The sequence below is a fragment of the Rhizobium sp. 2YAF20 genome (assembly GCF_052114685.1).
GTDB lineage: Bacteria > Pseudomonadota > Alphaproteobacteria > Rhizobiales > Rhizobiaceae > Rhizobium.
In genome coordinates, this window is the sequence record NZ_JBFRFF010000015.1 from 1 (window position 1) to 115343 (window position 115343).

Sequence of the window (115343 nt, forward strand, 5' to 3'; positions counted from 1 at the left end):
CTCCAGAACAAAACCGTCCTGATCAACGGCGCGCCACAGCCAGTGCTTCTTGCCTCGGATCGAAATGACGGCCTCATCGAGGTGCCACTTGTCTCCAAGCTGGCCGGATGAGCGACGACGGATGTCGATGGCAAAGGTCCGCCCAAATTTCTCCGCCCACAGCCGGACCGTCTGATGGGAGACAATGATCCCACGGGCAGCCAGCAAGTCCTCGACCATCCGTAGGCTGAGAGGGAAACGGAAATAAAGTCATACGGCGTGGGCAATGATTTCAGCGGGAAAGCGATGTCGGCGATAGAGTGGATCACGGTCTGTCATGAACCTTCATCACACATCGAATTCCACGTTCCGTTAAGTTGACGATGCCCAACTGACGCATAGCACAACGTATCGAAGCAGCGTCGCGCGCTCCAGCGCTTGCGTGCAGAACTCATCAAGCGGGGACTTTACCCGATGCACCGTTAATTGCAGAAATGCCCACAGAGCCCCAACCTCACAAAATCCATTGTAGAGCGAATTGCCGATACAGACCGATCACTGCACCAAGGCTGTGATAGAGCGCTTTTCGATCAGTACGACTATTGCGCTCTTGCGCTGTGAGCCCCGGCCCATCTAAACGACTTCTAAATTCATGCAGTGAGAACTCCTTATGACACTTTCCTATCAAGTTGCGTCGCGCTACTGCGGCAGCGCCGAATTATTTGAAAAAGCCTGCGGCTTGATTCCTGGGGGCGTAAACTCAACCGCGCGCGCCACATGGTCTGGGTGGGATCCCCATCCCCTGTTTGTCACTCACGGGACGGGAAGTCGCGTTTTCGATGTCGATTGCAACGAATATATCGACTATCTGTTGGGTCTAGGGCCAATGATCCTGGGGCACAGGCCGCCAAAAGTCACCCAAGCTGTTGTCAACATGATTGAGCAACGCGGCACAGTGTTCGCCTTGCCGCATGAGGACGAGACCGCCCTTGCCGCTAAGATCATCGCCGCGATCCCTAGCGTCGAGCAGGTGCGGCTGTGCAATACCGGCACCGAAGCCGTAATCTATGCGCTTCGTTTGGCTCGAACGTTTACGGGCCGGCAAAAAGTCATTCGCTTTGAAGGCATGTATCATGGCTTTTCCGATGGCGTGTATTGGTCGAAGCACCCGAGCCTCGATATGGCCGGCCCGGCCAAGGCCCCGGTTCCCGTTCCGCAAGGACCCGGCATGCCCAAGGGGATCGACCAGAACCTGATCATCCTGCCGTGGAATGACTTGGCCTTGTTGCGCGAAACGCTTGAGCGCGAGGGCGACGCCATCGCCGCCGTGCTGACCGAGCCTATTATGTGCAACACCGGCTGCATCCTACCCAACGAGGGCTACCTCGAGGGCATGCGTGAGCTGTGCGACAAGCATGGCGTGGTGTTGGTGTTTGACGAAGTGATCACCGGATTCCGGATCAGCCTTGGCGGCGCTCAAGCCAAATTCAACATCCGTCCAGACTTGACGATCATGGCCAAGGGCCTGGGCGGCGGGTTTCCGGTCGCGGCGCTTGGCGGGCGCAAGGACATAATGGCGCTGGTCGGCAAGGGCGTCGTGTCCATGGCTGGAACCTATAGTGCCAATGTGATCGCGGTCGCCGCCGCTAACGCGGCGCTGGACGAGCTGTCTGCGCCGGGTATGTATGAGGGGCTCTATGCGCGGTGCGATATTTTGCTGGAGGGCCTGCGCAAGATCTTCCACGATTCGCGACTGAACGCCCACGTGGTCGGCATGGGGCCAGTCTTGCAGGTTTGGTTCGCCGACCATCCGATCCGCAATTATCGCGATGCGGCCCAGTACAGTGACCATGACCTGTTCCGTAAGTGGTGGGAAGGCAACCTCAATCGCGGGGTTATGTTCCATCCAGGCGCTTACGAAAACCTTTTCGTTTCATTCGCCCATACGCCGGACGACATTGAAAAGACGCTCGACATCGCGCGCCTCGTCGTCCGTGACATCGAAAGTGCATAGCTAAATGCCCAGGCAGGTCTACGCTTGGCGATAGAGTCGCGGCTGCGTCGTCAAGTCATGCAAATGGCTTGACGACGCAAAGCATGCGCTAGGCCATGTTGACAAAAGTTGGCAACCAAAGCTTGACGGCGGCGATAGCTAGGAAGCCCATGTATGAGATCGCGGTCTTGTTGAAGCGGGTGGCGATACGACGGAACTGTTTGATCCGGTTAAACATTCGTTCGATGCGGTTGCGATCGTCGTAAGCTTTGAAGTCGCAGGCAATGGGCTCGCGGCGGTTCGATTTCGGCGGGATCGCCGGTAAAAAACAGCCCGCACAATCAAAGCCGAGCGAACGTCGTCGCTGTCCTAGCCTTTGTCGACCACCATCGGTCTTGGGTTTCTGACCAGGAGTTGGATCAGATCTTCGACGGCCTTGCTACGGCCCGGGATGGTGGTGGAGTCGATCATGTGCTGCCAGTCGTCGGTAAGCCCAAGCTCTACAAGGCTTTCTAGAAGCGCGTCCCAAACGCCTTGCACTGCCCAGCGCCGAAACCGGACATAAACCGAGTTCCATTTACCATATCGCTCGTGCATGTCGCGCCAAGGACAATCGACCTGCGGCCATGACCTGACGCGTTCCAAACCTGCGAAATGCGCGGCCGGCCCAGGGCGCGGCGAGCCCCATTGCGACAAACATCATAGAGGTTCCCAGAAAGACTGACAGCAGAGAGGCTCCGAATTCCGCCGCCGCCGACGTCGCAATCACGGGTAGGACGCCAACCACGCCCCAGCCGGTGATCTGGGTCAGTGCGAGAAAAAACAGGACAAGGAAATGCTGTTGCACCGTCCTCTCCGAATGTCTAGGCATGATACTCTGATGACGGTAGCGAAGGGCGGCGGCCTGGTTTCACAAAGCTGCCATTCAGTCGCGAAACTCTCCGAGTCTTTCACCCCTTGAATTGATGGTACCAAGGCTCAAGTCATCAGGCGTTGGCTACGCGTTGGATCCGCTCGCGAAGCCCGAGAACCGCTATGGCAAGCGCGAGCACCATACCGCTGCACGACAGGACGAGGGCGATATGGATGCCGGTGATAATATTGCCCGCCCCGCCTGCAAGCAGCGATCCGAACACGCCGACACCGATGACCCCGCCGATCTGACGGGCGGCGTTGAACACGCCAGACGCGATCCCTGCCTGTGAACGATCCGCGCCTGACAGAAGCATGATGCTGATCGCCGGTACTGTCAGAGCAACACCGATTCCGATGATCATCAGCGGCACCATGATGAGAACATAAGTCGTGTTCCGATCTATGCCGGCGATTGAGAAATAGCCGATCGCTGCCAGTGACAGCCCCATGAGGATGGGAAGCTTCGGCCCCATCCGCGCCGACAGCGAGCCAGAGGCGAAATTCGTCACCGAGAGCACGGCGGTCATTGGCAGAAATGCGAGGCCGGCAGACAGCGGGGAATATCCCTTGCCAATCTGGAAAAACAGGCTGATCGCAAACATCAAGCCGTAGTAGCCGAAATTCAGCAGCAGGCCGATGATCGATGTAACACTTACAGTCGGCGATCTGAACAGCGACAGCGGTAGCATCGGTTCTTTGTGGCGCGCCTCGACAAGGAGAAAGCTGGCGCCAAGCACCAGAAAGCCCGCAAAGCCGGCTATAACGGCGGGATGCGTCCATCCGAGTTCACCGCTCTCGACGAAGCCGACGGTCAGGCCTGCGAGTGCCAGGATGGCCAGGATCTGTCCTGCAAGATCGAGGCTGCGTCGGCCTGCTGTCTCAACGGCCGGCGCATAGACCGCAGCCAGCCAGATGCCCAGCGCACCGAACGGAAGATTGATCAGGAAGATGCTCGGCCAGCCGAACCGATCGACCATAAGACCGCCAACGATCGGACCGGCGCCGAGAGCGATACTCGCCGTACCCGCCCATATCCCGATGGCCTTGGCGCGGGCCTTGGGTTCGCTGAAAGTGCTGTTCAACAAAGCAAGCGATGAGGGGACGCAGAGCGCGGCGGCCACGCCCTGGATCACCCTCGCCGCAATCAGTAGTTCGATATTGCTCGAAAGCCCGCAGGCAAGTGATGCCAGCGTGAAGAGCGCCAACCCGGCGATCATGATCGGCTTCGGCCCGAACCGATCGCCTAGTGCGCCAGTCGATAGCAGCAGACTGGCAAAGGCCAGGGTGTAGGCGTTCAGCACCCATTGCAGCCCTGTGATGTTTGTCCCCAGCGAGGATTGGATGCGCTCGAGTGCCACATTCACCACCGTCACGTCGAGGCAGATGATGACGAAGGCGAGACTGGTCGACAGAAGGATCAACGATGAGGACGAAATTCTGGGGAGGGCCACGCGGTGGGTTCTTTCAGGAGCGGAATTGGAAAAGACTGTCGTCATTCCACTGGATATAATTCCGGTGTATAGTTTGATAAAGGACCTGAAGTTTGGATCACATCCAAGGAAAATTTGGCAATGGATCTCGTCAAGGCGATGTCGATATTTGTGCGGGTCGTAGACGCTGGCAGCATTACATCAGCCGCCGTCGCCTTCGAACTGTCACCGACGATGGTCGGCAATCATCTTCAGGCGCTCGAGCAGCACCTTGGCGCTAAACTGCTGCATAGGACCACGCGCCGGCAAAGCGTCACGGAATTCGGTCGAACCTACTACGATCGATGCATGGAAATATTAGGCCTCATCGACGACGCGGAGACCCTGGCTTTCGAGGCGCAGACAAGCTGCAAGGGTCAGCTCCGAATAACCGCGCCGACCATCTGGACCAATGTTCTGCTCGTTCCGGCGCTGACCGAGTATTTTAGGAGGTACCCCGAGATTGATCTCGATGTGGTCGCCAGCGATAAGGTGCTGGACCTTGCCGACAACGGTTTCGAAGCCGCCATTCGCTTCGGTACACCCATTCCGCCAGACCTGGTGGCGAGAACGCTCCAGCCTTATCGGCATGTTCTTTGCGCGGCGCCGGCTTATCTCGACGTCTATGGTGTGCCGGCAGTGCCTGAAGATCTTGCCGGGCATCAGGCCATCAATTTCGGTTTCCCATCGAGCTCTGAGTGGTGGTCGCAGACGCCGTCATGGCGGCTATCCGGCCCGGATGGAGAAATCACCGTTCCGACCAGATCTCGTCTGAAAATCGACAGCACCTACAGCATGCTAACCGCAGCCTTGGCCGGCATGGGCCTTGCGATGCTTCCACGGATCATGGTGGCTGGGGATCTCGCGGCAGGTCGCCTGATCGCCGTGCTGCCGGATTTCGCACCGTCGTCGCGGCCGGTCAACTTGCTTTACCGCCAGGATCGCCGAACTTCGCCGAAGCTCCGCAGCTTCGTCAGTTTTGTCATCGAAAAATTCGGGGCGGCAGACCAGGGTTCGGCGGCGTAGGACGTTTATGATAAGCACACCAATCAACCTTGTCGGAGGCTAGGGTAATTCGACAAAGTTCCATAATTGCGGTTACGGCTCGCTCGTGTCGTTTGCGTGCGTCTCCCTAGATATGCGTTCCCGGTCTGTGCTCATAACGTCGCATAAGGTCTCAACGGGAACGCCGTGGGCAATCTCGAACGCCAGAGCGGCATCGCAGCGTCCCAGTCTGAATTCAAGTCACGGCACTTTTAACTGTCGCAGAAGTGCGCCAAAGTCTGAAGGCCTAAGACAACAGACAGAGGGCGTCAGCATGACCGCCAGCCGCCGTGCAAGCCTTGGCGAGGTGAGGAAATTCTATGCGCGCAGCTGGTTTTGCGACCCAAGTGTGCCTTGGCAAAAAGGGACCGTCGAGAACACCAACAAGCGCATTCGACCCTTTCTGCCAGGCACCACAGATCTGGCAGTTGTGTCGCAACGCGACCTTCTCCACCTCACACGCCATATCAACGATCAACCACGCAAATGCCTCGGATACAAGACGCCGACAGAAGTGTTTATGGCGCATTTGCACGAAGATAGGTGATCCCCTATCCTGCAAAGCAGGCATGACGCACTTCGGTTAGCTTCTCCACAATCAAATGGCTATGTTTCATAGTGTCCCATGATCCGGCCGCTACCAAAGCACATCTTCCACGGGACGAATGGGCGCCGCCGCGCTCCCAGTCCCGACAAGATACTCGAGATCGATCTGGATAGTACGGCACAAGGATGTCAAGGGAACGTCATGGGCCCGGTTTTCGAACGGATCCTGCAAGTCGGCGCCGACGCGATCCATCGCCAACAGCATGAAGCCAACGATCGTCGAGGCAAGAGGTGTATAGATCGCCAGTCCGTCCACGAGACCGATCGGCAGCAGTATGCAGAAGATGTGCACGAACAAGGTCGGGTAATATCCATATCCCCTGGGGAGAGGCGTGTTCTTGATCCGCTCCATTCCTCCTTGAGCGTTGCTCATGTCGACGAGCCGACTTTCAATCTGGACGCTTCGAACTGAGTCGACCCAACCCTTGTGACCTGCCTCGGCCAGCAGGGAGGCGGACCCGTTGAGTAGCGCATTTGGTACGTTGGACGCACCGCTTAGTTCCTCGAGTTCCACTTCTGACAGAAACGGCCGGATTTCTTCCCTATTTGGTTGGCGGCGAAGATGACATCTGAGAGCATGGACGTACGCGATCTGGCGACGCACCAGCTCATGGCGAAGGCTGTCGCTTTCAGGATGCTTGTCGATCAAGTGAAACACCTCCCGCCCGTAGGAGCGTGACGCATTCACCATCGCGCCCCATAAAGTGCGTGCCTCCCACCAGCGATTGTAGGCGTTGTTGTTGCGAAACCCTAGAAACAGCACCAGCGCAGATCCGAGTAGGCTCATCGGCAGCGCCGGCAGGTTCAGCCAGGGATGTGGCAGATAAACATAGGCCAGCGTAACGATGATATCCCAGAGGAAAAGCAGAGCCAGCGGCCATCCTATGTAGCCGAGCATTCGGTGTAGACGGGCGGATTGAGGTAAGATCATTCCAAACTTTCTTAAAATTCAGCGCCGTCAAACAAGATGCGACGCCGCAATCTCCATTTCTTGCCATTGCCATCCGGATATTGCCGCCCCTTGCACCTCGAGCATCGCGGCTCCGCCAGGCACCAACAGCCGGCCATGAAGAAACAGGCGATATGAGGAAAAATTCCCTTAGGCGGTGACGATTAAACCGTCTTTGCGCACATCAATCCGCCGCATCACGCATGGGTGAGTGCGGCATCACATGCGGCCTTTGGCGTCCGCTGACGGCGACCGGGAGGGTCTGTCCGTCTGTCACCGCAATGAAATGGCCTGCCTCGCCGTCGAAGATAAGAACTTCTCCGCTTTCGATATCGAAGAACCAGCCATGGAGCGTAAGGTCATTAGTGGCAAGCTTTGCAGCGACGGACGGATGCGTTCTCAGATGGTCCAACTGGACAACGACGTTTTCCATGGCGACTGCACGAATGCGATCTTTCTCCTCCAAGGATTGCGGATAAGCTTCGCACACGATAGCCCGTGCCGCGTGACTGTGTTTTAGCCAAGCTGCAACGTTTGGCATGGATTCGAGCAGCTCTGGATGGCATAGTCCTTTCATGGCGCCGCAATCGGAGTGGCCGCACACGATGATATCGCGGACTTCAAGAGCGACAACAGCGTATTCGATCGCTGATGAAACGCCACCATTGGCAGTCTGGAAAGGCGGAACGATGTTGCCAGCGTTCCGGCATACAAAAAGCTCGCCCGGTCCCGACTGCGTGATGGTTTCCGGCATGACCCGGCTGTCGGCGCAGGAAATCATCAATGCCTGAGGCTGCTGTCCTTCTCGGGCGAGTTTGCGGTAGAGCGCCGCGTCGTGCGGGAAAACGGCGCCGCGAAAGTTCGATATACCCTTCAGCAGATTGTTCATGGTAATCCTTGGTTTGGACATAGATTTCGCAGGATGTGGATGGAAGCCTGCCTTCAGGGCCGATTAACGGCCGGTGTCATGCCGACGGGCAAGTTTCGGATAGCGCTCGACCCAATTCAACTGGCCTCGGCTATTTGGCACCGCTGGCGGGGTTTCAGTGCACCAACTCAATTGCGGACGACCGCAATGGCCTTCGTCTTGTGGGTGAATGTGGGCAAGCGGAGTTTGAACCCGGCGATGACAAGATCGAAGGAAAACGACGCAGAAACAATCTGCGATCAATTCGGAGAGCATTGTGGCTCGGTGCTGCTCCGTTCCCATCTTGGTGCGCAAGAAGTTGTTCTTCAAGCGAGCCAATGAGCCCCAGCCAACGTCGCGTGGCGCGCTGAGTCCCTAGCTCCATTTTTCCGCACGCGTCGATATTCGCGCGTGCCATTAAAAATCGGAAACCGATCATGTCCCGAAGTCCTTGTCCGGCAATCTGTCGGGAAGGTCCGACATAACAGACGCGCCGGGGTGCGACTGCCAGAGGGGCCCGGACCATGGGTCCCTGTTCATATGAGGAGCCAAGGTCCGCTGTTCAAGGACTGCATGTGGCGGTATCTCAGGCCACTGCGGCGAGAAACATCCATCCTCGTAGCGTGATCATGTTCTAAAAAGTCGGACAGATTCACCACTTTCGTGATGGGGTGGACACCCATCGACGGCATCGATGTGCCAAGGTGGCGGGTGTTTAACCTCCACAATAGAGGAGTGCCCGAAATGGACGTTAGTACAATTGGGTTGGATCTGGCGAAAAATGTGTTTCAGGCGCATGGCGCCGATGCTTCGGGAGCTGTGGTTTTCCGAAAGCAATTGCGGCGTGGCAAGGTGTTGAGTTTCTTCGCTAGCCAGCCGGGTTGCGTGGTTGCAATGGAAGCTTGCGGCGGAGCGCATTATTGGGCGCGCGTTATCGGAGATCTCGGCCATACGGTTCGTTTAATCCCACCGGCCCATGTAAAGCCGTTTGTGAAACGCCAGAAAAACGACATGGCCGACGCCGAGGCGATCTGCGAGGCCGCTCAACGACCGACGATGCGGTTTGTCGCGGTGAAGAGTGAGGAGCAGCAGGCGAGTTCGGCGGTATTTCGGGTTCGAGATATCCTGGTGCGGCAACGTACTCAACTGATTAATGCGTTGCGTGGACATCTTACGGAATATGGGCTGATTGTTGCCCAAGGGCCGGCCCACGTGGCCAAGTTGGTTGAACAGGTTGGGGATCCCGAAAGCGATCTGCCGGAGACAGCGCGTATAGTGCTTCTCATGCTCGTCGAAACGCTCAAATCTTTGGAGGAGAAGATCAAGCAACTCGATCGCGAAATCGTACGACGCGCCCGTGAAGACAAAGACGCGCGCCGGTTGACGACAATCCCCGGCATCGGGCCTATAACCGCAACGGCTCTTGTTGCGCTGGCACCGGGCGCCACAACCTTCAAGAAAGGCCGCGACTTTGCCGCCTGGTTAGGCCTGACGCCACTGCAACGTTCAACAGGAGGAAAACAGAAACTCGGTGCGACATCGAAAATGGGCGAACGAACGCTTCGACGCCTGCTGATCATCGGCGCCAGCGCTGTGGTCCAACAAGTTTGTAAACGCGGCAGCCAACAAGAAACGTGGCTTGCTCGCATGCTCGCTCGCAAACCGCGCATGCTTGTGATCGTGGCTCTGGCCAACAAGCTGGCTCGGATCGCCTGGGCACTGATGGCATCGGGCGAGACATATAGAGCTCCGGCGGCGGCCTAGCCGCATAGCCTGAGGCGTCGAGGATGTAGGAAGGTCAAAGGAAGGTATGGCGAAACGGTCGATGAGAGGGGCCAGAAGAATCAGTTCACGACGAAGTGCATCAAAGCACGCTTTCGTGGTTTGGATCTGGTCCGCTAACTCCCATACGGGCCCGCGACACTTAAAGGTCGCTTCAGAGGCCGGACAGATGTCAGCACCCGACTACTAGCAAATGATACCTGACTGAAAATTCTTCTTGCATTCACCGGGGTGTCCACAGATGTCGTGACGCCGGTATGTTTCCCGGCGCAGAGGCGCTCGGAGCGAACAGTGGAAAACTCCATTGTTGCCAGAGACTTAGTGCATCATATCCAAGAGAAAATGACACGCAGCCGGTTTGTATCCTTTCAAGGCGAGCAACGGAGGGCGAATTGCGGCCCGTTGGATGATTCTATGCAGCCACGGCTGACCCCACCGAACGTGACAGGGGTCAGGATGCGCGTGAACTTCTGTTTGCTTTAATCTCCCTCAGTCCGCGTTCGTTCGAAGCGTCGTATTTTCGGATGTCGCCGTGCATCCGCTCCTGCCACCGGTTGACGAACGCTATAGTATCAGCGGCATCAAGATGTGCGCTGAGAGCAGCCTCATCTGACCAGCGTTCCGAAATGATCAATCGACCAGCTTGCGTATCGTCCACAGCAGCGTCGTAGGAGATGTTTCCCGCACGCTGTCGTGTGGCAACCGCGAGCAACTGCAGATCGCCGAGAAACTGTGGCAGGTCGGCGGGGTCCACGTGCATGGACCCTGTGATGATGAGCATCACGCATTCCTTTCCATGTTGGTCCCCAGGCCACTGACCTAATGTTAACCAGGGCCTTGGATGATCAGCCGGCGACAAGAACGATCTTGCCCCGGATCCCGCCTCGTGAAGCGCGCTCATGCGCGGCCGCAGCCTCCGCCAACGGATATCTGCTGTCGATGACGACACGGAGTGTGCCGTTGGAGAGCAACCGACCGGCTTCTGCCAGTTGCGCGCCGTTCGAGCGAACCTGGGTCGATGACACAATAATCCCGCGCTTGGCAGCTTCATCATAACCAGAGAACCCTAGCGGGTTGACGAGGAACAGCGCTCCACCCTGCTTGATGACGCTCAGGAAACGCTCCATGTTCGAACCGCCGACAGCATCGATGACAAGATCGACGTTCTCTGCGGCCGCCTCAGCGGAAGTCTTGGTGTAGTTGACGAATTGATCAGCGCCCAAGTCCCGCAGCAAGCCCTCGTGCTTGCCAGAGGCGACGGCGATCACATGTGCTCCTTTCCATTTCGCCACCTGAACCAGCAAGTGTCCCACGCCACCGCCCGCGCCATTGACCAGAACCGTCTTGCCTTCCAGCGGGACCGGGGCATGGGGAAACGATTGGAACGGATTGGATGCGTCATGGCCAAGATCAACCAGAAACTGCCAGGCTGTGAGTAACGACATCGGCGCGCCTGCCGCCTGGATGTGATCGATGCCTGCGGGTTTTAATGCCAGTTCCGATGCGGGGACCGTAACATATTCGGCATAGGCACCGCTTCTCTTCATCAGGTCCTCGGGAAAGCGCACCATCGCGTAGACCTCATCACCGACGTCGAACGCCGAAACGCCGTCGCCGATTGCGGCCACAACGCCCGACACATCGCTGCCAAGGATCAATGGAAAGGTCGGATCAGGCTGCCATTCGGGCGGTAGCGTCCGATACCCATTGCGCAGATATAGGTCTGGTGGGTTGATGCCGGCCGCATACATGCGGACAAGCACTTCGCCAGGTGAAGCGACCGGGCGGGGAGCTTCCCCATAACGCAGGACCTCCGGGCCACCGAATTCATGCAACTGCACCGCTTTCATCATCTCAGTCATCACAGCCTCGTTCAATGTGTTTTCGTCACCAGTAGATAGGGCCAATCGAAAGCGTTGATAATTACGTCCTGTTTCGGTTTAATAGTGCCATGAAGGAACAAATCGGATTTGAACGGCTAACTGGGCTGATCGCCTTTGCCCGAGCCGGCTCGTTGGGCAGCTACACGGCTGCTGCACGTTCGCTATCCGTCTCGCCGTCAGCGATCAGCAAGAGCATCCAACGGCTGGAAGCGCACCTCGGCGTCTCTTTGTTCACCCGTACAACGCGCTCGCTGACCCTCACGGCGGAGGGGCGTGACATCCATGGACGCGCACTGCGACTGTTGCGCGACGCGGAAGAGATCGAGCAGGCGGCAAAAATGGCCCGTGCTGAACCCGCCGGCACATTGCGGATTGCTGCTTCATTGGCGATTGGCCTTCATGTCATCGCCCCTGCACTTGCGAAATTTCGGAAGCTCCACCCGAATGTGACGTTTGACCTGCGGCTGAGCGACCATATGGTCGACCTCGTCGAAGAGGGCATCGATCTGGCTGTCCGGATTGGCGACCTGCCAGACTCGCGCCTGCTGTCGCGTCGGCTCTCGCCCCATCGGCTCAGCTGTTATGCTTCCCCCGATTATCTCGCAACGCGCGCCACTCCGAGGCACCCGAATGATCTGGAGGCGCACGAAACCGTCAACCTGCGCTATCAAAGCACGGGTCAGGTGTTTCGTTGGCCTTTCCGTATTGGCGATCGTGACATCGAGATCTTACCGTCCTCTGGTATCATCGTTGATGCGAGTGAGGCCGTCATGGCGACGATCGCTGCGAACGGAGGCATTGGAATGGCCGCGAGCTTCATGGCTGGGCCCTGGGTCAAGCGCGGGGAGCTAGTGCCGGTCCTGTCGGATTTCGCCGTCGAGCGTAACAACGTCACGGCAGTCTGGCCCGAAAGCCGCCGCTCCAATCCTGCTGTTCGCTCCTTTTTGAAGGCATTGATCGAGCTGTTCTAGCCGCTGGCTGGTGAAAGAGTGAGGCCCGGCGACCGTTTGGCAAGCCAGGACGATGTAAGCTGGGATCCCCTCAACCGGGTACTGACGATCTAATCCGCAAGTGCAAAATGAAGTGTTTAGCGACAGGATCGAACGAGCGATTTCCACTCGGGCTGCCAGCAGGCTCGTCGGTTGACGGAGGGGGGCGGATCGCCAGCCGCACTTACATCGAACATGGCTTGCATCGTTTTCTATGACGAGCAGTGCGACCGTTAAGGAACGGTCGCAGATGCCAGTCACTTGCTGTCGGCGGCCTTAAGGAACTCCTGCAGAATATTTCCCACTTGCTCCGGTGCCTCCTCCGCGATGTAGTGCCCGCTTTCGGCAAGATGTTCGAGCTTCGGATTTTTGAATTTTTCCTTCATCAGTTCGACCAGCAAACCGTTGCCAAGGCCGCCGATGCCCAGCGAGGGCATGGCTAATTGATCCGGATAGGTCAGTTGGTCATCGAGATCCTGGGCGTAGGCCTGGTACCAGCCATTGCCGCCGCGGATGCCGTCCTTGGTGTTATAGGCATGGGCGTAGACTGCGCGGTCACGCTCCGTCAGCGCGTCCTTTTTGTACAGCAGCGAGTCCCAGAACCAATTCTGGTAGATATACGCACGTCCCTCGATCAGCTCTTCGGGCATGTCATGCACCTGGTTGAAGGCGAACCACCAAAGGAAAAAGTCCTTCTGGAAATTGCCGGTCAGGGGATGTGGCGGAACGAGCCGCATGTCGCGCGTGCTTTGGGGTTGGGCCGACACATCCAGGAAGGTCACCGATGTCGTCGCCTCAGGATAGTTTGCGGCATAGGCATAGGCGACTTGCGATCCGATATCGTGGCCGACGATATGGGCTTTGTCATAACCGAGGGTCTTGAGAAGCTCATGGATATCCTTGGCCATGTTCTTCTTGTCGTAGCCATCCTTCGGCTTGTCCGTTGCGCCCATGCCGCGAATATCGACAGCGATCACACGGTGGTTTTTGGCGATATCAGGCATGATCTTGTGGAATGCCCACCATGTCTGCGGCCAGCCCGGCATCATGATGACAGGCGTGCCCTGGCCGCCCTGCACGTAGTGAATTTGGATGCCGTTCACCTCTGCAAAGCCGCTTTCGAACCCTTTCAGCTCGCCGACCAGGGTTTCGTCGGAAACGTCGATGCCTTCATAGGGGTTTCCCTTGTCGGTGACCTGCGCGGACAGCGTCGCGGGCAGCATCAGTGCCAAAACGCCTCCTAGAACCAATAAGCTAGACAGTCTCATGTCGTTAAACTCCATTGAAGTGTGGGGCGTCGGATCGCCTCGCCGGGCAGAGCGGTGACGCTGGTGGGTGAAGGGCCGCCCTCCGCCCTCTTTCCTCGACACAGCGGCGATATAAAACGTCGTCAGCCGGCGGCTTTTATCTCTGCAGCCTTTGCAAGCATCTCGACCCAATCCTGATGATATTTGTAAAGTGCCCCGGGATGCTTGCGCCCGATCTCGTCGAGATAGAAGGCGCCGTTCAGCGTCTCCTCGGTGAGCAGGTGGCAGCCGCCGTCCATGGGCGTGATGACCCAGCCGTGAAACGCGCTCGCGCCGGTTTGATCGCCGTCTACCGTCGTCGACCACGACAGGCGACGAAAAGGGATACATTCGCTGACGATGCAACTCATCGGGAAACCGACCGTAACCCGACTATACCGTGTTCCCAGCTTGAGCTCGGTATCCCCGCCCAGGATCTTGATCTGATCCTCGGGCGGAAAATAGCTCGACCAATTCTCCGCTTCGACGAGGAGCTGCCACACCACTTCGGCTGGTGCTTTCACGTCGATCTCGTTCAGCGCATAGAGCGCCGAGACCCGGGGATCGTGTTCGGGGGGAAAGATCACTTTGTTGAGCATCTTATATCTCCTGTCTCCGTCTTGATGCATCGGCGTCCTATCGACTGACGGATGTCGTTCAGAACTTCAGTTCCTGTGGGCGCCGTTGTTGAGTGCTTCAGTCTGCCGGCTCAGACCTGAGCCCAGCCGCCATCGACGGTCAGTTCCACGCCGGTGATAAATTCGGAATCGTCGCAAGCCAGGAACAATGCGGACTTGGCGATGTCGTGCCCGGTACCCATCCGGCCAAGCGGCGTATGGATCGTCGCCTGGGTTTTCATCTCAGCAATCATCTCTTCGCTGAGACCGGTTCTGCGCATGATGTCCGTATCGATGTAACCGGGAGCGAGAGCATTGATCCGGATACCCTTCGCTCCGTATTCCGCGGTCAGGGAACGGGCCAGGGACCGGAGTGCCGCCTTCGTCGCCGAATAGACCGATAGCCCCGCGGTGCCCCTGACTCCCTGGATCGAGGTGTTGAGGATGACCGACCCGCCAGCTTGCATAAGCGGGATGAGCTTCTGCACGCTAAAGAACGTGCCCTTCAAATTTATCCCGGCCGTGAAATCAAAATCGTCGCTGGTGACCTCTTCGAAAAGGCCGGCTCTGGCGCTGCCTGCATTGGCAAACAGAATATCAAGCCGCCCATGTCGGGCCTCGACATGGGCGCGCAGGGCATCGAGGTCGGCAAGGTTGGAAATATCGCCGCGAAAGGCTTCAACACCTTTGCCGATATCCCGAACCGCGGCATCGAGCGCCGACTGGTCCCGGCCCGTGATGACGACCTGCGCCCCTTCCGCCACGAACAGGTTTGCGGTGGCAAATCCCATTCCCAGGCTGCCACCGGTGATGACGGCTATCTTTCCGTCCAGCTTTCCCATTTCGGCTTCCTTCCGCTGAGCTGCTCGAAAGCAGCGATGGGCGGAACTTAGTCGCTAGGCATTTGCCGTCGTAGGCCGGACGACGGACTACCATCTATTCCCTGGGAGGAATGGCTTAAGGTGCGATGCGCAAGGCTGGCTCCTCGGCGCAGATCTGCGCAAGAAAATCGATGACGACCCGGAAGCGCTCCGGCAGCTGTCTGCCACTCGCGGAAACAACATGGATCGGTGAGGGGGCCGGCGCGTAACTCTCAAGGATCGGAACGATTGCTCCGGCCCTGATGTCGGCTGCAAACATCGCACGCCCAGCGTAACCGATGCCAAGTCCCGCGAGCACCGCAGCGCGCTGGTCCTCGGCGTCGTTGGATCGGATAGTCCCTTCCGGTTCCAGGAGGATGGGCCCCTCAAGCCCCTTGAATTTCCAGGCCTGCGTGGCGCCCTGTGTCTGGCCGACGATGAGATTGTGGGAACGCAGATCCGCCGGGCTCAAAGGGATGCCATGTTGTTCGAGATAGGCAGGTGTTGCCGCGACAACCATATGCAAGTCGCCGATCCTACGGGCAACAAGGGAGGAATCGGCGAGCGCTCCGACACGCAAGGCAATATCGATGCCCTCCCGGACAAGATCGACGCGGCGCTCCGAGACTGACAGGTCGATCGAGACATTCGGATGGCGTTGAATGAAGGCAGGGAGGCGGGGAATGATATACATGCGACCGAGTGCGGGTGGCGTCGCCAGCCGGACCAAGCCTGCCGGGCTTATCCTGTTTTGCCCAATCCGGAGCTCGGTTTCCTCCAGGTCACCCAGAATGCGGGTCGCGGATTCGTAGAGGTCTTGGCCCGCGGCAGTCGGGTTGAGGCCACGGGAGGTTCGATTGAGGAGGGGAACGCCAAGGCGAGCTTCAAGTGCTGCGATTTGTTTGCTGACGGCCGGTTGGCCTATACCGAGTTCGCGCCCGACGTGCGAAAAGCTGCCGCGCTCGACGACACGAACGAAAAGCCTCAATGAAGAAAAGCGATCCACGAGCCCATTCCTTTCGAGAATATCACTTACACGACCGTGTTGCACGGATCAGGTCGTAATCAGCATTTAGCCTTTCAGCAAATGATCATCTGACACGCTCGTAGTTTGCCCGTCCGAAGGCGGACATGCGATTCAGCACGCTGGCGGCGATGCGCGTTTCGGTGGTCTGGTTTTCGATGTTCTTGGCGTGCAGCCGGTCGCCGATGACCGACTTCCAGCGCCCTATCTGAGTTTCGATCCGGGATCTCTGGTTGTAGCCGGTCGCGGCCTGCCAGGCCATCCGGCCGTGTTTGGCGATATGCTCGATATGCTGGTTCCGCTGGCAATTGCCGCCGGGAACAGCGTTCTTCGGAGGCGGGACGACGACATCGGCCTCGTATCCGAAAGCGGCCGCCAGGCAATCTGAAACGCCAGAGCCATCATAGGCGCCGTCTGCCAGAAACCGACCTACTGGTGCGTCGACACGTTCGAGGCATCACCATCAAATCGGCCGTAGCTGTCTTTGGTTGATAAAGGCCTCGTACGATTTGGAACTGCTCTTGTTCCGACCCCAATAAGGGTCATCGCAATCGGGCCAAATTTCTCTATATGAAATGGTGGGATTTGGCAGACAAAGGGGCTAACATCAATGGCGGAATATTCGGCCGAAGAAAACGCCATAAGTGACAAAAACCGCGAAAGCTCCGATCGACCGCTACTCGATCTTTCGGATGATGCCGTCAAACGCATGATCAAGGGCGCAAAGAAGCGTGGCCACTTGACCATGGCGCAGCTGAACAATCTGGTTTCCTCCGATGATCTGTCCTCCGAATATGTCGAGGACTTAATGGCCAAACTCTCCGACATGGGGATCAACATCATCGATGATGATGAGGTCGATGAAGACAATACGGATGAGGAGGAGGAGAGAGGCGAGAGCGACGGCGATACCGAGATCGTCGCCGCGTCTTCGAAATCGCTGGCGACCGTCAAAAAGAAAGAGCCCGGCGGGCGCAGCGATGATCCGGTGCGGATGTATCTGCAGGAAATGGGCAGCGTCGAGCTTCTGTCGAGACAGGGCGAGATCGCCATCGCCAAGCGGATAGAGTCCGGCAGGGAAACGATGCTCGCAGGTCTTTGCGAGAGCCCCCTCACGTTTCAAGCAATCATTATCTGGCTCGACGAATTGCTCGACGGCACCACGATGCTGCGTGACATCATTGACCTGGAGGCGACCTACTCCGGCCCGGATGCTAAGGCCGCTCCCGAATTCAAGGGCGCCGAGCAGATCGAGATCGATCGCAAAGCAGAGGAGGAGCGGGACCGGCTGCGCAATGCCCGCTCGGTCGAGGAAGATGTGACCAACGTCGGCGGCGAATCCTCCGCGGTCGAAGAGGTCGAAGAGGACGAGAGCCTTTCCGTTGTCGCCATGGAAACAGAACTTCTGCCACAGGTGACGGCCGCTCTCCAGAACATTGCGGATACCTACAGCCGATTGCGCGAACTCCAGGATAGGAAGCGTCGAGACCAGGAAGAAGAAAAACTCCTCGGCACCTACCGCGATGAATTGATCACTGCGGTCAAATCGCTTTCGTTTCACAACAAGCGCATCCTCAGCCTCATCGAACAGCTGTTCGACATCTCTAAGCGCCTTGTTGTCAGCGAAGGTCGCCTCCTGCGCCTGGCTGAATCGCACGGCGTCGGACGCGGTGAATTTCTCGATCACTACAGCGGATATGAACTGGACCCTCGCTGGTTGGATCGGGTTGCCGAGCTTACGGGCAGGGGATGGAATTCGTTCGTCAGCCAGGAAGCCAAAGTGATCCGATCGATCCGCGACGAGATCAGCGCTCTGGTGCTCGACACGGGGATTTCGCTGGCGGAATTCCGGAGGATTGTTACCCTGGTGCAGAAGGGAGAACGGGAATCCAACCTCGCGAAGAAAGAGATGATCGAAGCTAATCTCCGGCTCGTTATCTCGATCGCCAAAAAATACAACAATCGGGGCCTTCAGTTTCTCGACCTAATCCAGGAAGGCAACATTGGCCTGATGAAGGCGGTCGACAAATTCGAATATCGCCGGGGTTACAAGTTCTCGACCTACGCGACCTGGTGGATCAGGCAAGCCATCACCCGTTCGATCGCGGACCAGGCCCGGACGATCCGCATTCCCGTCCACATGATCGAGACGATCAACAAGATCGTCCGGACATCGCGCCAATTGCTGAATGAATTGGGCAGGGAGCCAACGCCGGAAGAACTCGCTGAACAGCTGGGAATGCCTCTGGAGCGGGTCAAGAGGACCCTGAAGATCGCCAAGGAGCCGATCTCGCTGCACACGCCAGTCGGTGACGACGATGGCGATGCAAGCGTCGGCGACTTCATTGAGGACAAAAGTGCTGTTAATTCGCTGGATGCCGCTGTGCTGTCAAATCTACGTGAGACAACCACAAGAGTTCTTGCCACGCTGACAGCCAGGGAGGAGCGGGTGCTTCGCATGCGCTTCGGCATCGGTATGAACAATGATCATACGCTTGAAGAAGTCGGTCGGCAGTTCGCGGTCACTCGAGAGCGCATTCGCCAGATCGAAGCCAAGGCACTGCGCAAACTGAAGCACCCGAGCCGCAGCCGCACCCTCAGGTCTTTTCTCGAAACAGCTTGACGGTGGTTAAGCCACCTCCCAATCCCGCGAAATAAAGTGTTTAGTTGTGTATATCGCGTTCTAAAATAACAGCTTGCGCTGACACTGCGAAAGTGCGGGTCTTGGGTTCGATACTGTTCAAGGCGTGACCAGTTCCTTCGATCAGATCGAGTTCTTTGCGGCGCTACTTTATCTGGCCGCGTTATGCGGCCTCCCAAACCTGGTTCAATATCTTTGCCGCCAAGGCCGCTTTGTCCTGCGGCAGGAAGCGACCGTAGTGCTGCTGCACCACGTCCGGCGTGTCCTGGATGGCATAGCTGGCCTGCTCATAAGAGCCAGTGTGTTTCAGGATGTGGGTTGCCAGAATATCCCGCAGGTTATGTGGCCCATGCGGCAATAAGCCCTTAATGGCGCCACGGCCGGTATAAGGATTGTAGATCCCGTTGCGTTGGATCACCGTCCGCCATGCTTCGTAGAATTTCGTCGAGTCGTAAGCCGCATCGATGCTGGTCGTCTTCACCGTTTTGACGAACAGTGTGCCAGGATCTTTGGCGTTACCGAGCAGCACACCGCGATGCTTGTCGATATAAGCCTCGAGATATTTGTAGAGATCAAGCAAATCGGGCAAGATCAGGCGGAAGGGCTTTTGGCCGAAGAAGGACGAGCCGGAATTCTTGAACGCGACCGACGGGATAAGCACTTCCCATCCGCCCTCACGGTCGTTCCAGCGAAGCTCGCCGCATTTCATATCCTCGAGCCGGCGCTCCAACGTTTGGAAATGTCCACGCGGGCAGACACGCAATTGACGGTGGTTCTTCTGTCGAAGCCCGAGATGCAGGCCGAGACGAAGCAACAGGAATGACCGGACGGCCTCAGCGGCCGGTCGCGGATATCGATCCTCGTCAGGCATGCGTTTCAGAATCTCGTCGGTGATCTTGCGATATTCAGCCAACGGGCTATCTGCTTCGAGAATGCACATGATCGGCTCGAACGGATCGCGATGGACGCGCATGACACGTTGGATTTCTTTCGAGCGGTTTGCCGCATGTCGATGAAATGCATCGCAAGCACCATGCCAGTCGCGGGCGGCGAATTCGATTTCTTCCGGTGCGATTAGGCCATCGATTGGCCGGACATTCTTTAAGAGTTCCGGATGCTGGCGGATCCAGCCCACCTCTGTTCGATCGTCATCCAGTCGATGCGGCCATTCAGGATCGGCGGCGGCTTCCGGTAAATAATTAAATTGATGAGATAGGGGCGGATATTTTCCAGTACTCGCTTCGGTGCGACCGGCGCGATGCGTACCTCGCAGAATTCCAACATTTTTCGCTGAAAATGGCGCGATGAAAGATCTTGTTTAGACATGCTCATTCCATTTCTCTCGGCACCAGCGCCGAGAGCGAGCGGGAATAGGAGCCACATTTTAAGAAACGGTGTATCCGTCGCATGGAGGCTAGCAATCAAAACGGTGCTTACCGTCATTCCTGAGGCAGTCAGCCTTAACCGTATGCATTGCTACCGATCTCCCCTGTTATGAATCATGGTCGCCATGGTAGAGATTTGCCTATGGGATTCGGGGTTTTCATTCACCGCACAGATTCGATTTACGACGACAGTCCGGCGGAACAATATCAGTTCCCGGGCCAGTATCTGGGCCGCGTCCAAGCCTGTGTTGGAGCCTGGATCGTTTATTACGAGCCGCGGAAGGTCGCGGCCACTCGCGGCTATTTCGCCGTCGCCAAAGTCGCGCAGATCATTCCAGACCCCAAAGTGCCGGGCATGTACCTGGCGCTGATCGAACTCGGTACCTATCTCGATTTCATCAATCCCGTTCCGTTTAACGGACCAGATGGCGTCATCGAGCGAGGCGTGCTGAACGAGGAGGGGCGGATTTCAGGGCGAGCACAGGCAGCCGTCCGCCCGGTATCGGCTGCTGATTTTAATCGCATCCTGTCGATGGGACTTGCAGAAGATGAGCCCGAACTGCCTCGATCGGGAGAGCCATTGGAAACACTGCTACCGAGCGGGTTAGCAGATGGTACCCAGGCACCGTTCGTATTCGAAAAGGAGCGGGACCGAGTTATGCAGTTGTCGTCCCGAATAGTTCGTGACCGCCTGTTTCGCCGCCTCGTTCTGCAAGCCTACGACAAGAGATGTGCGATCACGGGTTTGAAGCTAATCAATGGTGGCGGCCGCGCCGAGGTAGATGCGGCTCATATCCGCCCGGTGGAAGCAAACGGTCCTGATATTCTTTCCAACGGGATTGCGCTGTCCGGGACCGCCCATTGGATGTTTGACCGTGGCCTCATTGGCCTGTCGGATGATCTCGGAATCCTGATCTCGCGGCACGCGAATGATTCTGACAGCATCCGAGGCCTTCTCAACAAGACCGGTAGAGCGATTGTGCCGAGCGGCGTGTACGAGCGGCCGCATCCCCAGTTCCTGCAGTGGCATCGGGCGAACTGCTTCAAGCACTGAAGGCGACGACTGCGGCAAGTTGATCGGATCATCCGGATCAGTCCAGCGAGTTGATGTTCTGGCGGAGCATCGTTGCAAATTTCTTCAGCCCATTTTGCTGAAGCGCGTCGATAAACCCTTCAACCGTTGGCGTTGTCTTGCGCAGATTAAGCCGCGCTAGTCTGGCACTCGAAAGAAGCGCATCGGGAAACGTAATATGAAGGTCAGCCAGGAAATCATCTGGCGACTTGCTCGTCACGCCGTAAGGACGCAGGTCTCGTCTCGGAAAATCCTTGAGGTTCCAGGTGACGATGTTAGAAGCTTTTCCAGCAATGGCAGCGGCGAGTACATGCCGATCGTCAAAGTCAGGTAGTTTAAGGTCCACGGTCAACGGCCGATAGTTCACCACGTCCGCCTCCGGGAGGACGGCCTTCATTCGGTCGCGCGTAAGCTCCAGGCGTTCCATGGACAAACCCGGTGTGTTGGCGGCAAGATTGCGCATCCACTCGCCATGGATATCGTCAGTCCAGCGTGCCTCGACAAGGCCATCAAAGGCGCACTGGATCAGGACATTCCGCAGATGAAAGGGATAGAGGACGCAGGCATCATAGACCGCGACAGGCGGTTTAGAGGCCATTGGACTGGATCAAGTCCTCGGTATCTTCGGCAAGCGCGTCGACCGCCGCTTGACGAACGTCGAGCCTGGATTTCAGCCCGAGCACATCCTTTAGAAGAGCACGGCGATGTTTGCCCACGTAGCGGAATGGCAGATCGCCACGATCCATACGCAGGACGACGAGGGGACGAGAGATGCCGAGAATGGCTGCCACCTCGGTCGGGCTCAGTTCTTGGTCTTCGGCCAGCACGGCGACACGTTCGCCGCGTAGCATGTGCGCCAAAAGCGCCTCAACTGCCGCGGTGGCCGACGGCGGTATCGAAAGCATCTGTTCCTTGCCGCCTTTATGACGAACATGAAGTTCCAGCCTGTCGCCCGCGCCCAGTTTCGGCAGAGGTGAAGCCGCCTTGCGATCGCGATCCGACAGTCCGGCGAAGTGAACGATTTGGCTGGCCATGGCAATATCTCCTGGATCGTCAATATAGTAGCCGTAGTCGATAAGTGCAATAACTGAAAGTTTGCGAAATGCGATTGAGTTAATGGATTTAGCCGTCTGACCGAAGCCGCTTAGAATTTCATCTCTAAATCAAATATCTAATCCATTGGACGACGTCGCGATAGGTTCGAATCCTATCAAGGCGACCAATGTAAGCCTCTGAACGATAGCAAAATTATAGCCGGGCTTTTCGCGGTTGCTGGTTCAAATCCTCTCGGTAGAAACCCACCCCCATTTGCATCGTAGTATCACGGAGGCGGGAGCTGCTCCAATTGTTCATCCCGAGCAGTTCGGCGTGAGAAACTCGCCAGATGTTGTGGATGGCAGGGCTATTTTGAAGCCGGAAATGGGAAATCGAGCACTTCGTCCGTATAGGTCTCAATCAGGGCACTGAAAGGAAGGCCATCCGGCCCGGTCAAAAACGCCTTATGTTGGATGACGTATTTGGGCACCTTGAGTCGATCTCCCGATGACGGTGGCAGCGCCGCGCCCATTTCCCATCCATCGGGTAGGGGCTTCCATAACACCTCCGCTGACAATGTGTGCCTTTCAAAATGCAGTGCCTGGACCGCGCGGCCAAACGCGGTATTCGTCGCCTCAAGGACGTGGTTCATTTCCGGCGTCAAGCGACCCGGGACGTACCAGTTGTCCGCTTCCGACAAGACATGGTCTCCACAAGAAAGCTTCACGTGCCGGTATTTGACCAGATCGTTTGCGTCAACGTGAAGCAGCTTTCGCACATCCGCGTCCGCATTTTTTTGGGTACTGTTGTCTTGCTCGGCCACGATCTTTGAGTCTGACGACAGATGATGCGTCTCGCACCATCTGTCCAATGTGAGCGTCGCGCTATCGTGACCAAGGAGGTCGGCGTTCAAGCCATTCAATAGGGCGAGGGTCTCAAGGCGACTGATGCGGCTATCGGGAATCGATGGATCCGCGAACGCGGGCACGCTCAGCGAGATGAAAGCCAGGAACGAGGTCACAGTGGTCTTGCGAGCGATATCCATGCGAGCGAATCCTACTTCCCTTATTTTCTCACCGACATAGCATTTATCAACTCGGAATCCTCCTGACCTCGATTTCGCCATCAGCCCTTCTCTCCTCGCTTTCCACGGATGCCGAGAGGTCAAAGGGAAGGGGAGCCTCGTTGTCTGGTGTCGGCGCTAAGTCGCGTCGCTCGTCCGCTAGAGTTGAATCATTCCTATCAGACCCCCAGCGTCACGAACTCGCAACGCTCTTCTCTTCTCCCATTGCCTCACTAGGCCTACTCATCGCAGGAAAATCGCCCTTCGTGTTGCTGTTCCTGGCACTCGTAGGAATGTCGCTCAGCCATATCATGCCTACAATTTTTGGCATGATCAGGGACGCTTTCTCTCCAAAGGAACAGGGCGCAATGATAGGAAATGCCGTTGCTGCTGGCTTCCTCGGGCAGTTTCTTGCGCCCTTCTTGCTTTATCTCTATTGGCCGATCGCAGGGCAAGCTGTGGCTCCGGTGTCAATGTGCGTTGTGCCATCGCTGCTACTCTTACCCATTGGGTTTGCGCTTTATGGACGAGCTGGAAAAAAGAAAGTCAACTATCAGGAGGGGTAAGGAGCTTCAAATTTCTCACACTTTATGCCAAACAGCTGGATCGAACGGTCCCGGTATACGAAGCGCTGGGGCTCAAATTTGAGAAAGAAAGGCATGGCGACGGTCCAATCCACTTCTCCCATACAACAGGAGATCTCGTCATTGAAATTTATCCTGCCGACGAGCGCAGAGTAGCCGAGTCAATGATGCTTGGTTTCGTGGTAAAGGATCTCGCTGCCGTGAAAAGTCTCCTTCTAGAAAGAGCAGTCACGATTCTAAAGGACATCGATGTGGTGAACGGTGCCACGAGAATGATCTTCCAAGATCCGGATGGCCGTCGCTTATTTATAAGTAGTGGCGGGTAAGTTTTTGATTCTTTGACGCGGCTGAGCGAATTGGCGACGCGGGTAGGGATATGCTTAGGTAGAATATGCGAGATCTCGTGCATTATCGTGTGGATCCGCAGCAAGCACTGACCCCTCGGACGCGAGGTAGGTGCGTCTTCGGCTAGGTTACCGAGGCCCGCAACTGGTGGTCGACCAATGCTGCATGGCGAAGCGTGGGCGCTAAGGTATGTTCTCCATCCGTGCTCCGAACTTCGCATAAGGTCTCAATGGGAACGGAACCAACCGGGGCTCGGCTAGCGCCTGCCTCGCTGTCCTTACCACAGTCGCGCGCTCCCTAAATCAGCGTCTTCAGATCAAGCGAAAAGCTCACAGAAAAAAGACTTCATCTATCACGACCAAGCGTTTGATTGCCGTCCCGTCGAAATGCTGCCGGGCCCACAAATTTTCACCGTAGAGACCGCCGCAGATCACATCTCAATGACGCCGGTCAAATACCAACTATTTGAAATCGCTCCAGGTTATTCGCTGTAAAGCACGCCGCGCTCAACAAGGTCAGCTCGCGCTCGCAACAGTCTTCCTCGTTGGCGTGCTGGCCACAATCCGCCTCAGCGAGACCTTATCTCTTGGTGGCACTCGGCTTCATTGAGGGCACTCCGACGGACCCTCTCTCGATGATCGAGGTCGGTAGAACCAATCGCTCGGCCGGCCGCATTTCACCTTTCAAACGACGGATAAGCAATTCTGCAACACTTTTCCCAAGTTCATAGACCGGCTGATCAACGACAGTAATGGGTGGAGTGGTGACGCTCGTCCAATCAGCATCATGGAAGGTGATCAGCGAAATATCTTCAGGAACGCTCAGGCCGAGCGCTCGAATGACCTTGAAGATCTCAAGACCGATTAAGCTGTCGGAGGCGAGGATGGCGGTTGGTCGGTCCGGCGTGGACAGCATGCACATCACCACCTTTCGGGTCTCCTCCGGGCTCGTCGCGCCGAGCCGGACATGGCGCTCAGGCCGGTCTATGCCGGCGTCGCTGCAGACGGTGAGAAAGCCCTGGATGCGCTCTCGTACCGACGACGTGTAGATCTGCCCGAGATCCCGGAATTCATTTCCCTGCGCATCGACTGCCGTCACATAAGCGATGTTGCGATGGCCGGCATCCACCAGAACCCGGGTTGCCCGCATCGCAACATCGAGGTCGTCGACGGTGACCGTATCGACATCCAGGTCGGGCAGGGCCCGGTCGAGCAGGGCGAGCGGTCGGCCTGAGCGATTGATGTCGCGCAGGTGCGATACGTCTCGAGATTCCGATGGCGTCACTATCAGCCCGTCTACACGTTTGCTGATTAGCAGCCGCACCGCCGCTTTTTCCACCTCTATCTGCTCGCCGGAGTTGGCGAGAATGACATTGAAGCCCGCAGCCCTTGCCGCATCGGATATGCCGCGCACCGCCAGGCTGAAGAACGGGTTCTCTATGTCGCCGACGACGACGCCGATGATTCCGGACTTACCGGTTGTCATGCTGCGGGCCAGTTCGTTCGGTCGATAATCCAGCGATTTCGCCGCTGTCATGACGTCGGACCGCACCTTGTCGCTGACGACGCCGTAGCCGCCCAGGACGCGTGCGGCGGTGGCTTTTGACACCTTGGCCTCCCGGGCGACGTCGTTGACGGTTACTGAGCGCGGTTTTTGCGTTGAATTTTTCATGTGCTGAAGGACTACAAGAGTTGTTGACGGAAGGTCAATGTGGAACTAACACTTATCAAATGAGACCGGTCTCAATTAATAAGATACCGGTCTCTTTGCAATCATCGGCGAGTAAGAGGAAAAATTCGCTGACTGACGAGAATGCCAAAAAAGAACAACCCTCAGAGTGGAGAACCAGATATGACCAACGTTGGAATTCTCGAGTCGTTGATGTCGCCGGTCCGCGCCGGCGCAATGGCTCTCATGATGGCATGCGCCGGCGCCGGGTTTGTCTCGCTGGCCCTTGCAGCAGACGACAACCCCTACGGGCTCATAGATGCGAAGGTTATCAGCGTCGGCACAATGGGCGATGCCAAGCCCTATGCCTTCACCCAGGCGGATGGCACGTTTACGGGGTTCGACGTCGAGTTCTTCCGGAATGTCGCAGGCCGTCTCGGTTTCAAGCCGGAGCAGGTGATCTTCACTGGACAGGAGTTCTCGGCGCTGATGCCTTCAGTTGCCAATGAACGGTTCGACGTGGCGGTTGCAGCCATCGGCACGACAGAAGCGCGCAAGAAGACAGTCGATTTTTCTGACGGCTACCTCGCGGGCTATCTTTCGGTCCTCACCGCCGACAAAGCGATAACCTCAGCAGACGGCCTCAAGGGCAAGCGTCTCGGCGTCGTGCAAGGCACGCTACAGGAAATCTATGCGGCGAAGAATTTCACCGGGACGGATCTCGTCAAATTCCCCGACAACAACTCCGCCGTTGCCGCGCTCAACAACGGATCGGTCGACGCGCATTTCCTCGACTACGAGGCCGCCAAGCAATATGGCGAGCGTTACCCGGAACTGAAGATCGCCGTTAACATTCCCTCCTTCGATGCGCCGGCTGGTTTCGTCGTGCGCAAAGGCAATGACAAGTTCCGCGACGCGCTCAACACGGCGCTGCATGCAGCCATGCAAGACGGCACCTGGAAGGCACTTTACGAAAAGTGGTTCCCAGGCTCACCGATGCCCGATGAATATCTCCCCAAGAAGTGACCGCGCCGGCCTCCGGCGGTAAAAGCCGGCGGCCGCAGGTGATGCTGCTGCACTTGAATTTCGAGCGGGTGTTAAGCGCGCAATGGAAAAGGGGACCGAATGAACTGGCTAGAAAACTTGCGCCGCAGTTTCCTCGACTGGCAGGCCATGGCCGATGTTCTGCCCAGCATGATCACCATCGGATTGAAGAACACCCTGATCCTGGCTGCGGCTTCGACGGTGCTCGGGGTGATCCTCGGGATGCTGCTCGCGGTCATGAGCATTTCGCAATCGCGCTGGCTGCGCATTCCCGCCCGGGTCTATACCGATATCTTTCGCGGCCTGCCGGCCATCGTCACCATTCTCCTGATCGGCCAGGGTTTTGCGCGCATCGGGCGTGAGATTTTCGGGCCGTCGCCCTATCCGCTGGGCATTCTCGCGCTCAGTCTTATCGCTGGCGCCTATATCGGCGAAATCTTCCGCTCGGGGATCCAGAGCGTGGAGCGCGGACAGATGGAGGCCTGTCGCGCGCTGAGCATGAGTTACGGGCAGGGGATGCGATTGATCGTGATCCCACAGGGCATACGCCGCGTGCTGCCGGCGCTGGTCAACCAATTCATCGGCAATGTCAAGGATTCGAGCCTCGTCTATTTCCTTGGTCTGCTGGCCTCCGAGCGGGAGATCTTCCGGGTCGGGCAGGACCAGGCGGTCGTGACCGGCAATCTTTCGCCGTTGCTTCTTGCAGGTGCGTTTTATCTTGTCATCACCGTCCCGCTGACGCATGTGGTCAACTACATAGACAACACGCTGCGGCTCGGCAAACAGAAGGGCGGCGCCGTCACCAGCGGTCTCGCCGAGGTGAGCGAGCTTGCAGGTGCCGTGGGGTCTCCGACCGATCAATCGCCGACTTCCAAAAGTGTCGATGCCGGAAGACCCCGTTTCAAGGGCGGTAGCCTCGCCGTCACCAATCTCGACATGGCGTATGGCAACCTTGATGTTCTCAAGGGTGTCAACCTCACCGTCAAGCCGGGCACGGTCACCTGCGTCATCGGTCCGTCGGGCTCGGGCAAATCGACACTGCTTCGCTGCCTCAACCGTCTGGTCGAGCCCAAGGGTGGCGATGTCCTTCTCGATGGTGAGAGCATTCTTGCAATGAGGCCGGAAAAGCTGCGCCGCCGCGTCGGCATGGTTTTCCAGCATTTCAACCTGTTCCCCGATCACTCTGCGCTTGAAAACGTCATGCTCTCGCTCATCAAGATCAAGGGGCTTCCACGACAAGACGCAGAGCGGATCGCCGAGGCGCGCCTTACCGATGTCGGGCTTGCCACCCGCAAACATCACCGTCCAGGTGGCCTCTCGGGTGGTCAGCAGCAGCGTGTGGCGATCGCTCGCGCCCTTGCGATGGACCCGGAAGTCATCCTCTTCGACGAGGTGACGAGTGCCCTTGATCCCGAACTAGTGAAGGGCGTCCTCAACCTGATGGCTGATCTCGGTCTGCGCGGCATGACTATGGTGATCGTCACCCACGAAATGGGTTTTGCCCGCAAGGTCGCCGATCAGGTCGTTTTCATGGACGAAGGCCGCATCATCGAAGCAGATACGCCCACGGCGATCTTCGACAATCCCCGCAGCGAGCGTCTCAAACACTTCCTAGCGGAAGTTTTATGAGCCCTCGCCAACCGGACCGCTCAACTCAATGTCAAACCGGTGAAAGATACTTCTATGACATCATCTTCTTCCATCTCAACGGTCGTCGTCGGCGGCGGCATTTTTGGGGTTTCCAGCGCGGTCAATCTCGTGCGGCGTGGGATCGCCACTACCCTCGTTACTGACGGCCCGCTGGCCAGCGGCGCCTCCGGGCGTTCGCTCGCCTGGCTCAACAGTTCCCGCAGGCGCTCTTTAGAATATCACCAGTTGCGCATGGTCGGTATCGACCGTTATCGGACTCTATCGGCAAAATATCCGAATGCCGATTGGTTGCGGTTCGACGGCGGCCTCACTTGGGACGCCGATGACGCGTCGAACGAAATCGCCTCTGTCTTCGCCCATGAGCAGGACCTGGGCTATGACGCAGTTCATCTTTCTGCAGCCGACGTCGTTGCCGTCACGCAGGGCATAGACCCGAAAATGGTCACACCCCAAGGAGCGATCTTCAATCCGGGCGAAGGCTGGGTCGAGCTTCCCTCGCTCATAGCGATCCTAGCGGCCGAGTTCATTGAGCGTGGCGGAAAGCTCATCACCGAAGCCGGTCGTGCCACGGTGACGGTGAAGGATGGTCGGGCAACCGGCATCATCACGACGAGCGGCAGGCGTTTCGACGCCGATGCGGTCCTTTTGGCTACGGGCAATGCGGTTCCGGGTATGGTTGCTGAATGCGGTCAGCATATTGCCGACGCCACCCCGGTCGCGTTGCTTGTGCGTACCAAGCCCGTAAGCATACCGCTCAAAGCCGTGCTCAATACTCCGCGTGTCGCGATCCGCCCGATGCCGGATGGCGGGCTGGCGCTCGATTCCGCATGGTCGGAAGAGGAGGTTGTCGTCAAAGCGGGAGGGATTTACGAAGTCAAAGATTCGACGGTTCGGGGACTGCTTGAGGAAGCCTCAAAGATTCTCGAAGGCAATCCGAAGCTTGAATTCGAGAGCTACAGCGTTGGCCCGAAGCCGATCCCCGGCGACGGCGAGCCGGTTTTTGGTCAACTGGATGGTGTCAGCGGCTACTATGTAGCTTTTAGCCACAGCGGAGCAACACTCGGCCTCATTGCCGGCGAACTTCTAGCCGGCGAAATTGCCAACGGAACGGAGCATCCCATGCTTGCCCGTTTCCGACCTGGAAGGTTTTCTCGCAGACAGTGAATGTCTCTCAAATTAAACCAGGCCGATGAAAGGGTTTTGAAGGCAATGGCGCTAGACGGTCAGGCCAAAAAATCGCGCGTGAGTCTTCGCGAAAAGCATGGTGCCAAGTCCCGTCGGCGATGGCGGAAACTGCATCTGGCGCTGGATGCCGACAGCGGCGAGATCATCGCTCACGTCATGACCGACCAAGATGACGGCGACGCCACGCAGGTGGGGGCGCTGCTCGACCAAATCGACGACCCCGTTGGCCAGTTCACGGCCGATGGCGCTTATGACGGCAACCCGACCTATGACGCCGTCACCAAGCATAGCGCTGGCGGCGCGGTGGTCATTCCGCCACGCGCCAATGCGGTGGAACGGCCGGACACCGATCTCTCCTGTCAACGAGACCGTCATATCGCTGCGATCAACGCCGATGGACGGATGAAATGGCAGGCCACTACCGACTACGGCAAGCGATCTCTGGTCGAGACCGCGATCGGTCGCTATAAGTCGATCATCGGACACCGACTGAGGGCACGCTCATTCGCCGCGCAACAGACGGAAGTCGCCATCGGCTGCACCATCCTCAATCGAATGCTGTCATGCGCGCGCCCGAAATCCGTCCGGTGCGTGACAGCTACCGCTTAGACACAACATCAAAGACTAAAATCCGTTCATTCATAAAGGCGAGAAGCTTCTGCTCTGCAAAGCCTAACCATCGAAGAGCGTTGAGGTTTTCCACCGACCCCACGGCGAAATGGCATTCCAATAGGGCTTCGAGCGTATGAAATTCTAGTCCGTGTTCAAGGGTCCCTACTGCCTCGACGCCGTTCGCTGGCGGAAGCGGTCGGCTGCGCCAGCTAATAGGCTCTCCCAGATAGTTAGACGGTGCGACTTTGGAAACTTCATTGACGAGTCGCTTTGCATAATTGCCGAAGCAATCCCGGTCTAAGAGGATATGCACTCGTTGGCCCCAGTTGTCGGCTTTGGAAAGTTCATCATCAAAACCGATAAGCTCCGAGCCGCAGCTGCCCCTAAGGGCCAACAGGAAATGGCCGGCGCATAATTCAAGAATGTTGCTGGCCGATTTGGGAGCTAAAAAGCGGGGCGTTTTGAGAGAAACGTGTCGGAGAGCGAAAGGCTTTCCGAGCCTGTTGCCAACTTTTGACCACGGTGCGATGTTGAGACGCGCGAGCTGTCATCGGCGATCCGTCGAATAAATTCGAACAGTAGGAGTGAAAATGGCTACGCGTGATCGGATCGTGGTGACGAGGAGCGGCCGCGAGCACACCGGGACAAGTCAATCGGGCGGTTTGGCGCTCGTAACGGGTGTGGGGCCACTACATACGCCAGCAACCAAACTTTGGTTCGGCAAGGCGAGCAACAAGCCCGGCTTCCGCTCTTTGCCGCACCATCATGGCGAGGCCGAAACCGGCGCTTATGTCTTATCGGGTCGCGCTCGTATCTATTTTGGCGAGGACTATCAGGAATTCGTTGACCTGTCGGAGGGCGACTTCATGTTCGTTCCGCCATTCCTGCCCCACCTTGAAGCCAATATGAGCACGACGGAGGAGCTATGGTGGATTGCCTGCCGCTCACCGGAAAACATCGTCGTGAATCTCGCCGATGTTGCAGACGTATCGCTCCCGGGCTATCGAAGGGCCTGAAACGTATTCCGTCGTGCGAAAATAAAGACATTTGAAACAGAAATTTTTGCCAGAACGCCGGAGCTTTTGGGAGAAGGCTGGCGAGGCGAGGTCTCTGGAAAGGAGACGACTTTTGAGGCCCCTGCTCGAGGGCACGGACGAGACCGTGCGGGCCGTCAAGTCACGCTTGCTCGCCAGAACCGCTCGAATGCCGAGCGGCGGCATCGGGGTTAATGCGAGTCGAGCTTTGTTTATTCCCTTGCTGTCAGGGTGTGAAACACGCTTCGAATGTAACCCCGCCGATAGTCCAGATGAACATCTCACAACGAAGAGAAATATTAAACTTGCGTAGGGTCCCGATCGGCGCCGAACGCGACCCCGCGCGCATTGCCGATCTCACTTCCATTCCAAAGGCCTATGGTCCGGCTTGCCGGGGTCACACTTCGAAGCCGTTTCACAGTCAAGTGTCTTCGGACGGCGACCCTTCGCGATGATATGGCCTATGCCGATTTGCCACATCCTAATCAGGTGTTGATTTCGCACTCTGCCAATCGATAATGACGCACGCCCAGCGATTCCGACTACCGTTGTAACAAGGCCTATCAGGATTTCTCGCCTGCCGTACCGCATGACAACCTGTGAGGCGCACCGATTGTCAGCTTCACTTCAAGCCGAACCAAAGGAGACTGCTTGAATGGCAATGAATACAACCGAACTGACGAATTACATTCAGTTTGCCAAGGACAGGAAAACCCTGAAAGGGAACATCGCTTCGATGTCTTACGACATCGACATTACTGGAGAGGCCTTCAGTAGTGATAACCCCAAAGCGCCGGCCTATCACCTCTTCGCCAAGAGCCCTCGTGGCAAGCCCGTACAGATCGGCGGGATCTGGAAAAGACAAAACCAGAGCGGCGGCGACTATTTTACCTTGACCGTCAACACCGGATACGGAAAGCTCAATGCCAATCTCGGCCGCTATCCTGGCCAGGACGACGAAGACCTCACGGCCGTCATCCCCTGGGATTAAGCGCGGTGGAAAGATCCCATTCTGATTTAGCAGCCGCCGTATTCACGGCGCTACTTTCGATCGCAGTCATCGCGCCGACGGAAGCAGCAGCGCGGACGGCCAATATCTGGTTCAGCGTTCACGCAACCTATTGCGAGAACAGCACCTGCGAACCCGTCACGCTACAGATCTCAGCTGGTGATAACTTCATCATCAGCAAATGGGGCAATCATCGAGAGACGATCCGCATCGTCAATATCGATGCGCCGAACCACCGCGCCCGCTGCGTCGGAGAGAGGGAAAGCGCTGAGCGCGCAACTGTCAGGCTTGGCCAGCTCCTGACGGGATCAACCTTCACAACGGCCCGCGTAAGCACGGATCGTCGCGGGAATTCGATCGCATTCGTCTCAATCAATCGTCGTGACCTCGGTCACCAATTGGCTCGCGAACAGCTCGTCTGGCCGTGGGAGCCGAAGCACCGGCCTTGGTGCTGAACGTCATTAACAGGAATTCTGCGCCTGCTTCTGTCCGACTTTGAGAATGCCCTTGCTGACAGGTCCGAAATGTCACCACCGCACAACGAACGTCCACGCGGGCTTTTCACGACCGCTAACGGTAGCGGCATGCTCTGCCCTGTCCCGCACCTTCCGGGCTTTTTGCATTTAAGGATTAACGAATGTAAGAAAAAAGTATAGACAAAAATATTGACAATACACTTGAGCCACCCCATCATAGCATTATGGAGTTCGATTGGGACGACGGAAAACACGCAATCAACCTTGAAAGGCACAAGGTTGATTTTGCGGATGTTTTCGGGGCCTTTGAAGATGCCCATCGAAAAGTTACCGAAGATAACCGCCACAACTATGGAGAGGTGCGCTATAATATGCTCGCTAAAATCCTTGGCCGCATCTTCCACATAACTTTTACGCAGCGCGGGCCAGTCACTTGGCTTATCTCCGCGCGGAAAGCTAACCAACGGGAGCAGAAACGCTATGAACGCCCCTAAACAAGGCCGCGCTGTCTTTATCGAGGGAAAACCCTATGCAAGTCAGGCTGACGGCTCATTAGTTCCGTTAGCAGGCCAGACGGATTTCGCCCGCCTTGATGCCATGACTGAACAGGAAGTGGAAAGCGCGGCACAATCCGACCCGGACGCCCTACCCATGAGCGATAGCGAATGGGCTCACGGGGAGATAACCCGGCCGACCAAAATACCCATTGCCATGAAGCTCGATAACGACGTGCTGGATTGGTTCAAGGGTAACGGCAAGGGGTATCAAACCCGAATAAACACCGTCCTCCGAAAATACATGGAGGCGCATCGAAAGGCGGGCTAATCCCGCCATTTGGCGTCTTCGGCATATCGGGGGCGGTTCCCGAGGCTCCGCAATGCGCTGGTGTGCCCGCCGTCTCAAACCCTTGCCCTCGCTACCCCCGACCTCGTCGGTCAGGCAGCGTTGCAGGAACCTCCAACAGGAATTGAAGTGAGAAACCCCTTTCAGAAAGTCGAAACAGGGGAAGCAATACTCAGGCTTGGAAGGCGATTGCACAAGCGCCTGAAGTCGCGACGCAACGCCGACGGGGCCGCGAGCATCTACAGGGCGAAGGTGAGGTATCCTCTCTACTATACGTCGATGATCGCGACCGCCGAATTCGTTGCACGAAGAAATGGGATCTCGCGTGCGAGGCAGGACGAGTTTGCTGTTCTTAGCCATGAGCGGGCGCTGAGTGCACGTCTTGAGGACGAGATCGTTCCGATTGAAGTTTCACAGGTGATCAAGGACCCGTCAAGCGGCCACGGTGCTTTCGGCATTACCATATGCTGGATCGCCAGGGCGACTGATGTCGACGACGGGCTTTCCAGGCTGAGATAGAAGCCAGCCAGCCACCATGCGGCTGGCAATATCGATCGCCAGCGTGAGCCAGGGGCGCTGCAGCGGCTTGCGGCTAACCGCATCGACGATGAACAAATCCACCAGCGTGTGATCGATCTGAATAATCTGAGAGCAGTCGGCGTTATATTCTTGCACGACAATGCCGAACTTTTCGGTTGCCGCCTTCGCTCCTTCCCTCCATCGCAAAAGTATCTTGGGATCTATGCAGTCTACCCGCGCTCGGACAGCCGTCCACGATGGCGCGCGGACTCCGCGTTCATGGCAAACTTGCCGTATCCGATCGTGCAGAGCGGTAATCGTCGGCCGCTCGCGTTTGCGGTAGGTGTCTTGAATTGCCGCTTGAATGATCTCCTCGATGTCCGGAGGCAACAGCACTCTGCCCTTGGTGGGACCCGGTATAGCGTCAAGCAATGAGCTCGTGACCGGCAATGCGCGATATTGGTTCAGCAGCTTATAAAAACGGGTTTGGCCCAACTCCAGCTCTCGGCAGGCTTTACCGACATGCGCGGCTGAAAGGCGGGACATCAGAGCCAAGGGGCGAATAACCTTCTCGCGTGACACGGCCCAGCCATACCGCCTCGTCGACGGCCAATTTGTCTGGTTTCCGGCCCATCGGTGCTCACCCTTAAATCGAGCTGCAAATCAGGCCAAAATTCCACCGAACCTACTCAAGTTCACTCAATTAGAATGAGCGATTATTATTACGCGACCAAGACATGCAGTCCGCTCGATTAAAAAGAGTGACACAGGAGACGAGTACCGATCCGGGACCCGATCGGGGTCTTTGGAAGCCGGTGTAGAGAGGCGCATGACCTCAGTCCAACATGTCTGGATCCACGACTTCTACTACGACCCCAGTCTCCCCAAACATTTCTCGTGCTTCGTCAAATGCTACAAACTATATTTTCTCCGCTAAAATCGAAAAGGCAGGATCAGGCTCTAAGGTCACGATTAATAGCGGAAACAATTGGGCAAAGGAGAAGTACATCGACGGCATCCTTCGCTGGGCCTCCGGCGACACAAAATGCACGCCTGGCTGGATTATTTAGTCGGCCCTGAACAACGCTTAAGCGATTGAAGTTTTTGGGTATCGAGATGGCGACGAAGTATCCGATTTGGCAATGCCCGTTGCGGCTGTGGTGATCGCAGTCATGATATAGACGCGCCAAAGCATGAGAACCCTGAGGATGAGGCGCAAATTGTGCGCGGCGGCCACGAGGATCGCATTGGCAGCATCGCCAATATGGCCGAGCATAGTTTCGATCCAGCCTACGATCGGTTTTCATGTGCCCGATGGAAGCCTCGATGGCCGATTGTCGTTTGAGCTCGCGACGTATAGTGTGGGTCAGTCCCCGCTTTTGGCCGGCTATGATGACAGTGGCCTCGCCCTTGTAGTTGTGACCGCGATAGTCTTTGTCGACATAGATGCGGTCGCGATCAACGCCGCCGATTTCGACCGCCTGGCTGATGGTTTTCTAGAGGACGGCGCCTTGGGTCTCCTTTCGTCCGAGGAAATGGCCTGCTTCCAGCACCAGGCACCTACGATCTGGAGAATCCAGCGCGCGTGGTACACCCATGGTGGTTTGCTTTCAACTAGATTCCCGGGTTATCAGAGCGGGTATTTGAGAGCCGCTACGGCATCGTACAGGACTGGCTATTCGACTACTTGGCAGCCGACAGGACAAAAATCACCGCGCAGGATCGCGCTGTCTATACTGCGGCTTATGAAAGCCGGGAAGCGGTGCCAACCATTGGCACTTCGAGTAAATCACGATGAACAGCGTATCAAATGCTCAGACCGTTCAATATTTCTTCTTGCGAACGATCTTGTTGCCACGTGGTCCGCTTACGACTGGTGTTCGGTCGCGGTTTTCTGCAAGCAGTCTCCGCCAGCGTTCCAAGCGATCGGCGACCAGGGCACCGCTTGCGACAGCTGCCTGAACGGCGCATCCCGGTTCATGAGCATGGGTGCAATCGCGAAACCGGCAAAGCGGAGCCAGTTCGGTTATTTCAGCAAAGAGCGTGTCTATACCGTCGGTAACATCACTCACATAAAGCGTTCTTATTCCTGGCGTATCTATGACCCAGCCGCCGCCTGAAATTGCATGCAGCGATCGCGCCGTGGTTGTGTGTCGGCCCTGCGCGTCGTATTCGCGGATGGTGCCTGTTTTCTGCTCTGTATCAGATTCGGGCCCGGTCATGGTGTTCACCAGCGTCGATTTTCCGACACCGGAAGATCCCACCAGCGCAACCGTCTGGCCAACGCCGCACCACGGCCTCAACCGGGAAACGGCGTCCGCGGAGCGCCCATTCAAAGCAATGACAGGCAGGTCACGCTGCAAAGCCTCGGCTTGCGCCTGGAGCATGCCAGCGTCTTCCGCGATGTCAGCCTTCGTCAGCACAATCACCGAATTGCTCCCGGCCTGGTTGGCCATGATCAGATAGCGTTCCAGTCGAGCAAGATTAAAATCGGCGTTACACGAGGTCACGATCAACAGGGTGTCGACGTTGGCGGCAACAAGTTGCTGGCCACGTCCGCCTTCCGGGCGTCGTTGAAAGACGCTTTTTCGGTCGAGACGGCTGATAAGTATGTCAGTCAGTGGATCGGCAAGTACCCAATCGCCCACCGCGTAGTCAGCAGTGTTGGTATTGGCTGGAAGTTCCAGTCTGACCGGCCCGGTGACATCGATCGCCTCGATGCGTGCCCGGTGAACTGAAGCGATGCGTCTGGGGATCAGGTCTGCTTCGCTGGGCTGGATCTGGTCTGCGAAGAATTCAGACCACCCAAGCAGTTCCAGCGGTGAAGAAGGGTGGGAGCTGGTCAACTCTTGTTCCGCATTCGGTAAGGTTGTCATAAAGTGTTTCTCGATAATTTTTCGCGGCTTCTCGCCTAGTCGCGTGGATGATCCCGCTTTGGCAAAGAAGTTGCGTGAGCAGCAGCCTCGCCGGAATACGGGAAATCATCCCCGAGCTGACGGTCGCCATCGTAGACTTTGAAGATAGGCCCATCAACTTCAACGATCTTATAACCATTCACGTATTCAATTTTCGGTGTTTTCCAACCCATCAAAAGCTCTCCAGTACCGGTCCGAGGTTTGTCTACTCTGAAGATGATGCCCGACAGCTCATACTCAGCGATCTGTGATCTATCAGGTGCTTACGCAAAAGGCGATTAGCCAACGCCGGTTCGATCAAGTTCAGGGCGACTTCATCCGATACGGATGGGGCAAAATTTACGTCCAGGTTCAATAGCTCGGGTTGAACAGTATGAGCATTGTCCATCGCGAATCGCCCGAAGTCGGCAAGAAAGGCAGTTGCGACCTCGTTCGCCCTGTATGCTTCGGTTGGATCCACGTCAACTCCATGCACTGCCTCGTTCATTGCGTGAAGCGCGCTTCGCAACTGGTCAGTGACTTGGGGAGCAATTCCGAGCTGCCGCAGTTCTACCCGCATCGATCCAAGTGCCAGCGGGAGCTCGCCATCAATTTGGTCATTCAGAAGCAACCGTATTTCCCGCTCGATTTCGATGCGCAGCTTTGCGAGTGACATCAATGGGAACTCGCTTGCAAACTCCGCCTCAGTCGGGAGTTCCGCTTGCAGCAGTTCAGGAAGAGCAGCTGACAGCGTGTACTCTGCAACGCCCATTGGCTTGGTTGAATCCCGAAGGGCGCACTCGACAATCACTTCGCTCTTGCCTTTGCACAGGATAATTCCGATTGGAGCGTCTGTCTCATGCCGGAGCTGATCGTCGACCGCCGAGAGATAGAAGTTCATCTTCCTGGCAAATTCCGGCTTAAGTTCCTCGATCATGAGCTCGACCACGACGAAGCAACGCAGCCGAAGGTGATAGAATAAAAGATCGAGGTAGTAATCTTGCCCCCGGACCTCGAGATGATGCTGACTACCCACGAACGCGAAACCTTTACCCAGCTCAAAGATCAGGGAACGTAGGTGCTCCGGCAGGCTTTGCTCCAGTTCGTGCTCGGACATTGCCGAGCCGACGGCGAGGAAATCGAAACTGTAGGGATCTTTGATCAGTTCCTGGGCCAGATCGGATTGTGGCGCCGGCAGCGTTCGCGCGAAATTGGTCAAAGCCTTTCCTTGCTGCAAAAATAGAGACCGCTTTCGATCTGGTGTACCAGAACGTTTCGGCTCCACCCATGTTCGATTGCCTGGCGGGCATGTCATAGTCGCTTCTCGGGACTCTTCAGCGACTCGTCGAGCCTGAGGTTATGGCCCCAGGACAATTGTGCAACGACTTGTTGCACGATTTCCCGGTCGGCAAAGGCCTCAGCGAACGCACGCATGTATTTGAGGTTTCGAGGAGAAAGGCCCGTCATCGAAGGTCCGTCGCGAGGCGATTGATCACCCGGGCACCCCAGCCCTCCTTCGTCTAGCGCGCAAGAATCTCGCCGCCGATATTCCAGTAGAGAAGGATCAGCTCTCGATTAACGGAAACGGCTGCCCTGAGAGGTTTCAAAGGGCTCGCCCCAAGCGCGTGAATTGTGTATCTAGCCTTAGCCGAACGCTGAAGTGACCGAGGTCTTATCGCGGTGCAATGGGATGATCGACGAAAAAAAACTTGAAGAGCGCCTAGTTGTGGTCGAAACGGCTAAATCCTGGAGTCCGCGCGTTCTCTCACGGCTGGAGATGCTACTGCGTTCGGGCACGGATGAGGCACTTTATCGCGTCAATCCGATTGAGTTCGCAAAAGAGAAATCGATTTCTGAGGCTGAAGCGATCGATCTTTTCCTCCATGCATGTGTTGCTGGCCTGTTCGATATGGACTGGCTGCTCGTTTGTCCGATGTGCTCCGACGTTGTCGAGAGTTTCCGGAGCCTGCGCAAACTGCACACGCATTTCCACTGCCACCTGTGTCAAAGCGATTACGACGCTGCGCTGGACGATTACATCACGGTGACATTTACGGTTTCGCCCGCCGTGCGCAGCATCCGCTTCCATAAACCGGATGCGCTTTCGGCTTGGGATTATGTCTTTCACTATAAATTGACGTCGGGCGGGATGATGCCCGATGGGGAGCCGTGGAGCGAGGCTGCCAAACGGTTGGTGAGAGTGCTCACCCGTATAGATCCAGGTTCCACGGCCAATCTTGAGGTTGATGCCGCCGAAGGCGCGCTTTTGGGTCAGGATTTCGAAAGCGACGCCCAATTTTTTTTCCCCGTCGAGAGTGGGACGGGTGTAGCCCTACCCCATGTGCCGGTCATACTCGACCGCGGCAAATGCATGGCCGCCGCCGCAAGCATCACGCCCGGTAAGGTCATGTTCGAAGTTCGTAACGATGGAAAGTCGACGGTTGTATTCGGTATCCTGCAGCTTCCGAAGGCGACGTTTCGGCGCCAGAAGCTCCACTTCAGGCCGTCCTTATCCGGCAAGCGTCTGCTGACCACGCAAACCTTTCGCGACGTCTTTCGCTCAGAAGTGATCGGCGCGACCGAGGGCATTGCGGTTCTCGACGTTACCCTTGTATTCACCGATCTCAAGGGCTCCACCGCGCTCTACGAGCGGATCGGTGACCTTAACGCCTACATTCAGGTGCAGCGGCACTTCCAGCATCTACTCGACGCAACTGTTCGGCACAATGGAGCCGTCACCAAAACGATCGGTGACGCCGTGATGGCGGCGTTTATGACTTCTGCCGATGCGGTGCAGGCGGCACTCGATATGCGAGAGGCCGTGGATCAGCTAAATCGAGACCGCCTTCAACGTGATTTCATCCTTAAAATTGGCGTGCATCGAGGCGCTGCGATCGCGGTTACGCTCAACGAGCGGCTCGATTATTTTGGTCAGACGGTGAATATCGCAGCACGGGTGCAAAACCTTGCCGATGGCGACGAAATTTGCATCACCGAAGAAGTATATCGCGCGCCGGCTGTGGCGGAAATCATTGCGCCGTACCCGGTGGCAAAAGGCGAGGCGGAACTCAAGGGCGTCAGCAAGGCCATGCCAGTCTATCATATAGACCTGATGAAATCTTAGTTTGCCGATCAGCATCGAACCCGGTGCCAATGCGCACCACAAGCAGTTAGCTTCACTGAGGTGACCGGGGCTATCACTCGACACGCATTCACACAATATGCAGCCTGCTGGAATTGGACTTGTATTCTCCTTAAATCTTGACGCTCCTACTTTAGGGCTGACTTTGGAGTGGCGAGCAAAAATGTTGATCGCCTGGTACAGGGCTATCTCGATGATGGTCTTTCAATAACTTTGTATTTTCCGAATTTGGAGCAGTCAGAAAAAGTAGGTGTCTCGTTTCCTCTCCGAGAAGCCGTCGCGCATTGGTTCGCTCAGCGTCATATGCAGGTTCCAATGTGTCGATTTCGTGCGAGAGCGCGGCTTCGTTGTGGACCTCTCTGATGCTTTAGACGGCTTAAGTTTTGCCTTTGAGACGCTCAGCCTTCAAAGACCACAAAATGACGATGTTGATCGCTTGGCAGACTAAAGAACGATCATTTTTCGCAAAGTCCGAAAATCGCATGCGCGTAGCGCATAGGTGGAGTGAGAGATTGTCGCTGTTTTAAACCGATTGAAACGCCTATATCTCAGCCATCGAAACGACGCCAGAGCCGAGCAAGGTTGCTGACGTCAGACAGCCCTCAGGAAAGGGGATAATCATGAACGTAGCACGCTCTTTCAATAACTGGCGCAAGTTCCGTCAGACCGTTACCGAACTTGGTCGCATGTCCAGCCGCGAATTGCAGGACCTTGGCATCGATCGTGCCGATATCCGCAGCGTCGCCCGCGCTTCGGTTTCTCGCTAATCGCGCCAGACGACACCCGCTCGAGGTTGCACGACGCCCGCTGATGATGCGGGCGTTTTTGCGTCGGTCTCCAATGTCTGGGATCGGTTTTCGCAGTCGTTCCATCGCAACCCCTTCCGACTTGTATTTCTCGCATGGCTGCAGTGCTGCATAAGGCAGGAATCGCCCATGTTCGGTGTGTGATTGGACCTATCGAAGCCATGCACCTCCTCCCGGTCGCTGTTCGGTTCTTTTCGAAAAGCCTGCCACACCTCCTCCTGCGGCGGGCTTTTTTTGTTTTGGCCCAATTGCTCTTAGAGACCAAGATCGTGTTGGGCTCATTCCTGTCGGCGCCGAGGTTTAAGGGCGAGAGCGTTACGCCTGGCAAAGGCACAGAGCGCCTGAACGGATATCCCTGAGGGAAGCCAAAGTGATAGCGGATCCGTTTCCGGGATTGGCAGGCAAATGCGCCAATTGCCCGATCGAGCGTGCCGGAAGTGACGATGCGGCCAAGAGCATCCCTTTGCCATGCTGGCCTGTTTTGCGACCAATCGAGTATTGTCTGTAGAATGGTTTTACGCGGTGCGGGCTGTTGTATGCCAAATTACCTGATGGATTCCTGTGAGATTCACAGCAACCGGCAACCTATACTGGCGACCAAGATGCAATCTTCGCGTTGAAGAAACGTCGTCTTGTCAGCGAAGATTATCTCGCCCCCGATGTCGGGCTAGGCGGCGTGCAGGAGTGGCGGTTGTCGAACAGGGAAGGCCACGTTCATCATGCCTTGTTTCTCAGTGTGGACGGGTTTGGTGCAGGTGGATGGTGGCTGTGCGCCTCAGGACTATGCCCACAGCACGCTTGAGCGGTTGCCGCCGGAAACGCATGTTGAAGGATGGCCTGCAACGCGGCCGCGCCTGGTTGTGGCGAATTGGCCATCTTGCCGACCAGGTCGAGCCAGATCTCCTCGCTGCCGTGGTCGAGCAGGTGGCGCACGGTGGCGGCAACATAGGTTCCCGGTGTGACCGAGTTGTCGTGTGCGCCGCTCTTAACCCGCGTAAGCAGAGCCTCGTCAGCGATGGAAAACAGACATTCTTCCGCCGCCGCCGCATTGGTCAGGCCGCCTAGAATGGTGCCTAGCATTGACGCCTCCTACTGTAGGAGGGGCGAGGTAGCCCCCGCAATGTCGAACCCGCTGATGACAGCCTGGCCCGCCAGCAATGCCACATACTGCGCGCCAGCGCGGCGTGCGGAACTCGCCTCAAGATAGACGGCAATGCGTTCACAAACCTGCTCGAACGGCAGCACGCCACCGTCGACCTTGCGGTCCAGACGGACGACATGCACCCCATACCGCGTGCGCACGACGTCCGGACAGATCTGACCCGCCTCAAGCGACTGAAGTGCTGCTTCGAACTCGGGCGTGGTGTCGCCGCGGGCGACCTGCCCGAGGCGGCCGCCATTGGCTGACGAGGGGCAGGCAGATAGAGCCTTTGCGATGCTCTCGAAGCAACTCGGATCCCGCTTCACCTCTGCTAGCGTAATCTCCGCCTGGGAGACAGCCTGCGCATAGGCGGACTGGTCCTCGCGGTCGGCCTTAAACAGGATATGCAGCGGTTCGTAGAGATCCGGGCTGCGAAACCGCGCCAGATTGCAACGATAGTAGCGGTGGCAGTCCGCCTCCTGCGCCAAGGGCGTCGTGACCTCAGTTTCGAGCAGTTTGCGGATCAAGGCCTCCTCGTTGGTTTCACGTAGCCCGTTCTCGCTGCGCGGATCGGCGACAAGTCCAAGCGCGCGGGCCCGCTGCGACAGCAATTCGCGCACCACCAGCGCCCTCGTTGCAGCCTCCCAGGCAAGGCCTGGCGAGATGCCTTTGTGGTTCTGAACCTCGCGGGCAATATCGGCGCTGGCAATGATTGCCTCGTTGACGGCTACGATTTTGGGGACGGAAGACCGTGTGATTTCGATGCGCATGGCTCACTCGTTTCCTGGGAGCGGGAGGGGATGGGTCACCGGAGTATGGAGGGGGGTAAAGACCGCCTGAGGGGCAATCGAAATAACTTTTGGACGCCCCGCGACGGGGCGGGTGGTGCGCACGATCTGGTAGCCTTTGCGGCCAAGATACCAGATCGGGGCGCTCCAGACGTGCACCAGCCTGGTGAATGGAAAGAGCAAGAAGATCGTCATGCCCAAAAACAGGTGGAGTTTGAAGATCGGGCTGACGTCGGAGACCACGACCGCGACGCCCGGATTGAGTATCAAGATGCCCTGGGCCCATGTCATGAACTTGAGCATCTCATGACCGTCGAGATGGTTCGCGGAGATGAAAATCGTGGACAAGCCGAGCGTCAGTTGCACCCACAGCACCAGGAGGATCGCGATGTCGGCGAAAGTGGAGGTGTTGCGGATGCGAGCGTCGAACAGGCGCCGGTGGGCCAGCAATGCAATGCCGATCCAGCACGCGACACCGGCGATGCCGCCGACGCTCATCGCCAGCAGCTGCTTGAAGCTATGGCTGATGCCGAGCGTGTCGAACACCACGACCGGCGTCAACAGTCCAACGAGATGACCGCCGAAGATTGCCAGGATGCCGACATGCATGAGGTTCGACCCCCACATCATCTGGCGGCGGCGGAGCAACTGGCTCGACCCGGTGCGCCAAGTATATTGCGAATGGTCGAAACGCAACAGGCTGCCGACCAGGAACACGGTCAGAGCCACGTAGGGATACCAACCAAAAAGGACATTGTTGAGCCAGTCTTCCATGATCGCTGTTCCTAAGCTGCCGCTGTGTCGCGGGAGGGGGCGCTGCAGTCGGGATTCTGTCGTGCGTCTCGCTGTCCGGCGCGGATCTGATTGCGCAGTCGCTCCGCGCCGCAGGCATCGACTGCCTCGCCGGGTCCAAAACTGACGGCCGCCTCTTCCCAGGCGGCATCCATGGCTTCGAGGTCGTCGGGGTCTTCTTCGGGGATATCCGACATCGCCATCATCGGCGCGGCGGCGATATCGGCAAGTGCCGCCATGACCGTCATATAGCCGGTGTTGCGGGCGGCCAGCCGGTCGGTCAAGGCCCTTAGAATGCCGGCCGGCTCGGTGAGCATCGTCCGGGCTTCAGCCTCCGGCAGGAGCGACAGAAACTCGAGGAAAAGCGGCAGGAAGTCGGGCAGTTCGTCAATCGCCATCTCCAGTCCGTGCTGCTGGTAAAGAGTGATCAGGTCGGCCATCGCCTGGCCCCGGTCCCGGCTCTCTCCATGGATATGTTCGAACAGATGCAATGACAGCGTGCGGCTGCGGTCAAACAGCGCGACGTAACGTTCCTGAAGGTCATAGATGTCCGCGGCCGCCATCTCGTTCAGGAAGGCGCAAATAGCCGGTAGTTGGGGTGCAGCAATGATGCCATCGTCTGCCAGCACCTGCGCAATCTCACTCATCGCTGCCTGTAACGCCTCTGTGGGATAAGACAGAAGGGCCGCCAGTGCGCGGTATGTGCGGGCCATTACGCAACCTCCTCTTGTGCCTTAGTCCGCGGCTTGTTGCCGGCGAACAGGTCGAAGCCAGTCTTGCTGCTGCTGCAATTTTCGCCGAAGGAGAAGCCACAGGAGCCGCGCATCTCGAAGGCGTCTTCGCCGGTCTCACGATGCGCCGTCGGGATGACGAAGCGGTCCTCGTAATTGGCAATCGCCATCAGCTGATACATGTCCTCGATATCGGCGCCGCTCAGGCCGACACGCTCGGCGATACCGTCATCCAGCACGCCATCGACCGTCTTCGAGCGCATATAGGCGCGCATCGCCAGCATCCGCTCCAGGGCCAGTTGCACGGGCTCCGTGCGGCCGGCCGTGAGCAGGTTGGCAAGGTATTCGACGGGGATGCGCAAGGATTTCACATCAGGCATGCCGCCGATCTCGCCAAGGTCGCCGTTGGCAGCCGCGGCCTGGATCGGCGACAGCGGCGGCACATACCAGACCATCGGCAAGGTGCGGTATTCAGGATGCAGCGGGAAGGCGATCTTCCAGTCCATCGCCATCTTCCAAACCGGCGAAAGCTTGGCCGATTCCAGCCAGGCTTCCGAGATGCCGTCGAGGCGGGCTTGGGCTTGGACCTGGGGGTCGTGGGGGTCCAGGAAGACCTTGAGCTGTTCCTGATAGAGATCGCCGATGTCGGGGGCCGATGCAGCGGCCTGGATCTGGTCTGCATCATACAGGACCACGCCGAGATAGCGGATGCGGCCGACACAGGTTTCCGAACATACGGTCGGCAGCCCGGCCTCGATGCGTGGGAAGCAGAACGTGCACTTCTCGGATTTGCCGGAGGACCAGTTGTAATAGATCTTCTTGTAGGGGCATGCCGAGACGCACATACGCCAGCCGCGACACTTGTCCTGGTCGATGAGCACGATGCCGTCTTCTTCCCGCTTGTAGATCGCGCCAGATGGGCACGCAGCGACGCAGGTCGGGTTCAAGCAATGTTCGCACAGGCGCGGCAGATACATCATGAAGGTGTTTTCGAACTGGCCGTATATGTCCTTTTGAACGCCTTCGAAATTGGCATCCTTCGACCGGCTCGAAAACGCGCCGCCGAGGATTTCCTCCCAGTTCGGTCCCCACTTGATCTTTTCCATCCGCTCGCCCGATATCAGCGAGCGCGGTCGCGCCGTCGGCACAACCTTGCCCTCGGGCGCCGTCTGCAAGTGGGCGTAGTCAAAGGTGAAGGGCTCGTAGTAGTCGTCGATCTCCGGCAGATCGGGATTGGCGAAGATATTGGCAAGAACACGCCATTTGGCGCCGATGCGCGGTTCGATAGCGCCGTCGGCCCTACGCTTCCAGCCACCCTTCCAACGCTTCTGGTTCTCCCAATCCTTGGGATAGCCGATACCGGGCTTGGTCTCGACATTGTTGAACCAGGCATATTCGACGCCCTCGCGGCTGGTCCAGACGTTCTTGCAAGTGACAGAACAGGTGTGACAGCCGATGCATTTGTCGAGATTGAGGACCATGCCGATCTGCGCGCGAACTCTCATGCTACGGTTTCCTTCTGAATGGTGGGTGTGGTCCCATCCAACCAGTCGACTGTGTTCATGCGCCGGATGACGATGAACTCGTCGCGGTTGCTGCCGACCGTGCCGTAATAGTTGAAGCCATAGGCCTGGTGGGCGTAACCCCCGATCATGTGCGTGGGCTTGAGGACCACACGCGTCACCGAGTTATGGATACCGCCGCGCTGCCCGGTAATCTCGCTGCCGGGCATGTTCATGATCTTCTCCTGCGCATGGTACATCATCACCATGCCTGGATTGACCCGTTGCGAGACCACCGCCCGGGCTACCAGGGCGCCATTGGTGTTGTAGGCTTCGATCCAATCGTTATCGACGATCCCCACTTTTTTGGCGTCAGTCTCGCTGATCCAGATGCACGGACCGCCGCGGCTCAGCGTAAGCATCAAAAGGTTATCTGTGTAAGTGCTGTGGATGCCCCATTTTTGGTGCGGGGTGACGAAGTTGAGCGCGATCTCAGGATTGCCATTCGAGTGACGACCCTGCACATGCACTGTCGCCTTGGTGTCCACCGGCGGCCGCCAGGTCACCAGGCCCTCGCCGAACGCCCGCATCCACAAATGGTCCTGGTAAAGCTGTTGTCGGCCTGTCAGTGTGCGCCATGGGATGTATTCGTGCACGTTCGTGTAGCCGGCGTTGTAACAGACCTTATCGCTTTCGATGCCCGACCAGGTCGGTGACGAAATGATCTTGCGGGGCTGTGCGACGACGTCGCGGAAGCGGATCTTCTCGTCTTCCTTGGCCAGTGCCAAATGCCTATGGTTCCGGCCGGTCATACTGCCCAGCGCTTCCCACGCCTTCACCGCCACTTCACCATTGGTCTCCGGCGCCAAGCTGAGGATGGCCTCGATGGCGTGGATGTCGGTCTCCAGCTTCGGCTGACCGGCGGCCGGGCCTTGGGGAACCGTGCCATTGAGCGCCCGCAGGAACTCGACCTCGTGGTCGGTATTCCAGCCGATGCCTTTGCCGCCATTGCCGGTTTTCTCCAGCAGCGGTCCAATCGAGGTGAACTGGGCATAAATGCTGGGATAGTCGCGCTCGACCACAGTCACCGACGGCATCGTGCGGCCGGGGACTGGGGCCAGACCTTCACGCTTCCAGTCGCTGACGTCATAGGGCTGCGCGAGCTCGCCGGCGGTGTCATGAAGCACTGGCGTGAGTACGATGTCGGTCTCACGGCCGAGCACTTCAGGGGCGACTTGCGAGAACATCCGGGCGATATCCTTGTAGATCTGCCAGTCGGTGCGCGCTTCCCATGCCGGATCGACCGCCGCCGTCAGTGGATGGATGAACGGATGCATGTCCGAGGTGTTGAGGTCGTTCTTCTCGTACCAGGTCGCCGTGGGAAGAACGATGTCCGAATAGACGCAGGTGGTCGACATGCGAAAGTCGAGCGTCACCAGCAGGTCGAGCTTTCCTTCCGGTGCCTTGTCGTGCCAGGCTACGTCCTGCGGCCGCTCGCGTCCCTCCGTGCCCAAGTCCTTGCCCAGCACGCCGTTCGTCGTCCCCAGCAGGTGTTTCAGGAAATATTCGTGCCCCTTGCCAGACGAGCCGAGCAGGTTGGAGCGCCAGACGAACATGTTGCGCGGCCAGTTTTCCGGCGCGTCCGGGTCCTGGCAGGACATTTCGAGTTCGCCGGACGACAGCGCGTGGGCCACGTATTCTTTTGCATCCAGACCCGCCGCCTTTGCCTTGCCCGCAATGGTCAACGGGTTCTGCTTGAGTTGCGGAGCAGAGGGCAGCCAGCCCATGCGCTCGGCGCGAACATTGTAGTCGATCAGGCTGCCGCTCCAATCGCCGTCCGGCGCCGTGGGGGACAGGATCTCGGCCACGTTCAACGTCTCGTAGCGCCACTGGTCGGTATGTCCGTAAAAGAACGAGGTGCCGTTCATATGGCGCGGAGGCTTGGACCAATCGGTGCCGAAGGCGATCGGCGCCCAGCCGGTCTGCGGCCGCAGCTTTTCCTGGCCAACGTAATGCGACCAGCCACCGCCAGACTGACCGATGCAGCCGCAAAACACCAGCATGTTGATGATGCCGCGGTACGCCATATCCATGTGATACCAGTGGTTCAGCCCGGCGCCGAGAATGACCATGGAGCGGCCGTTTGTCTTCTCGGCGTTCGCCGCGAACTCACGCGCAACGTGGATGATGTGCGCCCGCGGCACGCCGGTGATGTTCTCCGCCCAGGCCGGGGTGAACGGGCTGTCCGCGTCGTAATCCTTCGCGACGCCGTCACCGCCCAGGTCCCGGTCGAGGCCATAGTTTGCGCACATCAGGTCGAACACAGTGGTGACCAGCGTGTCGCCGTCTTTGAGCGCCAGATTGCAGACTGGGACGTTGCGCGTCAGCACGTCGGCATGCTGGGTGGCCTTGAAGCCGTTGGTGGCCAGGCCGCCGAAGTAAGGAAAGCTGACGCGGGCCGTCGGGTGGTCGCCAGCCAGCGTCAGCTTCAGTTCGACGTCGCGGCCGGTGCTTTCCTTGGCCTCCAGATTCCACTTGCCCTGTTGGCCCCAGCGGAAGCCGACCGAGCCGAGCGGCACAACCGGTTTTCCGTCCTGATCGAACGCCATGGTCTTCCAGGCGGCGTTGTTTGCCTCGCCGAGATTGTCGGCGAAGTCCTCGGCGCGAAGCAGCCGCTCAGGGATAAAGGCATTGCCCTTGCGTACGAGGCGCACCAGCATCGGCAGGTCGGTATAACGGCGCGCATAATCCGCGAAGTAGGGCACGCTCCGGTCGAGATAGTATTCGCGCAGGATGACATGGCCGATCGCCAAGGCCAGCGCCGCATCGGTGCCCTGCTTGGGATGGAGCCAGAGATCGGCGAACTTGGTCGCCTCGGCATAGTCAGGCGACACGACGACGCTCTTGGTGCCCTTGTAGCGCACCTCGGTGTAGAAGTGGGCGTCCGGCGTGCGCGTCTGCGGCACGTTCGAACCCCAGATCATCAAGTAGCCGGCATTATACCAGTCGGCACTTTCCGGTACATCCGTCTGCTCGCCCCAGGTTTGCGGGCTGGCCGGAGGCAGATCGCAATACCAGTCATAAAAGCTCAGGCAAACGCCGCCGAGCAGCGACAGATAGCGGGCACCGGCGGCGTAGGAGACCATCGACATCGCCGGAATGGGCGAAAAGCCCATGATGCGGTCGGGGCCGTGGGTTTTGACCGTGTAGGCATTGGCCGACGCAATGATTTCATTGACCTCGTCCCAGCTGGCGCGGATCAGGCCGCCGAGACCGCGCTTGGTGGTGTAGCTGGAACGCTTCTCGGGATTCTCGACGATCGAGGCCCAGGCGGCGACCGGTGTCAGCGTCGCGCGCGCCTCGCGCCACAGTTTGAGCAGCCGCCCACGCACCATCGGGTGCTTCACCCGGTTGGCGGAATACAGATACCAGGAGTAGCTGGCGCCACGGGCGCAGCCGCGTGGCTCGTGATTGGGCAGGTCCGGCCGGGTTCGGGGATAGTCGGTCTGCTGCGTCTCCCAGGTGACAATGCCGCCCTTGACGTAGATCTTCCACGAGCATGAGCCGGTACAGTTTACGCCGTGCGTGGATCGCACGATTTTGTCGTGCTGCCAGCGCTTCCGATAGCCGTCCTCCCACGCGCGCGGCTCGCTGGTGACGATGCCGTGGCCATCCGCAAATGTATCGACCTGCTTCTTGAAGAAGGTCAACCGGTCGAGAAAATGGCTCATGCCTGGGTGTATCCTGTGCGTCGAAGCCCCTCCGGCAGGCGGTTGCCCCGGAGCACGCTGTCAACATCGGATCGAACTCACGGCAGTGCATTGATCCAAATCAATGCGGGCGATTGATTTTGGTTTTTACATAAGGCGTCTTGGCGTCCCGATCACGATTGCCAGCGACGACAAGAGGAGCGGCAATACAGATGGGGATTGAACGTCGGCACGATCCTATCGAGGGCTCCGTTGCGGCGACGCCACGCGATGTTCTGGCGGATACCGAGTGGCTGCGCTGCGTCCCGTCGGTTGCGCTCGACCTGCTTGCCAAACAGGCCGTGCTCCATCGCATGCCATCTGGCAGTACGCTTTTCGAGGAGGCAGAGACGCCGTCCTTCGCACTATTGCTTGTCAGCGGCAGCGTTGAGCTCATTGCGGTGCGGGGGGCGGAGGAAACGTTGGTCGAGTTCGTGCAGGCTCCCGACCTTTTGCTTCCCGCCGCAGTTTTGAACAACCAGCCCTACCTTTTAAGGGCGCGTGTTTTGCATGATGCCCGGCTCGTCATGATCCAGGCCGAGAACTTCCGCGATGCCGTGGCCACCGACCATGCCCTTTGCCTCGCCGTGCTGGCATGCCAGGCGGCGCAATTCCGCCGCCAGATCAAGCACGTCAAGAACCTGCAACTGAGATCCGCGGAGGAACGTGTCGGCTGCTACCTGATGAAACTGGTTCAGGGCGCAGCACCCGGCACGCCCGTCAAGCTGCCGTTGGAGAAGCGCCTGATCGCCTCCCAGCTTGGAATCACCCGCGAAACCTTTTCGCGCACCCTTCAAATCATCATCCGGCACGGCCTGCGGATTGAAGGCGAGATCGTCCTTATCGAGGATATCACTGCTGCCCAAGCGCGCTTCAAGCTTGATCCGCTGGTCGACGGCTACGAGCCCATGATTCCAATTCAACCTAAAAGGAACTGACGATGACGAGCGCATCGGTGCATCCATCTGATCAGCAGCGAGCCCTATGGTCCTCGACCGCAGCCTTTACCGTGTGCTTCGCGGTCTGGACCGTCTTTGCGATCATCGGCATTCAGATTCAGCGTGATCTCGGGCTGACGGACACGCAACTGGGCCTGCTGGTCGGAACGCCGATCCTGACAGGTTCCCTGATCCGGCTCATCCTTGGCATTTGGGCGGATCAGTATGGTGGCCGCATGGTGTTCTTCGCCACTATGCTGTCGGCGGCGGTGATGACCGCTTTGCTGACGCTGGCCTTCGACTATCCCACCTTCCTTCTGGCCGCTCTGGGGGTCGGCATTTCCGGCGGCTCCTTCTCGGTGGGCGTCGCTTATGTGGCCAAGTGGTTCCCCAAAGAGAAGCAAGGAACCGCTCTTGGCATATTTGGTGCTGGAAACGTCGGCGCCGCAGTCACCAAGTTGGCTGCTCCGACGGTAATGCTGACATACGGCTGGCAAGCCGTCGCTCTGGTCTGGGCTGCGGCGTTGGCGGTGATCGCTGTCGTCTTCTTCGTTATGACGAAGGATGACCCAGAAAGCGTGCAGCGCCGCATCGCTGGCCGGAAGCCCGAGCCATTTTCGGCGATGCTGGAGCCGCTCAAGAACGCTCAGGTCTGGCGTTTCTCGCTGTATTATTTTTTCGTCTTCGGCGGCTTCGTGTCGCTGGCACTTTGGCTACCCCACTACCTCATCGGTGTCTACGGTGTGAGCATCGCCGCGGCTGGCGTGATTGGAGCCGCCTACTCGATTCCGGCCTCGGTCTTCCGCGCCTATGGCGGGCATCTAGCCGACAAGTTTGGCGCTCGACGGGTCATGTACTGGACCTTTCTGGTCTCTGTCGTCTGCACGTTCATCCTGTCCTATCCGCCGACCCACTATGTGATGCAGGGCAGTCGTGGACCTCTTGAATTCTCGACGAATCTCGGCGTGGTCGGATTCATCGTCGTGGCCTCCATACTGGGTTTCTTCATGAGCCTGGGCAAGGCTGCCGTATTCAAGCACATCCCCGTCTATTATCCGGACCGCGTCGGCGCCGTTGGCGGTGTCGTCGGCCTGGTCGGCGGCCTCGGCGGCTTTGCCATGCCGATCGCGTTCGGTGCTCTGAACGACCTGACAGGTGTCTGGCAAAGTTGCTTCTGGCTGTTGTTTGCGTTGGTAGCCACGGCGCTGGTATGGATGCATGTCGCCATCCGTCAGATGGAGCGCGCAGCACAGGCGTCGGGCGTGCCGGTGTCAGCTCTGCCGGAACTCCCGGAAATGCAGCCGGTCCATGGTGTTGCACAACAGGGCGCACTGGCGGGGACGGGCGCCATCAAAGATTGGCGTCCCGAAGACGCAGCGTTCTGGAATGAGACTGGCCGCAAGATCGCCCGCCGCAACCTGTGGATCTCGGTTCCCTGCCTGCTTTTGTCGTTTGCCGTCTGGATGGTTTGGTCGGTCGTGGTGTCTAAGCTCCCCGCGGTCGGTTTCAGCTTTTCCAACGAGCAGCTTTTTTGGCTCGCGGCACTTCCGGGCCTGTCAGGGGCCACGTTGCGGGTGGTTTATGCATTCATGCCTGCCATCTTTGGTGGTCGTCTTTGGACGACGCTAACCACTTGGTCGTTGCTGATCCCTGCGCTCGGCATGGGTTTTGCGGTCCAGGATCCGACGTCACCATACTGGATCTTCCTGATGCTTGCCCTGCTCTGCGGCTTGGGCGGTGGTAATTTCGCATCGTCCATGTCCAACATCTCGTTTTTCTTCCCCAAGGCGGAGAAAGGAAGTGCATTGGCGTTGAATGCCGGCCTCGGTAACCTCGGCGTCAGCGTCGTTCAGTTCGTCGTGCCGTTGGCGATTACGGCTGGCGTGCTCGGCTGGTTCGGCGGAATGCCGCAGAGCGCGACCGTCGGCGGCGTGACCACCACCCTGTGGCTGCAAAACGCCGGCTTCGTGTTTGTGCCGTTCATCGTCGCCAGCGCCTTTGCCGCCTGGTTCGGCATGAATGACATCGCCACCATGAAATCGTCGTTCGCCGATCAAGCCATCATCTTTCGGCGGGCGCATAACTGGATCATGTGCTGGCTCTACACCGGTACATTCGGTTCCTTTATCGGCTTTTCGGCGGCATTCCCGTTGCTGTCGAAAATCCTGTTTCCAGAGGTGAACGCGCTCGCATATGCCTTCCTCGGTCCCCTGGTCGGGGCCTTGGCGCGGGCTGCCGCTGGAAAACCATCTGATCGGTTCGGCGGGGGACGGGTCACCATCTGGGTGTTCGTCGCAATGAGCCTTGGCACGGTTGGAATCCTCTACGCCATCGGCATGAAGGCCGATCCAACCGCATTCCCGGTATTCCTGGCCAGCTTCCTGTTCCTGTTTGCCGCCAGCGGGGTTGGCAACGCGTCAACGTTCCAGATGATTCCGGCAATCATGCGCAAGGAGGTGGCTCGCCTGGAGCCCGGTCTCAACGCTATTGACCTGGCAAAGCAATCCGACAAGGAATCCGCCGCCATCATCGGCTTTACCTCTGCGATCGCGGCCTACGGCGCCTTCTTCATCCCCAAGAGCTTCGGAAGCTCAATTGCTTCCACAGGTGGAGCGGAACTGGCATTGTACGGCTTCCTGGCCTTCTATGTGAGTTGCATCGGTATCACCTGGTGGTTCTACACCCGGCGCGGCGGGCTGCTATCGTGCCATTCGAGTTTGGTTTTGGAAGGTCTTCCAGACTAAAGTTTTGATGCTAGGGCTGGAACTGTTCGCCGACGATACGCGACATTCGATTTTGCAGACGTCTTGGCAGCATGATCCACTTCGACGCGAGCCATGTACCTGGAAAAACGGGTCCTCTGAGTTGCGCACTCGGGGTGCTTCCATTCGATCAATCGCATTTCGACAGATGAGCGGGATAGTGCCGCCCTTGCCCATTCAGTGCTGATTTCCGCGTGAAGGAGACCATATATGCAAATCGCCCATCCACACTTGCCCATCACCGCGATCGTCTATCCGAAGGGACCGGACTTCGAAGCCTTTCTGCGGGATGTGACCGCCACCATGGCGGAGCAAGGCATGCGGCTGGCCGGGCTGGTTCAGCACAGCCAAGCAAAGTCCGGTCGCACGAAATGCGATATGTATCTCCATGATCTCACCACAGGCGAAGTCTCTGCGATCTCCGATGACCGCGGTCCCCATGCCCGCGGCTGCGTCTTGAATACCGACCGGCTGGTGGGCGCCTGCGAGGCTGCGAAGGCCGGGCTGTCTGCAGAGACCGATCTGTTGGTCCTGTGCAAGTTCGGGAAAGCCGAGGTGGAAGGGGGCGGCTTCAGGGCGTTGATAGCCAAGGCTCTGGAGCTTTCGGTTCCTGTTCTGATCGGAGTTCCCGAGATTAACCTTTTACGGTTTCGCGAATTTGCGGCCGGTTTTGCGCGAGAAATCGAGTTTGCTGAACTCGCCTCCGATCAACGGCTGGCGACGGCAGAGCGTCTGCGCTCCGCCTTTCGGCCGGCGGATGGCGCGCCGATGGCGGTCGCCTTGGGGGGTAAGTGATGGATGACATCGTGGTGGCGCGCGCGCTGCACGTCCTTGCCGTGATCCACTGGATCGGCGGACTGGCGTTCGTGACGTTGGTCGTGCTGCCCTTCGCCAGATCACATCAGATGAGCAAAGATGCCCTGATGCTGTTCGAAGGCATCGAGCGGCATTTTTCAGCGCAGGTTCGCCTCTCGGTCCCGCTCGCAGGCGCAACGGGGCTGTGGATGACGTACAGGATGGAGCTCTGGGACCGTTTCGCTGATCCGAATTTCTGGTGGATGTCGGCGATGGTCGGCCTCTGGCTGATCTTCATGCTCATGCTGTTCGTCATCGAGCCATTCTTGCACAGAAAATTCGAGAAGAGCGCGCGCCAGGACCCGACCTCTGCCTTCCGCCGTGTGAGCCGTCTGCACGAATTTCTTCTGCTGCTTGCGACCGTCACGGCGTTTGGTGCCGTTGCCGGTTCTCATGGGTTCAGCTTTTTCTGATGCAGGACACGCTCATGGGTTCCAACGCGGAGGTTTGATCCAATGGTTCGCATCGGAATTCTCACAATATCCGGGTCTTCCTCGCTTTGTGTGGTGACCCCGTCAATTGAGCGGCAGCATGTGTTCTCCGAGCATGCTCCGGGCCAATTCTGCCATAGAGCGCACATTTGATCGTCTTCAATCGGCTGATCTGATCTCTTCTCATCGACGACGGAAAGCTGATCGGTAATCCCCCCGTTCTTAACGGGGCTCAGCGGTAGAATTCACGCAGCTATTTTCAGTTTCTGTGCGGGCGTGAACCCGCCGATACCCACGTTGGGCCGTTCGTTGTTGTAGGTCCATAGGCATCGCGTGGCGAATTCCTGTGCCTCCTCTATGCCTTCGCTGATGTATTGGTCGAGCCATTCATGCCGGACGGTACGGTTGTAGCGCTCGACATAGGCGTTCTGCTGGGCTTGCCGGGCTGGATGTGGCTCAATGCAATGCCCTGGTTCTCGGCCCATTCCATCAGCTTTATGCCTACCAGATAGCGTCGATCGATCAATTGTTAACAGGGCTGTAGTCATTACGCTTCGGGATCTGGCTTGGTGGTGACGTAGTTTCGCCCTCGGAGAGCGTGCACTCAAGAAGAAGAGGTCTCTCGTCTGGCGAAAATTCCCGACTGCCCAGGATCATTTCCACTGCCGCTGCTGCAACTGCGGCTATCGGCTGTCTGATGGTGGTCAATCGCGGTGTCGTCATGTTCGAAAGGGGAATGCCGTCGAACCCGACGATGCTGAGAGCGGCAGGTATGGGAATGCCGAGGTCGTAGGCAGCTCGCATGCAGCCGATTGCCTGTTGATCTGAACTTGCCAAGATCGCCGTTGGTCTTTCGTTGCGCGCCTGCGCCAGCAAATAGCTGCCGGCCCGCAACCCACCTTCGTAGTCGAAAGCGGCTTCGACGACCATGGTGCTGCAAGATTGTTCGTTGCCGCCGTTGAAAGCCTCAACAGCCTCCAGGTAGCCACCGAGACGATCATTTGCAGGAACCGAATCGAACGGCCCGGACACGATGCCAATGCGGCGATGGCCCAGTTTCAAAAGATATTCCGCGCCCAGCCTTGCCCCCTGGCGGTGGTCGGCAGCCACGCCGGGATAATCCTTGATCAGCCGGTCAAGCACGACGAGCGGCAAACCAAGCGGGGGCTTCGTCGCGTGAAAGCCGTCACTGGGCACAAGTATGATCCCATCGACCTTGCGTCCGGCCAGCTGCTCCAGTCGATCGGCTTCCTTTGCGACATCGTCGAGTGAGGTCATGAATATGACATTGTAGCCAAACAATGCGGCGGCCTGTTCCGCACCCTGAACAACTTCAGCAAAAAATGGGTTGGAGAGATTGGGGATGACGATACCGATCAGCCTGCTCACCCTGCTGCGCATGCTGCGAGCATGAGGATCCGGCCGATAACCAAGCTCCGCAATCACTTTTCCGACGGTGTCCCGCACCTCCTGCGTCACGGAGGCATGGCCATTCAACACCCTGGAGACGGTGCCGGTCGCGACCCCGGCGCGCTTGGCAACGTCTCGTATCCCGACCTTCTTCATTTTCAGGCTTTGCCCGTGTGCTCTGGAGACCGAACGCCCGATCTACCGTGTCTCATATCGATGAAAATCCACATTCTCAATAGCCGTCGTCTGAACTGAGTTTGAAGGCAAAGAGCCGCTGTTCGATATTGAACCGGTTCATATCGCGCTGTCAATTTCTGGGTCATACATATCTTCTCTCGACAATATTCGCCGCGAACCCGGCATTGACAGCGTAAATATGGCTTGATATCCGTCGAGCATTGGAAACGGTTCACACGGGGCGAGGAGGCCCTCGTTTCCAACACATTGGGGAGGATTAAAATGTCGAATGTACAAATCCGCACTGCTTTTCACATGAAGACTCGCCGCGACGTGCTGAAGCTCAGTGCAGCCGGCTCGCTTCTTGTGGCTGTCGCATTGTCCGTGGGCACTGCTCCGGCTTTGGCTGCTGACAAGCCGAAGGTCGGCCTCATCATGAAGTCGCTTTCCAACGAATTTTTCAAACAGATGAAGGCGGGTGCCGACGATTACGCCGCCAAGAATGCCGACAAGTTCGATTTCAAGGCTGTCGGCATGAAGGACGAGCGCGATTTCGCCTCGCAGGTCGATGCGGTCGAGAATTTCGTTACCCAAAAGTATGACATCATTGTCGTTGCTCCGGCAGACTCCAAGGCCATGGTAACACCATTGGCTAAAGCGGTAAAAGCAGGCGTGAAGGTCATCAACATCGACGTTGCGCTCGATGAGGATGCGAAGAAAGCCGCCGGTGTCGATCTTGCATTTTTCGGTCCTGACAACAGGGATGGCGCAAAGCTGGCTGGCGATGCGCTTGCAAAGGATCTCGGCAAGGGGGGCAAGGTCGTCGTCCTGGAAGGCAACCCTGAAGCCGATAACGCAAAGGAACGCGCGAAGGGCTTCGCCGACTCGATCAAGGCCGGTGGTCTGCAGCTTCTCGATAGCAAGACTGCGCATTGGGAGACGGAAGAAGCCAACACCGTCATGACGAATTTCCTGACCAAATATCATGATATTCAGGGCGTCATGGCTGCCAACGACTCGATGGTGCTCGGTGTGGTGAAAGCGCTCGATGCCGCTGGTCTTAGTGGCAAGATCAAAGTTGTTGGCTTCGACAATATTCCAGCCGTTCAGCCTCTGATCAAAGATGGCAAGGTGTTGGCGACCGTCGAGCAATATGGTGCCCAGATGGCTGCCATGGGCATCGACTACGGTCTTCGTGAAATGAAGGGCGAGAAGTTTACCGGTTGGGTCAAGACTGACATTAAGCTCGTAACGAAGTAAATCACCCTTCTGTGGTTCAGGGAAGGTGGATGCGCCGGCTCAAAGCTGGCGCATCCTCTCCCTGGCAGGCATTTGCAATATTTCCGCTCATGAATAGCCGCGTCGACTGTTGTCAGAGTGTCGAATTGCTCCTGACTGTCATTCGGTTCCAACGATGCATGAGGTCGACTTGGCACATGAAACCGAAAACAAGATTTTGCGGCTGGATAGGATCGGCAAGCGCTTTCCCGGCGTGGTGGCGCTCAAAGACGTTTCCATCGAAATTGCCCGCGGCAGAGGGCATGTTCTTCTTGGAGAAAACGGCGCAGGAAAATCCACGCTTATCAATCTTCTGGGGGGCGTGTTCAAACCCGATGACGGGCAAATCTGGTTCGACGGCAAGCGCTACGAGCCTCAGTCACCCTATGAGGCCTTCAGCGCGGGTATCCGCATCGTCCATCAGGAGCTCCATCCGCTTTCAAACCTGACTGTTGCGGAAAACTTGCTGTTTGAGAGCTTACCGCGGCGCCGTGGGCTGGTCGACTATAAGCAAATGAATCGACGCGCTGCTGAATTGCTGGCCGAGGTCGGCCTCGACATGGCGCCAACGACCCAAGCCGGCCGGCTTAGCGTAGCGCAGCTGCAATTGCTCGAAATCGCGAAGGCGCTCTGCTACGAAAGCAAGTTTCTGGTCCTCGATGAGCCGACAGCGACGTTGACTTCGAAAGAGGTCGATCGCCTCTTCGAAATTCTCAGGCGCCTGCGAAACCGTGGCGTTACCACGCTTTACATTTCTCACCGACTTGAAGAGATTTTTGAGGTCGGTGACGACGTGACCATATTGCGTGATGGGCAGCACGTGATTACCAGACCACTTGCCGGACTTGCCATCCCTGAGATCGTCGAGCTTATGGTCGGCCGCACGATTGCCAATCTCAATGTGTTCCGTGAGGACAGTCCCGTTTATGGCGAGGCGCTGGGTGTGTCGGGCCTCAAAGTAACCCGCGACAGTCCTGAGTTGTCATTCTCCGTTCGGAACGGCGAGATCGTCGGTATTGCCGGCTTGGTGGGCAGCGGTCGAACGGAGGCGGTGCGAGCCATTTTCGGGGCCGATCTAAAGGTTGCCGGAGAGATCCGGATCGACGGAAAATCGGTTGAGATCAAATCGCCGAAGGATGCGGTAAGCGCTGGTATTTGCCTTGCGACGGAAGACCGCAAATTGCAGGGGCTCATGCTCGACATGACCTGCGCGCAGAACTCAACAATAACAGACCTGCGCAAGATCTCCCGAAACGGACTGATCTTGAAGAAGGTGGAGGATAGCAACTCCAGGCGTCTGGTGCAGGAACTGCGCATAAAGACACCCTCGATCCACCAGGCTGTCAGAACCTTTTCTGGCGGCAACCAGCAGAAGGTCGTTATCGCGAAATGGCTTTTCCGCGGTCCAAGAGTGCTCATTTTTGATGAGCCGACGCGTGGGATCGATGTCGGCGCGAAGGCCGAAATCTATGAGCTTGTCTGGAAACTGGCCGCTGCGGGGAAGGGTATTCTCGTAGTCTCATCTGATCTGCCGGAGCTTATGGGCATCTGCCATCGCATTATTGTTCTTTCGGCCGGAAAAATTGCCGGTGAAGTGGCTCGCGAAGAGTTTGACGAGAGCAGGATCCTCTCACTGGCCTACAAGGAGTATAGTCGTGTCCGAGAAGACTGAAACCAAGAGTGACGTAAAACGAGTACGTCTCGTGGACACCATCCTGCGTATTTCAATGCGTGAAGCCGGTGTTGCGATTGCGCTCGTTGTCCTCGTCATCTTCTTCTCAGCCGCGGCGCCGTACTTTGCGACGCCCGAGAATTTCCTGAAGATTTTCGTGCAGACGGCGATCAATACTGTCCTGGCATCTGGCATGACTTTCGTCATCCTTGTCGGGGGTATCGATCTCTCGGTTGGTTCGCTTCTCGCCCTTTGCACGGTCGTCGGCGCCACAATCATGATCGATCCGCGGCTGTCACCCTGGCAGGCAATAGTACTAGCCTCATTTGCTTCCATGGGTGTAGGACTCGTTCTTGGGGCGCTGAACGGTTGGATTTGTGAAAGATGGAAGCTGCCTTCTTTCATCGTCACGCTAGGCATGCTGAACGTCGCCAGCGGTTTGGCGCGCGTTGTCAGCGATAACTCCACGATTACAGGCCTGCCGCAGCCGTTCGTTGATTTCGGAAATCTCATTTTCTGGGGCGTGTTACCTTCGATATTCCTGATCGCAATTGTTGTCGTCCTCATCGGCTGGTTTATCCTGAAATATACGGTTTTCGGGCGTTTCGTCTTTGCGATCGGCACGAATGAGGAGGCCGTTCGCCTTTCCGGCCACACGCCGCGGCGCTACAAGATCGCCGTCTTTGCGATCTCGGGGCTGACGGCAGGGATCGCCGCCATGGTCTACCTCCTTCGATTGAACGTCGGCAGCCCAGTCGCGGGGATAGGCTACGAGCTGAATGCAATCGCGGCTGTCATCATCGGCGGAACGAGTCTTTCGGGAGGCAAAGGCTCCATCATCGGAACATTGGTTGGCGCCTGTATTCTGCAGGTATTGTCGACCGGCTTGCAGCTGCTGGGCGCCGACGACAATGTCAAACCGATTGTGATAGGTGCCGTTATCGTGCTTGCTGTGATCGGAGATAGCTATCGTGGCAAGTGGCTACACATATTAGAAATGCGCTGACGGAATACATATTTCTATTGCGCTTCCTTACCCAGTTCGTACATTTAGGCGAACCGCCCTGCAATCTTCATCAGCTCCCCGGTCAGCACATCGGCGTCCGTATAGGGGTCCGTGCCACTATAATTCGTAAACTGCGCGCGAAGGCTGACGGCTCGGACTGTGGCAGCGGGAATCCGGTCGATGGTGTCGGCAAAAACTGTCTCGCTGTTCTTGGCGTAGGTCGGATAGTACGCAGGCTTTCGCAACTCGGCATAGACCTCGTTCCGATGGATTGGGGCGAGAACATCGCGGAAATGCAACGGCACCCACAGTTCGAAATTCGGTACAGAGGGGATGGCGGTAAACGGAACCGCTTTCCCCTCGTCGCTCTTCAGCTTCTTATCGGTTGCCTCGGCCTTGGCAAGGGCGTTGTGGTAGCTTGGATGGTCGTCCCGGTCGAAGACGACGTACACGCGGTCGAAGGCCTTCTTATCGTTGAAAAGGTGAATCGCATACTCCACGATGTTCAACGGGGATGTTCCGTAGTCAGACGGAACAATCCGGATGTCGGCATTCGGGAGCCGTTTTTCGCGGCGGATCGCCTCGAAGTAGTTGACTTCGGTCTTTTCACCTTCGCACACGATCAGCGTCCGGTCGTAGGATCGCTTGCGGCCTAGTCGGCGTGTCAGGCGTGCTTCGGTACGTTCAAAGCGGTGTTTCTTGGCCAAGATTTACTCTTTCATCGTACCGAAGATCGGGATGCCGCCGTAGCGACCGCCCAAATAGCCTTTCTCCAAGGCCTCGCCCTTGCGTGGCGAAAACTCCAGCAAGGGGAAGAGATGCGAGACCTGGGCTGCGTCTTTCTCCGCAAACCAGATCTGGTCACGTCGGAGTTTGTTGCCGTCGAGCAAGGAGACGTCATGGGTGGTAAAGATCAGCTGTGCTCCCTTGGGGTTCAGCTCTGGACTGTTGAACATTTCGACGATCTTCTGCACCAGCAGTGGATGAAGACTGCGGTCGAGCTCATCCACGATCAGCAGCCGGCCGCGCTGCAGGATGTCCAGGATGGGGCCTGAGAGGCTGAAGAGGATCTGCGTGCCGGCCGACTCCTCGCCATATTCGAATTCGTATACCTCGCCTTCAGCGAGGTGGCCAAATTGCGGAATGTCGATTTCCGTATCTTTAACCTCGGGCACACCGGTGCCCAGATTAAAATGAAGCTGCCGACCCGGCTTTTTCGTGAAGGACACGCGGCAAATGCCCGTGTCGGCGGCAGCAATCAGGGAAACGACGCTTGACAGGTTTCGGGAGTTTTCTTCCGCGTAGTTTGCCGAGAACCCATAGCCTATGCCCCCGCCGTCGGGGAAAATGGCCATATCCTCGGCGAATTTCTGGTGGAGGGGCTTCAGCTGCTCGTTGTTGAGCTGGATGGCTGTTGTGAGAAACAGCGTTTCCTTACGCGTCGCGCTCTCCCAGAGCTTCTTTTGCCCCGTGAAATAGTCGCTGTAGGTATAGTCGTAACGGCTCTTTTTCTTCTCGTTGTATGTGCGGGAGAACCAGACCTGTGGCTTCGCACTTTCGTAGACCAGCAGCCATTCGCTCAGGATATGGGTCCGGGTCATCTCGAAGCCGTACTGAAAGCGCTTTCCGGCAATAAGGAACGTGGCCTCGAACAATGTCGGATGGGTCTCGTGGTCTGGCCGCAACCGGAAGGGCGTCAGGTTGTTTTGCTGGTCGGGCTGAACCTGGTTTGACGTCATCACCATGCTGTGCATGAACTGCAAGGCACGGATGATGTTCGTCTTGCCGCTGGCGTTGGCTCCATAGATAGCCGCGGTATTGAGCGCGCGCTTGACCTTCTCCAGCCCGGTTTCGCGAGTATGCGTATGTTGCAGGGTGGAGTCGGGACTTGCAGCCATGCTAAGCACAGCCTCGTCGCGGAGGGAGCGGTAATTCTTGACGCGAAATTCGAGCAACATATTTTATAGCTTTCCTATATTAAAGCAATCTAGCGCGTAAAATCCGCAAAAAGTCAATTTATTTCGGCTTCATTGCCGGAATAATCCGAAGCGGGCAGCTTTGTCCAAACGTCTTCCGCAGGTGGCTATGGTCAGTTGGCGCATGAAGGGTTCAGAAGAATTGCTCAAAATCATACGTTGAACCTGCTGGAAGCTGACGCCGATGCCGGCACCAAGATCGCTCTGCGACACGTTCGATTGGATCCTGCGAACGCGGATTTGCTGGCCGACATGAAGATCGACGGGATGAACTGTTTGACTTTCAGATTGCGTCTGACTGTTGCGGAGCTGCCTCGATCGCCTAGCCAGGGCGGCGGCTGTACGGTGATTCATATCCGACACCCCGTATGGAGAGTTTCCGCGGTACGCCCCGGCTGAAAAAACTCGCTCAACCCACTGATCGGGGAGGTCGTAACCGTACGAGACGGCCCTATGGCCTTTAGCCGGGGAACCTGGACATACGCCACAGGCTCCCCGACCCATAAGGTCAAGGAGTGTGGTGCCGTATCGGCCGGCATCAACCATTGGGTACCAATCCCCAAGGCAGTGCGTGCTGCCTCATATGAAATGATAGAGGAGATCAGTTGAATTCGCAACCGAATTCACCACAAGATTCAATGGCTTCGCGTTGGAATCGCGCGTTTCGCACGGGCAAGAAAAGACAATTCCGAGCCACGCGGGGCATCTTGCTTGAAGCTATGACGGTGAAATCAGCATACCGATACGGATCGATCTATCGCGCATTGGTGGTCAGCAATAGCGTTGAGTTCGTCTCGCCTTGCGAAACGGTTCTCGACAAGACGGAATTTTAGTTTGAGTCCAAGGCATAAAATTAGTGTGATTCAGAATCGTGAAACTAGTGTGGCTAAAATGCAAGATATTAGTGTTTGTCAAAGGCGTAAAATTAGTGCAACAACAACGCACGGTGGTAGTGGTCCACTACTCACACACCGTCGCCGGAGGCCCCCAAACAGTCGGGGGCTGGGCGCTTTGCTATAGAAATCCCGGCGATCGAAAAACGCCGTGCAGGTCTTGATGTCGATCTACGTCTTTGCATCATTCTGGAGGAGTTCAACGGTGATGTCATCGGCCGCTCCTTCTATTTAGAGCCAGAGCCCCCAATCGGCCGTTTTAGCAAGGTCTTCTTCCTTCCCATCCTGCGCGAGTTTATTGCCAGCCGTAAAACGCTGACCGAGGTCAACCGCGCCCGGTAAATTCGGGCCGGCGGTTCGAACCCCATCAAGGATGGTCGCCGCAGAGAATCGAATAGCCCTGAGCATTTTTTGATAGGTGGAGCCTGCTAGCGCCATACGTCATCGATATGGCTGCCGAGATGACTGTCAACAGAGGCGCATTTATTCGATATGGTGATATCGTGGCGCGACGAGACTGCCAGTGCGAGAGATTCCAAGACGATGACTTTAACGCGCGCGACAGTACTCCAGGCTCAAGAGATGGAGCGGGTATTCAACGACCATCCGGCGCGGGCATTGATAGGCAAGCTGGATACGATTGTGACCACCCTGCGGATGGGACAGTTGCTCTTGCCGGTCACCATCAACGATCGGCGCCTGTCGCCAACCTGCTATCTCTGCTGTCCCAGCGTCGCCTATATCGCCTATGCTCGCGAGGAGCTGCGCAATTTGGCCGAAAGCCCGGCCGCGAAACGAGCTATGGACAGTTTGCTGAGGCTAGCGGCACCCTTGATGCGGATGACCGGGTTCGACCACCAGATCCAGCCCAACAATTGGCTTCTGGCAACAAACATCTGCTGTGCACTCAATGTTGCCGAGATCCACGAGGTGACGCAGGAGCTGTGCGCGTTCCACCCGGGCATGGCAATCGTCTGGCGTTCGCTCAATGACGTTAGCGATGCCCGGATGCTCGCCTTTTTCCGCGCCTGCGGCTACGGTCTCTATCCGGCCCGGCAGGTCTACCTGTTCGATTGCCGGCAAGGGCCGGTGAGGGTCCATCGGGATGAAAAGCGCGACACGCTGCTTCTGGCGCAGCCAGATTTCAGCGTCGTCGAGCCCCGAGACATCGCGCTCACGGATTTTCAGCGGATTGAAGTGCTTTACGCCAAACTCTATCTCCAAAAATACACCTATTTGAATCCTCAATACTCGGCCTTGTGGCTGCAACAGATGCATGAGGCTGGCGTCCTGCAGTTTTACGGCTTGCGCAATCGCGATGGGCAACTGGATGGCATCGCCGGTTTTTTCGACCGGGGCGACGTCATGTCGGCGCCGGTGGTCGGCTACGACACGACAATCGACCTGAAAGCAGGACTCTATCGTCGCCTGATGGCGATCGCGCTGCAGCGCGCCAGGGACCGCCGGCTGCTATTCAACATGAGCGCCGGAGCTGCGGCCTTCAAGAGAAACCGTGGCGGTATTGCGGCGATCGAATACAGTGCAATCTACAATCGACATTTATCGTGGAAGAACCGCGCCGCTGCGACGTTCGTACGGGCGATATTGCGGAACATAGGCATCCCGATCATGAGGAACTATAGGCTTTGAGCGATCAGAAAATCGAGGGATGGGTCGCAATTGCCCGATCAAAAACCGTTCGGACCAAGCCTTTGCGGGTATTGGCAGGGGGGAGGGCATTCGTGTTGTTTCGCGCGGATGGCAGGCTGCATTGTCTTGCCGATGTCTGTCCGCATCGCTCCGCGCCGCTGTCGGGCGGCCGGGTTGTGAACGGTTCTATTGAATGCCCCTATCATGGCTGGCAGTTCGACGGCGCGGGGCTGTGCAAGGCCATGCCCGGTCTGACCGGCGCGGTGCCGCGGGCACTGGTGCCATCCTATGCCGTTTGCGAAAAGGACGGACTAATCTTCTTTTCGGCGCAAGCCGCCAGCGCGGCTCCTTACACGACGGTGCTCGCCGCAGGTGATACGGTTTCGCTGACGGTCGAAAGTCGGGTGACCTCGTCGCTGGCGGAGGTGGCGGAAAACATCCTCGATGCGACCCACACGCATTTCACGCACAAGGGAATTTTGCGAGGCCTGAGCGCCAAACGCTACAAGGTGACGGTGACCGTGACCGGCGGCGACGGCTGGGTGGAGGCGCGCTACGTGGGCGAGCCGAAGCAGGAGGGTCTTGTCAGCCGGCTTCTCGAAGGCGAGCGCTCGATTAGCGTCGGCCGATTTCGCTATCCTGGCATCGCCGAGCTGGAGTTTTGGGGCGCAAAGTCGATCAACTTGGCTACCACCTTTCATCTGCGCCAGGAAACCGAAGACACTGTGCATGGCTTCGGCATTCTTTCGGGCCCGCGACAGAGGAACCTCGGCTATGTGAAAGCGCTACTGTTCAAACCGTTCTTCCGCATTGCCCTACGTCAGGACCAGCTTATTCTCCATGCCGCCGAGGAAAACCGCAAGCTGTTTGCGCAACGCCGGCAGATGCTCACGCCGCTCGACGTCATGCGTCCACACATCGACGCCATTCTCGCCGGGCAGAGACCTGACGTCGCCGACAGGCCGGCTGTGCTGGTGATGGAACTCTAAGCAGGCTAACTATCCGTCGAGTGGTTCGCCGTTCCATTCGATATCGGCCGTCGCCGCAGCTTTCAGTCCGATGCGTTTCAAAGCTGCTACGCAGAAGATTTCGGCCAGCGCCCGCAATTGCGCCTGCAGCATGGGACGGTCGCCGGGCCAAGCGCCGATATCACCCATGTTGCGCGAATCGATCAACCATTGTCGGAGTGCACCTTTGCGGATTGCCGCCGGCAACCCGTAGCAGAGCATTGCCAGCGGCAGCGTCATCGGGCCGGTCAGCGACGCCTCAGCCGGACCACCGTCAACCACCGCGTCTGCCAAACCATCTGCAGCACCGAAGTAGTGCAAGCCGCTGGTTGCTCGTGGATTGCACTCGATAACCGACAGCCGGCCTTGCGCGTCGTGGCGGAAATCGAAGGAAATCTGCCCGGTCCAGCCGTTGGCAGCAACAAAGCCGGCCACGAAATGTCGGATTTGCGGGTTGGCGACCGGCTCAAAGGCGAGACCTGCGCCTTTTCCCACCCTGTAGAGCGGCCGGTAAGCCTGCAGCGCCTGCATTTCACCGTCTTTCGCCAATGCCCAGCAACAAAGCTCCTCTCCGGGCAGGAAGGCCTGCGCCACCCAGGGGTCAGCAGGGGAGGGCACAAGTCGATCGAGATCCGCGGATTTAGGCCTGATCATGACTCGCTCGGCAAATCGCGACCAGACCGGTTTGAAGACGAAGTCTTGGCTTACTGCTAGGTAGGAGCGGAGGTCGGTCGCATCGACAAGCAACGCCGTCTCCGGCGGATCCGCACCGAACCCCCTGGCCATCATGGCAAACCTATATTTGTCGTGCACCTGTGCCAGAAGCGCAAAGGACGGGGCGACAAGCGGGATCTCCGCGCCATTTTGGTCACGGGCCGCCGCTAGAAAGAAAATCTCCTCGCAGGTGGGAAGGACGAAGTGGCAACCATGCTCACGGACGATGCGCTCGACCGCTCGGGCATAGGCTGCAAGTGCATTGCGGGGTTGTGGCAGGCGAACATAGGCGGTCTTGAAACGGGTTGCCCGCGCCATCGCAAAGCGGTGGCTGTCGGCAAGGATGACACGATGGCCCGCCATGTGCAGCAGCCGCGCCCAATGCAGGGCGACGGGTGCACGTGCGCCGGTAACCAGAACTGTCTTCATTCGCTGCTCCTTGCCCCATACCAGCGCCGCTCAACCCGGCGAAGCTTGGCGGTCGGCGGCGACAAACTCTCCCGCTCAACTGAGATCAGGGGTTGGGTGCCGATGCCCTGCAGCAGCCATTTGAGTGCCATTTCAGCGGCGGTTGCGGCGGCCGGTGAAACCGTATCCGGTAGCAGTAAGCGCAGTTCGTTGTGGTCGGCCTGGATGAGGCGAAAATCCGTGATACTTCGATCTGAATCGAGAATTGCATTGCGCAGCACATCCGGCGTGACCGGGACCGTCCCGCGGCTCGCTGCCCGCGGCAGTTCGAAAATGTCATCGCTGCGGCCGGCGACCTCTGCGACGGCGCGAAGCGGCGAGCCGCAGCGACAGGTGTCCGTTTGCATGCGTAGCAGGTCATTGATTCGATAACGGGCGATGACCTGCGTCTGTCGGGTGAAGTCGGAAATGACCGGTGAGACGAGGTCGCTATCCGGCACCGGCTGCAGTTCGAAATGCATGACGTCCTCGGCCAGATGCAAGGTGCCATGGGCACAGCTGGTGGCAAGCAGGCCCTCGGTCGCCATATAGATCTCGCCGAGCCGCATTTGATACCGCTTCTCGATGATGTCGCGGTCGATGGGATCGAGAACTTCGGCGGCACTGAAGAGTCGTTTCGGCGCCAGCGTGCGGTCTTGTTCGGCCAGCCAACGCAAAACTTTCGGCGGCGCGATAATCGTGTCCGGTGCAAAGCCGACAATCTCCGGCGCGATCGCCGGCACGCCGCGACGCAGATCGAAGAATTTGAGATCGAGCCGTCGCGTCCGATTGGCGGAGTTGTAAAGCGCTGTGTGCAGCGGCAGGATCAGCGCGATCCGTGCTGTTTCGAGCGGAAACGCGGGCAAAAGCTTGCCGAGCATCACGCCCAGCCATTCGTACCGCTCGTCATCGGAAATGACGAACAGCCCGCGATTACCGCTCGTGCCGGTGCTGGCCCCGACTACATATCCTTGACGTTGCTGGCCGCTGTTGAACATCCGCCAGCCTTCGGCACTGGATAGTCCGGCGCTGTTGAACTGCTCGAAAGCCCCCATCACGATCGTCTTGTCGACGATCGGCAAGTCATCAAGGCCTCCGATGTTTCGACCGCGATAATAGTCCGTCGAACCGACGGTATCGCGCAGCCACCGGTGGATGCAGCGTCGTTGCCAGGTCTCAAGGTCGGCTCGTGTCTTCAGGCGTCTTGTAAGTAGGCGCGTACGCACAAACGAAGAGACCAGCCTGAGGATTGGTAGATGACGAAATGCGAACCTCATTGTCAGGCCTCGCCACAAGCAGGGTCATCGGATGGCTCGTGGCAGAGCACAACCTTGCCGCCTTGGCCGGCGAACCGCCTGACCTTTTCCATCGAGGTCACCGCCGCATGTCGGTCGCTGTAAATCAGCTGCGCCGGCCCTGACGGCGCTCGGTCGTTGGTAATTGCCCGTAGCAGCCATTGCGTATCGGTAGCGTAAAGCAATGGCGGCGATGCGTCCTGCCAAAGCAGCCCGAAATGCCCGAGCGCATGGCCGGGCAGCGGCACGGCAAGGCAGGAGCCATCGGCAAAGAGGTCGTAACCGCTGCCCAGATCATAGGGCAGCGGTACCGATCGCAGGGTGTCGATCGAAATCAACCGCTCGCGAAAATCCGTCGGCAACAAATCGGGAAAAAAGCCGTTGAGCAGTTTCTGCAGAGGGCTCATGCGCGACAGCTTCTCGTAGGCTGCGCCATCCGCCAGAAACCGGGCTTTCGGAAAATCGGCCAGAGCGGCAATGTGATCGGCATGGAAATGCGTGACGATGATATGGGTGACATCCGCCGGCCCGATCCCGCGGCTCTGCAGACTTGCTGTGGGGGAGGCCTCCTCGATCAGGCGTGGCCTGAGGATGGCGCCATAGAGTTTCACGGTCAGACTACGGGTGCGGCCTTCGGTGACACGTTTTGTGTATCCTGTGTCGATCAGCACCGGTCCGAGCTGCGGATGATGCCACAGACCGTAGCGCACCTGGATATCGACGAACGTCCATCGACCACCTCGGAGAACCAAGCGCTCCGGCGTCCGCACGAAGGCGCCGTTGACGAATACGGGATTGCTCACCGGATGACGCCTCCGCCGAACGTTCGCACCAACCCCTGCTCGAAGCGGACTCGCGGCTGAAAGCCGATATCCCGCCGCGCCGCGGAGATATCCAACGTCTGTGTGAAGGCAAGAATGCCGAGGCTATAGGCGGTAATCACCGGTTCCGGCTTGCCTGGCCGCAGCAATGCCACCGCCTCTGCCAACCTTGCCACGCTTACGGCCAAGGGCCAGGGAATGGCCCGCCACCGCACTGCAATCCCGGCGTTTGCCGCCGCACTTTCGACAATGACGCGCAACGGCAGCGCTTCATCCCCGGCAATGTTGTAGGTCCGGCCAGCGATCTCGCGCGGTGCCTCCATCGCGCAGACGATCCCCAGCACCACATCGTCGACATAGGTGACATTGGTGGAAGCCCGGCCGCCGCGCAGCAAAGGAAGCGGGCCATTTTCCGCCGCCCTGATCAGGCGTGGCAGTAGCGCCACGTCACCGCGGCCGTAGATGGCGCGCGGCCGCAGGATGATTGGGGAAAGATCTATGGCAGCGAGCACATCGCGTTCGGCAATTTGCTTGCTTTCTGCATAGGCGTTGACGGGCCTGGGAAGCGGGGTGTCCTCGCACATATCCGCCTGATCGGAATACCGGAAGGCGACACTAGGCGAAGAGATGAAGACGAAGCGGCGAACGCCTGCCGCTCTGGCCATCGTCAGCGCATGGCGGGTGCCCGCAACGTTCGCCCCCAGGAAAGCGGCTCTCGAGCCCCAGGCCGCAGAGAGCCCGGCCGCGTGCACGAAGACATCCGCGTGGCCGAGTCCTCTCAGCACGGACGCGCCTGGCGATACAGTGATATCGATGCTGGCGAACCGCGTTCCGCATGTCTCCAGATGACGACCCTTCTCGGCATTTCGGCCGAGGCCGACCACCTCGTGGCCGTCCTCGCGCAATAGGGCACAAAGCCTGCCTCCCAGAAACCCCGTCGCACCGCTGACGATCACGCGCATGGAAATCAAACGATCATGGCAAGGCCGCCGAACGACAGCCCCGCCGAGGTGCCAAGCATCAGCATCTTCATGCCATCGGTCAGTCGACCCGATGAGCGGGCGAGATCGAGGGCCGTCGGGATGGACGCAGCGATCTGATTGCCGTGATCCCGCATGATGTTGACGATGCACTGCGAACCGAAGCCACATCGGTCGGCCAGATGCGACAGGGCGGCGGGGCTTGCCTGATGCGGAATGACGAGGTCGACCTCATCGCGTCGCCAACCGGCAGCGCTGAGCAGGCGATCGAGAAATTGTTCGAAAAAGGAAAGCGTATGGCGGAAAAGCGCGCGTCCATCCATTTCGAACACCGTGTGGCGCGCAAACGCCTCGGGATCTCTATGAAAGTCATATCGCGTGCCCCCGGCACCCAGCGCGCAGTCTTCGTAGCCAGATGGATAGGTTTCCATGCGAGCAGCAACGACGCCCGCCGTTCCGTCTCCCGGAGCGAACAGGGCGGCCGCGGCACCGTCCCCGAACAGTGACGCAACCAGCGGATCCGTCTCCCAGGGTAGGCCACGGGACGCAATTTCCGAGGAGACGACCAGGCAGCGCTTGTAATTGCCGCCTGCGAGGAATGAGGCTGCTATGTCGCTCGCTGTCAGGAAGCTAAGACAGGTCGAGTTGACGTCGAAGGCTGCACAGCGCCCATCGGGAATGCCCAGCCTTCTCTGGAGAAGCGGTGCGGTTGCGGGGATGGACTGATAGGGGACGGCGGCTGCGAAAATCAGCAGGTCGATATCGGTTGCCGCACACCCAGCGGCTGCCATTGCTTGCCCGCCTGCCATTTCGGCAAGATCTATCTGGTCTTCGATCTGGCAAATATAGCGCGACGCTATCCCGACATGTTGTTCAGTCCAGCCTGGGGCCTCTCCAAGACGCATGTCGATTTCTGTCGACAGTAATCTCGTTTCCGGCACGGCGCACCCGGAGCCAACGATCTTCATTCCTCGAAATGTGGAGGGCATCGATGTCCTTGGTGTCAGCAATCAGGTTTCGTTGCTGTATCATATTTGCATGCGCAGAAAGCCCAAATTTTCACTGCGTCCACAACCGCTGCGTGGATATGAGGATATTGGTGCCTTCAGGGCTCTTAGATTGGAAGGCGCCGCCCTTCTGGAATTATTCTTGTAGAATCGCATAGGGGTTCGACAGAAATGCCGTTGGTGATGCGATAGAGGCCAAATCAAAACGAACGGCCCTCCCGAGGGCGGCACTGCTGCTATCAACGCTTTGATCCCGAATCCAAGAGTGGCGTGGCTTTGGTTGAGTAGGGCAAATCCTGTTCTCGGCGGAAACAAGCCAATCGACCTTTTGAAGCACGATCGGGTTGATGAGGTACTAGAGGCAGCCCAGGCTTACTTCGGACAGCCATGATTCTGGATACGTCGATCCTGCAGAAGCTCGGCCGTGCAGATTGATGTCACAAATTACGTGCGCATTGTAAACCGTACCCATACGAACACATCGCTCGGCATGGGATTTGGAAAGACCCGGTTCTCCAGTCCGAAGGACAAATTTCGGTTGCTCTAACCCCCGACCTCCTTTTCGGCTTGGTAGAATTTGTTTTCGCGGCGCGTACCAAAGAGCCTCAACGTCTCCAGATGCTCGCGCTGAGCCCGATAAAAGGCTGTCAAGAAAAGCAGCTGTTGGCCGGGCTTGACGGTGTCCCGATACCCGATTTTCCTGACAATAGTTCGTACGATCTGTACGATCTCCTCATTGTTTGAGCTTTTTGTCGGGTCGCGAAGCACGTCTTCAAGCGTCTGCAACTCGTATTTCCCATACACATCGAGATGCTCCGGGAGGAAATCGAACTCCGCCTGCGACGATACGGTCGTCGGAGCCGATATTGCAAGGTCGGACAGCAGCACGGAACGCGGATTATCGACCACCAAAGTCCCGGCAATGATATCACCAAGCCGCTGTCTGCGCCGATTGGCCAGGGGGACGGTCAAGATCACTAGAACCAAGGCGATCGTCAGACCGATTTCCCACGCCGGCATCGAGCCGGCGGCAAAAACCAAGGATAGGGGAGTGAAAATCTCCACCTCCTTCATGAGGTTTCTTGCAGTGACTTGGTGTGGGGTGAGGCGTCGCCCATTTACGTTGATGACGCGAATGCCCGTTATCTTTTTTCCGAGCGTGCGCCCATTCCAGATGAGTTCTGAAAGAACATAGTAGGGAATGCGTATCAAGAACGCCAACAAGATCATCAACGTCATTTCGGCTGCGGGAGGCAGGAACCCGCCGGAGACGATGGCGATCGCACAAACAAACACCAGGAGAAAGGTGAAGATGAGGTCGAGACACTGCGCCCCGAAACGCGTTCCGAGAGAAGCGACTGCGAAATTGATCGGCACGCCTTCCGGCGGGATGAATTGTTCTAGCCGCTTGTCGCCCTGAACACGCTGGCTCATTGCAAAGGCCCGTGTAAAGTTTTGTTTTCGCGACCTGCAAATAGCAGCCAGCTCGCCCAGAAGGCGCCCATCCCCCAGCCAATGATCAGGCGCTGGGTCGGATCCTGTACGAGTTGGCGAAGAAATCCTTCAATAAGCGCTGCCACCACGAGCATCAGCGCCGCTAGAATGGCGAGCTTAATCGCATCATGTGCTTGATGGCGCAATGCCTCCCTGCGGCTCCGTAGGCCCGGCAGAAGGACGGCCAGTCCAAGCCTTGCACCGCCTGCGCAGGCAATTGCAATTGCCGCAAGCTCGGTAACTCCGTGGATCGAGAGCCATGCGAACACATCATAGCCCAACCCCTTTTGATCGAACATCGCGAAAAACGCGCCCAGCATCAAACCGTTATAGAAGGTCAGGACGAAGCTCGGTACCGACAGGAAAATACCCAACGCAAAGATCAGGATTACGATCGATGTGTTGTGGGAGAAGAGGAATGTGGAAAATGCGGCCAACTTCTCACTGCCATGTCGCTCGTCGCCGTAGATCGTAGAGCGGAGATAGTCGGCTGATGCATCCGGCGTGCGCTGATCGGCCATTTCCGGAGGTACGAAGGTATAGAGCCAGCTGGAATCATTAACACACAGCTTATATCCGGCGACCGCCCCCAAAATAAGTGCCAGGAAACCTATAAACAGAGGCAGGGCCGATCGGCGCACCGCCTGCGGAATGCCATGTGTCAACAGACGGGTCGTCAGGCCGCCGAGGCTTTCCTGGGGGGCATATACGACCAGGTAAGCGCGCGCGCCAAGACTTTCCAAATAGCCAATCAAGGCACGATCCAGAGAAATGTCGCGCGCGACGCTCAACGAATTCATCGCCTGTCTATATCCTGCGGAAAGATCCCGGACTTCATCGTAGCTCAAGACCATTGTGCCGCCTTTTTCCGCACGCGTCACGAGCTCGTCCAGACGACGCCAGTGTGCCTCGCGTTCTATCCGAAATCGCGCGGAACGAAGCGTGTCATTCTGCGTCGCAGCGACGTTCACCGTTGTGTTCATGTCTATCCTGTCATCGATGACGATATCAGTCATATCATCTCACGCGATTTAATTTCGATGTAGCGCGCCACGAGGTCTGCGGTCAGAGCTTCCGGTGTGCTGTCGAGACAAAGGACCCCCAAACGCGCCAGCTTTTCGAGTACACCGCGCCTTTCCTGTAGGATCTGGCGCGCCGCCACAGAACGGGCGACAGTGTCCAGATTCATCTCCTCTGGCTCCGTAAGCTTGGCTAGCATGGGATCGCGCAACGCGACATAGACGATGAAATGATGTCGGACCAGAACCTGCATATTCTCGATCATTAGCTCCGCGGTGATGCTGTCCACGAAGTCGGAAAATATCACAATCAGCGAACGCCGTTTCAGCCGTCCGGCTAGGTGGGTCAGTCCTAGCGTGTGGTTGGTTTCCTGGGTTTCATAACGCAGTTGCGCGCAAAGCGTCTGCAAGCGTGGAAACGCGGATCGTCCAGGTAAGGCCGGCACGAACAGACGCGGGCGGCTGTCGAAGCTGTAAAACCCAACCAGATCTCCGGCAAGCCCTGCCGCCCAGCACATTGCGAGTGTCGCATTGATGGCGCGATCAAGCTTCGGCAATCCGGCTAACTGTTCGGCCATGAGCCGTCCGGAATCGACGCACAATATGATCTGATGGTTCCGTTCAGCCCTCATCTCGCGCACAACCAGACTGCGCATTCGGGCGGACCGCTTCCAATCGATGCTGCGTGGATCCATGCCGGTTTCAAATTCACGCAGTTGGTGGAATTCCGATCCCTCGCCGCGCAGCCGCAAATCCTTCTGGCCGGCTTCGAGCGGCAGTATCTGGGCCTGTATCGCCCCCGACAACACGGGCGATATGTCGGGCACAACGGTGATGTCCTTCTGGACTGGCATGCATGCGATAATGTCGAGCAGCCTCAATCGCGACGGCCATTTTAGCCAGAGGTTGTGTACCGCGTATTGTCCCCGTCGCGTCAGGCGAAGATCTATGGAGGTCTTCGCGTGCTTGCCTCCGGCATCTGAGGTGGCGCCTGACAACCTGCTCTCAGAAACAGCAAGTTCGGGAGCGAGATCGAGGCGCGTTTCAATTTTGACAGGCAGTGAGCGCTTCTGCGGCGATATGTCGACGGTGAGCTGCACCGTTTGTCCGACAAAGCCTTGTGGCGGTAGATCGATTTCAATTTTCATCCGGCGCGATAAGACCGACAATGCCAGATCGCCGACTGCCAATGCCGAAAGCGCCAGCCACGCGCAGACCAGTGGCAAGCTCATGTCAGGCCACCACACGCTGGTGATGACGGTCACCGCAGTTAAAATCAGAACAAGAGCGATCAGGTGTGACGACGGCCGCATTTAACGGGGCGCGTCCATGCGATTCTGGATATTGCGCAGCACCTCACCTGCCGTCCGGCCGTCGATTTCGGCCGTGGGTGAAAGCACGATGCGGTGACGCAGCGCTGGTACAAGCAACGCCTGTACATCATCCGGCAGCCCATAATCTCGGCCTTCAAAAGCGGCACGCACCCTGACTGCCGATGCAAGGGCGTCAGCGGCGCGAGTGGATGCGCCATGCAGAATGTCGGGATCGGAGCGCGTGGCGCGCACCAAGTCGACGACATAGGCAAGAATAGCGCTGTCCAGATGAATCTCATCGATCAGCGCTCGACCCGCAGCGAGTGTCGCGCTCGAGACGAGCGGCCGAATACCGGCATTGCGCAGATCCAATTGCAGGGCCTGCCTCGCATGTTTGGATAGAATGGCGATTTCAGTAGCGCGGTCGGGAAAATCCACGACGAGTTTGAAGAGGAAGCGATCGAGCTGTGCCTCAGGGAGGGGATAAGTACCCTGCTGCTCGATCGGATTCTGCGTGGCAAGCACAAAGAAATCCGTCCCCAAAAAATGGTCGGTGCCGTCGATTGTGACCACCCGCTCGTTCATCGCCTGCAGCAGAGCAGATTGCGTCTTCGGCGGTGCACGATTGATTTCATCGGCAAGGAGGATGTCGGTGAAAACCGGGCCCTTGGTCAAATGAAACTGATTGGTCTGGAAATTAAAGAGGTTGATACCCAGAACGTCGCCGGGCATCAGGTCGGGCGTGAACTGGATGCGACGGTATTCCAGTTCCATCACCGCGGAAACGGCGCGGGCAAGCAGGGTTTTGGCCGTGCCGGGAGGGCCCTCGACAAGGCAGTGCCCGCGGGCAAAGATCGAGATTAGAACGAGGTCGATCAGCGCGTCCTGCCCTTGCACGGCCTTACCGATTTCGCCACGAACCTTGGCGATGAGATTGCGAAATTCACCTAGATCCAAGGTCGGTGCTCCCTATCAATTTCCTGAATGTTTCGAGATTGCGATGTAGGTCTGACCGCGTCATGACATGTCCTCGTTCGATCAGCGCCTGAGCCGCCGATTGCAATGCATCCGCCAATGCCTGATCGCGATGCGCCAGGCGTTGAAACATCCGCTCTACGCCCGTTTGATTTCCGGCTCCGTGTCCAAAGAGCAATATCGCCTTGTCCGCAAGCAGATGTTGCACGAACTGTGCTGTCATTCGGCCGTCGTTGCCCGACAGGCGTAGCAGTCGCGCCGTGGCTTCGATCGCCGCCGTCTTTGATAATTCAATGTTGGGAGATCTCTCATCCAAAGGCGGCCCGAACCGATAGGCTCCCCGCCAGAAACATATCACCGCGATGACCAGGACTGTTCCCCAGACGACTGACAGCGGGTAGGCGAAAAAACGCTTCAGATCGGTGGCGGAGCGCTGATAGGTCCGGCCCTCACTAGTCGGTTTCTCGCTATCTAGGAGTTGGCCATTTGTATCCAGATAAATCGGCCGTGTCTCACCGGCTCCGCGTAAATTCCTGATCATCGACACGGCGAAGGCGGCATTACTGGCCAGAGCCAGCCCATGATTGTTCAACAGGTCGGGATCCGACAAGAGATAAATGGTAACGCTGTTTTGACAACGCAAAAGCAGGGCACCCGACTGCATGCCCGCAAGCTCCGTGCAATGACTTGGCAGAGCGGAGCGGTCGAACAATTGCGCCCGATATAAGGCTACCTTTTCAGTCTGGTTTGGTACCAGAGTTAGCTGTGCTTCTTCAAATTCTGGCCCAAGTCGCTTGAGATGCAGATCTCGAAGGTAGATCCTTGCGAGATCGCGATAGAGATCGGCAAATGGCAGCAGCCCGGACTCCTGCGCTAGACCATCGTTCAACACGCTATCGCGCCATTTTGGCAATATGATCAGCGTCGGCCGCTCGTAGAGCTTTGCCCCGTAGATCCACGGTTCCAAACGGCCGCTGGTTTTTCCATCGCCGGGCTGCGTCTTGGTGGCATCGCGTTGCGATGTCGGCAAAGGCTGGATGCGCAGCGAGACTTCGGAACGCGCCCGCGTGACATGAGCATCGGACCGGATAACAGCTATTCCTTTGGCTTGCAGCCACAGCTGAAGCCCCTTGTAACCGAGAGGTGAGCGATCGTAGTCGCCATCCCGCGACAGCGCAAATAGCGCCCACGCTGCCAGTCCGAGCAGCAGGCCGAGGAATGCTATGAGGCCAGCTTTACGCATTGGCCATTCTGCCGCTCGAAAGGAACCCGCGTGCTGTGGCAAGGAGGGCAGTGAACTGGCTCTCGGCCAGAACGCGGCCACCGTAGTGAACGAGTTCCGCCTCGATCAGCAGATTTTCGAGATGGTCGCGACCGGGCATGGTCTCCGGCAGGCGACCGAGAACCGCGCGTTCCGTGTCAGAGCGAAAAAGCCGCGTTCCCGTGACGTCCGCGGCTTGAAGCAGACAATGCCTCAGAAGCAGAACGAGCGCCTGCCGTCGGTCTTCCATTGCCGCGATCCGTTGCAGGAACTCGTTTGGCCGTTCTCCCGCTTCATTTGCGAAGGAATGCCAGTTTTCTGGCGCCTCTCCCTGGCGCTGCTTCAGTTCGCGCGGAGCTGGCGACAGCAAGACACCGCCATTTCCGAAGCGCATCCACAAGCCGATGATTGTCCCGAGCCCAATGAGCACCACGACAATAGCCAGCGGCCCGGTTACGATCGGTTCTTGCGGGCTTAATAATGGCCTGTCTGACGATGATGCTGCATTCGGTGCTACTTCAGCCGCTTTAGCCGTCTCGCCGTAGACGAGTGTGCAGCGCAAACCATTCCGCAAGCATTGCGAGGTGTATTCAGCGCCGACCGCACTGGTGGGGTGATCATTCCTGCCAACGGGCTCAGTGCCGTCGCCCTGAGCCCGCGCAGTCTGTAATTGAGCCGATGTGGTTAAAAATAGGCCCAACATCAGCAGGCCGACGCTGCGGATCAACATGCTTTAGGCAAAGACCTCCGCGGTCGCTTCGGGGCGCAATGGATCCGGGCCGAATTTGTTTGGTCCCTCTGTGCCCCTAAACAAGGGTATAACAATGAGCGCAATGCCCGAAACAAAGCCAATGTAGGGAACAGAATTTAAGACTAGCACTCCGAGGTACCACCAACCTGAAATATTGCGATCGTGGAAGCGGCGAACTTGAAGGGCTAGCTGCGGCAAAAACATTGCGAGCGCGAAAAGTCCGGCCACAGCTGCGATAGCAATAATTAGTGGCGACGGTCCGGCATGCCGGTCAGAAAAAACAGCGGTCACCAAACCTGCGACAAGCGCTACTGCGACGAGTACCAACCAATAAAATAGCTGGAACCACCAGAACTCCGAACGAGAGGCCCTACCGGAAAATGTAGCGTATTTTAATGTCAGAACCGTCCGAACAGCTTCACCAAATCCCATCTTTTTGGGGCTCCGTTTTGTCTTGTGGGACGCGCCGCTGTCGTCAGTCCCAACGTTGTCCTGGTACAAGGGTGATCCTAAGCGAACAACAGGTACAGTTTGAACGCTAGAATTGCAATAAGCGGATCGCCCTTAACGCTTTTTTGGTTAGCGCGAACTTACTAAATCCCATTCAGACGCCGGTTTGGGTACCAAACGCTTGGCATCGCCAGCTGTTTCGGTGAAGTATTGCGGGTCGAACGATCATCGAGCTCAATAAGGGCGGCGGTGCTCCGGGACCTTCCTAGCGCTCCAACAGCACGTGCCCACGGCGGCGGCCATATCGCACACACGTCTCGTAGATCTCGCGGATACGACGTTCGCGAGCGGCCTGATCGGTACGGCGAGAGGTTGTAGTGATAAGTCGACCGGTCAAAGTCGATGGCCCCGCAGAGCTGACCAAAGTCTTGTGATCGATACCATCTGGCATCACCACAACAGCAAGCGCGCCACGGCTTGATCACAGCTTTTCCAGTGGCAGCCGTCCCGTGTCGACAAAACCTGCGGCTGAGGACCGCGCATTTTTCCATCTCAGCCGGCAGGCGAGTTCATCTTGAGTTCACTTTTCGCACGATAGGCTTAAGCCAGAGCGGTGGCGCAGCCGTCGCGACAGCCCGCAACGCCGAGACATCGGCGGTCCACGAGAAGAAGACGTCTACGTCCGATAAGATTCCTCTTTGTTCCTGCTGACTTTCCCACCCATTGGATGCCATGAAAAACCAGACTTCATACGATTTGGCCGAGACCACGCCGGCCGCCGCTTTCGCCGACCTCGAATACGGGGTCCGTGCGCTGCTCATGTCCAACGAGCAGTTGGAGGCCCGCGCCGCCCTGCTCGCTACGAGCCGCAGCCTGGACGTAACAAGTTTCGAAGGCTTCGATTTTTTTCGCAGACACCGCGACAACGAGAGGGAAATCCTGCGCGTCTACCGGGCTGCCGCCGCCGACGTTGACGCTGGTGAGACCATAACATCCGCGACCGAGTGGCTGCTCGACAACCATTATATCGTCGAGGAGGCAATACAGGAGATCCGCAGGGACTTCCCGAGGAAGTTCTACAGCGAGTTGCGCACAATATCGCTGCACGGAGTGAAGATCCCGCGCACACTGGCGCTCGCGTGGCTCTACGCGGCACACTCGCACAGCAATGTCAGCACGGCCGGGATGGCGGCCGCCGTCGAGGGGTTTCAGGCCGTGGAGGGGCTGCGCATCGGAGAGCTGTGGGCATTTCCGTCCCTCGTCCGCTACGTTCTGATAGACAACCTCCGGCACGTCGCCACCAAGATAGACGAAAGCAGACAGATGCGCCGCAAGGCGAGTGATCTTGCCGACCGCGTTATCGCCCTCGGCGGCGGCCTTGACCCCGCGCCGCTCGAAGCGGAGGCGCAGTCGCTCAGTGACACGACGTTCGTGACCCAGCTCCACTATCGTTTGCGCAATGCGGTCGAGCCGACGGACGCCGCGCTCCGGTGGCTGGACGCGCGGCTTGCCGCTGCCGGAACTGACGCCGAAGCACTGGTGACGGTCGAACAGGGTCGGCTGGCTGCAGGCAACGCCCTGATGGGCAGCATCATCAAAAGCCTTCGAGAAATCGACGACACGGACTGGTCCGCGTGGGTCGAAGAGGTGAGCAAGGTCGACAAGTTGCTGTTGACGGCGTCGGACTATGCCGAACTCGACCCCGCCTCGCGCAACGCCTACCGACGGCAGATCGAGAAGCTCGCCAAGCGCTGCGGCAAGACGGAAATGGAGATCGCGCTTGAGGCGTTGCGCCTGGCAAAGGCTGGCGAAGCGGACGGCGAGGCGACATCTTCCCCCTCCGCCAACGTCGGCTACTACTTCACTGGGTCGGGCCGGCCGGCGCTCGAGGCGGCGGTCGGTTACCGGACGCCCTTCGGACTTCACTTCATGCGCTCGTTTCGCCGGCTGAACTGGGCGGCGGTCGCGGTGCCGGTCCTATGTTTGACGGCGATCGCGCTGCTGGCCGTCGACTATGGCCTTCAGCAGGCAGGCGTTCGAGGATTGGCCTCGATCGTGTTGCTTCTGATGTTCGCGCTCCCCGCCTCGGAGGGAGCCACTGGTCTCTTCAACTTCGTATTCACCTACTTCGTGCAGCCCGAGCGGCTCATCGGTTACGAATTCAAGAAGGGCGTGCCGGCGGCCGCTTCCACTCTCGTGACCATACCTTGCCTGATCGCGAGCCGTGATCACGTGGACGAGCTGGTTCGCGGTCTCGAGGTGCACTACCTCGCGAACCCGCGCGGCGAAATCTATTTTGCCCTCTTGAGTGACTGGCCAGATAGCGCTTCTGAGGAGACGGAACAGGATATCGACGTGCTCGACTATGCGCGCGGTGAGATCGCGAAGCTCTCGGCGCGATACTCCGACGGTGGCAATGCGCGTTTCTACCTGCTGCACCGCAGCCGGCTCTACAACGAGGGGGAAGGCGCTTGGATGGGCTGGGAGCGAAAGCGCGGAAAGCTGCACGAGCTCAACCTGCTACTGCGGGGCGACCGCGACACCACCTTCCTGCCTGGTGCCAACACCGTCCCGAACGGCGTCCAATACGTCATGACGCTTGATACTGACACGCGCCTCGTGCGCGACACGGTGACCAAGCTGGTCGGAAAGCTCCACCACCCGGTGAACAGACCGGTGCTCGATCCGGCGACCAAGCGTGTCGTCAGCGGGTACGGCGTCCTGCAGCCGCGCGTCACCCCGTCGCTGACGACCGGCAAGGACGCGTCGGTTTTCCAGCGCATCTTCTCGTCCAACCGAGGTCTCGACCCCTATGTGTTCGCGGTATCCGATGTCTACCAGGACCTTACCGGCGAAGGCACGTTCACCGGTAAGGGCCTCTACCATGTGGATGCGTTCGAGGCATCGCTGAGAGGCAAGATCCGAGAGAACGCCGTCCTCAGCCACGATCTGCTCGAGGGCTCGATGGCGCGCTGCGCGCTCGTCACCGACTGCGAACTCGTCGAGGACTTCCCTGTCCGCTACGAGGTCGAAGCCTCGCGCCAGCATCGCTGGGCACGCGGCGACTGGCAGTTGCTACCTTACATCTTCGATCCTGCGCTCGGCGTGACCGACCTCGGACGCTGGAAGATGTTCGATAACCTGCGCCGTTCGCTCACCCCGATCGCTTGGTTTGCGGCGTCAGTGCTTGGCTGGTACTGGCTCGATCCGTTGGGTGCGCTTTTGTGGCAGATGCTCCTCATATTCAGCCTCTTCGTCGCCCCGACGCTTTCGCTGATAAACGGCATCCTTCCGCGGTCCACGGACATCGTCGCGAAGGCGCACCTCCACACCGTCTTCAACGACCTCAAGGACGCAAACGCCCAGGTCGCTCTGCGCATCGTGTTCATTGCGGACACCGCCTACATGATGGCGGACGCGATCGCCCGCGCGCTCTACCGCCTGCTCGTCAGCCGTAAGCTGATGCTGCAGTGGCGCACGGCAGCAACCGCGCAGGCCGCCGCGCAGACCACTGTTCTTGGCCACTACCGCGTCATGTGGCATGCACCGGTCTTGGCGCTTCTGGCGCTCGCTCTGGCTGCCCTGCCAGGGGGCAATGCTTTCCTGGTCGGCGTTCCCTTCGCGGTCCTTTGGATCCTGTCGCCGGCGGCGGCCTGGTACGTCAGCCAGTCGGCCGAAACCGAAGACCGTCTCCAGGTGCCGGAGGGCGTTCTTGCCGAGCTAAGGAAGATCGCACGCCGCACCTGGCGGTACTTCGACCACTTCGTCGTGCCTGCGCAACACTATCTGCCGCCGGACAACGTCCAGCAAACGCCGCACGCTGTCGTCGCCATGCGTACCTCGCCGACCAATATCGGCGTCTATCTGCTCTCCGTCGTCTCGGCGCGTCGCTTCGGCTGGATATCTTTCGAGGAGGCAGTCCTGCGTGTCGAGCAGACGATCGAGACGACCGAAAGGCTCGAGAAGTATCGCGGACACCTATTCAACTGGTATCACACCGACACCTTGAAGCCGCTTGGCCGCAAGTACGTCTCGTCGGTCGACAGCGGAAATCTTGCCGGGCATCTCATCGCAGTCGCCTCTGCATGCCGCGCATGGGCGGATGCACCCTCCGCGCACTTGGGCGGGAATGCGGAGGGAATGGGGGACGTCGCCGCCATTTTGCGCGAATCACTCGCCGAACTCTCCGAGGATGGCAAGTTGGCCCGATCGATGCAGGCCCGTTTGGACCAGCTGGCCGCCGGCTTTCAAAAAGCGCTTTCCAAAGCCATCAAGGAGCGCGAGCTTGCCTCGATCGGCGTCGCAGGCCTTCTCGGACTGGCTCAGGAGATCCGGCAGCTCGCCGTTAATCTGGACCGTGAAGTCAAGTCGACGCGCAGCAGCGAGGTCGTCCACTGGGCAGAGAAGCTCGTGCTGGTCTGCGAGGCCCATCGCACGGACGCGGAGTTCGACCACACCAGGGTCGAGCTTGTCCGCGAAAGGCTGGCAAAGGTGGCGGAGCGGGCCCGAAGCATCGCATTCGGCATGGAATTCGGTTTCCTCTACCGTCCTGAGCGCCGTCTCCTTTCCATCGGCTTTCGTGTTGAGACGCAGGAGGTCGACGCTGCCTGCTACGACCTGCTCGCCTCTGAGGCGCGCCTCACGAGCTTGTTCGCAGTTGCCAAGGGCGATCTTCCGACCGAACACTGGTACAAGCTGGGCCGTCACGTCGTTGCCGTCGGTACGCGCGGCGCGCTGGTTTCCTGGTCGGGCTCGATGTTCGAATACCTGATGCCCCCGCTCGTCATGCAGGAGCGTCAGGGCGGCATTCTCAACCAGACCAACAACCTGATCGTCACCGAGCAGATGAACTACGCGCGGCATCTCGGCGTCCCTTGGGGCATCTCGGAGGCCGCCTTCAACGCCCGCGACCACCAGATGAACTACCAGTACAGTAATTTCGGGGTGCCCACGCTGGGGCTCAAGCGCGGGCTTGGCCAAAATGCCGTCATTGCGCCTTATGCTTCTATCCTTGCAAGCCAGTACAGGCCTGAGGCCGCACTGGAAAACCTCAACCGGCTCCGCGCCGTCGGGGCGCTGGGCATGTACGGCTTCCACGATGCCGTCGACTTCACGCCGACGCGCGTTCCGGAAGGCAAGAAATGCGTGGTCATTTACAACTACTACGCCCACCACCACGGCATGTCGATTGCCGCAATCGCGAACGTCGCGTTCGACGGCATTCTGCGGGAACTCTTCCACTCCGACCCCGTCATCGAGGCGAGCGAGCTGCTTCTGCAGGAAAAGCCGCCCCGCGACATTCCAGTCATGGCCTCCAAACACGAGACTGACGCACCGGCGACTATTCAAAGTGACCTGATGCGGCCGGAAGTCCGGCGCGTCGATGACCCTGCCTCTCGGGAGCGGGAGGTCGTGTTGCTATCCAACGGCCGCTTCGCAACCATGCTCACGGCGACCGGCTCCGGTTATGCGCGGTGGAACGGCCTTTCGATCAGCCGCTGGCGCGCAGACCCGACTGAGGACCGCTGGGGGACCTTCATTTTCCTTCGCGACACCGCGTCCAACGAGTGGTGGTCGACGACCTCGGAGCCGCGGTCGATCGCGAACGAGAACGTCCGCGTCAGCTTCAGCGACGACAAGGCGGAATTCACGAAGACGGTCGACCAGTTGACCAGCGAAGTCGAAGTCTTCGTCGCGGGTGACCACGATGCCGAAGGTCGTCGGCTGACCCTTTCCAACAGTGGTGGCGAGGACCGCTTTGTCGAAGTCACGTCCTACATGGAGCCGGTCGCAGCCCACGACATCGCCGACACCGGACATCCGGCCTTTGCCCGCATGTTTCTCAAGACCGAGATCGACCGTCGGCGAAACGCGGTCTTCATCCACCGCCAGAAACGCGAGGTCACCGACCCGGAGATCGCAATCGCGCAACTCCTCGTCGACACGTCTGAAGACGGCGACCCAACGCAATTCGAAACCGACCGAATGCGCTTCCTGGGCCGGGGACGGACCTTGACGGAAGCCGCGGCGTTCGATTCCGGCGCGGTTCTGTCGGGCACCGACGGGTTCACAATGGACGCCTGCTCCGCACTGCGCCGCGTCGTGCGCGTGCCAGCCGGGGGGAAGGTGAGCCTGGTGCTGTGGACCATTGCGGCCGCCGGCCGCGCTGAACTCGACGCTGCGGTCGAGCACTGCATCAAGCCAGAGAGTTTCGACCAGGGCCTCATTCAGGCCTGGACGAGGACGCAGGGACAGCTTCGCCAGGTCGGCATCAACTCCAAGGAGGCCGCAACCTACCAGCGGTTCGCACGGTATCTCATCTATCCCGACATGGGCATGCGGGCCGCGGGAAAGGCCATTCGCGATGGCCTGCAGCCGCAGTCCGTTCTGTGGGGCGCAACGCTGTCGGGCGACATGCCGATCGTCACGCTGCGCATTACGGACGGGCTGGGAACGGACCTGTTGAAGGAACTGCTGCGGGCGCAGGGATTCCTGCAGTCGAGAGGGGTTGAGACCGAACTCGTTGTCCTGAACGAGCGCGGCCGCGAAGAGGCGCAGGAAATGCAGCGCACGATCGACCAGCTCTGTGACGCCGCGCGACACGCGAGCGAAACCGCTGGCATTCAGCGCATCATTCACGTCCTGCGCAGGGACATGACCGAGCCGCGCACCTACGACGCCATCATAGCCACCTCGCGGGTCGTACTGCGGGGGCGAGACGGAAATTTGAGGGAGCAGCTCGAGCACGCCCTGACGATTTCGGGCACGCCTGCCCTGCTCGGCCAATGGGGCGATTCAACCCTGGTTCCCAGGATGCGCCGGGACGTGGTTCCGGCCGCGGCAGAAGATCGAGGCGACCTGTTGTTCTGGAACGGTTACGGCGGTTTCACGCAAGACGGACGTGAGTATGTAGTAAGGCAATCGGGCGGACAGAGCACTCCCCACCCTTGGATCAATGTCGTCGCAAACGAGCACTTCGGATTCGGCATCTCGGCTGAAGGCTCGACCTTCACCTGGGGCCAAAACTCACGCGACCACCAACTGACACCGTGGACCAACGACGTCGTCATCAACCGGCCAGGCGAGGCCTTCTACGTCAGGGATCTAGACCGAAGCGCCACCATCGCTCCCTACGCGTCGCTGTCACAGAATCCCGAGCAGCGCTTCGAGACGCGCCACGGCCTCGGCTACTCCATCTTCTCCACCGCCCACGATGAGATCGACATGGAGGTCACGCACACGGTGCACAAAGACAAGCCGGTGAAGTTGACGCGTGTCCGCGTCCGCAACACGTCGGCCGAGCCGCGCAAACTTCGACTTTACGGCTATGCGGAGTGGATCCTCGGCAACAGTCCAACCAAGACCAAGCCGTTCATCGTCTCCGACTTCGACGCGGGCATAGGAGCGATTTTCGCGAGCAACCCGTTCAGCGTCGATTTCTCAACGCGCGTCGCTACGTTCGCTGGCAGCGAGAAACCTGGCAGCGTCTCCGGCAGCCGACGGGAGTTCATCGGTCGCCACGGCACGATCCAACAGCCGCGTGCAGTTTCGTCGGGCTCGGGACTGTCGGACTCCATGGAGCTTGACGGAGACCCGGCGGCAGCCATGGCCTTCGACTTGAACCTCGGTCCAGGCGAGCAGCGGGACGTCTGCTTCTACATGAGCGATACCGCGTCGCGGGACGATGCCAAGTCGTTGCTTGCCGACGTTCGATCTGCCGGATTCGATGAAGTCCTGGAGCAGACCCGTGATTTCTGGATTGAATTTACAGGCCGGGCGCAGATCTCGACCCCCGACAAGAGCCTCGACTTTCTGGTTAACACGTGGTTGCCCTACCAGACACTCGGCTGCCGGATCATGGCTCGCGCCGCCTTCTACCATGCAAGCGGAGCATGGGGATTCCGGGATCAGCTGCAGGACACGATCGCCTTGCTGACCCATTCGCCCGAGCTGGCACGGCAGCAGATCCTTAATGCGGGAAGACGTCAGTTCCGGGAAGGCGACTACCAGCACTGGTGGTTGAACGAAAGCGGCGCGGGCGTCAGGACAAACATCTCGGACGACGTCGTCTGGTTCGCTTACGCAATCGAGCAGTACTGCAGGACAACGGGCGATTTAGCGTTCCTGGACGAGACGCTACCCTTCATCGAAGGCGCTGAACTCAGTCCCGGCCAGCACGACGCCTTCTTCAAGCCACGCGTTTCCTCGGACGGTGCTTCCCTTTACGAGCACGCCGCCCTTGGACTTGACCTCGCGATCAAACGCACCGGGAACCACGGCCTGCCTTTGATGATGGGCGGCGACTGGTGCGACAAGATGAACCGGGTCGGCGTAGAGGGCCGAGGCGAAAGCGTTTGGCTCGCATGGTTCCTGGCGGGTACGCTTCGCAGTTTCATCGGGATTGCCGTCAAACGTGGCGACACGCAGCGGGCAAGCCGTTGGTCGGACCATCTGGAGAAACTTAAACAGGCCATCGAGACGAGTGGCTGGGACGGCGAATACTACAGACGCGCCTACTACGACGACGGCACGCCGATGGGTTCCAGCCAGTCCGTCCAGGCCGAGATCGATTCGATTGGGCAGTCGTGGAGCGTGCTTTCCGGCGAAGGCGATGCGGCCCGAAGCGACTTGGCGATGAGCTCCGTGCTGGAAAGGCTCGCCGACGACGAGGGCCGGTTCATCCGGCTGCTAACCCCGCCGTTCGACAATCCACCCCGTGATCCCGGCAACATTGCGGCCTATCCTCCAGGGGTTCGCGAGAACGGCGGGCAATACACTCATGCCGCGGCGTGGGCAGTTATGGCTTTGGCCAGGATGGGCCGCCCTGATGATGCATGGCGGTGCTTGCGAATGCTGAACCCCATCAGCCACTCGTCAAAAAAGTCGGATGCTGACGTCTACCGCGTCGAGCCTTACGTCGTCGCGGGCGACGTGTATAGCGAAGGCGCGCTTCGCGGCCGAGGCGGGTGGACCTGGTACACAGGCTCGGCCGGCTGGCTATACAGGGTGGCCCTGGAGGGCATACTCGGCTTGCGCGTGGAAAACGGTGTCCTTCGGGTAGAGCCGGCCCTCCCGTCCGACTGGCCTGGGTTTGAAGCCCAAATTACCGTCGCCGGCAAACGCCACCACGTCGTGGTTTCCCGCTCGGCTGGACCGAGCGCTTTGTCGGTGGTTGTAGACGGGACGGCAGCATGAATGTCGGGCGCCGGGCATTGAAATAAATTGATGTCCGCCAGGTCGACCAGAACTTAAGGGGGCGGTGGGCGGCGATGGTTTTCAATCCGGCTATCGCTACAATGCCAATAATGTTTTTCGCAGGTGGGAATGCCGGCGCGTGCAGGCGAACTTTCAGGAACAGTTTGCACGCGCCAAAGCGAAACATGATCTAGCACTACTTTGGCAGATTCTGTTTTGACCCGGATTGGTACCTAATTCGGCAATGGGGACATCGTTGAGGTGGTTGGTGCTGGACCAGTGCAGCTATGACCGCACTTCGGATGGCAGGCAGGGTCTGCTTAGGCGGTCCGTGCCTCTTCCTTTTTTTCCCGCTTTGCCTTGTGCAGGCGCTGATGTTGCAGAAAGGCATAGGCAATCATCGTCATCAGCGCGTGTCGGTGAAGGCCTTGCCATGATCGGCCTTCGAAGTGATCGAGGCCGAGTTCCTCTTTCATCTGCTGATGGGCCTGCTCGCAGACCCATCGTGCCTTGATGACGGCCGCGAGCTCTTTCAATGCCGTCTCGGCCGGCAGGTTGGACGGATAATATTTGCGCTCGCCGTTTGAGCGCCACTCGCCGACCAGCCACGCCTCTTCGCCTGGCATATGTTGCTGTCCCTTGTCGAGGATACGTTGCGGACTGCCATCAGCGATCCGTATGCGGACGGCAGCAAAGCGCGCGGTCAATCGACCTTTCGTGCCACGACGCCAACTGACCTTCTTCCAGGTTGCGTCTGCCAGGATCGTTTCAGCTGCGGTCGATAGGGTGTCGGGGATGGAATGCTTGCGTGGCCTTCCATGACCGGAGACAGGAAAGATCAACGCGACATCATGGGGGTAGACCTTCTGATGCTTGGGAATGCCGACTGCCCAGGTGAAGGCGACTAGATCTATTTCTGGTCGGGAACAAAGACGCGAAAGCGGTGGTCACGCCCGGTCTCGCTGGAATGCGTCGGCATAGAGCGCCTCGATCGTTTCGACCTCGGCGTCGTCCAGTGCAGCGAACTCCTTCGTGCGCGCCCTCTGCGACAGCCGGCCGTCGTTCTGGTCAAGGAACTTGTGTAGCAGTTCAGCTTGAGCCGTTGGCATGTCGACGACCTGCTGGACCCCTTCGGAAAAGATATCGAACGCCTGCAGGAAGCGAACCTCTTGCGGTAGGTCGTGTTCGACTGTCTGTTCGACGCAGGCATAGAGGAATGTCGCGTGCGCCGTGGCATCGAAATAGCGGTAGAAAGCGGCCGTGTCGTTCAGCACCTCCACATTGCCCGAGACCGTCGGACGCCATTCGATAAAGGGAAGGAGCAGCGTCGACCAGGACTCCAACACCGCTCTGTAGCGATCGATGTTGCGCAAGATCGCCGCGCTGACTGGAAATACGAGGCCAGGAGGACTGTAGGAAGCGGCGGCAAGGGCATGGTGGATCAGCCAGCGATGCAGGCGCCCGTTACCGTCCACATAGGGGTGAATGTAGACGAAGCCGAATGCGAGACATGCTGCTGCCACCACTGGGTCCATGGCACCCCGAGTGGCGCGGTCGGCGAAGGCGATGAGGCCACCCACCAGGCTTCCCAGATCCTCATGCCGCGCGCTGACGTGATCTGGGATGGGCATGTTGGTGTCTCGGTCATGTACGCCGATGAAACCGCCTTCGTCCCGAAGGCCGAGACGCACGAAGCGGGCGTCGCCTATGACGATGCGCTGAAGGCGATCGAGTTCCTCGAGGCTGAGCGGACGCACGCCCGCTTGCGCGATGGCCTGGCCCCACCGCGCGGCCCTTTGGCCTGATGGTCGCTCTCCTTCGATGGCGAAGGAGGACTTAGAATCGTTGAGCAGAATAAATGCAACGGCCCGCGCTACTAGATCGGGACGGACGCGACCCATTGCCTCGCGTGCCCGTTCACCGAGCGCCTTTTGCGAGAACGCGACGAGATCCGGCGTCCGGCGAACCAGAGGGCAGAATGCCGGCGTGCCCGGCAGATTGTTCGAGACTTTGTGCCGCGGAGATGGATCGCCTCCAGCCAGTGCATATTGCTGATCCGGGTCGAGGATCGGCACCATCCGCACCTTCCCGGGATCGGGAAGATCGAGTTGCCGATCGGTCAGCCACTCGTACAGGAACCAGAGGCGACGCGCGAAAGCGCCAGTTGGCGTCGCCCGGATGATCGCTTCGATCTCGTCAGTCTCAATGATCTGGAACAGAGCCGATAACACCTGGAGATCGACGCCTTCATATCTGAAGGCAAAAACAAGATGAGCGCCAAGTTCGGGCTGTGGACGATATCGGGGCGTCAGCATCAGCCACGCCTCGGTTGAGGTCGGATGATGTCGCTCGGCTATTGCGGCCATTCGTATAGGCGGCGGCAAGATCAGATCGTAGCGTGCCATGATCGCGGCATAGCCAGCCGGTTCACCGGGCTCAGGCAGCGGCCGTCCGCGAAAATCCCTCACACTCTGCGTAGGCCATTCATGCATCAACGCCTCCGCGAAACTGGATCACTTGGTCTCGACCCGACTGTGAAAGTCCTTCACAACTTGCGCAAAACTATCACCTCTCCTTCCTATTGTGAACACCAATCACCAGGTCCGAGAGCAAGTCGGCGTTCGATCACGCCGCTCGATGGGATTGGTGCTGTGAAGTTTGGCCCAATGCTGCTTAGGAAAGGTCATATAGGCCGGCACATCGCTCTCGGACTCGTCCATGAGATGGTGCAAGCTTCGGCACTTTCGGTCTGATCTGATCGGCAACGCTGCGCCGCTGGATGCTCGCTGCCTCCGGCGTCTCCTGGGCAAATGCCGTGGCGATGAAGGCGGAAACGACACGCCGCCTGCTCTTTCCAGCATGCGCCACGGCGTTCCTCATGAAGTGAACCCGGCATCGTTGCCAGGTCGCATTGAGCACCTTGTCCGGAAAGTCCGGCATAAACAGGAACTGAAACTTGCCCCGTTCCGCTGCCTCGCTCGTGTTCGTGCGTCTCCCCGGATATGGGTTCCCGGTCTGTGCTCATAACGTCGCATAAGGTCTCGTCCGGAACTTAAGTATTTGATTAAAAAGGAATATCACCCATAGACCGCAATGCGGTCAATGTGCCACAAACTCCCGCATCATAGCGACCGTGCTGCAAGCAGCTCTCCCGAGCGTGGCAGCCCCGGGGCAGGCCTACTTCAACACGCTGGTGCCAATGAAGGCAGCAGCATAATCGAGGCGGACATCCCTTTAGCGAAACGCCGAAAGCTGTTCAGACAAACGGAGCCAACTCTATGTGAGAGTTTTCTCCACTGGCTAAGGTCCGTCGTCGATATCCTGAGCCACCGATTGAGGCTAGGCATTCCAAGGTGAATGTCTCACGTTGCACGAAATGCGTGCAAAAGTAGCAAGGCCCGAAGGACATCGTAGATGGTGGCGGCTATAGTTCAGGAAGCGAATCAGACATTAGGCCGTTCCGGAGCTAAATGCAGCGCAATTCAGATATCCAATCAGCCAGCACAGGTCGCCTTTACTCGGTACTTGGAGGAAAGCCGACGCCTGTTCTGTTGCTTGGTGCCGGTGCTTCGGTTCGTTCGGGCATCCCGCTTGCCTCAGTCATGGTGGAGAAGGCCGCGCGGTGGGCGTACGCCAGAGAATATGGCCGGGCGCCGGAAGATCCGAGATTGCTGAGAAGTGACCGGTTCCCCTGGCTTAAGAGCCTGCCGTGGTACACCTGTGTCGGCCTTATTTTGCGGAGACGTCCCATGACGTGTTTGAGGTATCGTTTCCACGAGGCCGCCTGCGCAACATCAATCCAGCGGTCGCAAGATTGGCCAGCGCCAGCCCCATCGCCACTGCCAGGACAGCATCGATGCCGCGCGCCGCTACTATTTGGCCGGCGACATAGGGGAAGCCGAGCGAGCCGACGAAGTAACCAAGTGTGAACACCTGCGAAGCTGCGGGCACCGACAAATTGCATTCTTCGGCGAGGTTGACGACCATGGCGTTGAGCGTTGCATAGGTCAGCCCGTAGCCGGCTGCAAAAAGGACTGATGCCATCACATAGAGGATCAGGCTACCGCTATTGACCGCGAGCAGGGCAATCCCGGCGAGCGTCACTGTGAAAAGGCACAAGGCGAGGCGATGCAGAGGCAGCTTGCCGATTAGCGAGGCCACGGAGAAGCGCAGCACGACCGTGGTTGCAGTGAGGGTCAGGAAAAAGGCGTCCGGCGCAAGCCCTCGCGATCGGGCATAAACCCCCTGAAAAATCGACAGCCCGGCGAAAATGGCCGCCGCGAGACCCATCATCAAAATCGGCAGAGCCGTTCGTGCCCGCAAAATGCCCACGGTGGCGGCGAAAGAGAGGCTGACGGTGTTGAGCGGCGATTGCGGCCGGCCGCTCAATTGCCCTTGCGCCAGCATTGCGCATGAGCAAGCTAACAGGCAGAGGAAAGCATAGGATGCGTAGACAAAGCTCAGCCCCCCGACATGGCGCGCCATCAGATGGCCGAGCGGCGCTGAAATACCAATCCCGAGCATTTGCGCACCGGAAAGAAGCGTCAGCGCCTCAAGCCGCGCCGCAGGCCGGATGGCGCGAATAAGGGGGATCGGTGCCAGAATGTAATAGACGGCCCAGCCAAGGCCGAGTAGCAGGCTGCCGGCGAAGGCCGGAAGAAGACCGCCAACGTCGACCAGCGCAAAGCAGGCCATGGCGGCTGCTGTCAGCAGAGCCGCAATCGCGATCAACGGCACGATGCCGGTGCGATCCGCAAGGCGTCCGGCGAAGATTAATCCTGCAAGCGTCGCCACTGTGCCGGCGCTGATGATGGCTCCTGCGCGGGCGGCATCGTGACCGGCCGCTTGCAGCGAGTCGGCAAGCAGGAAGCTCGACCCATAGGCGATGGCGAGCATCGCCCCCGTCAGGAGATAAGGAACAAGGACACCGGCTGGGAGCCTTCCTCCAACCAGAGCTGCTGGGGTGTCGACGACGGCGATCGGCTCCGGCCCCACCAAAAAAGGAGAAAGTGTTTCCGTATTCCTCTGAGAAGCGTTATCTATCTGTGTCATGAACAGAGATAACAGCCTTTCGATCGTTACTCAAGCGCTCCGCGATATCGCCACTAACGCCGTCCCAGGGAGCAAGCTGCCTTCGGTGCGCGAGCTAACGAAGAAGTACCGCATCAGCCCCGCCACGGTGGAGCGGGCTTTTGCGCGCCTTTCAGCGGAAGGTCTCATCGAGCCAAGGCCCGGCCAGGGGACGTTCGTGCGTGGCAGGGCTGACCCAATAAGGCAGGCCGATTTCTCCTGGCAGTCGGTGGCACTCGGCCCAGCCCGCGTCGACAACACCTTCCTCGCGACGTCTCTGGCCGTTGCCTCTTCCGGAAGCATTTCGCTCAGCATGGGCTATCTCCCGCCAGATCTTCAGGCAACCGCACTGCTGGCGGGCGCGTTGCGCCGTGCCGCCGTCCAGCCCGAGCTCTGGGACAGGCTGCCTTTTGAGGGCTTCGAACCGCTCCGCGCGTGGTTTGCGCAGGAGGTGGCGGATGGCGGCGTCTTCACGCCCCACGACGTCATCGTCTGTCCCGGCGGCCAGGCGGCGATTTCCTCCACCGTGCGAGCATTGGTGCCGCGGGGGGCGCCAATGCTGGTGGAAGCCCCGACCTATTCGGGAGCAATCGCGGCGGCCCGTGCGGCGGGAGCTGAGCTCGTGCCCGTCGGCATGGACGAAAATGGTGTTCGCCCTGATCTGCTCGCCGACGCGTTTCGACAGTCGCGCGCCCGGGTCTTCTACTGTCAGCCGACGTTCGCCAACCCTTCCGGCGCGACCTTGTCGGTCGAACGGCGTGCGGCCGTGCTCGCCATTGCCGCGGACGCGCGAGCTTTCGTGATCGAAGACGACTGGGCCCGCGATCTGGGGCTGGACGGTCCGCCTCCGCCGCCCCTGGCGGCCGGCGACCGGCATGGCCATGTGGTCTACATTCGCTCGCTTTCCAAAGCGGCCGCACCGGGCTTGCGAGTCGCGGCGATCATGGCGCGGGGCGCAGCCTTGGCGCGGATCAGGACCGCGCGCAGCAGTGACGACCTCTCGGTGTGCGGACCGCTGCAGGCGGCAGCACTTTCAATGCTGTCAACACCGGCCTGGAGGCGCCACGTCAATGCCGTGCGCAGCGCGCTAATCGAGCGTCGCGACGCGCTGGTTGTCGCGCTTAAAGCGGAAACCGCGGGGATGGTTTCGTTTCGGCTGCCGCAAGGTGGGATGCATCTGTGGGCCGAATTGCCGGATCATATTCCCGATCTCGGCCTCGCGGCCGAGCTGGCGCGCCGCGGCGTCCTCGCTAGTCCTGGTCAATCATGGTTCGCCTCCGAGCCGGCAGGATCGTTCCTGCGGTTGACGTATGGCGCCACGCCTGCGCTGCTACGCGAAGGCGTGGCTCGTATCGCCGCGACGCTGAAGGAATGGCCTGGCAATGGCGAAACCACCCGATACTGGTAACGGTTTGCTGAAATGAATTTTTGCGAGATTCTGACTGCGCTCTCGCACAGCCTCATTCGCTGCTCAGTCGGCGCACATGAACCTCAACGGCACCTATTCCGGCAAGCCGCAGCATTTGTCGCAATGGTCTAATGGTCAGCCTTCTCTTTGCAGGCATCAAAATCTCCACCTATGTATAGGCGCCGCTTGGTCGGACAGGCGGGGCCAAAAGTGAAGTGGACGGGCACGCAGCTAATACTGCGAAGACAAACGCTTCTTGATCGGCGGCATAACAGTAAAATGGACGGTCCGTTCCACGCCAATGTGAGATGGTCAATGCGGCACGGGCGCAGCCTAGTCTGACCGTGGGGCGCCATCGGCGTTAAGGGGCTGTGGCGGTGTTGCCGGAGCTCTGGCCACGATGCAAGAACCGCTGCTGGCCATTGCAGTCGGCGCGGGCTTCAGGACCCACCAGCCACAGGCGGCAGCGCCAAAACGATAATCCCGCACACGATCCATGCCGTCACGTGCAAAGCCACCACGGAAACAACGGCATAAACAGCGCAATCAAAGCCCGAATTGCGGTCGCAGGCCGATCCATGCACCAAGGCCTTGCGCCGCGCTGCCGCCCAACCAGCCAGCGCTTCAGCCGTCAACCATAGCGTCAAACTGCCACGACGGCGAAGACCCGCCTCATAGTCTCGCCAGTTCGTCACTCTGAATTTGATCTTGCCAATATGATGGCGGCGGGCTGTGTTGTGTTTATGCGGCATGGCAATCAATCTCGATGGTTGCGATCGCCGTCGCATAAGCGAAAATCGTTGAAGTCTCGATCCGTGCACCAACGCCCCGCAATGGGCGTCCCTACTGCGATAGCGATCTTTCTCAATTTTGGTGCAATGCTAAGCTGCTGAAATCTTTAACAACAGATTTCTCGCGACTACCTGCAAAACCACAGGAGCATGCAATTGGCGAGCGGCCGTTGGTCGGCCGTTCGCCGTGTTATGCCTAGTTATTTGACCGGTGTGCCGCGCCCGTAGGTCAACATCACGAATGTGTCCGGAAAGATCTTGTTGGGATAGAAGGGCGAAATGGCAGCTAAATTCTTCTTGGAAGGATCAACAGTGTAGTCAGCCGTCATGCCGTAGATCCGCTTTGTTTCTGTATCGAGGCGCATCACGCGCATCCCTGCACGGGTCGAGAATGCCTCGCTCAAGCTATATTTGTCCCCGTCACCCTGCTTGTAGACAACGACGTTGGCGTCGAGACCGTTGGCAGTATAGATGAGCTTGGTCGCGGGATCGAAGATCACGTCGTCGACGCCGCGTCCAATCGGCACGCTCGCAACGATTTTACCGCTGGCGCCGTCAACGACCACGAGCTGCGGGGACATTTGCTTCCCGCGGCAGCCCAGAAACAGCCGATCGGTTGCGGGGTCATAGTCTGCACCCGACGGCTCCGTGCATTTTTCTGAAACGTCCCAATGCGCGACAATTCTCTTCGTCCTCAAATCGATTTTGTAAACAGTGCTCTTATCGCGCAGCGGTAAATACAAATTACCTTTGCCATCGAGGGCAGGACGTTCCAACTGATCGCCTTCGACCTCGATGGTAGCGGTCAGTTTCATTGTCGCGGCGTCGACCAGCAGTTCCTTTGAATTGTCCGCCTGCTGATAGGCCAGGATGTTTGTACCTTCGTCATAGACCACGCCGTCAAAATTGTCGCCGAAGCTGATCCGGTCGACAGGTGAAAAATCCGACAGCTTGAAGACTGACGTTGAGCCGTCCGTGTTGGCGGTGAAACCGCGGTCGAGCTTTGGCGCGAAGGCGACAGAGCCGGTTCCTTTAGCGTTGGCGACACCTGCAACGACTTTGCCGGTTTTGCCGTCGACGACAGTCAGGCCGTCGTCCCTGCGACTCAGATAGACCAGTTTCTTGGTTTGATCGTAATCGATATGGTCCCAGGATGTACCGCTGCCACCTAACTCGACAACGGATTGCAACTGATAGAATTTCTGCGGGTCCTGCGCCTGTGCACCACATGTAATACTAGCGACAATAGCCGTTGCGACCGCCAGCGTTGTAGTTATTGGCTTAGATAGCATCTTGGGTCTCCTCCCGTGAGCATGTGAACGTCATTTGCGACAACAGGCGTTCATTGCTGTTCGTCACCTCCGTCTCTGTGCACATTGCGTGCCAGTGAGCGGAGTGTCGTGCTTCCTGATCTATGTTGTTGATAAGGCCGCATTTTTTTGAAGCGAGAATAATCAAAAATGGCCCGTTTGTGTGGAAGTCCGCATCGCCTAATCTTTTTGGCCGAGTTTCCACACAAACGGCCTTCGTGTTGGCGCTGCCATAAAACTCTTCTGGGATGTCCGACGAACCCATTAACGCAGCCAAGGTTGCCACCCCGAACTTCGTCTTGCCAATGACCGAGCGCCCATTCCTCCACGGCGAGGTCGCAATGTCACCCGTCTTTGCGGCCTTGGTGCATGGATCGGCCTGCGACCGCAATTCGGTCTTTGATTGCGCTGTTTATGCCGTTGTTAGGGTGGTGGCTTTGCACCGGACGGATTGCGGGCGTGCGGTGCCGAGCATTTGGTTGAGAATGACGACGCCGATGGCAGCCTCGGTCTGTTGAGCAGCGAACGAACGGGCGCGCAACCGTGGCCCGATGCTGCTCTTGTATCGTCCCATCGTAGCCTCAACCAGGGACCGTTTGCCGTAGTCGGTGGACACCTGCCATTTCAGCCGGCCATGAGCTTGGATGGCTGCGATATGAAGATCGCGTTGGCTTGATGGTTTAGGGGCTTGTCTTGCCACGGCCGTTGAACGCGGCGGAATGACGATCCTGGCCTCAGGGGTGTGCGCCCGGATTGCGTCATGGGTGGGATCGCCATCATAGGCACCATCGGCGGTGAACTGGCTGATTTCAGCGTCGATCTTGTTGAGCAAGGGCTCTACTTGCGCGGTGTCGCCAGTGTCCTGGTCGGTCAGGCTATGGGCAATGATCTGACCGGTGTCGGCATCGACCGCCAGATGCAGTTTGCGCCAGCCACGACGAGACTTTGAGCCATGTTTTTCTTCCAGCCATTGGCCCGCGCCGCAAGTTTTCAGCCCGGTGCTGTCAACCAGCACGTGAAGGGCTCCATCCGGTTCAGTCCGTCGTTCGATCGATGGCTTCCAGGTTCTTGCCCGCCGGCTGAGGGTGGTGTGATCGGGCACGGGCAAATCCAAGTCCATCAGGTCCAGCACCGATCCCAGAAAACCCTCGCAACTCCGCAGCCGCAGCCCGAACACCATGCCCAGCGTCAAGGCGGTTTCGATGGCCAGATCAGAGTAACTCGGCTGGCCACCGCGTGTCGTGCGTTGTGGTGGAGCCCAGCCAGCCAGCGCTTCAGCCGTCAACCATAGCGTCAAACTGCCACGACGGCGAAGACCTGCCACATAGTCTCGCCAGTTCGTCACTCTGAATTTCATCTTGCCAATATGATGGCGGCCGGCGGCGTTGTGTTTATGCGGCATGGCAATCAATCTCGAAGGTTGCGATCGCCGTCGCATAAGCGAAAATCGTGGAAGTCTCGATCCGTGCACCAACGCTGCGCCGGAGGCGATCGGCTATCCCATGCAGGCGATCGTTCGCATCCGGCCTCTGCTTGGCCAGTTGCACGTTGTCGAGCGCATCATTCAGGAGACGGCGGAATTCATCGAATGCGATAAAGTCACCGGCGATGATTGCTTCATCGCCCGCCTGGTGGTGCGCTCGATGGGCGAGCTCGACGGTATATTGGACAAGATCGCGGAGCGAGCCGAGACGAATACATCGATAATCAAGGCGACGCCGGTCAAGCGCCGACTGCCACCGCTTTTGCGCTAGGGTCGAGACTCAATTTTCTGTCCATCATATGATTGCGGCTGCGAGACAGACGGCCGAAAGGAAGATGTCAGCGCGTTTGTCGTATTGGGTTGTGATGCCTCGGACGTCCTTGAGCCTGCACATAGGCTCGATAAGGTTTCGGCCGCGATAGGCCGGTCATAGGTGCTGTCGTTTGACATTTAATCTGCAAAACGACAAACCCGATCTCAGATCGGGGCGGCCAGAACAACGTGGAGGACGAACGCGGATTACCGAGCCGGTCTTCCGGCGGCGACCAATTCCGGTTCCAGCGCGATCGGATCAACCTTGAAACTTGATCGCGATAGGCATCGACCCAGGCGATCGACCAGGATGCAGGCGGCAGGCTTTAGCTGTCGCCTGCCGAGTCTTCAAACTCTATTGAACACGACCGTTGGTACCGTCATCGCAGGTCTGGTTAAGATTTGTCGGGGACATCGATGTCTTTGGCATCCAGGCCGGACAGCAATGATGATATCGCATTCTCTCCATCGAACCCTGCCTCTTTGAGAATCCTGTCCAGAATCGGCTTGTTGGCTTGATAGGCTAGAAGTTGCCCGGCCAAGCCTTCGCCCATGCCGATTCCGCTGGTGCCACCGCTGCCGTTCCCGCCGCGTCCGAGCATGCCTCCGGTATCAAAAATCTTGATCTCCGAGATCTTTTCGATCGGCCTGACAGCCTCTGCCAGTGCCGCCGGGATGATGCGGATGCGTTCTCTGGTAATTTCAAATTCAATAATTGCAGGGCTGAGTTTATTGCGCGCATCGTTCAGCAGCGCCTCGCTTTCAGCCTGTGCCTTGCCAGTTTCGAGGATGCCCTTTGCTTTGATGATCGCAGCGTCGGCCTCGGCAGTGGCCAACGTCTTGATGGCGTCGGCCTGATTGGTTGCGGCCTGCCGCTCGGCCTCTGCTGCGACGGTGACAGCGGTCGCCTCGGTTTCGGCTCGCTTGCGCGCGTCGATGACGGCGATCTGTTTTTCACGCTCTGCGATTTCGACGGCTTTGGCGGTGCCCACCTTTTCCTCAGCGGCGATGGCAAGAGCGCGTGCGATTTCTGCCTGCGCCTTTGCCTCGGACTCTTCGCGACTTTTGTTGGCGACGGCTATAGCGCTTTCCTGGGCGACAATTTGAAGGTCGCGGCGGGCTTCCGTATCGCGTTGCTGAACGGCTCGGGTTGCGTCAATGTTTGCGGTCTCGCGGGCTTGCTTTGCAGAGGCTTCCCGTTCAGCGATTGCTTGCTGGGAAGCGATGCGCGCCTCCTCTTCAGCCCGCTTTGCCGCCTGCTCCTGCTGCGCCGTCTCGGCGCGCGTCGCGGCTGACTTGTTGGCGATATCGCGCTCCTGGCTCAGCTCTGCCTCGCGTTTGGTCCGCTCAATTGTCAGCGACTGTTGTCGCGCTTCGAGATCTTTTTGCGCAATTGCAACTTCCGTGTCGCGGACAATCTCGTTGCGTTCCTTCTTTCGACCTTCCGTAACCCTCGTTAAAGCCGCCAGGCCGTGGGCATCGAAGAAATTGTTGGCGTTGAAATGTCTGATATCTGTTTGATCCAACCGGGTTAGCGATACGGATTCAAGTTCAAGGCCATTCGATTGAAGATCGGCGCCGACCGCTTCCTGTACCGCTTTGACGAAATCCATGCGCTGCTCCTGGAGAGCGTCAAGGCTCATTGTCGCCGCGACCGAGCGCAGGCTGTCGACAAACTTGGCTTCGATCAGGAGGCGAAGCTGCTCACCATCGTTGGTCCTGTTGCCAAGCGTCTGAGCGGCCAATGCGATAGAGGAAGCATCCGGCTTCACCCGGACATAAAACTCAGCACCGATGTCAACCCGCATGCGATCCTTGGTGATAAGGGCGTCACCCTCGCCACGGTGAACCTCCAAGCGTAGCGTCTTGAGATTGACGCGCGCAATGGAATGAAAGATGGGCAGAACTACGGAGCCGCCGTCAAGAACAACTTTCTGACCACCGAGCCCAGTGCGGACGTATGCCTCGTCACGGCTTGAACGAACATAAAGGGTCGCAAGCACAAAGCCGATGCCGAGAATAAGGACCAGGCCAACGGCTGCAGGCAAAAGAAGATCGTATAGTCCGTACATGTGATGCTCCGTGGAAGATCGAAGACGACGCTCAGGCGAGGTCTGATGGGGCGGGGACTGCAATGAAAATATTTGCTTTCTGATCGACCAGCAGCACAGTGGCGCCTACGCCGATGGGATCGTGGCCTTCAGCGGCACTTGCACGCAGTTGATGCCAGTTGCCGTGAACATCTTTGACTTTGACGCGCCCGGGCAGGCCCTGATCGAGCGGCCCTAACGTTACCTCCGCTATCCGCCCTATGAAGTCGGTGGCGTCGACTACATAGGTTTCATCACGCGGCACCAGTCGGGCAACGGTTCGGCTCGAGGTTCTGATCATCGGGACTGCTGCGACGGCGGCGAGGAAAGCTGCAATGGTCGCCGGTAGCGGCAGCCAAATGGTGCCGGCCACGACCTGAATGACAAAACCAACGGCAGCAAACGTGCCAAGCACCAGCATCACCAGGATCAGGATGGGCACCCGCCCGACATTGAGCCAGGACAGTGGGCCGCTGGCAATCCCGTCGTGTCCACCCTCAGGCTTTCCGATGAATTCGCTGATCGAGAACCCAAGCAGCATCGAGATTATTTCTATGCCGGTCAGGCCGGCAAGCATTGCAGCCGCTATCGAAAAAGGGGCGCATTCTGGAGCGAAAATCAGGTTCATGGAGCTCTAGTGATCCGACTTGAAGCGGGCGAGCCGGGCTTCGATTGCCCGCTCGCGATGAAGGCGATCGAGCTCGTCGAGTTCCAGCCCAATTTCGCTTACTGCGATCGGAACTCCGGTCAGTCTGGATACAATTGCAGAGGCCTGTTCAACGTCTGCCTTCGGCCTGGCGCGCAGGCCACGTGCCGTCTGCTTTACGAGATCGGGTTCGCTGCGCTTGAAATCGTCCAATCTCGACTGGGCCTCGCGCCGCGTTGCCAATACCGCCTGAAGGGCCTTTTGCCCTTCTTCAACATTGACCTCAACGTCAGCGAGCGCCTTGTCGATCGCCGCGATCTGGGATTCAAGGTCAATTTGGCGAGAGACACCTGCCTTGGCGAGGTCGTCGCGGCCAATGGAGATTGCGGTGCGGATCTTCTCATCCAACGCAGCAAGGTCGGCCAAGATCTGCTTGCGGCGGCTTCTGATGCGAAACTCCTCGGCTCGCGTCTTGCCAAGCTCGGACCGCGCTTCGTTTGCGGCATTGTCGATCTCACGAATGGCCTGTTCGATGATCGCAACTTTGTTTGCTCCTTCCGCCTTGTCGATGGCGGCGTTTGCGACGCCTGCAATGAGCCGGCCCATGCGCGAAAGAATGCCTTCGTTCATCATCATGTTTTCCTCCGTTCGAGAAGCGCTTTGCCTGACACCAATGTGAATTTCATATTGTCCGTGTTCGCGAATGAGATATGCGGGAAAAACGCTGTTCCAGCCTTTCGAATAGCCAACCACGACGAAGCGGACGGAAACCCTCCCCTGGACGGTGGAAATCGTGAGGTCAGATGGACCCTTCAAAGCGAAGAGCTTCTCGTCGAGAGGGAAGCGCGATCCAAATCCAGCGTCACGATTTGCCGCGAAATCACGCAATCCCAAGGTCACGAGACGTGATGGCAAATTGGTCTTTGCACGAACGGTCTCGTATGCAAGCTCATGCAATCGAACGAGGTTGGCGCCTGCGTCTTCATGGGATAGCGCTTCCAACACGGCCATCATCCGCGAATATTCTTCGAGCGTATCGTCCAATGCCGCTCGCGCACCGGCGTCCGGCGCAAGTTCATAGCGCAGAAGCGTTTCACGAGGTGTTTGCTCCGATCTCGACATAGGACAATACTTAAAGCACCTGAGAAGTGCTTTCAAGATCTTCAGCAAAAGATTGTGAAAGAAAGTGAGCTACTCGTAAGTTGGTTGCAATCAATTTCAGGTCGGTGGGCTCCAAGGTTCGATCTCGCAAGTATGGATTTGGGCTTTTGCCCCGCGGTCGCCACGGGTGGTGTCGGCTGGCCTTCGCCTAGTTTTCCTACTGCGTCCCCAGTTTGCCGAACTGGCCAGGACGCCGCTTGACGGCGACGGGCGGCACAGTTGGTTGCCGCGTCGGAGACTTTGGAAGCGTGTCTTCCGTGGGGATGAAGGCAAGGATCAGGAGCACGCCGTAAAAGAAGACATTGATGCCCTGGATCGCAGGAGCGGATAGGGGAATGGCAATGAATTTCGGCAGGAAGACCGGCGCGAGTAACACCCAGAGAAGGTATTGCGGCCAGCCGATATCTCTCAACCGGCTGGATACCATCCACAGCAGGCCGATGACTGTGATCCCAGTCATGATGATCGCAGCGATAGGATAGAGCATTTCGAAAAAGGCGCGGTCATAGGCGAGACGTTTCGTCTGGGGATCGCTATCGGGACCATCCATGATCGCCTGCGCTATCGACGCTTGCGTAGCCGCGCGCAATTTCTCCATATCCGACGGACTGGGCTTCCTGCCTGAATTGACAATCGCCCGGAGAGCATCTTCTTGGCCCTTGAACATCAGCGGCATCGACCTGGCGTTGGTCCCTACTGGCGCCGGCCGTGCATCACTCACTGTGGTGCGGGGCGCCATCAACTCTCTGGCGGCCACGTCATGCATCGAGATGATAAAATGTTCGACAGGTGACTTGGCGAAGTCGAAGCACACCATCAGTACCAGCACGATCGCGTAGCTGATGCGGCCAAGCCGGCAGTCACCGAAGATTGTCATGATATTTTCCCGCATTCGCCTTCTGGATGCATGTGTTATGCGCGAAGGGGTTGAAAACTGCCCTAAGAAAACGCGTCGATTTTTAGTATTGCCGGCTAAATCTCTAGCCAGCGAGGCTGACGCTCGTTTTGGCGAACTGAACATATTTGCATATCGGGGCAGGCTGCTATGATGCCCTAACTTTTATCCCATTGGAGCCACATCATGGAATATCGTCGTCTTGGAAAATCGGGCCTGAAGGTCAGCGAGTTCTCGTTCGGCTCATGGGTTACCTTCGGCAGACAGGTCGAAGGCAGCGATGCCGTCAGTCTGATGGCGCATGCCTATGACAACGGCATCAATTTCTTTGACAATGCCGAGGGTTATGAGGCTGGAAAATCCGAGCTCGTCATGGGCGAAGCCTTGAAGACCCTCGGTTGGAGCCGGGACAGCTTCATCGTTTCCAGCAAGGTGTTCTGGGGCGGTCAGAAGCCGACACAAAAGGGCCTGTCGCGCAAGCATGTTACAGATGCGGCTCACGCTGCGCTCAAGCGCCTGCAGGTGGATTATCTTGATCTCTACTTCTGCCACCGGCCCGACATCGACACTCCGATCGAGGAGACCGTTCGTGCCATGCACGACCTTGTTGCCCAAGGAAAAATCCTCTACTGGGGCACGTCGGAATGGTCAGCGCAGCAATTGACCGAAGCCTATGCCGTGGCCCGGGATCTGCGCATCACGCCTCCGACGATGGAACAGCCGCAATACAACCTCTTCGAACGCCAGAAGGTCGAAGGCGACTACCTTCCGCTCTATGATCTGATTGGCTTGGGCACCACGATCTGGTCCCCGCTTGCATCGGGCGTTCTGACCGGCAAGTACAACAGGGGAATGCCCGACGATAGCCGCATGAACTTGCCCGGCTATGAATGGCTGAAGGAAAAATGGACCAGCGATGCCGGCCGTGCCCAGCTTGCCAAGGTAGCCGAATTGGCCGGCCTTGCAGAAGAGATCGGTATTTCGATCACTCATCTCGCTTTGCTCTGGTGCCTTTCCAACCGCAACGTGTCGACGGTAATCCTCGGTGCATCGCGCATGAGCCAACTGCAGGACAACCTGGCAGCGCTTGCACACAAAGATAAGCTCACCCCGGACGTGTTGGCTCGTATCGACACCATCGTTGGAAACAAGCCCGCTGCCCCTCAGCGGTATTGATGGCGATAGCATCGCAACAGTTGCGGCTCGCTAGCGATCGGCGAGCCGACATTGCTGCTTTCTCCGCGCAGAATTCACTGAGCATGCCGCCCCTGCTCTGGGTGTCAGGCCGAACGCATTGTTGTGCCATTCTTGCCGCCAGCGGAATGACGGCCTCCTGAGAGACGGGCTCAGGGCCTCTGTCGCCCCGATATTCGTCTGCGTCTCTGGATATGCTTGCCAAGGCACCCCAAATACTTTCATAAGCACCACGCAGAGGAGATTGTCTTTTCATGAGAATTTTGAAATTTGTTGCCGCGATCGGTCTGACGGGTCTTTCGCTGGCAGGCTGCGTCGACGGCGGCGGTTACAATGGCGGATATGTTGTCAGCTACGACAGCGGATATGACGGCGGATATCGTTACGATAGGGGCTACGACAATTATTCCTATCGCAGATGGGACGACCGGGGCGATTATCGGCGACGTGACTGGCAAGGACAGCGCCGCGACCGGAATCCGCAAGGCCAGCGCCCGGACAACAATCAGGCCCAATACCGGCCGCAGCCGAACAGGCAACCCGACCGGCAGAACAACCCGCCACAGGTTAGAGACAACAACGTCGGACCTTACAGCCCCGACTCATGCGGTCAACTCGATTGCACGGGCCTGTCGACGCGTGGGTCCAATCGGTAATTGCTCGACGGTGCGAGGTCATGTTTCCGCATGACCCTGGCCACTGCCTCCGGTGAGGCCGCAGCCCGTCTCAGAACAGATTGTCAATCAGCTTTCCCGCGGATCCCTGCCAGAGTTCGCCGCGACCGGTCCCGGCCCAGAGCGAGAGAAAGTCACCGGATCCTGTTGCTGCCGATGCAGAACGCAGATCACGGGTGAACTTGTTCTGCGCCGGGAATGGCATGACAGCATCCGGTTGGCTCTCCATCTCCGTCATGAAGCGGTTCTCGATGCCTCTTGCCAACCGGCCGGAAAACACGCGCGTTGTTCGTGTCTTTCGGTCGATCGCCGTCAGCAGCTTGGCTTTGTAGGGAGCAGACGTACCCGCTTGCGCGCAGGCGAGGAATGCCGTTCCCATCTGAACTGCGGCGGCCCCGGCGCAGAGGGCGCGTTTGACGTCTTCGACTGTCATGATCCCGCCGGCGGCGATCAGTGGAACGTGACGTTTCCCCACGCAGGCCGAGAGCAGGTCGAAGGTCTTAATCTCCTCATCCCGACCGGCAGGATCGAAGATACCGCGGTGGCCGCCTGCCTCGATCCCCTGCAGGACTATGGCATCAACGTCACTTTCTTCCAGCGCCTCGGCTTCTTTGGGTGTGGTCGCAGTCCCGATAAGAAGGATGTTCCTCTTCCGGGCAGCTTTCGTATGGTCGCGCGGCAGAGATCCGAAGACGAAGGTAAATGCGCTTGGCCTGATCCGGAGCACGGCCTCGAATTGTCCATCAAAGTTCTCCTCGTAAGGCGCCTGGAGGAAGGGCGTCGGCAGGCCGAGCTCAGCGCGATAGCGGGCCGTTCCGTTGATCGCTGCTTCGATCTGGCTGGCACTCACTTCTGGCACAGGATGGGGAATGAACAGATTGATCGCGAACGGTCGCTCGGTGCGCTGACGAACCTTTGCCGCAAACTCCTCGATAGCCGTCGGGCTCGAATAGGCTGCGCCCACTGATCCCAACGCGCCTGATATCGAGGATTCGGCGACGAGTTCGACTGAGGATGGGCCGCCCGCCATCGGGGCCACGACAAGTGGATGTTTCAGGTTGAGCTTATCTGCGAACATCGTTCCAGCATTCGTCTCCATCGGAATTCTCCATTTGCCGTGTTGCCGGTGGTCCCCGGCAACATCGTCGCTCCCATTGGTGGCGCCTATGCCTCGACTTCGAGAACCAGCTCAATCTCGATCGGCATCCCGAGCGGCAAGCTGGCGACGCCGAGCACGACCCGGCCAGACAGCATAGCTTCACCGAAAACTTTCACCAGAAGCTCGGAGGCTCCGTCGGCGACTTTCGGATGATCGCGGAAGTCGCCTTCGGTGGCAATATAGACGCCGAGCTTGGCGACCCCGGTGATCCTGTCCAGCGACCCTAGATAGGCCTTCGCGGCCGATAGTCCGCTGAGGCAGGCGGTCTCTGCCGCCCTCTTGCCGTCCTCGGCCGTCAATTCGCCGCCCACACGGCCGATGAACTGCGGGGTGTGACCGACGACCGGCAACATCCCGCTCAAGAACACGAGGTTACCTGCCTTAACGGCTTCGACATATGCACCGAACGGGGTCGGCGGTGGCGGAAGGGTAATGCCGAGCTGCTGCAGCCGCTGTTCTGCGCCAGCGGCGGGCGCGTGGCCCCGGTCTACCATCTGCCCAGATGTGCGCCGTTATCGACGTGCAACACTTCTCCCGTTATCCCGTGCGCTTCGGTCAGGAAGACAACGGCATCGACGATTTCCTCGGCACTGGAAATCCTTCCCATGGGCGACAGGGTCTTCAGGAAGTCCTTCGGATTGTCCTTGTGCAGCGGCGTATCGACGACGCCGGGTGCGACCGTGTTGACGCGAATTCCGTCCCTGGAATATTCCATCGCAAGGTTCTTGGAGATCGCGTCGATGCCGCCCTTGGTCATCATCGGCACAGAGGCGTTTATGCCCGCAATCGGGTGGTCGGCCAGCGGCGTCGTGATGCTGACGATGCTGCCGCCGGTCTTCTGCGCCAGCATCTGTTTGACTGCCAGCTGGGTCAGATGGATGAAGCCTTCGAGGTTTGTCGAGGACAGCCGCTTGAAGTCTTCCATCGTATAGTCGAGGAATGGCTTGGTGAAGAAGATGCCGGCATTGTTGACCAGAGCGTCGATCGAGCCGAATTTTTCGATCGCCGTGGCGACCACCTTCTGTGCAGTTCCATGATCGCCGATATCGCCATCGATCCGTGCAAGCTGCGCTGATGCAGCAAACTCAGAGGATGCGCTGACGTTTCTGGATGTCGCGACGACATTGTAGCCGCGTTGGAGGAATGTCCTAACGAGACCGGCGCCGATACCCTGGGAGGCACCTGTAATCAGGATTGTCTTTTGCGTTTGCATGTTGGTCTCCATAAAATCAAGAGGCGGCAGCGTCATTGCTGCGTCTCCAGGCTGCGAGCAGCCGGCGCAACGGTTGCGCCCTTGGCTGGACTGCGCCTGCCCGATGAATATGGCGGAGGTGTCATTCCTCGATTAGATGGAAATATCTGGAATCTCTTTTGCATATATGCAAAAGTCATTGCATGGCGGATTTGAATGACATTGCCGTCTTTGTGAAGGTAGCACAATTTGAAAGCTTCAGCCGCGCCGCCCATGCGCTCGGCATGCCGGTTTCGACCGTCAGTCGTAAAGTCTCGGGGCTGGAAAACCAGCTTGGGGTGACGCTGCTGCAGAGAACGACCCGCAAGCTGCGCCTGACGGCGCAGGGCCGCGACTACTACAACCAGTGCAGTGAGCCACTGTTCCACCTGTTCGATGCCGAGAAGGTGCTGACCCAAACGCAGAAGAAGCCGGAAGGTCTACTGAAGATTTCGGTTCCCGTCGTCATGGGCCAGGAGCCATTTTATGAATTCATCTCGGTTTTTTTGAAGAACTATCCGAGGATCCAGGTGGACCTCTTCGTCACCAACCTTTTCCTCGACCTCATCGAGGAGAATATCGACGTCGGCATTCGCTTCGGCGAATTGAAGGATTCGACCCTGATTGCACAGCGGGTCGGCAAGAGCGTTCGCTATCTGGTCGCCTCGCCGGCTTACCTGAAGGGCAGAGCGCTGCCGAGCGCGCCTGAGGATCTGAAGAACCACCAATGCATCCTGCTGAACGGACGAAACAACGAGGCGGAATGGCATCTCGTGAACGGTGGCAAGTCGACAAAGCTGCATGTGTCCGGGCCGGTTTCGAGCCGCGATTTTCAATCGGTCAGCTCGTTCGCCTATAAAGGCCACGGTGTCGCATTGATGCCGTCCAACTATTGCGACGAACAAATCGAAAGGGGCGAGCTGATCCGGCTTCTCCCGGAATGGTCGTCGCCTGAGATATTCGTCCATGCGGTCTATCCGACAAGACGCTTCTTGCCGTCGAAACTTCAGGCGTTCCTGCAAGCGCTGAAGGCGTGGAAAAGCCCGTTGTGGATTCCGCTTCGATAACGGTGCCAAGGCGCGCCCAAGGCCCCGGCGAACAACGTCCTATACAGTCGCTTTGCTAGGGTTTATCTTTTGAAGTTCTAATGAATCCCCGGCCGCAGGAAGCCGCACCTACGGCACTTTCGGAGAGGCGAATGAGTTCCCAATCGGTCGACGCAAGAAACGGCGATGTTGGCCACATCAATACGAGGCAAAGCAACAAGGAACAGGCGCCGTCAATGGCCATGGATGTAAACGTCCAACATGTTCTCGAAGCGCTGCCCGAACCGATCTATTTGACGGACGCCAGTGGCCGGATAACGTTCTACAACAGTGCTGCTGTCAAAATGTGGGGCGTGCGGCCGGAGATCGGCAAAAGCGAATTCTGCGGATCGTGGAAGCTGTACTGGCCGGATGGCACGCCATTGCCTCACGACGAATGCCCGATGGCGCTGGCGCTGAAGGAAGGACGCTCCAACAGGGGAATGGAGGCGATCGCCGAGCGCCCCGATGGCACGCGCATTCCCTTCATGGCATTCCCGACACCGCTCTTTGATGCCGATGGCACGCTGAGCGGCGCCGTCAATATGCTGGTCGACCTCACGGAGCGGATAGACCTCGACGAGGCTGCGCAGCGTTTTGCGGCTATCGTCCAATCCTCCGATGACGCGATCCTTGCCAAGGATCTCAATGGCATCATCAATAGTTGGAACGGCGGCGCGGAGCGTCTGTTCGGCTATACCGCGACCGAGGCCATCGGCAAGCCGGTGACCATGTTGATCCCGCTCGACCGGCACAACGAGGAAACGGACATACTTGGCCGTATTCGCCGCGGCGAGCGCATCGACCACTATGAGACCATCCGGCGGCGCAAGGACGGGAGCCTTGTCGAGATTTCCTTGTCGGTTTCCCCGATCAGAAATCGCGAGGGCAGGGTTATCGGCGCCTCGAAGATCGCGCGCGATATCACTGAGCGCAGGCGCGCCGAGGAACAGCAGCACCTTCTCATTCGGGAGATGGACCACCGCGTCAAAAACCTGTTCACGCTTGCAAGCAGCGTCGTTGCCCTCAGCGCCCGTTCGGCAAGCACGCCCGCCGAGCTTGCCGGGGCAGTTCGAGAACGATTGAGCGCCTTGGCGCAAGCTCATGCTTTGACCGTTCCATCGACCTCCGAGGCGACCGGGAGAACAGAACGGGCAACGATGCTGCATCGGTTGATCGGGACGATCCTGGCGCCCTATGACAATTGCGCGGACGATCGCCAGCCTCGTGCCATCATAGCGGGTCCGGATATTCCAATCGGCGGCGCTGCCGTCACAAGCTTCGCCTTGCTCCTGCACGAATTCGCGACGAACGCTGCCAAATATGGCGCGCTGTCCAATTCCGAAGGCGTGGTTGACATCTCGTGCCAGGAAGACGCAGACCGCTTTATCCTGACATGGACCGAGCGCGGTGGGCCGCCGGTCGATCGCCGGACTGACGGAGATGGCTTTGGCACCGTCCTCGGCAAGGCGACTGTGCGAAGCCAGTTGGGCGGCGAGATCGTGCGAGATTGGAAGCCCGAGGGTCTGTCGATACGCCTTGTCGTGGCGCGGGATCGATTGGGCGGCCAGTAGTCCGGCGCGCTTCTCGACAGGTCTCGCGTTCGACTGCGATCCCGATCAAAGAGGCCCCGATCAAAGGGGGAGTGGGGAGCTTAGCTTATCAAGTTCGGTCGGCGAGCGGACAGTCAGGCGGCGGCGAAGTTCGTTTTGGAAGATTGCGCGCGCTTGAGCGACGTCTTGGAAGCCGAGATGCGTAACGAAGCGAATGACCGTGGAGGGAGAGACCCCGCAGTCTTTTGCAATTGACGGCGTGCTGCCAAAGGCCATGAGTTCCGGCTCGGCAAGAACCCTCTTTGCGACATTCTCGACGCGAAGAGGGAAGATCACTTGTCGCGAGACGATGGCCTGCTTGAGTTCTTCAAAGCTCGACGGTGGCCTGCTCAGGCTGCGTATACGCTGCGGCATTTCTAAGCACTCCGTCTTTGCGAACCGGGTTAGAGGCTGGACAGCTGGACCGTCCGGCGCTCGGAGACGGACTTGATGCAGGCAAGCGCTATCGCGAGCGCATTGCGAGCGTCTTCACCGGTCGGCCCGGTGACGGTACCCGTCCGCATCGCGTCGACGAAGGCGGCGAGTTGAGCCGTATAGCCGTGCACGAAATGGTCCGTGTCGCGTCGCCAGGTGTCGTTCGAGACGCCATTCTTGTCGTAGAGCGTCATCGAGGAGCGGCGGACGTCACCCATCATCACCATGCCGCCGGAGCCGAAGACCTCGCCGCGAATGTCGTAGCCGTACATGGCGCAGAAATTCGCCTCGGCGACTGCGATCGAGCCATTGTCAAAACGGATCGAGACGACAGCCGTATCGTGAAAACCCTTGCTAGCGAAATCGGGACGCACCAACGCGTCGGCAATCGCCGTCACCTCGACCGGCTTTGCCTTTGGATTTAGCCAAAGGAGGGTATCGAAGTCGTGGATCAGAGTTTCGTAGAAGATTGTCCACAGGGGCGTCTTTTCCGGATTGCCGCCATACGGACCCGGGTCGCGTGTCAGCGAGCGCAGAAGCTGCACGTCGCCGACTTTGCCGGCGTCGATTGCCGCGCGTCCTTCATGGAAGGACTGATCCCAGCGCCGGTTGAAGCCGACCTGGAGCGGCACTTTCGCAGCCTTCGTGGAGGCGATTGCCTGATCTGCTTCCTCGAGCGTCAACGCCATCGGCTTCTCGCAGAACACCGCTTTTCCGGCCCGAGCGGCTTCTACGACGACACTGGTATGAAACCGCGCTGGTGTGGCGATGATGACGCCATCGATCTCCGGATTGGCCAGAAGCTCCGAAACGCTGGAATAGGCCTTTGGCGCATCGAGGGCCACGGCCAGTTTCTCCGCAGCGCCGGGCGCCGGATCGGCGATGGCGAGCAGGTTGGCATCGACCAGGCGACGCGCGACGCTTTCGGCATGGAACGAGCCAATGCGGCCTGCGCCGATGAGGGCGAGATTGACGGGACGGTGGGCGGACATGAAAGGCTCCTGAAAAATGCTGTTGTCAGATCAGAGGGAAAATGCGTTACGGAAACGGGATAGTGCCAGCTCGTCATCGCCGGACGGCCAGGCTTCCATGCCGATCGTCCCGCGGTAGCCCATCTCGGCGAGTGCGCGTGCGATTGCCGGATAGTTGATTTCACCTGTGCCCGGCTCCTTGCGTCCGGGAACGTCGGCGACCTGGATCTCGCCAATATGAGGAAGGGCGGTGCGGCAGAGCTCGATCAGGTTCCCTTCGCCGATTTGGGCGTGGTAGAGATCCAGATTGAGCTTCAGCGACGGCCGGTTGACGGCGGCGACAAGGGCGATCGTGTCGGCGGCCTTGGCGAAGGGGGTCTTTGGATGGTCGACGGCCTCGTTCAGATTTTCGAGCACGAAGGTGACACCCTCTTCTTCGCCGAGATCGGCGATCCGCTTCAAGGTGTCCACGGCCTTCAGCCACATGGCGCCGGTGATGACCTCGGACTTGACGATGGGCAGGCCCTGTCCGTCGAGCCCGGTTCCATGCAGGTTGAGACGGGGGCAATTGAGCTCCCTGGCAATCGGGATCGACTGGCGCGCGGTGCGCAGCAGTTCGTCGGCGCCGGCATCGTCGGCAAGAGTGCCGGTGATGTAGCCGGTCATCGACGAGAACGTGGCGCCCGATTTGGCGATGGCGCCAATATCATGCTTCGTCCAGTCCCAGATTTCCGCCTGGAAGCCGAGCGCCGTGATGCGCTTTAGCCGTTCCAATACGGGCTGGGAACGAAATACCATTTCAGCGCAGACTGCGAGCGTGAAAGGCGATGTCTTGGGTACTGTAGTCATGGTTCTATCCTGATGCTTCTAATTGGTCAGATCGTGCCGCCGAGCTCGTGGGAGAGCTCTTGCAGTTCCTTGCCGCCGGCCATGAGGTTCTGCAGTTGTTCGAGGGAAATCTCTCCCTTGTCGAAGGTACCGAGCGTTTTGCCGCGGTTGAGCACCGTGAAGCGGCTGCCCACCGCGAAAGCATGGCGAACATTGTGGGTGATAAAGATCACGCCGAGGCCTTTTTGCTGAACCTGATGGATGTATTTCAGGACCATGGAGGTCTGGGCTACGCCCAGCGCAGACGTCGGCTCGTCGAGGATCAGCACCTTGGCCCCGAAGTAAACAGCCCGCGCGATCGCCACGCATTGCCGCTCACCGCCCGAAAGCGTGCCGACCGCCTGGTCCGGATCGCGGATGTCGATCCCGATCTTGTGCATCTCCTCGCGGGTCACCTGATTGCAATACTTGAAATCGACATGGCGAAAGGGCGGTATGCCCTTCACAGGTTCGCGTCCCATGAAGAAGTTGCGCGTGATCGACATCAGCGGGATCATTGCGAGATCCTGGTAGACGGTCGCAATGCCGGCATCGAGGGCATCACGCGGGCTGGAGAAGGCGACTGGCTTGCCCTCGACCAGGAATTCTCCGCCAGAGGGACGAACCACGCCGGAAAGCGTCTTGATAAGGGTGGATTTCCCGGCTCCGTTGTCGCCAAGCAGGCAGAGGACTTCGCTGCGCGATACCTTCATGGAAACGCCGGAGAGGGCGATGACGGAGCCGTAGTGCTTGACGATATCCTTGACTTCGATGACCGGCGGAGCGGTTTCTGCTTTGCTATCAGTCATGATCAGCGCTCCCCTGTCACCTTGCGACGGATGAAATTGTTGAAGAGAACGGCCAGAAGCAGCATCGAGCCGAGGAACACCTGGAACCAGTCCGAGTCGAATTTCGTGTAGGTGAGGCCGATGGAAACGAGGCCGAAGATGATTGCGCCAAAGAAGGCGCCGATCGCCGAGCCGTAACCGCCCGTCAGCAGGCATCCGCCGATAACGGCTGCGATAATCGCTTCGAATTCCTTCTGAAAGCCGCGACGTGCATCCGTCGAGCCGGCATCCAGCACCGTGATGATGGCAACAAGCGCTGCGGCACAGGCCGTCAGGGCGAAGAGGCCGGTCTTCACGCGGTCCACTGGCACGCCCGAGTTCCTCGCCGCGTTCGGGTCGCCGCCGGCTGCAAAGATCCAGTTGCCGATCCGGGTGCGCAGGAGAACCCATGTGGCAAGTGCGGCAACGGCAATGAACCACAGCACCGATACCGGTACGCCGGCCACTTTCGGAACGCCGTTGTCGAATTTTTCAATCAGATCATGCGAGGCAAGCCAGGTGAACAGATCCTGGAAGGCGACACCTGAGAACATCGGCTTCAGCGGGCTGTCGCCGACAGCGTCGCCGATACCGCGAAGTTGCGTCGAACCGCCGGTCGCCCATTTGAGGCCAACGAGCGTCAGGCCGCGCAGGATGAAGAGAAAAGCGAGCGTCACGATAAACGATGGCAATCTTGTGCGGATGACGATCTGGCCGTTGATCGCGCCCATGACGGCAGCGAACGCGAGAGTAATGATGATGGAAATCCACAGCGGTTGGCCGAAATTGGTCAAGGCGACGCCAAAAATCAGCCCCGTGAAGGCAACCATCGAGCCAATCGAAAGATCGAATTCGCCGCCGATCATGAGCAGAGCTGCTGCGATGGCGAGAATTCCAAGTTGCGAGGCCGGCGCAAGGATCGTCATAAGGCCCGAAAGCGAAAACATCGACCGGTCTGCGGTGAAGAAGAAGAACAGCACCACCAGGACGAGGCCCGCAACTGCACCCAGTTCGGGTCGACGCATCATGTGGGTGGCAAAGCCTACCTGCTTGATGCGCTCGTCGGCCTTTGCCGCTTCTGCTCTATTCTGCTCGATCTGAGCCATGATACCTCCCAATGATTGACCGAACCGCGAAAGGCGTTCCCGTTCGCAGGCGTCATCTGTCAAACCCCTTCCCGAATGAGGGAAGGGGCCTTCGACAAACATGTCTCTCGGTAGTCGCGGATTAGCGGATGCCCTTTGCGGACAATTCGACGACCTGGGCGGCCTTTTCCTTGGTGATCAGGTTCGGACCGGAAGGCACATTGCCGCCGGGGATCAGACCATACTTTGCATAGTTCGCGAGAAACACGACAGGCAGGTAGCCCTGGAGGAACTGCTGCTGGTCGATGGCAAAGGCCGCGTTCCCTGCGGCGACCGCCTTGAGAAAGTCTGCCGAAAGGTCGAAAGTGGCGACCTTGATCTTGCCGGTCATGCCGGCATCGCCGACGGCGGCCAGAGACGGTTCGCCAGCGGTGCTTGCACCGAGCGCCATAACGGTGTCGATCTTGGAATTCGAGCTCAGCGCCGCCTTGACCTTTGCACGGACGTCTGCTGGGTCGTTGGATACGGGCAGGACAGTGACAGTGCCGCCAAAGCCGTCGGAAAACCCCTTGCAGCGCTGGTCGAGGGCAACGTTGCCGACTTCCTGGTTGACGCAAATGCCGACCTTTCCGCCCATATCCTTCAGCTTCTGGCCAGCTGCCTTACCTGCGCTGTATTCATCCTGGCCGACATGCAGAAGGGCACCCAGCGACTTCGAAACGTCGGAGCCGGAATTGATCGAAATAACTGGGATGCCAGCCGCGACAGCCTTCTGGATCGATGGGCCCAATGCGGAAGCATCCGGGATCGAGACGATCAGGCCGGCTGGCTTCTGGTTGACGGCCGCGTCGATCAGCTGGCTCATGGCCACCATGTCGAAGGTTTCGGGTGCGCGGTAGTCGATCCTGACGCCAGCATCCTTGGCGCCGGCGGCCATGCCGTTCTTGACCACGGACCAGAAGGGATCGTTGGCCTGGCCGTGCGTGACGGCGATGATCGAAACGTCCTGTGCGATGGCTGCACCTGTTGCAGCGGCAAGCGCTCCAACCATGGCGACGCCAAGCACGATCCTGCGAAGAAACGATTTCATAAAATTCTCCTCCCAATGGGTGGTCTGCGCCTCCCAGCGCGACAACCACCGAAAAACGCCTCAGACGGCGCGCCCTCTCTATGCTACCGGGTGCATACATTTTGCTACCGGTAGCAAGCGTGCATAGCTATAAGATTCTTGCTAATAGAAATCAACCAATCATTTCGTCTTTCCAAA

General features: G+C 58.4%; 95 protein-coding genes and 13 pseudogenes. 38 read left to right on the top strand and 70 right to left on the bottom strand.

Translation table 11 applies throughout. The annotated features are described in order from the left end of the window. A pseudogene (locus tag AB4Z52_RS17905) lies at positions 1 to 318 on the bottom strand (IS6 family transposase); the annotation flags it as partial. A 331-nt stretch (positions 319 to 649) separates the two neighbouring features. Here AB4Z52_RS17905 and AB4Z52_RS17910 point away from each other — a divergent pair. Next, complete coding sequence (locus AB4Z52_RS17910) at positions 650 to 1993, top strand: aspartate aminotransferase family protein (RefSeq protein WP_442219279.1); 1344 nt, start codon at positions 650 to 652, stop codon at positions 1991 to 1993. 88 nt (positions 1994 to 2081) lie between these two features. On the opposite strand, the pseudogene AB4Z52_RS17915 reads toward AB4Z52_RS17910, so the two are convergent. The 3 genes and pseudogenes from AB4Z52_RS17915 to AB4Z52_RS17925 form a co-directional block, all read right to left on the bottom strand. Further along, positions 2082 to 2584 (bottom strand): annotated as a pseudogene (locus tag AB4Z52_RS17915) (transposase); the annotation flags it as partial. Beyond that, the gene (locus tag AB4Z52_RS17920) at positions 2550 to 2819 is read right to left on the bottom strand and encodes a hypothetical protein (RefSeq protein WP_442219386.1); all 270 of its coding nucleotides are present in this window, start codon (positions 2817 to 2819) and stop codon (positions 2550 to 2552) included. The pseudogene AB4Z52_RS17915 and the gene AB4Z52_RS17920, both read right to left, overlap by 35 nt. A gap of 139 nt (positions 2820 to 2958) precedes the next feature. After that, positions 2959 to 4338 (bottom strand): MFS transporter, encoded by a 1380-nt coding sequence (locus AB4Z52_RS17925; RefSeq protein WP_442219280.1) that lies wholly within the window; start codon positions 4336 to 4338, stop codon positions 2959 to 2961. Between the two features lie 120 nt (positions 4339 to 4458). Between AB4Z52_RS17925 and AB4Z52_RS17930 the strand changes: the two genes are divergently transcribed. Both AB4Z52_RS17930 and AB4Z52_RS17935 read left to right on the top strand, forming a co-directional pair. Then, a complete protein-coding gene (locus tag AB4Z52_RS17930; RefSeq protein WP_442219281.1) occupies positions 4459 to 5382 on the top strand; it encodes a LysR family transcriptional regulator in 924 nt (307 codons plus the stop codon). Positions 5383 to 5722: 340 nt separating this feature from the next. Beyond that, positions 5723 to 5947 (top strand): annotated as a pseudogene (locus AB4Z52_RS17935) (transposase); the annotation flags it as partial. Positions 5948 to 6037: 90 nt separating this feature from the next. Here AB4Z52_RS17935 and AB4Z52_RS17940 read toward each other — a convergent pair. Further along, on the bottom strand, positions 6038 to 6937 hold the full coding sequence (locus AB4Z52_RS17940) for a bestrophin family protein (protein WP_442219282.1): 900 nt from the start codon (positions 6935 to 6937) through the stop codon (positions 6038 to 6040). Positions 6938 to 7139: 202 nt separating this feature from the next. Beyond that, positions 7140 to 7844, bottom strand: a complete 705-nt coding sequence (locus tag AB4Z52_RS17945; protein ID WP_442219377.1) for a carbonic anhydrase — start codon at positions 7842 to 7844, stop codon at positions 7140 to 7142. A gap of 762 nt (positions 7845 to 8606) precedes the next feature. Between AB4Z52_RS17945 and AB4Z52_RS17950 the strand changes: the two genes are divergently transcribed. Then, entirely contained in the window at positions 8607 to 9626 is a 1020-nt protein-coding gene (locus AB4Z52_RS17950; RefSeq protein WP_442219283.1) for an IS110 family transposase, read from the top strand. Between the two features lie 469 nt (positions 9627 to 10095). On the opposite strand, the gene AB4Z52_RS17955 is transcribed toward AB4Z52_RS17950, so the two are convergent. Together AB4Z52_RS17955 and AB4Z52_RS17960 are read right to left on the bottom strand one after the other, a co-directional pair. Then, positions 10096 to 10425: a putative quinol monooxygenase gene (locus AB4Z52_RS17955; protein ID WP_442219284.1), complete on the bottom strand. Its 330-nt coding sequence runs from the start codon at positions 10423 to 10425 to the stop codon at positions 10096 to 10098. Positions 10426 to 10489: 64 nt separating this feature from the next. Further along, positions 10490 to 11506: an NADP-dependent oxidoreductase gene (locus AB4Z52_RS17960; RefSeq protein WP_442219285.1), complete on the bottom strand. Its 1017-nt coding sequence runs from the start codon at positions 11504 to 11506 to the stop codon at positions 10490 to 10492. A gap of 89 nt (positions 11507 to 11595) precedes the next feature. Between AB4Z52_RS17960 and AB4Z52_RS17965 the strand changes: the two genes are divergently transcribed. Beyond that, positions 11596 to 12498, top strand: a complete 903-nt coding sequence (locus AB4Z52_RS17965) for a LysR substrate-binding domain-containing protein (protein WP_442219286.1) — start codon at positions 11596 to 11598, stop codon at positions 12496 to 12498. Between the two features lie 275 nt (positions 12499 to 12773). Here the strand turns inward: AB4Z52_RS17965 and AB4Z52_RS17970 are convergent, their stop codons facing one another. The 5 genes from AB4Z52_RS17970 to AB4Z52_RS17990 form a co-directional block, all read right to left on the bottom strand. Further along, positions 12774 to 13739: an alpha/beta fold hydrolase gene (locus tag AB4Z52_RS17970; protein ID WP_442219378.1), complete on the bottom strand. Its 966-nt coding sequence runs from the start codon at positions 13737 to 13739 to the stop codon at positions 12774 to 12776. Between the two features lie 167 nt (positions 13740 to 13906). Further along, positions 13907 to 14401: an SRPBCC domain-containing protein gene (locus AB4Z52_RS17975; RefSeq protein WP_442219287.1), complete on the bottom strand. Its 495-nt coding sequence runs from the start codon at positions 14399 to 14401 to the stop codon at positions 13907 to 13909. 110 nt (positions 14402 to 14511) lie between these two features. Further along, the gene (locus AB4Z52_RS17980) at positions 14512 to 15261 is read right to left on the bottom strand and encodes an SDR family NAD(P)-dependent oxidoreductase (RefSeq protein WP_442219288.1); all 750 of its coding nucleotides are present in this window, start codon (positions 15259 to 15261) and stop codon (positions 14512 to 14514) included. A gap of 115 nt (positions 15262 to 15376) precedes the next feature. Further along, positions 15377 to 16285, bottom strand: a complete 909-nt coding sequence (locus AB4Z52_RS17985) for a LysR family transcriptional regulator (protein ID WP_442219289.1) — start codon at positions 16283 to 16285, stop codon at positions 15377 to 15379. An 85-nt stretch (positions 16286 to 16370) separates the two neighbouring features. After that, on the bottom strand, positions 16371 to 16724 hold the full coding sequence (locus AB4Z52_RS17990; protein WP_442219379.1) for a transposase: 354 nt from the start codon (positions 16722 to 16724) through the stop codon (positions 16371 to 16373). A 189-nt stretch (positions 16725 to 16913) separates the two neighbouring features. Between AB4Z52_RS17990 and rpoD the strand changes: the two genes are divergently transcribed. Further along, positions 16914 to 18926 (top strand): RNA polymerase sigma factor RpoD, encoded by a 2013-nt coding sequence (rpoD, locus tag AB4Z52_RS17995; RefSeq protein WP_442219290.1) that lies wholly within the window; start codon positions 16914 to 16916, stop codon positions 18924 to 18926. Between the two features lie 181 nt (positions 18927 to 19107). Here the strand turns inward: rpoD and AB4Z52_RS18000 are convergent. Continuing rightward, positions 19108 to 20088: pseudogene (locus tag AB4Z52_RS18000) on the bottom strand (hypothetical protein); the annotation flags it as partial. Beyond that, a complete protein-coding gene (locus AB4Z52_RS18005; RefSeq protein WP_442219291.1) occupies positions 20046 to 20276 on the bottom strand; it encodes a hypothetical protein in 231 nt (76 codons plus the stop codon). The gene AB4Z52_RS18005 and the pseudogene AB4Z52_RS18000, both read right to left, overlap by 43 nt. A gap of 195 nt (positions 20277 to 20471) precedes the next feature. On the opposite strand from AB4Z52_RS18005, the gene AB4Z52_RS18010 reads away from it, so the two are divergent. After that, positions 20472 to 21383, top strand: a complete 912-nt coding sequence (locus AB4Z52_RS18010) for an HNH endonuclease (protein WP_442219380.1) — start codon at positions 20472 to 20474, stop codon at positions 21381 to 21383. 37 nt (positions 21384 to 21420) lie between these two features. Here AB4Z52_RS18010 and AB4Z52_RS18015 read toward each other — a convergent pair whose 3' ends face one another. From AB4Z52_RS18015 to AB4Z52_RS18025, 3 genes are all read right to left on the bottom strand, one after another. Continuing rightward, on the bottom strand, positions 21421 to 21999 hold the full coding sequence (locus AB4Z52_RS18015) for a PIN domain-containing protein (RefSeq protein WP_442219292.1): 579 nt from the start codon (positions 21997 to 21999) through the stop codon (positions 21421 to 21423). Beyond that, the gene (locus tag AB4Z52_RS18020; RefSeq protein ID WP_442219293.1) at positions 21989 to 22435 is read right to left on the bottom strand and encodes a helix-turn-helix domain-containing protein; all 447 of its coding nucleotides are present in this window, start codon (positions 22433 to 22435) and stop codon (positions 21989 to 21991) included. The genes AB4Z52_RS18015 and AB4Z52_RS18020 overlap by 11 nt, the downstream gene beginning before the upstream one ends. 368 nt (positions 22436 to 22803) lie before the next feature. Next, positions 22804 to 23481 carry a hypothetical protein gene (locus AB4Z52_RS18025; RefSeq protein ID WP_442219294.1) on the bottom strand — a complete coding sequence of 226 codons (678 nt, stop codon included), beginning with the start codon at positions 23479 to 23481 and terminating at the stop codon, positions 22804 to 22806. 284 nt (positions 23482 to 23765) lie between these two features. Here AB4Z52_RS18025 and AB4Z52_RS18030 point away from each other — a divergent pair, with 284 nt between their 5' ends. Together AB4Z52_RS18030 and AB4Z52_RS18035 are read left to right on the top strand one after the other, a co-directional pair. Next, on the top strand, positions 23766 to 24065 hold the full coding sequence (locus tag AB4Z52_RS18030) for a hypothetical protein (RefSeq protein ID WP_442219387.1): 300 nt from the start codon (positions 23766 to 23768) through the stop codon (positions 24063 to 24065). Next, a complete protein-coding gene (locus AB4Z52_RS18035; protein ID WP_442219295.1) occupies positions 23975 to 24409 on the top strand; it encodes a VOC family protein in 435 nt (144 codons plus the stop codon). Before AB4Z52_RS18030 ends, AB4Z52_RS18035 begins: the two co-directional genes overlap by 91 nt. Before the next feature lie 598 nt (positions 24410 to 25007). Here the strand turns inward: AB4Z52_RS18035 and AB4Z52_RS18040 are convergent. Then, on the bottom strand, positions 25008 to 26099 hold the full coding sequence (locus tag AB4Z52_RS18040) for a LacI family DNA-binding transcriptional regulator (protein WP_442219296.1): 1092 nt from the start codon (positions 26097 to 26099) through the stop codon (positions 25008 to 25010). Positions 26100 to 26279: 180 nt separating this feature from the next. Here AB4Z52_RS18040 and AB4Z52_RS18045 point away from each other — a divergent pair, with 180 nt between their 5' ends. The 4 genes and pseudogenes from AB4Z52_RS18045 to AB4Z52_RS18060 form a co-directional block, all read left to right on the top strand. Beyond that, complete coding sequence (locus tag AB4Z52_RS18045; RefSeq protein WP_442219297.1) at positions 26280 to 27122, top strand: ABC transporter substrate-binding protein; 843 nt, start codon at positions 26280 to 26282, stop codon at positions 27120 to 27122. A gap of 99 nt (positions 27123 to 27221) precedes the next feature. Next, positions 27222 to 28769 carry an amino acid ABC transporter permease/ATP-binding protein gene (locus AB4Z52_RS18050; RefSeq protein WP_442219298.1) on the top strand — a complete coding sequence of 516 codons (1548 nt, stop codon included), beginning with the start codon at positions 27222 to 27224 and terminating at the stop codon, positions 28767 to 28769. Positions 28770 to 28823: 54 nt separating this feature from the next. Then, positions 28824 to 29954, top strand: a complete 1131-nt coding sequence (locus AB4Z52_RS18055) for an NAD(P)/FAD-dependent oxidoreductase (protein WP_442219299.1) — start codon at positions 28824 to 28826, stop codon at positions 29952 to 29954. A gap of 84 nt (positions 29955 to 30038) precedes the next feature. Then, a pseudogene (locus AB4Z52_RS18060) lies at positions 30039 to 30584 on the top strand (IS5 family transposase); the annotation flags it as partial. On the opposite strand, the gene AB4Z52_RS18065 reads toward AB4Z52_RS18060, so the two are convergent. Next, on the bottom strand, positions 30574 to 30981 hold the full coding sequence (locus AB4Z52_RS18065; protein WP_442219300.1) for a hypothetical protein: 408 nt from the start codon (positions 30979 to 30981) through the stop codon (positions 30574 to 30576). The pseudogene AB4Z52_RS18060 and the gene AB4Z52_RS18065 overlap by 11 nt on opposite strands. A 196-nt stretch (positions 30982 to 31177) precedes the next feature. On the opposite strand from AB4Z52_RS18065, the gene AB4Z52_RS18070 reads away from it, so the two are divergent. The 6 genes from AB4Z52_RS18070 to AB4Z52_RS18095 all read left to right on the top strand — a co-directional run bounded on the left by AB4Z52_RS18070 (position 31178) and on the right by AB4Z52_RS18095 (position 34468). Continuing rightward, on the top strand, positions 31178 to 31603 hold the full coding sequence (locus AB4Z52_RS18070; protein ID WP_442219301.1) for a cupin domain-containing protein: 426 nt from the start codon (positions 31178 to 31180) through the stop codon (positions 31601 to 31603). A 673-nt stretch (positions 31604 to 32276) separates the two neighbouring features. Next, positions 32277 to 32612, top strand: a complete 336-nt coding sequence (locus AB4Z52_RS18075) for a DUF736 domain-containing protein (RefSeq protein ID WP_442219302.1) — start codon at positions 32277 to 32279, stop codon at positions 32610 to 32612. A 5-nt stretch (positions 32613 to 32617) separates the two neighbouring features. Then, positions 32618 to 33085 carry a thermonuclease family protein gene (locus AB4Z52_RS18080; protein ID WP_442219303.1) on the top strand — a complete coding sequence of 156 codons (468 nt, stop codon included), beginning with the start codon at positions 32618 to 32620 and terminating at the stop codon, positions 33083 to 33085. A 245-nt stretch (positions 33086 to 33330) separates the two neighbouring features. Next, complete coding sequence (locus AB4Z52_RS18085; RefSeq protein ID WP_442219304.1) at positions 33331 to 33600, top strand: BrnT family toxin; 270 nt, start codon at positions 33331 to 33333, stop codon at positions 33598 to 33600. After that, positions 33587 to 33931 (top strand): BrnA antitoxin family protein, encoded by a 345-nt coding sequence (locus AB4Z52_RS18090; protein WP_442219305.1) that lies wholly within the window; start codon positions 33587 to 33589, stop codon positions 33929 to 33931. The genes AB4Z52_RS18085 and AB4Z52_RS18090 overlap by 14 nt, the downstream gene beginning before the upstream one ends. 297 nt (positions 33932 to 34228) lie before the next feature. Next, positions 34229 to 34468, top strand: a complete 240-nt coding sequence (locus tag AB4Z52_RS18095; RefSeq protein ID WP_442219381.1) for a hypothetical protein — start codon at positions 34229 to 34231, stop codon at positions 34466 to 34468. Here the strand turns inward: AB4Z52_RS18095 and AB4Z52_RS18100 are convergent. From AB4Z52_RS18100 to AB4Z52_RS18125, 6 genes and pseudogenes are all read right to left on the bottom strand, one after another. Then, positions 34382 to 35014: a DNA-binding domain-containing protein gene (locus AB4Z52_RS18100; protein ID WP_442219382.1), complete on the bottom strand. Its 633-nt coding sequence runs from the start codon at positions 35012 to 35014 to the stop codon at positions 34382 to 34384. The two genes, AB4Z52_RS18095 and AB4Z52_RS18100, sit on opposite strands and share 87 nt — an antisense overlap. A 541-nt stretch (positions 35015 to 35555) precedes the next feature. Further along, positions 35556 to 35964: pseudogene (locus AB4Z52_RS18105) on the bottom strand (transposase); the annotation flags it as partial. A 327-nt stretch (positions 35965 to 36291) separates the two neighbouring features. Next, positions 36292 to 37344, bottom strand: coding sequence for a ribosome small subunit-dependent GTPase A (gene rsgA, locus AB4Z52_RS18110; protein ID WP_442219306.1), 1053 nt, complete (start codon positions 37342 to 37344; stop codon positions 36292 to 36294). A gap of 35 nt (positions 37345 to 37379) precedes the next feature. After that, entirely contained in the window at positions 37380 to 37556 is a 177-nt protein-coding gene (locus AB4Z52_RS18115; protein ID WP_442219307.1) for a hypothetical protein, read from the bottom strand. A 32-nt stretch (positions 37557 to 37588) separates the two neighbouring features. Beyond that, positions 37589 to 38581, bottom strand: a complete 993-nt coding sequence (locus AB4Z52_RS18120; protein WP_442219308.1) for a PDDEXK nuclease domain-containing protein — start codon at positions 38579 to 38581, stop codon at positions 37589 to 37591. Positions 38582 to 38673: 92 nt separating this feature from the next. Further along, positions 38674 to 38829: a DUF1016 N-terminal domain-containing protein gene (locus tag AB4Z52_RS18125; RefSeq protein WP_442219309.1), complete on the bottom strand. Its 156-nt coding sequence runs from the start codon at positions 38827 to 38829 to the stop codon at positions 38674 to 38676. 223 nt (positions 38830 to 39052) lie between these two features. Here AB4Z52_RS18125 and AB4Z52_RS18130 point away from each other — a divergent pair, with 223 nt between their 5' ends. Next, on the top strand, positions 39053 to 40486 hold the full coding sequence (locus AB4Z52_RS18130; protein WP_442219310.1) for a DUF5939 domain-containing protein: 1434 nt from the start codon (positions 39053 to 39055) through the stop codon (positions 40484 to 40486). Positions 40487 to 41124: 638 nt separating this feature from the next. Beyond that, positions 41125 to 41271, top strand: a complete 147-nt coding sequence (locus tag AB4Z52_RS18135) for a DUF1127 domain-containing protein (RefSeq protein ID WP_111159163.1) — start codon at positions 41125 to 41127, stop codon at positions 41269 to 41271. Positions 41272 to 42027: 756 nt separating this feature from the next. Here AB4Z52_RS18135 and AB4Z52_RS18140 read toward each other — a convergent pair. Genes AB4Z52_RS18140 through AB4Z52_RS18165 form a run of 6 tightly spaced genes read right to left on the bottom strand, consistent with a single transcriptional unit; the run spans position 42028 to position 49995 of the window. Then, positions 42028 to 42390: a hypothetical protein gene (locus tag AB4Z52_RS18140; RefSeq protein WP_442219311.1), complete on the bottom strand. Its 363-nt coding sequence runs from the start codon at positions 42388 to 42390 to the stop codon at positions 42028 to 42030. 9 nt (positions 42391 to 42399) lie between these two features. Further along, positions 42400 to 43221, bottom strand: coding sequence for a peptidylprolyl isomerase (locus AB4Z52_RS18145; protein ID WP_442219312.1), 822 nt, complete (start codon positions 43219 to 43221; stop codon positions 42400 to 42402). 3 nt (positions 43222 to 43224) lie between these two features. Further along, complete coding sequence (narI, locus tag AB4Z52_RS18150; protein WP_442219313.1) at positions 43225 to 44013, bottom strand: respiratory nitrate reductase subunit gamma; 789 nt, start codon at positions 44011 to 44013, stop codon at positions 43225 to 43227. Between the two features lie 11 nt (positions 44014 to 44024). Continuing rightward, positions 44025 to 44744, bottom strand: coding sequence for a nitrate reductase molybdenum cofactor assembly chaperone (gene narJ / locus AB4Z52_RS18155; protein ID WP_442219314.1), 720 nt, complete (start codon positions 44742 to 44744; stop codon positions 44025 to 44027). Continuing rightward, positions 44744 to 46267 (bottom strand): nitrate reductase subunit beta, encoded by a 1524-nt coding sequence (gene narH / locus AB4Z52_RS18160; RefSeq protein ID WP_442219315.1) that lies wholly within the window; start codon positions 46265 to 46267, stop codon positions 44744 to 44746. The genes narJ and narH overlap by 1 nt, the downstream gene beginning before the upstream one ends. Continuing rightward, a complete protein-coding gene (locus AB4Z52_RS18165; RefSeq protein WP_442219316.1) occupies positions 46264 to 49995 on the bottom strand; it encodes a nitrate reductase subunit alpha in 3732 nt (1243 codons plus the stop codon). Before AB4Z52_RS18165 ends, narH begins: the two co-directional genes overlap by 4 nt. Before the next feature lie 191 nt (positions 49996 to 50186). Between AB4Z52_RS18165 and AB4Z52_RS18170 the strand changes: the two genes are divergently transcribed. The 4 genes from AB4Z52_RS18170 (at position 50187) to AB4Z52_RS18185 (ending at position 54981) form a co-directional block, all read left to right on the top strand. Then, positions 50187 to 50951, top strand: a complete 765-nt coding sequence (locus tag AB4Z52_RS18170; RefSeq protein ID WP_442219317.1) for a cyclic nucleotide-binding domain-containing protein — start codon at positions 50187 to 50189, stop codon at positions 50949 to 50951. 2 nt (positions 50952 to 50953) lie between these two features. Further along, positions 50954 to 53695 carry a nitrate/nitrite transporter gene (locus tag AB4Z52_RS18175; RefSeq protein ID WP_442219318.1) on the top strand — a complete coding sequence of 914 codons (2742 nt, stop codon included), beginning with the start codon at positions 50954 to 50956 and terminating at the stop codon, positions 53693 to 53695. A 228-nt stretch (positions 53696 to 53923) separates the two neighbouring features. Then, positions 53924 to 54508, top strand: coding sequence for a DUF2478 domain-containing protein (locus AB4Z52_RS18180; RefSeq protein WP_442219319.1), 585 nt, complete (start codon positions 53924 to 53926; stop codon positions 54506 to 54508). Further along, positions 54508 to 54981, top strand: a complete 474-nt coding sequence (locus AB4Z52_RS18185) for a hypothetical protein (protein WP_442219320.1) — start codon at positions 54508 to 54510, stop codon at positions 54979 to 54981. Before AB4Z52_RS18180 ends, AB4Z52_RS18185 begins: the two co-directional genes overlap by 1 nt. 263 nt (positions 54982 to 55244) lie before the next feature. On the opposite strand, the pseudogene AB4Z52_RS18190 reads toward AB4Z52_RS18185, so the two are convergent. Next, a pseudogene (locus AB4Z52_RS18190) lies at positions 55245 to 55504 on the bottom strand (integrase core domain-containing protein); the annotation flags it as partial. 17 nt (positions 55505 to 55521) lie between these two features. Next, positions 55522 to 56565 (bottom strand): LacI family DNA-binding transcriptional regulator, encoded by a 1044-nt coding sequence (locus tag AB4Z52_RS18195; RefSeq protein ID WP_442219321.1) that lies wholly within the window; start codon positions 56563 to 56565, stop codon positions 55522 to 55524. Positions 56566 to 56868: 303 nt separating this feature from the next. On the opposite strand from AB4Z52_RS18195, the gene AB4Z52_RS18200 reads away from it, so the two are divergent. The 3 genes from AB4Z52_RS18200 to AB4Z52_RS18210 all read left to right on the top strand — a co-directional run bounded on the left by AB4Z52_RS18200 (position 56869) and on the right by AB4Z52_RS18210 (position 60542). Then, on the top strand, positions 56869 to 57846 hold the full coding sequence (locus AB4Z52_RS18200) for a sugar ABC transporter substrate-binding protein (protein ID WP_442219322.1): 978 nt from the start codon (positions 56869 to 56871) through the stop codon (positions 57844 to 57846). A gap of 154 nt (positions 57847 to 58000) precedes the next feature. Then, positions 58001 to 59536: a sugar ABC transporter ATP-binding protein gene (locus AB4Z52_RS18205; RefSeq protein ID WP_442219323.1), complete on the top strand. Its 1536-nt coding sequence runs from the start codon at positions 58001 to 58003 to the stop codon at positions 59534 to 59536. 55 nt (positions 59537 to 59591) lie between these two features. Then, positions 59592 to 60542, top strand: coding sequence for an ABC transporter permease (locus AB4Z52_RS18210; RefSeq protein ID WP_442219383.1), 951 nt, complete (start codon positions 59592 to 59594; stop codon positions 60540 to 60542). Between the two features lie 44 nt (positions 60543 to 60586). On the opposite strand, the gene AB4Z52_RS18215 is transcribed toward AB4Z52_RS18210, so the two are convergent. The 3 genes from AB4Z52_RS18215 to AB4Z52_RS18225 form a co-directional block, all read right to left on the bottom strand. Beyond that, positions 60587 to 61249: an RloB family protein gene (locus AB4Z52_RS18215; protein ID WP_442219324.1), complete on the bottom strand. Its 663-nt coding sequence runs from the start codon at positions 61247 to 61249 to the stop codon at positions 60587 to 60589. Between the two features lie 3 nt (positions 61250 to 61252). Then, on the bottom strand, positions 61253 to 62500 hold the full coding sequence (locus AB4Z52_RS18220; protein WP_442219325.1) for an AAA family ATPase: 1248 nt from the start codon (positions 62498 to 62500) through the stop codon (positions 61253 to 61255). Between the two features lie 69 nt (positions 62501 to 62569). Then, positions 62570 to 62731, bottom strand: coding sequence for a hypothetical protein (locus AB4Z52_RS18225; protein ID WP_442219326.1), 162 nt, complete (start codon positions 62729 to 62731; stop codon positions 62570 to 62572). A 764-nt stretch (positions 62732 to 63495) separates the two neighbouring features. On the opposite strand from AB4Z52_RS18225, the pseudogene AB4Z52_RS18230 reads away from it, so the two are divergent. From AB4Z52_RS18230 to AB4Z52_RS18240, 3 genes and pseudogenes are all read left to right on the top strand, one after another. After that, positions 63496 to 63753, top strand: a pseudogene (locus tag AB4Z52_RS18230) (hypothetical protein); the annotation flags it as partial. A gap of 201 nt (positions 63754 to 63954) precedes the next feature. Next, positions 63955 to 65061 carry a GNAT family N-acetyltransferase gene (locus tag AB4Z52_RS18235; protein WP_442219327.1) on the top strand — a complete coding sequence of 369 codons (1107 nt, stop codon included), beginning with the start codon at positions 63955 to 63957 and terminating at the stop codon, positions 65059 to 65061. Beyond that, entirely contained in the window at positions 65058 to 66050 is a 993-nt protein-coding gene (locus AB4Z52_RS18240) for a Rieske 2Fe-2S domain-containing protein (RefSeq protein ID WP_442219328.1), read from the top strand. The genes AB4Z52_RS18235 and AB4Z52_RS18240 overlap by 4 nt, the downstream gene beginning before the upstream one ends. 9 nt (positions 66051 to 66059) lie before the next feature. Here the strand turns inward: AB4Z52_RS18240 and AB4Z52_RS18245 are convergent, their stop codons facing one another. The 13 genes and pseudogenes from AB4Z52_RS18245 to AB4Z52_RS18305 form a co-directional block, all read right to left on the bottom strand. Further along, on the bottom strand, positions 66060 to 67211 hold the full coding sequence (locus tag AB4Z52_RS18245) for a hypothetical protein (protein ID WP_442219329.1): 1152 nt from the start codon (positions 67209 to 67211) through the stop codon (positions 66060 to 66062). Beyond that, positions 67208 to 68506 carry a F390 synthetase-related protein gene (locus AB4Z52_RS18250; protein ID WP_442219330.1) on the bottom strand — a complete coding sequence of 433 codons (1299 nt, stop codon included), beginning with the start codon at positions 68504 to 68506 and terminating at the stop codon, positions 67208 to 67210. Before AB4Z52_RS18250 ends, AB4Z52_RS18245 begins: the two co-directional genes overlap by 4 nt. A 2-nt stretch (positions 68507 to 68508) precedes the next feature. Next, positions 68509 to 69327 carry an MBL fold metallo-hydrolase gene (locus tag AB4Z52_RS18255; RefSeq protein ID WP_442219331.1) on the bottom strand — a complete coding sequence of 273 codons (819 nt, stop codon included), beginning with the start codon at positions 69325 to 69327 and terminating at the stop codon, positions 68509 to 68511. After that, on the bottom strand, positions 69324 to 70307 hold the full coding sequence (locus AB4Z52_RS18260) for an NAD-dependent epimerase/dehydratase family protein (RefSeq protein WP_442219332.1): 984 nt from the start codon (positions 70305 to 70307) through the stop codon (positions 69324 to 69326). The genes AB4Z52_RS18255 and AB4Z52_RS18260 overlap by 4 nt, the downstream gene beginning before the upstream one ends. A 5-nt stretch (positions 70308 to 70312) precedes the next feature. After that, positions 70313 to 71230, bottom strand: a complete 918-nt coding sequence (locus AB4Z52_RS18265; protein WP_442219333.1) for a 3-oxoacyl-ACP synthase III family protein — start codon at positions 71228 to 71230, stop codon at positions 70313 to 70315. Between the two features lie 645 nt (positions 71231 to 71875). Then, a complete protein-coding gene (locus AB4Z52_RS18270) occupies positions 71876 to 72766 on the bottom strand; it encodes an RDD family protein (RefSeq protein ID WP_442219334.1) in 891 nt (296 codons plus the stop codon). Next, on the bottom strand, positions 72763 to 73842 hold the full coding sequence (locus AB4Z52_RS18275; protein WP_442219335.1) for a stage II sporulation protein M: 1080 nt from the start codon (positions 73840 to 73842) through the stop codon (positions 72763 to 72765). The genes AB4Z52_RS18270 and AB4Z52_RS18275 overlap by 4 nt, the downstream gene beginning before the upstream one ends. After that, positions 73839 to 75158 carry a DUF58 domain-containing protein gene (locus AB4Z52_RS18280; protein ID WP_442219336.1) on the bottom strand — a complete coding sequence of 440 codons (1320 nt, stop codon included), beginning with the start codon at positions 75156 to 75158 and terminating at the stop codon, positions 73839 to 73841. The genes AB4Z52_RS18275 and AB4Z52_RS18280 overlap by 4 nt, the downstream gene beginning before the upstream one ends. After that, positions 75159 to 76115 carry an AAA family ATPase gene (locus AB4Z52_RS18285; protein ID WP_442219337.1) on the bottom strand — a complete coding sequence of 319 codons (957 nt, stop codon included), beginning with the start codon at positions 76113 to 76115 and terminating at the stop codon, positions 75159 to 75161. Then, entirely contained in the window at positions 76102 to 77376 is a 1275-nt protein-coding gene (locus tag AB4Z52_RS18290; protein ID WP_442219338.1) for a hypothetical protein, read from the bottom strand. The genes AB4Z52_RS18285 and AB4Z52_RS18290 overlap by 14 nt, the downstream gene beginning before the upstream one ends. Then, positions 77369 to 78124 (bottom strand): hypothetical protein, encoded by a 756-nt coding sequence (locus tag AB4Z52_RS18295; RefSeq protein WP_442219339.1) that lies wholly within the window; start codon positions 78122 to 78124, stop codon positions 77369 to 77371. Before AB4Z52_RS18295 ends, AB4Z52_RS18290 begins: the two co-directional genes overlap by 8 nt. Positions 78125 to 78127: 3 nt before the next feature. After that, a complete protein-coding gene (locus AB4Z52_RS18300) occupies positions 78128 to 78577 on the bottom strand; it encodes a DUF805 domain-containing protein (protein WP_442219340.1) in 450 nt (149 codons plus the stop codon). 286 nt (positions 78578 to 78863) lie between these two features. Continuing rightward, positions 78864 to 79008: pseudogene (locus AB4Z52_RS18305) on the bottom strand (IS3 family transposase); the annotation flags it as partial. Between the two features lie 319 nt (positions 79009 to 79327). Here AB4Z52_RS18305 and AB4Z52_RS18310 point away from each other — a divergent pair. Beyond that, positions 79328 to 87790 carry a GH36-type glycosyl hydrolase domain-containing protein gene (locus AB4Z52_RS18310; RefSeq protein ID WP_442219341.1) on the top strand — a complete coding sequence of 2821 codons (8463 nt, stop codon included), beginning with the start codon at positions 79328 to 79330 and terminating at the stop codon, positions 87788 to 87790. A 320-nt stretch (positions 87791 to 88110) separates the two neighbouring features. Here the strand turns inward: AB4Z52_RS18310 and AB4Z52_RS18315 are convergent. The 4 genes and pseudogenes from AB4Z52_RS18315 to AB4Z52_RS18330 form a co-directional block, all read right to left on the bottom strand. After that, positions 88111 to 88683: pseudogene (locus AB4Z52_RS18315) on the bottom strand (IS701 family transposase); the annotation flags it as partial. Between the two features lie 54 nt (positions 88684 to 88737). Continuing rightward, positions 88738 to 90282: a Fic family protein gene (locus tag AB4Z52_RS18320; RefSeq protein ID WP_442219342.1), complete on the bottom strand. Its 1545-nt coding sequence runs from the start codon at positions 90280 to 90282 to the stop codon at positions 88738 to 88740. 138 nt (positions 90283 to 90420) lie between these two features. Then, positions 90421 to 90712, bottom strand: a pseudogene (locus tag AB4Z52_RS18325) (transposase); the annotation flags it as partial. Positions 90713 to 91519: 807 nt separating this feature from the next. Further along, complete coding sequence (locus tag AB4Z52_RS18330) at positions 91520 to 92842, bottom strand: MFS transporter (protein ID WP_442219343.1); 1323 nt, start codon at positions 92840 to 92842, stop codon at positions 91520 to 91522. Here AB4Z52_RS18330 and AB4Z52_RS18335 point away from each other — a divergent pair. Continuing rightward, positions 92841 to 94268, top strand: a complete 1428-nt coding sequence (locus AB4Z52_RS18335) for an aminotransferase-like domain-containing protein (protein WP_442219344.1) — start codon at positions 92841 to 92843, stop codon at positions 94266 to 94268. The two genes, AB4Z52_RS18330 and AB4Z52_RS18335, sit on opposite strands and share 2 nt — an antisense overlap. A gap of 590 nt (positions 94269 to 94858) precedes the next feature. On the opposite strand, the pseudogene AB4Z52_RS18340 reads toward AB4Z52_RS18335, so the two are convergent. From AB4Z52_RS18340 to AB4Z52_RS18350, 3 genes and pseudogenes are all read right to left on the bottom strand, one after another. Continuing rightward, positions 94859 to 95020, bottom strand: a pseudogene (locus tag AB4Z52_RS18340) (IS5/IS1182 family transposase); the annotation flags it as partial. 239 nt (positions 95021 to 95259) lie between these two features. Then, a complete protein-coding gene (locus AB4Z52_RS18345) occupies positions 95260 to 96351 on the bottom strand; it encodes a YncE family protein (protein WP_442219345.1) in 1092 nt (363 codons plus the stop codon). A 430-nt stretch (positions 96352 to 96781) separates the two neighbouring features. Then, on the bottom strand, positions 96782 to 97771 hold the full coding sequence (locus AB4Z52_RS18350; protein ID WP_442219346.1) for an IS5 family transposase: 990 nt from the start codon (positions 97769 to 97771) through the stop codon (positions 96782 to 96784). Positions 97772 to 97793: 22 nt separating this feature from the next. Here AB4Z52_RS18350 and AB4Z52_RS18355 point away from each other — a divergent pair. Continuing rightward, positions 97794 to 98123: pseudogene (locus tag AB4Z52_RS18355) on the top strand (Lrp/AsnC family transcriptional regulator); the annotation flags it as partial. Between the two features lie 436 nt (positions 98124 to 98559). Here the strand turns inward: AB4Z52_RS18355 and AB4Z52_RS18360 are convergent. The 4 genes from AB4Z52_RS18360 to AB4Z52_RS18375 all read right to left on the bottom strand — a co-directional run bounded on the left by AB4Z52_RS18360 (position 98560) and on the right by AB4Z52_RS18375 (position 102938). Then, complete coding sequence (locus tag AB4Z52_RS18360) at positions 98560 to 100236, bottom strand: flotillin family protein (RefSeq protein WP_442219347.1); 1677 nt, start codon at positions 100234 to 100236, stop codon at positions 98560 to 98562. A 31-nt stretch (positions 100237 to 100267) separates the two neighbouring features. After that, positions 100268 to 100882: an OB-fold-containig protein gene (locus AB4Z52_RS18365; RefSeq protein ID WP_442219348.1), complete on the bottom strand. Its 615-nt coding sequence runs from the start codon at positions 100880 to 100882 to the stop codon at positions 100268 to 100270. 6 nt (positions 100883 to 100888) lie between these two features. Beyond that, positions 100889 to 102022: a PspA/IM30 family protein gene (locus AB4Z52_RS18370; protein ID WP_442219349.1), complete on the bottom strand. Its 1134-nt coding sequence runs from the start codon at positions 102020 to 102022 to the stop codon at positions 100889 to 100891. A gap of 196 nt (positions 102023 to 102218) precedes the next feature. Further along, the gene (locus AB4Z52_RS18375; RefSeq protein WP_442219350.1) at positions 102219 to 102938 is read right to left on the bottom strand and encodes a hypothetical protein; all 720 of its coding nucleotides are present in this window, start codon (positions 102936 to 102938) and stop codon (positions 102219 to 102221) included. A 204-nt stretch (positions 102939 to 103142) separates the two neighbouring features. On the opposite strand from AB4Z52_RS18375, the gene AB4Z52_RS18380 reads away from it, so the two are divergent. Together AB4Z52_RS18380 and AB4Z52_RS18385 are read left to right on the top strand one after the other, a co-directional pair. Beyond that, positions 103143 to 104132 carry a potassium channel beta subunit family protein gene (locus tag AB4Z52_RS18380; RefSeq protein ID WP_442219351.1) on the top strand — a complete coding sequence of 330 codons (990 nt, stop codon included), beginning with the start codon at positions 103143 to 103145 and terminating at the stop codon, positions 104130 to 104132. A 272-nt stretch (positions 104133 to 104404) separates the two neighbouring features. Next, positions 104405 to 104806, top strand: coding sequence for a hypothetical protein (locus tag AB4Z52_RS18385; protein ID WP_442219352.1), 402 nt, complete (start codon positions 104405 to 104407; stop codon positions 104804 to 104806). 70 nt (positions 104807 to 104876) lie between these two features. Here AB4Z52_RS18385 and AB4Z52_RS18390 read toward each other — a convergent pair whose 3' ends face one another. From AB4Z52_RS18390 to AB4Z52_RS18400, 3 genes are all read right to left on the bottom strand, one after another. After that, positions 104877 to 105923 (bottom strand): NAD(P)H-dependent flavin oxidoreductase, encoded by a 1047-nt coding sequence (locus AB4Z52_RS18390; RefSeq protein ID WP_442219353.1) that lies wholly within the window; start codon positions 105921 to 105923, stop codon positions 104877 to 104879. A 65-nt stretch (positions 105924 to 105988) separates the two neighbouring features. Then, complete coding sequence (locus AB4Z52_RS18395; RefSeq protein WP_442219354.1) at positions 105989 to 106477, bottom strand: RidA family protein; 489 nt, start codon at positions 106475 to 106477, stop codon at positions 105989 to 105991. Continuing rightward, positions 106471 to 107196 (bottom strand): SDR family NAD(P)-dependent oxidoreductase, encoded by a 726-nt coding sequence (locus tag AB4Z52_RS18400; RefSeq protein WP_442219355.1) that lies wholly within the window; start codon positions 107194 to 107196, stop codon positions 106471 to 106473. Before AB4Z52_RS18400 ends, AB4Z52_RS18395 begins: the two co-directional genes overlap by 7 nt. A gap of 182 nt (positions 107197 to 107378) precedes the next feature. Here AB4Z52_RS18400 and AB4Z52_RS18405 point away from each other — a divergent pair, with 182 nt between their 5' ends. Together AB4Z52_RS18405 and AB4Z52_RS18410 are read left to right on the top strand one after the other, a co-directional pair. Beyond that, a complete protein-coding gene (locus AB4Z52_RS18405) occupies positions 107379 to 108281 on the top strand; it encodes a LysR substrate-binding domain-containing protein (protein ID WP_442219356.1) in 903 nt (300 codons plus the stop codon). Positions 108282 to 108412: 131 nt separating this feature from the next. Continuing rightward, positions 108413 to 109873 carry a PAS domain S-box protein gene (locus AB4Z52_RS18410; RefSeq protein WP_442219357.1) on the top strand — a complete coding sequence of 487 codons (1461 nt, stop codon included), beginning with the start codon at positions 108413 to 108415 and terminating at the stop codon, positions 109871 to 109873. Positions 109874 to 109933: 60 nt separating this feature from the next. Here the strand turns inward: AB4Z52_RS18410 and AB4Z52_RS18415 are convergent, their stop codons facing one another. The 6 genes from AB4Z52_RS18415 to AB4Z52_RS18440 all read right to left on the bottom strand — a co-directional run bounded on the left by AB4Z52_RS18415 (position 109934) and on the right by AB4Z52_RS18440 (position 115166). After that, complete coding sequence (locus tag AB4Z52_RS18415) at positions 109934 to 110266, bottom strand: RpiR family transcriptional regulator (protein ID WP_442219358.1); 333 nt, start codon at positions 110264 to 110266, stop codon at positions 109934 to 109936. A 29-nt stretch (positions 110267 to 110295) separates the two neighbouring features. Further along, positions 110296 to 111318 carry a Gfo/Idh/MocA family oxidoreductase gene (locus AB4Z52_RS18420; protein WP_442219359.1) on the bottom strand — a complete coding sequence of 341 codons (1023 nt, stop codon included), beginning with the start codon at positions 111316 to 111318 and terminating at the stop codon, positions 110296 to 110298. A gap of 30 nt (positions 111319 to 111348) precedes the next feature. After that, positions 111349 to 112146 carry a TIM barrel protein gene (locus tag AB4Z52_RS18425; protein ID WP_442219360.1) on the bottom strand — a complete coding sequence of 266 codons (798 nt, stop codon included), beginning with the start codon at positions 112144 to 112146 and terminating at the stop codon, positions 111349 to 111351. 26 nt (positions 112147 to 112172) lie between these two features. Next, positions 112173 to 112973, bottom strand: coding sequence for an ATP-binding cassette domain-containing protein (locus tag AB4Z52_RS18430; protein WP_442219361.1), 801 nt, complete (start codon positions 112971 to 112973; stop codon positions 112173 to 112175). A gap of 2 nt (positions 112974 to 112975) precedes the next feature. Beyond that, a complete protein-coding gene (locus tag AB4Z52_RS18435) occupies positions 112976 to 114097 on the bottom strand; it encodes an ABC transporter permease (protein WP_442219362.1) in 1122 nt (373 codons plus the stop codon). Positions 114098 to 114218: 121 nt separating this feature from the next. Beyond that, complete coding sequence (locus AB4Z52_RS18440; protein ID WP_442219363.1) at positions 114219 to 115166, bottom strand: sugar ABC transporter substrate-binding protein; 948 nt, start codon at positions 115164 to 115166, stop codon at positions 114219 to 114221. Between the last annotated feature and the right edge of the window lie 177 nt (positions 115167 to 115343).

Coding starts and splice junctions, on each gene's coding strand:
- AB4Z52_RS18205 (WP_442219323.1), top strand. CDS start 58,001: ATGCATGAGGTCGACTTGGCACATGAAACCGAAAACAAGATTTTGCGG.
- AB4Z52_RS18350 (WP_442219346.1), bottom strand. CDS start 97,771: ATGCCGCATAAACACAACGCCGCCGGCCGCCATCATATTGGCAAGATG.
- AB4Z52_RS18180 (WP_442219319.1), top strand. CDS start 53,924: ATGCAAATCGCCCATCCACACTTGCCCATCACCGCGATCGTCTATCCG.
- AB4Z52_RS18090 (WP_442219305.1), top strand. CDS start 33,587: ATGAACGCCCCTAAACAAGGCCGCGCTGTCTTTATCGAGGGAAAACCC.
- AB4Z52_RS18185 (WP_442219320.1), top strand. CDS start 54,508: ATGGATGACATCGTGGTGGCGCGCGCGCTGCACGTCCTTGCCGTGATC.
- AB4Z52_RS18365 (WP_442219348.1), bottom strand. CDS start 100,882: ATGAACCTGATTTTCGCTCCAGAATGCGCCCCTTTTTCGATAGCGGCT.
- AB4Z52_RS18275 (WP_442219335.1), bottom strand. CDS start 73,842: ATGACTGATATCGTCATCGATGACAGGATAGACATGAACACAACGGTG.
- AB4Z52_RS18345 (WP_442219345.1), bottom strand. CDS start 96,351: ATGCTATCTAAGCCAATAACTACAACGCTGGCGGTCGCAACGGCTATT.
- AB4Z52_RS18220 (WP_442219325.1), bottom strand. CDS start 62,500: ATGTTGCTCGAATTTCGCGTCAAGAATTACCGCTCCCTCCGCGACGAG.
- AB4Z52_RS18170 (WP_442219317.1), top strand. CDS start 50,187: ATGGGGATTGAACGTCGGCACGATCCTATCGAGGGCTCCGTTGCGGCG.
- AB4Z52_RS18295 (WP_442219339.1), bottom strand. CDS start 78,124: ATGTTGATCCGCAGCGTCGGCCTGCTGATGTTGGGCCTATTTTTAACC.
- AB4Z52_RS18400 (WP_442219355.1), bottom strand. CDS start 107,196: ATGCAAACGCAAAAGACAATCCTGATTACAGGTGCCTCCCAGGGTATC.
- AB4Z52_RS17980 (WP_442219288.1), bottom strand. CDS start 15,261: ATGGGAAAGCTGGACGGAAAGATAGCCGTCATCACCGGTGGCAGCCTG.
- AB4Z52_RS18440 (WP_442219363.1), bottom strand. CDS start 115,166: ATGAAATCGTTTCTTCGCAGGATCGTGCTTGGCGTCGCCATGGTTGGA.
- AB4Z52_RS18010 (WP_442219380.1), top strand. CDS start 20,472: ATGGGATTCGGGGTTTTCATTCACCGCACAGATTCGATTTACGACGAC.
- AB4Z52_RS18075 (WP_442219302.1), top strand. CDS start 32,277: ATGGCAATGAATACAACCGAACTGACGAATTACATTCAGTTTGCCAAG.
- AB4Z52_RS18040 (WP_442219296.1), bottom strand. CDS start 26,099: ATGAAAAATTCAACGCAAAAACCGCGCTCAGTAACCGTCAACGACGTC.
- AB4Z52_RS18135 (WP_111159163.1), top strand. CDS start 41,125: ATGAACGTAGCACGCTCTTTCAATAACTGGCGCAAGTTCCGTCAGACC.
- AB4Z52_RS17940 (WP_442219282.1), bottom strand. CDS start 6,937: ATGATCTTACCTCAATCCGCCCGTCTACACCGAATGCTCGGCTACATA.
- AB4Z52_RS18320 (WP_442219342.1), bottom strand. CDS start 90,282: ATGCATGAATGGCCTACGCAGAGTGTGAGGGATTTTCGCGGACGGCCG.
- AB4Z52_RS18055 (WP_442219299.1), top strand. CDS start 28,824: ATGACATCATCTTCTTCCATCTCAACGGTCGTCGTCGGCGGCGGCATT.
- AB4Z52_RS18095 (WP_442219381.1), top strand. CDS start 34,229: ATGATCGCGACCGCCGAATTCGTTGCACGAAGAAATGGGATCTCGCGT.
- narJ (WP_442219314.1), bottom strand. CDS start 44,744: ATGGCCCGCACATACCGCGCACTGGCGGCCCTTCTGTCTTATCCCACA.
- AB4Z52_RS18415 (WP_442219358.1), bottom strand. CDS start 110,266: ATGCCGCAGCGTATACGCAGCCTGAGCAGGCCACCGTCGAGCTTTGAA.
- AB4Z52_RS18270 (WP_442219334.1), bottom strand. CDS start 72,766: ATGAGCCAGCGTGTTCAGGGCGACAAGCGGCTAGAACAATTCATCCCG.
- AB4Z52_RS18085 (WP_442219304.1), top strand. CDS start 33,331: ATGGAGTTCGATTGGGACGACGGAAAACACGCAATCAACCTTGAAAGG.
- AB4Z52_RS18245 (WP_442219329.1), bottom strand. CDS start 67,211: ATGAAGACAGTTCTGGTTACCGGCGCACGTGCACCCGTCGCCCTGCAT.
- AB4Z52_RS18330 (WP_442219343.1), bottom strand. CDS start 92,842: ATGACACAGATAGATAACGCTTCTCAGAGGAATACGGAAACACTTTCT.
- AB4Z52_RS17965 (WP_442219286.1), top strand. CDS start 11,596: ATGAAGGAACAAATCGGATTTGAACGGCTAACTGGGCTGATCGCCTTT.
- AB4Z52_RS18280 (WP_442219336.1), bottom strand. CDS start 75,158: ATGCGGCCGTCGTCACACCTGATCGCTCTTGTTCTGATTTTAACTGCG.
- AB4Z52_RS17930 (WP_442219281.1), top strand. CDS start 4,459: ATGGATCTCGTCAAGGCGATGTCGATATTTGTGCGGGTCGTAGACGCT.
- AB4Z52_RS18405 (WP_442219356.1), top strand. CDS start 107,379: ATGGCGGATTTGAATGACATTGCCGTCTTTGTGAAGGTAGCACAATTT.
- AB4Z52_RS17945 (WP_442219377.1), bottom strand. CDS start 7,844: ATGAACAATCTGCTGAAGGGTATATCGAACTTTCGCGGCGCCGTTTTC.
- AB4Z52_RS18045 (WP_442219297.1), top strand. CDS start 26,280: ATGACCAACGTTGGAATTCTCGAGTCGTTGATGTCGCCGGTCCGCGCC.
- AB4Z52_RS18310 (WP_442219341.1), top strand. CDS start 79,328: ATGAAAAACCAGACTTCATACGATTTGGCCGAGACCACGCCGGCCGCC.
- AB4Z52_RS17975 (WP_442219287.1), bottom strand. CDS start 14,401: ATGCTCAACAAAGTGATCTTTCCCCCCGAACACGATCCCCGGGTCTCG.
- AB4Z52_RS18165 (WP_442219316.1), bottom strand. CDS start 49,995: ATGAGCCATTTTCTCGACCGGTTGACCTTCTTCAAGAAGCAGGTCGAT.
- AB4Z52_RS18395 (WP_442219354.1), bottom strand. CDS start 106,477: ATGGTAGACCGGGGCCACGCGCCCGCCGCTGGCGCAGAACAGCGGCTG.
- AB4Z52_RS18125 (WP_442219309.1), bottom strand. CDS start 38,829: ATGACGGGCCTTTCTCCTCGAAACCTCAAATACATGCGTGCGTTCGCT.
- narI (WP_442219313.1), bottom strand. CDS start 44,013: ATGGAAGACTGGCTCAACAATGTCCTTTTTGGTTGGTATCCCTACGTG.
- AB4Z52_RS18335 (WP_442219344.1), top strand. CDS start 92,841: ATGAACAGAGATAACAGCCTTTCGATCGTTACTCAAGCGCTCCGCGAT.
- AB4Z52_RS18210 (WP_442219383.1), top strand. CDS start 59,592: ATGCGTGAAGCCGGTGTTGCGATTGCGCTCGTTGTCCTCGTCATCTTC.
- AB4Z52_RS18140 (WP_442219311.1), bottom strand. CDS start 42,390: ATGCTAGGCACCATTCTAGGCGGCCTGACCAATGCGGCGGCGGCGGAA.
- rpoD (WP_442219290.1), top strand. CDS start 16,914: ATGGCGGAATATTCGGCCGAAGAAAACGCCATAAGTGACAAAAACCGC.
- AB4Z52_RS18050 (WP_442219298.1), top strand. CDS start 27,222: ATGAACTGGCTAGAAAACTTGCGCCGCAGTTTCCTCGACTGGCAGGCC.
- AB4Z52_RS18435 (WP_442219362.1), bottom strand. CDS start 114,097: ATGGCTCAGATCGAGCAGAATAGAGCAGAAGCGGCAAAGGCCGACGAG.
- AB4Z52_RS18200 (WP_442219322.1), top strand. CDS start 56,869: ATGTCGAATGTACAAATCCGCACTGCTTTTCACATGAAGACTCGCCGC.
- AB4Z52_RS18130 (WP_442219310.1), top strand. CDS start 39,053: ATGATCGACGAAAAAAAACTTGAAGAGCGCCTAGTTGTGGTCGAAACG.
- AB4Z52_RS18020 (WP_442219293.1), bottom strand. CDS start 22,435: ATGGCCAGCCAAATCGTTCACTTCGCCGGACTGTCGGATCGCGATCGC.
- AB4Z52_RS18410 (WP_442219357.1), top strand. CDS start 108,413: ATGAGTTCCCAATCGGTCGACGCAAGAAACGGCGATGTTGGCCACATC.
- AB4Z52_RS18420 (WP_442219359.1), bottom strand. CDS start 111,318: ATGTCCGCCCACCGTCCCGTCAATCTCGCCCTCATCGGCGCAGGCCGC.
- AB4Z52_RS17950 (WP_442219283.1), top strand. CDS start 8,607: ATGGACGTTAGTACAATTGGGTTGGATCTGGCGAAAAATGTGTTTCAG.
- AB4Z52_RS17970 (WP_442219378.1), bottom strand. CDS start 13,739: ATGCTGCCCGCGACGCTGTCCGCGCAGGTCACCGACAAGGGAAACCCC.
- AB4Z52_RS17910 (WP_442219279.1), top strand. CDS start 650: ATGACACTTTCCTATCAAGTTGCGTCGCGCTACTGCGGCAGCGCCGAA.
- AB4Z52_RS17955 (WP_442219284.1), bottom strand. CDS start 10,425: ATGCTCATCATCACAGGGTCCATGCACGTGGACCCCGCCGACCTGCCA.
- AB4Z52_RS18175 (WP_442219318.1), top strand. CDS start 50,954: ATGACGAGCGCATCGGTGCATCCATCTGATCAGCAGCGAGCCCTATGG.
- AB4Z52_RS18430 (WP_442219361.1), bottom strand. CDS start 112,973: ATGACTGATAGCAAAGCAGAAACCGCTCCGCCGGTCATCGAAGTCAAG.
- AB4Z52_RS18370 (WP_442219349.1), bottom strand. CDS start 102,022: ATGTCGAGATCGGAGCAAACACCTCGTGAAACGCTTCTGCGCTATGAA.
- AB4Z52_RS18390 (WP_442219353.1), bottom strand. CDS start 105,923: ATGGAGACGAATGCTGGAACGATGTTCGCAGATAAGCTCAACCTGAAA.
- AB4Z52_RS18290 (WP_442219338.1), bottom strand. CDS start 77,376: ATGCGTAAAGCTGGCCTCATAGCATTCCTCGGCCTGCTGCTCGGACTG.
- AB4Z52_RS18380 (WP_442219351.1), top strand. CDS start 103,143: ATGGAATATCGTCGTCTTGGAAAATCGGGCCTGAAGGTCAGCGAGTTC.
- AB4Z52_RS18145 (WP_442219312.1), bottom strand. CDS start 43,221: ATGCGCATCGAAATCACACGGTCTTCCGTCCCCAAAATCGTAGCCGTC.
- AB4Z52_RS18015 (WP_442219292.1), bottom strand. CDS start 21,999: ATGGCCTCTAAACCGCCTGTCGCGGTCTATGATGCCTGCGTCCTCTAT.
- AB4Z52_RS18300 (WP_442219340.1), bottom strand. CDS start 78,577: ATGGGATTTGGTGAAGCTGTTCGGACGGTTCTGACATTAAAATACGCT.
- AB4Z52_RS18115 (WP_442219307.1), bottom strand. CDS start 37,556: ATGGGTTGGAAAACACCGAAAATTGAATACGTGAATGGTTATAAGATC.
- AB4Z52_RS18250 (WP_442219330.1), bottom strand. CDS start 68,506: ATGAGGTTCGCATTTCGTCATCTACCAATCCTCAGGCTGGTCTCTTCG.
- AB4Z52_RS18425 (WP_442219360.1), bottom strand. CDS start 112,146: ATGACTACAGTACCCAAGACATCGCCTTTCACGCTCGCAGTCTGCGCT.
- rsgA (WP_442219306.1), bottom strand. CDS start 37,344: ATGACAACCTTACCGAATGCGGAACAAGAGTTGACCAGCTCCCACCCT.
- narH (WP_442219315.1), bottom strand. CDS start 46,267: ATGAGAGTTCGCGCGCAGATCGGCATGGTCCTCAATCTCGACAAATGC.
- AB4Z52_RS18025 (WP_442219294.1), bottom strand. CDS start 23,481: ATGGATATCGCTCGCAAGACCACTGTGACCTCGTTCCTGGCTTTCATC.
- AB4Z52_RS18260 (WP_442219332.1), bottom strand. CDS start 70,307: ATGCGCGTGATCGTCAGCGGTGCGACGGGGTTTCTGGGAGGCAGGCTT.
- AB4Z52_RS18235 (WP_442219327.1), top strand. CDS start 63,955: ATGACTTTAACGCGCGCGACAGTACTCCAGGCTCAAGAGATGGAGCGG.
- AB4Z52_RS18265 (WP_442219333.1), bottom strand. CDS start 71,230: ATGCGTCTTGGAGAGGCCCCAGGCTGGACTGAACAACATGTCGGGATA.
- AB4Z52_RS18375 (WP_442219350.1), bottom strand. CDS start 102,938: ATGACAATCTTCGGTGACTGCCGGCTTGGCCGCATCAGCTACGCGATC.
- AB4Z52_RS18070 (WP_442219301.1), top strand. CDS start 31,178: ATGGCTACGCGTGATCGGATCGTGGTGACGAGGAGCGGCCGCGAGCAC.
- AB4Z52_RS18195 (WP_442219321.1), bottom strand. CDS start 56,565: ATGAAGAAGGTCGGGATACGAGACGTTGCCAAGCGCGCCGGGGTCGCG.
- AB4Z52_RS17960 (WP_442219285.1), bottom strand. CDS start 11,506: ATGACTGAGATGATGAAAGCGGTGCAGTTGCATGAATTCGGTGGCCCG.
- AB4Z52_RS18385 (WP_442219352.1), top strand. CDS start 104,405: ATGAGAATTTTGAAATTTGTTGCCGCGATCGGTCTGACGGGTCTTTCG.
- AB4Z52_RS18100 (WP_442219382.1), bottom strand. CDS start 35,014: ATGTCCCGCCTTTCAGCCGCGCATGTCGGTAAAGCCTGCCGAGAGCTG.
- AB4Z52_RS18360 (WP_442219347.1), bottom strand. CDS start 100,236: ATGTACGGACTATACGATCTTCTTTTGCCTGCAGCCGTTGGCCTGGTC.
- AB4Z52_RS18005 (WP_442219291.1), bottom strand. CDS start 20,276: ATGAGCATGTCTAAACAAGATCTTTCATCGCGCCATTTTCAGCGAAAA.